94 protein-coding genes, 1 tRNA gene, 1 other RNA gene and 2 other annotated features (2 of these 98 only partly in view) are annotated in these 115343 nt (G+C 36.1%); of the genes, 16 read left to right on the top strand and 80 right to left on the bottom strand.

Annotated features, from left to right (window positions below; genetic code table 11):
- The 3 genes in view from IGK27_RS08455 to IGK27_RS08465 are tightly spaced (at most 19 nt apart) and all read right to left on the bottom strand, a layout consistent with a single transcriptional unit that may run on beyond the window.
- Positions 1–344: the beginning of a MetQ/NlpA family ABC transporter substrate-binding protein gene (locus IGK27_RS08455; RefSeq protein ID WP_002366917.1), read on the bottom strand. 490 nt of this gene lie to the left of the window's left edge; the window shows 344 of its 834 coding nt (coding positions 1–344); its start codon is at positions 342–344; the stop codon falls past the left edge of the window.
- 19 nt (positions 345–363) lie between these two features.
- Positions 364–1044 (bottom strand): methionine ABC transporter permease, encoded by a 681-nt coding sequence (locus IGK27_RS08460; protein ID WP_002366918.1) that lies wholly within the window; start codon positions 1042–1044, stop codon positions 364–366.
- Positions 1045–1062: 18 nt separating this feature from the next.
- Positions 1063–2133: a methionine ABC transporter ATP-binding protein gene (locus tag IGK27_RS08465; RefSeq protein WP_002356948.1), complete on the bottom strand. Its 1071-nt coding sequence runs from the start codon at positions 2131–2133 to the stop codon at positions 1063–1065.
- 85 nt (positions 2134–2218) lie between these two features.
- Positions 2219–2469, bottom strand: a binding site (T-box leader).
- A gap of 338 nt (positions 2470–2807) precedes the next feature.
- Positions 2808–3053 (bottom strand) — a binding site (T-box leader).
- A gap of 263 nt (positions 3054–3316) precedes the next feature.
- Between IGK27_RS08465 and IGK27_RS08470 the strand changes: the two genes are divergently transcribed.
- From IGK27_RS08470 to IGK27_RS08480, 3 genes are all read left to right on the top strand, one after another.
- Positions 3317–3389: transfer RNA gene (locus IGK27_RS08470), tRNA-Thr, on the top strand.
- A gap of 157 nt (positions 3390–3546) precedes the next feature.
- A complete protein-coding gene (locus IGK27_RS08475) occupies positions 3547–5037 on the top strand; it encodes a glucosyltransferase domain-containing protein (RefSeq protein WP_033626656.1) in 1491 nt (496 codons plus the stop codon).
- Between the two features lie 213 nt (positions 5038–5250).
- A complete protein-coding gene (locus IGK27_RS08480) occupies positions 5251–5430 on the top strand; it encodes a hypothetical protein (protein WP_002384325.1) in 180 nt (59 codons plus the stop codon).
- An 87-nt stretch (positions 5431–5517) separates the two neighbouring features.
- Here the strand turns inward: IGK27_RS08480 and IGK27_RS08485 are convergent, their stop codons facing one another.
- The 34 genes from IGK27_RS08485 to IGK27_RS08650 all read right to left on the bottom strand — a co-directional run bounded on the left by IGK27_RS08485 (position 5518) and on the right by IGK27_RS08650 (position 53815).
- Complete coding sequence (locus IGK27_RS08485) at positions 5518–6483, bottom strand: hypothetical protein (protein ID WP_033626655.1); 966 nt, start codon at positions 6481–6483, stop codon at positions 5518–5520.
- 175 nt (positions 6484–6658) lie between these two features.
- A complete protein-coding gene (locus IGK27_RS08490; RefSeq protein ID WP_002356942.1) occupies positions 6659–6949 on the bottom strand; it encodes a hypothetical protein in 291 nt (96 codons plus the stop codon).
- Between the two features lie 47 nt (positions 6950–6996).
- Positions 6997–8235, bottom strand: a complete 1239-nt coding sequence (locus tag IGK27_RS08495) for an aminoacyltransferase (RefSeq protein WP_002362084.1) — start codon at positions 8233–8235, stop codon at positions 6997–6999.
- A gap of 311 nt (positions 8236–8546) precedes the next feature.
- Positions 8547–10355 carry a glutamine--fructose-6-phosphate transaminase (isomerizing) gene (glmS, locus tag IGK27_RS08500; RefSeq protein ID WP_002379595.1) on the bottom strand — a complete coding sequence of 603 codons (1809 nt, stop codon included), beginning with the start codon at positions 10353–10355 and terminating at the stop codon, positions 8547–8549.
- Positions 10356–10797: 442 nt separating this feature from the next.
- A complete protein-coding gene (locus tag IGK27_RS08505; protein ID WP_002356939.1) occupies positions 10798–11631 on the bottom strand; it encodes an energy-coupling factor transporter transmembrane component T family protein in 834 nt (277 codons plus the stop codon).
- A complete protein-coding gene (locus tag IGK27_RS08510) occupies positions 11628–13334 on the bottom strand; it encodes an ABC transporter ATP-binding protein (protein ID WP_002380507.1) in 1707 nt (568 codons plus the stop codon). Before IGK27_RS08510 ends, IGK27_RS08505 begins: the two co-directional genes overlap by 4 nt.
- A 100-nt stretch (positions 13335–13434) precedes the next feature.
- Positions 13435–13986, bottom strand: coding sequence for an ECF-type riboflavin transporter substrate-binding protein (locus tag IGK27_RS08515; protein ID WP_002356937.1), 552 nt, complete (start codon positions 13984–13986; stop codon positions 13435–13437).
- Positions 13987–14215: 229 nt separating this feature from the next.
- Positions 14216–15571 carry a phosphoglucosamine mutase gene (glmM, locus tag IGK27_RS08520; RefSeq protein WP_002356936.1) on the bottom strand — a complete coding sequence of 452 codons (1356 nt, stop codon included), beginning with the start codon at positions 15569–15571 and terminating at the stop codon, positions 14216–14218.
- Positions 15564–16727 (bottom strand): CdaR family protein, encoded by a 1164-nt coding sequence (locus IGK27_RS08525; RefSeq protein ID WP_002356934.1) that lies wholly within the window; start codon positions 16725–16727, stop codon positions 15564–15566. Before IGK27_RS08525 ends, glmM begins: the two co-directional genes overlap by 8 nt.
- A complete protein-coding gene (cdaA, locus tag IGK27_RS08530) occupies positions 16724–17608 on the bottom strand; it encodes a diadenylate cyclase CdaA (RefSeq protein WP_002389035.1) in 885 nt (294 codons plus the stop codon). The genes IGK27_RS08525 and cdaA overlap by 4 nt, the downstream gene beginning before the upstream one ends.
- Positions 17609–17813: 205 nt before the next feature.
- On the bottom strand, positions 17814–21545 hold the full coding sequence (nifJ, locus tag IGK27_RS08535) for a pyruvate:ferredoxin (flavodoxin) oxidoreductase (RefSeq protein ID WP_033626654.1): 3732 nt from the start codon (positions 21543–21545) through the stop codon (positions 17814–17816).
- Between the two features lie 258 nt (positions 21546–21803).
- Positions 21804–23144, bottom strand: coding sequence for a type I glutamate--ammonia ligase (gene glnA, locus IGK27_RS08540; RefSeq protein WP_002356929.1), 1341 nt, complete (start codon positions 23142–23144; stop codon positions 21804–21806).
- Between the two features lie 42 nt (positions 23145–23186).
- Positions 23187–23570 (bottom strand): MerR family transcriptional regulator, encoded by a 384-nt coding sequence (locus tag IGK27_RS08545; protein ID WP_002388239.1) that lies wholly within the window; start codon positions 23568–23570, stop codon positions 23187–23189.
- Positions 23571–23772: 202 nt separating this feature from the next.
- Entirely contained in the window at positions 23773–25014 is a 1242-nt protein-coding gene (hflX, locus tag IGK27_RS08550) for a GTPase HflX (RefSeq protein WP_002356926.1), read from the bottom strand.
- A gap of 3 nt (positions 25015–25017) precedes the next feature.
- Positions 25018–25947 (bottom strand): tRNA (adenosine(37)-N6)-dimethylallyltransferase MiaA, encoded by a 930-nt coding sequence (gene miaA, locus IGK27_RS08555; RefSeq protein WP_002372075.1) that lies wholly within the window; start codon positions 25945–25947, stop codon positions 25018–25020.
- The gene (locus tag IGK27_RS08560; protein WP_002372076.1) at positions 25948–26694 is read right to left on the bottom strand and encodes a glycerophosphodiester phosphodiesterase; all 747 of its coding nucleotides are present in this window, start codon (positions 26692–26694) and stop codon (positions 25948–25950) included.
- A gap of 108 nt (positions 26695–26802) precedes the next feature.
- Positions 26803–28614, bottom strand: a complete 1812-nt coding sequence (locus tag IGK27_RS08565) for a DUF3329 domain-containing protein (RefSeq protein ID WP_010708826.1) — start codon at positions 28612–28614, stop codon at positions 26803–26805.
- Positions 28611–29576: a GDP-mannose 4,6-dehydratase gene (locus IGK27_RS08570; protein ID WP_002378501.1), complete on the bottom strand. Its 966-nt coding sequence runs from the start codon at positions 29574–29576 to the stop codon at positions 28611–28613. Before IGK27_RS08570 ends, IGK27_RS08565 begins: the two co-directional genes overlap by 4 nt.
- Before the next feature lie 40 nt (positions 29577–29616).
- Positions 29617–31032, bottom strand: coding sequence for a lipopolysaccharide biosynthesis protein (locus IGK27_RS08575; protein WP_002378502.1), 1416 nt, complete (start codon positions 31030–31032; stop codon positions 29617–29619).
- 75 nt (positions 31033–31107) lie between these two features.
- Entirely contained in the window at positions 31108–32325 is a 1218-nt protein-coding gene (locus IGK27_RS08580) for a CDP-glycerol glycerophosphotransferase family protein (RefSeq protein ID WP_430596412.1), read from the bottom strand.
- A gap of 1 nt (position 32326) precedes the next feature.
- Positions 32327–33733, bottom strand: a complete 1407-nt coding sequence (locus IGK27_RS08585) for an O-antigen ligase family protein (RefSeq protein WP_223302463.1) — start codon at positions 33731–33733, stop codon at positions 32327–32329.
- 32 nt (positions 33734–33765) lie between these two features.
- Positions 33766–34746, bottom strand: coding sequence for a glycosyltransferase family 2 protein (locus IGK27_RS08590; RefSeq protein ID WP_002378506.1), 981 nt, complete (start codon positions 34744–34746; stop codon positions 33766–33768).
- 1 nt (position 34747) lies between these two features.
- Positions 34748–35806 carry an NAD-dependent epimerase/dehydratase family protein gene (locus tag IGK27_RS08595; RefSeq protein ID WP_002378507.1) on the bottom strand — a complete coding sequence of 353 codons (1059 nt, stop codon included), beginning with the start codon at positions 35804–35806 and terminating at the stop codon, positions 34748–34750.
- A 12-nt stretch (positions 35807–35818) separates the two neighbouring features.
- A complete protein-coding gene (locus IGK27_RS08600) occupies positions 35819–36523 on the bottom strand; it encodes an IspD/TarI family cytidylyltransferase (protein WP_002378508.1) in 705 nt (234 codons plus the stop codon).
- Between the two features lie 463 nt (positions 36524–36986).
- Positions 36987–39668, bottom strand: coding sequence for a DUF5776 domain-containing protein (locus IGK27_RS08605; protein WP_002378509.1), 2682 nt, complete (start codon positions 39666–39668; stop codon positions 36987–36989).
- Between the two features lie 242 nt (positions 39669–39910).
- A complete protein-coding gene (locus IGK27_RS08610) occupies positions 39911–40759 on the bottom strand; it encodes a LicD family protein (protein WP_002362106.1) in 849 nt (282 codons plus the stop codon).
- A 15-nt stretch (positions 40760–40774) separates the two neighbouring features.
- Positions 40775–41533, bottom strand: coding sequence for a glycosyltransferase family 2 protein (locus tag IGK27_RS08615; RefSeq protein ID WP_010710592.1), 759 nt, complete (start codon positions 41531–41533; stop codon positions 40775–40777).
- 134 nt (positions 41534–41667) lie between these two features.
- A complete protein-coding gene (locus tag IGK27_RS08620; RefSeq protein ID WP_002356909.1) occupies positions 41668–43065 on the bottom strand; it encodes a sugar transferase in 1398 nt (465 codons plus the stop codon).
- A 105-nt stretch (positions 43066–43170) separates the two neighbouring features.
- A complete protein-coding gene (locus tag IGK27_RS08625) occupies positions 43171–44472 on the bottom strand; it encodes an EpaQ family protein (protein ID WP_002378510.1) in 1302 nt (433 codons plus the stop codon).
- A gap of 28 nt (positions 44473–44500) precedes the next feature.
- Entirely contained in the window at positions 44501–46504 is a 2004-nt protein-coding gene (locus tag IGK27_RS08630) for a DUF7657 domain-containing protein (RefSeq protein WP_161634195.1), read from the bottom strand.
- The gene (locus tag IGK27_RS08635) at positions 46505–48646 is read right to left on the bottom strand and encodes a glycosyltransferase family 2 protein (RefSeq protein WP_033626652.1); all 2142 of its coding nucleotides are present in this window, start codon (positions 48644–48646) and stop codon (positions 46505–46507) included.
- Between the two features lie 11 nt (positions 48647–48657).
- Entirely contained in the window at positions 48658–51801 is a 3144-nt protein-coding gene (locus IGK27_RS08640; RefSeq protein WP_033626651.1) for a glycosyltransferase, read from the bottom strand.
- Positions 51791–53008 (bottom strand): ABC transporter ATP-binding protein, encoded by a 1218-nt coding sequence (locus tag IGK27_RS08645; RefSeq protein ID WP_002356901.1) that lies wholly within the window; start codon positions 53006–53008, stop codon positions 51791–51793. Before IGK27_RS08645 ends, IGK27_RS08640 begins: the two co-directional genes overlap by 11 nt.
- 12 nt (positions 53009–53020) lie before the next feature.
- Positions 53021–53815 carry an ABC transporter permease gene (locus IGK27_RS08650; protein WP_002356900.1) on the bottom strand — a complete coding sequence of 265 codons (795 nt, stop codon included), beginning with the start codon at positions 53813–53815 and terminating at the stop codon, positions 53021–53023.
- Positions 53816–54062: 247 nt separating this feature from the next.
- Here IGK27_RS08650 and IGK27_RS08655 point away from each other — a divergent pair, with 247 nt between their 5' ends.
- Entirely contained in the window at positions 54063–54404 is a 342-nt protein-coding gene (locus IGK27_RS08655) for an EamA family transporter (RefSeq protein ID WP_002356899.1), read from the top strand.
- A 46-nt stretch (positions 54405–54450) separates the two neighbouring features.
- Here IGK27_RS08655 and IGK27_RS08660 read toward each other — a convergent pair whose 3' ends face one another.
- From IGK27_RS08660 to map, 13 genes are all read right to left on the bottom strand, one after another.
- Positions 54451–55488 carry an acyltransferase family protein gene (locus IGK27_RS08660; protein ID WP_002378514.1) on the bottom strand — a complete coding sequence of 346 codons (1038 nt, stop codon included), beginning with the start codon at positions 55486–55488 and terminating at the stop codon, positions 54451–54453.
- The gene (locus IGK27_RS08665) at positions 55481–55846 is read right to left on the bottom strand and encodes a DUF2304 domain-containing protein (protein WP_002359899.1); all 366 of its coding nucleotides are present in this window, start codon (positions 55844–55846) and stop codon (positions 55481–55483) included. The genes IGK27_RS08660 and IGK27_RS08665 overlap by 8 nt, the downstream gene beginning before the upstream one ends.
- Positions 55846–56571, bottom strand: a complete 726-nt coding sequence (locus tag IGK27_RS08670; RefSeq protein ID WP_002359897.1) for a glycosyltransferase family 2 protein — start codon at positions 56569–56571, stop codon at positions 55846–55848. Before IGK27_RS08670 ends, IGK27_RS08665 begins: the two co-directional genes overlap by 1 nt.
- A 58-nt stretch (positions 56572–56629) precedes the next feature.
- Entirely contained in the window at positions 56630–57472 is an 843-nt protein-coding gene (gene rfbD / locus IGK27_RS08675) for a dTDP-4-dehydrorhamnose reductase (protein WP_002362114.1), read from the bottom strand.
- A 92-nt stretch (positions 57473–57564) separates the two neighbouring features.
- Complete coding sequence (gene rfbB, locus IGK27_RS08680; protein WP_002359895.1) at positions 57565–58593, bottom strand: dTDP-glucose 4,6-dehydratase; 1029 nt, start codon at positions 58591–58593, stop codon at positions 57565–57567.
- Between the two features lie 24 nt (positions 58594–58617).
- Entirely contained in the window at positions 58618–59190 is a 573-nt protein-coding gene (gene rfbC / locus IGK27_RS08685) for a dTDP-4-dehydrorhamnose 3,5-epimerase (protein WP_002356893.1), read from the bottom strand.
- Positions 59191–59202: 12 nt separating this feature from the next.
- The gene (gene rfbA / locus IGK27_RS08690) at positions 59203–60069 is read right to left on the bottom strand and encodes a glucose-1-phosphate thymidylyltransferase RfbA (protein WP_002364387.1); all 867 of its coding nucleotides are present in this window, start codon (positions 60067–60069) and stop codon (positions 59203–59205) included.
- A 121-nt stretch (positions 60070–60190) separates the two neighbouring features.
- A complete protein-coding gene (locus tag IGK27_RS08695) occupies positions 60191–60904 on the bottom strand; it encodes a glycosyltransferase family 2 protein (protein WP_002356891.1) in 714 nt (237 codons plus the stop codon).
- A gap of 3 nt (positions 60905–60907) precedes the next feature.
- Positions 60908–61735 carry a glycosyltransferase gene (locus IGK27_RS08700; protein WP_002369091.1) on the bottom strand — a complete coding sequence of 276 codons (828 nt, stop codon included), beginning with the start codon at positions 61733–61735 and terminating at the stop codon, positions 60908–60910.
- Complete coding sequence (locus IGK27_RS08705; protein WP_002359892.1) at positions 61735–62523, bottom strand: glycosyltransferase family 2 protein; 789 nt, start codon at positions 62521–62523, stop codon at positions 61735–61737. Before IGK27_RS08705 ends, IGK27_RS08700 begins: the two co-directional genes overlap by 1 nt.
- Positions 62524–62644: 121 nt before the next feature.
- On the bottom strand, positions 62645–63781 hold the full coding sequence (locus IGK27_RS08710) for an MraY family glycosyltransferase (RefSeq protein ID WP_002366956.1): 1137 nt from the start codon (positions 63779–63781) through the stop codon (positions 62645–62647).
- A 110-nt stretch (positions 63782–63891) separates the two neighbouring features.
- Positions 63892–64800, bottom strand: a complete 909-nt coding sequence (locus tag IGK27_RS08715) for a YihY/virulence factor BrkB family protein (RefSeq protein ID WP_002383768.1) — start codon at positions 64798–64800, stop codon at positions 63892–63894.
- Positions 64801–64815: 15 nt separating this feature from the next.
- A complete protein-coding gene (gene map, locus IGK27_RS08720; RefSeq protein ID WP_002356886.1) occupies positions 64816–65580 on the bottom strand; it encodes a type I methionyl aminopeptidase in 765 nt (254 codons plus the stop codon).
- Between the two features lie 174 nt (positions 65581–65754).
- On the opposite strand from map, the gene IGK27_RS08725 reads away from it, so the two are divergent.
- Positions 65755–66198 carry a flavodoxin gene (locus IGK27_RS08725; RefSeq protein ID WP_002356885.1) on the top strand — a complete coding sequence of 148 codons (444 nt, stop codon included), beginning with the start codon at positions 65755–65757 and terminating at the stop codon, positions 66196–66198.
- 74 nt (positions 66199–66272) lie between these two features.
- On the opposite strand, the gene IGK27_RS08730 is transcribed toward IGK27_RS08725, so the two are convergent.
- Entirely contained in the window at positions 66273–66746 is a 474-nt protein-coding gene (locus IGK27_RS08730) for a TspO/MBR family protein (protein WP_010818434.1), read from the bottom strand.
- Between the two features lie 157 nt (positions 66747–66903).
- On the bottom strand, positions 66904–67476 hold the full coding sequence (locus tag IGK27_RS08735) for a TetR/AcrR family transcriptional regulator (protein WP_002356883.1): 573 nt from the start codon (positions 67474–67476) through the stop codon (positions 66904–66906).
- A 250-nt stretch (positions 67477–67726) separates the two neighbouring features.
- Here IGK27_RS08735 and IGK27_RS08740 point away from each other — a divergent pair, with 250 nt between their 5' ends.
- Complete coding sequence (locus IGK27_RS08740; RefSeq protein ID WP_002356882.1) at positions 67727–68965, top strand: aminopeptidase; 1239 nt, start codon at positions 67727–67729, stop codon at positions 68963–68965.
- A gap of 259 nt (positions 68966–69224) precedes the next feature.
- Positions 69225–69605, top strand: a complete 381-nt coding sequence (locus IGK27_RS08745; protein WP_002356881.1) for a PH domain-containing protein — start codon at positions 69225–69227, stop codon at positions 69603–69605.
- A 91-nt stretch (positions 69606–69696) separates the two neighbouring features.
- Here the strand turns inward: IGK27_RS08745 and ffs are convergent.
- Positions 69697–69783: signal recognition particle sRNA small type (ffs, locus tag IGK27_RS08750), an RNA gene on the bottom strand.
- A gap of 39 nt (positions 69784–69822) precedes the next feature.
- Positions 69823–70344, bottom strand: coding sequence for a tRNA adenosine(34) deaminase TadA (gene tadA / locus IGK27_RS08755; protein ID WP_002384292.1), 522 nt, complete (start codon positions 70342–70344; stop codon positions 69823–69825).
- Between the two features lie 77 nt (positions 70345–70421).
- Between tadA and IGK27_RS08760 the strand changes: the two genes are divergently transcribed.
- Positions 70422–71273, top strand: coding sequence for a PucR family transcriptional regulator (locus IGK27_RS08760; protein ID WP_002383772.1), 852 nt, complete (start codon positions 70422–70424; stop codon positions 71271–71273).
- 56 nt (positions 71274–71329) lie between these two features.
- Positions 71330–72175 carry a PhzF family phenazine biosynthesis protein gene (locus IGK27_RS08765; RefSeq protein WP_033626649.1) on the top strand — a complete coding sequence of 282 codons (846 nt, stop codon included), beginning with the start codon at positions 71330–71332 and terminating at the stop codon, positions 72173–72175.
- A gap of 26 nt (positions 72176–72201) precedes the next feature.
- Here IGK27_RS08765 and IGK27_RS08770 read toward each other — a convergent pair whose 3' ends face one another.
- Positions 72202–72540 (bottom strand): hypothetical protein, encoded by a 339-nt coding sequence (locus IGK27_RS08770; protein ID WP_002356871.1) that lies wholly within the window; start codon positions 72538–72540, stop codon positions 72202–72204.
- An 83-nt stretch (positions 72541–72623) separates the two neighbouring features.
- Positions 72624–73328, bottom strand: a complete 705-nt coding sequence (locus IGK27_RS08775) for a zinc metallopeptidase (RefSeq protein WP_002384290.1) — start codon at positions 73326–73328, stop codon at positions 72624–72626.
- A 198-nt stretch (positions 73329–73526) separates the two neighbouring features.
- Between IGK27_RS08775 and IGK27_RS08780 the strand changes: the two genes are divergently transcribed.
- Entirely contained in the window at positions 73527–73880 is a 354-nt protein-coding gene (locus IGK27_RS08780) for a YxeA family protein (RefSeq protein WP_002387247.1), read from the top strand.
- Between the two features lie 37 nt (positions 73881–73917).
- On the opposite strand, the gene IGK27_RS08785 is transcribed toward IGK27_RS08780, so the two are convergent.
- Positions 73918–74922, bottom strand: coding sequence for a nucleoid-associated protein (locus IGK27_RS08785; RefSeq protein WP_002356866.1), 1005 nt, complete (start codon positions 74920–74922; stop codon positions 73918–73920).
- Positions 74923–75049: 127 nt separating this feature from the next.
- Positions 75050–76516, bottom strand: coding sequence for a PTS system trehalose-specific EIIBC component (gene treP / locus IGK27_RS08790; RefSeq protein ID WP_002383776.1), 1467 nt, complete (start codon positions 76514–76516; stop codon positions 75050–75052).
- 211 nt (positions 76517–76727) lie between these two features.
- On the opposite strand from treP, the gene gloA2 reads away from it, so the two are divergent.
- Together gloA2 and IGK27_RS08800 are read left to right on the top strand one after the other, a co-directional pair.
- Positions 76728–77108, top strand: a complete 381-nt coding sequence (gene gloA2, locus IGK27_RS08795; RefSeq protein WP_002356864.1) for an SMU1112c/YaeR family gloxylase I-like metalloprotein — start codon at positions 76728–76730, stop codon at positions 77106–77108.
- Between the two features lie 21 nt (positions 77109–77129).
- Positions 77130–77612, top strand: coding sequence for an SRPBCC family protein (locus IGK27_RS08800; RefSeq protein WP_002356863.1), 483 nt, complete (start codon positions 77130–77132; stop codon positions 77610–77612).
- 43 nt (positions 77613–77655) lie between these two features.
- Here the strand turns inward: IGK27_RS08800 and IGK27_RS08805 are convergent, their stop codons facing one another.
- Entirely contained in the window at positions 77656–78768 is a 1113-nt protein-coding gene (locus IGK27_RS08805) for an FUSC family protein (protein ID WP_010825381.1), read from the bottom strand.
- A gap of 172 nt (positions 78769–78940) precedes the next feature.
- On the opposite strand from IGK27_RS08805, the gene IGK27_RS08810 reads away from it, so the two are divergent.
- Entirely contained in the window at positions 78941–81082 is a 2142-nt protein-coding gene (locus IGK27_RS08810; protein ID WP_033626647.1) for a GH92 family glycosyl hydrolase, read from the top strand.
- A gap of 40 nt (positions 81083–81122) precedes the next feature.
- Here IGK27_RS08810 and IGK27_RS08815 read toward each other — a convergent pair whose 3' ends face one another.
- From IGK27_RS08815 to IGK27_RS08850, 8 genes are all read right to left on the bottom strand, one after another.
- Positions 81123–82604: a response regulator transcription factor gene (locus IGK27_RS08815; protein WP_002378518.1), complete on the bottom strand. Its 1482-nt coding sequence runs from the start codon at positions 82602–82604 to the stop codon at positions 81123–81125.
- Between the two features lie 11 nt (positions 82605–82615).
- A complete protein-coding gene (locus IGK27_RS08820) occupies positions 82616–84346 on the bottom strand; it encodes a sensor histidine kinase (RefSeq protein ID WP_050450724.1) in 1731 nt (576 codons plus the stop codon).
- Positions 84300–84935, bottom strand: a complete 636-nt coding sequence (locus IGK27_RS08825) for a YesL family protein (protein WP_002362905.1) — start codon at positions 84933–84935, stop codon at positions 84300–84302. The genes IGK27_RS08820 and IGK27_RS08825 overlap by 47 nt, the downstream gene beginning before the upstream one ends.
- 70 nt (positions 84936–85005) lie before the next feature.
- Positions 85006–86472 carry an ABC transporter substrate-binding protein gene (locus IGK27_RS08830; RefSeq protein ID WP_002359878.1) on the bottom strand — a complete coding sequence of 489 codons (1467 nt, stop codon included), beginning with the start codon at positions 86470–86472 and terminating at the stop codon, positions 85006–85008.
- A 23-nt stretch (positions 86473–86495) separates the two neighbouring features.
- Positions 86496–87419 (bottom strand): carbohydrate ABC transporter permease, encoded by a 924-nt coding sequence (locus IGK27_RS08835; RefSeq protein WP_002359877.1) that lies wholly within the window; start codon positions 87417–87419, stop codon positions 86496–86498.
- Between the two features lie 11 nt (positions 87420–87430).
- A complete protein-coding gene (locus tag IGK27_RS08840; RefSeq protein ID WP_002356852.1) occupies positions 87431–88387 on the bottom strand; it encodes an ABC transporter permease in 957 nt (318 codons plus the stop codon).
- Between the two features lie 538 nt (positions 88388–88925).
- Positions 88926–93854, bottom strand: coding sequence for an isopeptide-forming domain-containing fimbrial protein (locus tag IGK27_RS08845; RefSeq protein ID WP_104857274.1), 4929 nt, complete (start codon positions 93852–93854; stop codon positions 88926–88928).
- Positions 93855–94326: 472 nt separating this feature from the next.
- Positions 94327–95142, bottom strand: a complete 816-nt coding sequence (locus IGK27_RS08850; protein WP_002383586.1) for a MerR family transcriptional regulator — start codon at positions 95140–95142, stop codon at positions 94327–94329.
- Between the two features lie 66 nt (positions 95143–95208).
- Between IGK27_RS08850 and IGK27_RS08855 the strand changes: the two genes are divergently transcribed.
- Complete coding sequence (locus IGK27_RS08855; RefSeq protein ID WP_033626417.1) at positions 95209–96936, top strand: ABC transporter ATP-binding protein; 1728 nt, start codon at positions 95209–95211, stop codon at positions 96934–96936.
- Between the two features lie 52 nt (positions 96937–96988).
- Entirely contained in the window at positions 96989–98767 is a 1779-nt protein-coding gene (locus IGK27_RS08860) for an ABC transporter ATP-binding protein (protein ID WP_002374418.1), read from the top strand.
- 53 nt (positions 98768–98820) lie between these two features.
- Here the strand turns inward: IGK27_RS08860 and trpS are convergent, their stop codons facing one another.
- The 10 genes from trpS to IGK27_RS08910 form a co-directional block, all read right to left on the bottom strand.
- Positions 98821–99825, bottom strand: a complete 1005-nt coding sequence (gene trpS, locus IGK27_RS08865) for a tryptophan--tRNA ligase (RefSeq protein ID WP_002356846.1) — start codon at positions 99823–99825, stop codon at positions 98821–98823.
- Between the two features lie 161 nt (positions 99826–99986).
- Positions 99987–103766, bottom strand: coding sequence for an Ig-like domain-containing protein (locus IGK27_RS08870; protein WP_002392721.1), 3780 nt, complete (start codon positions 103764–103766; stop codon positions 99987–99989).
- A 10-nt stretch (positions 103767–103776) separates the two neighbouring features.
- Positions 103777–104745, bottom strand: coding sequence for a hypothetical protein (locus IGK27_RS08875; RefSeq protein ID WP_002364400.1), 969 nt, complete (start codon positions 104743–104745; stop codon positions 103777–103779).
- A gap of 100 nt (positions 104746–104845) precedes the next feature.
- Positions 104846–105517 (bottom strand): hypothetical protein, encoded by a 672-nt coding sequence (locus IGK27_RS08880; protein ID WP_002389246.1) that lies wholly within the window; start codon positions 105515–105517, stop codon positions 104846–104848.
- A 12-nt stretch (positions 105518–105529) separates the two neighbouring features.
- Positions 105530–106447 (bottom strand): carbohydrate ABC transporter permease, encoded by a 918-nt coding sequence (locus IGK27_RS08885; RefSeq protein ID WP_002383582.1) that lies wholly within the window; start codon positions 106445–106447, stop codon positions 105530–105532.
- Positions 106420–107322, bottom strand: coding sequence for a carbohydrate ABC transporter permease (locus IGK27_RS08890; RefSeq protein WP_002356840.1), 903 nt, complete (start codon positions 107320–107322; stop codon positions 106420–106422). Before IGK27_RS08890 ends, IGK27_RS08885 begins: the two co-directional genes overlap by 28 nt.
- A gap of 150 nt (positions 107323–107472) precedes the next feature.
- On the bottom strand, positions 107473–108750 hold the full coding sequence (locus IGK27_RS08895) for an ABC transporter substrate-binding protein (RefSeq protein ID WP_002356838.1): 1278 nt from the start codon (positions 108748–108750) through the stop codon (positions 107473–107475).
- A 49-nt stretch (positions 108751–108799) separates the two neighbouring features.
- Positions 108800–109942, bottom strand: coding sequence for a glycoside hydrolase family 88 protein (locus IGK27_RS08900; protein WP_002356837.1), 1143 nt, complete (start codon positions 109940–109942; stop codon positions 108800–108802).
- A 15-nt stretch (positions 109943–109957) separates the two neighbouring features.
- Positions 109958–111757, bottom strand: coding sequence for a DUF2264 domain-containing protein (locus IGK27_RS08905; protein ID WP_002359866.1), 1800 nt, complete (start codon positions 111755–111757; stop codon positions 109958–109960).
- Positions 111738–112124, bottom strand: coding sequence for a membrane lipoprotein lipid attachment site-containing protein (locus tag IGK27_RS08910; RefSeq protein WP_002359865.1), 387 nt, complete (start codon positions 112122–112124; stop codon positions 111738–111740). Before IGK27_RS08910 ends, IGK27_RS08905 begins: the two co-directional genes overlap by 20 nt.
- 175 nt (positions 112125–112299) lie before the next feature.
- On the opposite strand from IGK27_RS08910, the gene IGK27_RS08915 reads away from it, so the two are divergent.
- Entirely contained in the window at positions 112300–113361 is a 1062-nt protein-coding gene (locus IGK27_RS08915) for a LacI family DNA-binding transcriptional regulator (RefSeq protein ID WP_002356832.1), read from the top strand.
- Between the two features lie 40 nt (positions 113362–113401).
- Here the strand turns inward: IGK27_RS08915 and IGK27_RS08920 are convergent, their stop codons facing one another.
- The 3 genes from IGK27_RS08920 to IGK27_RS08930 all read right to left on the bottom strand — a co-directional run.
- Positions 113402–114235, bottom strand: a complete 834-nt coding sequence (locus IGK27_RS08920) for a hypothetical protein (RefSeq protein ID WP_010730004.1) — start codon at positions 114233–114235, stop codon at positions 113402–113404.
- A gap of 202 nt (positions 114236–114437) precedes the next feature.
- Positions 114438–114761: a PTS sugar transporter subunit IIB gene (locus IGK27_RS08925; protein ID WP_002356829.1), complete on the bottom strand. Its 324-nt coding sequence runs from the start codon at positions 114759–114761 to the stop codon at positions 114438–114440.
- Between the two features lie 9 nt (positions 114762–114770).
- Positions 114771–115343: the end of a solute:sodium symporter family transporter gene (locus IGK27_RS08930; RefSeq protein ID WP_002364405.1), read on the bottom strand. It continues 1023 nt past the right edge of the window; the window shows 573 of its 1596 coding nt (coding positions 1024–1596); its start codon lies beyond the right edge, outside the window — the gene reads right to left on this strand; its stop codon occupies positions 114771–114773.

Consider the following 115343-nt stretch of genomic DNA (forward strand, 5'->3'; position numbering starts at 1 on the left):
ATTCCCAATGGTGCATTGACTGTATTGCCAATTGATACTAATTTCGTCCCATGTTCTTTATTGTAATTGTCTAAAAAGATTTGATGCTGAAAGGCATTTAAATCAATTTCTTTTTCTGCTAATGCTGCATTTGGTTGCGTATAGTCTGTAAATTCTACCAATTGTAAATCAATATTTTTCTTTTTCAAACGGTCTTTGACCGATTCCCATTCATCATTTTTTGTTCCTACAACCCCTAGTTTAACGGTTTCTGTCTTAGTATCCTTCGCAGACCCCGATGCACAACCTGCAATCGTAAAAGCTAATACCCCAATAAGTCCAATTAATTTACTAAATTTTTTCATTTGTCATTTCTCCTTTTTTCTAATGTGATGTTTTTTTGATTAATTGATTACTAATGGCTTGACTGATAAATACCATAATTAAAATAATTAACGTGGCCATAAATGTCACATCGGTTTGAAACCGATTGTATCCTCGAGTAATCGCTAAGTTGCCCAGACCACCGGCTCCAATCGCTCCTGCCATGGCTGTTAATCCAATCAAATTAATAATTGTCACCGCTGAAACACGAATAATACTTGGTAACCCTTCAATTAGATAAACCCGAAAAATAATCCCTAAGGGACTCGTCCCCATGGCTTCTGCCGCTTCAATAACGCCAGGATCCACTTCTAATAACGCATTTTCAATTTGGCGCGCGAAGAACGGGATTACGCCAATAACTAATGGGACTAACGCTGCGGTTGTACCAATTGTCGTTCCTGCCAAAATTCGTGTTAATGGTTGAATCAGTGCGAGCATAATAATGAAAGGAATAGAGCGGCAAACATTAATAATTTTTTCTAAGACACTATACAGGGGTGGATTTTTCAAAACACCACTGGGGCCAGTACTGACAAGCACGACACCCAACAAGACTCCTAACACACCAGCAATCAATGCTGTCCAAAAAACCATGTATACTGTTTCCCATGTACTTTGAAGAAACTCTTGTTTTAATTGGACAACATTCGGAAAATATTTCTCAAATAATTGATACATTCTCAGTTCACTCCTTTTTTAAATCACCTGTAAATTCTGCTTTTGCTTCGTTTGCTGATAGGTTTTCAAAACATTGGTTCGCACGCCTTGTTTCGCTAAATAAGTAAGGGCTTGTTGACGCTGGGCCTCATCACCAGAAAGCACCACAATTAAATGGCCAATAGGAACGTTTTGAACAATTTCGACATTGCCATAAAGGATATTTGTATATACCTGATATTGGCTATACAATTGTGCAATTAATGGCTCATTCGTTTGATCTCCCACATAAGAAAATTCAATTAATTCTTGATTTTTATCTAAATCAGCTAATTTAGGATGTTCAAGAATCGTGGTTAATGCTTGGTCAATATGAGTTGCTGTCCGAATAAAATCTTTGGTTAAAGGTTGTTGGGGTTGACTAAAAATCGAAACAATATCGTTTGATTCGACAACGCAGCCATTTTCCATCACCGCGACTTTATTACAAATTTCTTTAACCACTTGCATTTCATGGGTGATTAAGACAATCGTCAAGTTCAGTTCTTGATTTAACTTTTTTAACAAGGCTAAAATCTGTCCCGTTGTTTTTGGATCTAACGCACTCGTCGCTTCATCACAAAGTAAAATTTCAGGATCATTTGCTAAAGCGCGGGCAATCGCAACCCGCTGTTTTTGCCCTCCTGATAGTTGACTGGGGTAAGCGTCCCGTTTTTCACTTAGTCCAACTAGCTCTAATAAATGGCTGATTTTTTGACGCCGTTCACTTTTACTTAGCCCGGAATATTTTAATGAAAAATCGATATTACTAAATATGGTCCGCTCTTTCATCAAATTAAAATGTTGAAAAATCATTCCAATCTTTTTTCGTTGTTGTCGTAATTCCTTTTTAGAAAAAGTTAAAATATTTTCTTTGTTAATAATAACGGTGCCCGCTGTTGGTCGTTGCAATAAATTAATTACCCGTACTAGCGTACTTTTTCCAGCACCGGAATAACCAACAATTCCGTAGATATCCCCTTTATCAATTGTCAAAGAAACATCTTGGACAGCCTGAATTTCTTGTTTTTTTTGTTGAAATGTCACACTGATATTTTTTAGTTCAATCATTCTTTATCCCCCTTCATTCTTACCAACCTGCATTTTTTCATAAAAAAGAAAAAAGCATCCTCAACGACACAACTCAAGTTGTATCGTTGAGGACGCTTTTTTGCGTGTTACCACCTCATGTTCAGAATTTGCTCACACAAATTCCCTTTTCAAGTACGGAACAACATGTTCGATACCCTAGCTCGATAACGGGAGCCCCCGTCGCCGCCTTGTGTTTAACACTCGGAGCGCTTGCTCAATAGCCATTTTCCAAAACGTCTTTGTCACCTATTCTCAGCTACCTAGGCTCTCTGTTAGACAAATCAAGTCTTGTACTTACTATATCACTGCTTTTTTATTTCTATTCATTTTAAACTGATTTTCGTTTATTTTCAAAATCAAACAGACTAGAGTTAATGTTCTCTTCGAACAGCTTGTACTGTTCATCACTTACAAAGGCCATCCTGCGTCGAGTAACCGCAGACAGCATCTACTCTGTCGCTTCGCGCCAGTCGTAGTGCTCAACAGGATTTAATTGTGACGAGAATCACAGCCTTGGCGAGAATCGTAGGAACACTTTCGTGCAAATGATACAACCTGCCCTTCGGTCATCTTGTACTGTTCATCATCTACTCTGTCGCTTCGCGCCAGTCGTAGTGATTCACAGCAAAAAGCCCTTCACTAGCGTTTTGCTAGTAAAGGGCGAATGATTCGCGGTACCACCTTTTTTCGAAATATAACTGATTCTTTATATCTCATCTCTTATCCAAGTCTTTATTAACTTGGTGCACATGGTAACGGGTGCTTATCCGAAATTGCTTACTTATCAGCAATTTATTCTCAGAGGCCATCTTCAACTTTTCTGAACCTTGTCCCTTTTCACCAATCAGGACTCTCTTTTGAAGGTCATCAAAATTTACTCTTCTCTTCAACGAATGAATAGTTATCTGTGATGTTGATTTACACTTTACTAGAGAAAAAGGAGATTGTCAACAGTTTTTCTTAGAAAAAAATCATTTTTCTTTTTTTACGAAAGAGCAATTGACAAACTTTCGTCTATACGTTATTCTATTTCTTGTGCACGAGATTTGTACGATTTTTCAAAAGAAACTTTGACGATTACTCGTCGCAGTGTAGCCTTTGAAAGTGAACTCTATGGGTTTCACTTCGTTGCAATCCTCGAGTTAGTTTAGCCTTTGAAAGTGCCGCCTTAGCTCAGTTGGTAGAGCACCACCATGGTAAGGTGGGGGTCGCCGGTTCAAGCCCGGCAGGTGGCTTTTTGGTAAAATCCCAACTCTTTAATAAAGAGTTGGGATTTTTTTGTTTTGCCTACCCTTAGTGTTCTGTCAAGATGAGAAAATAACAAAAGCAATTTCTTCATTCCACTCGTTATGGTATATTTTAATTGTTAAATAATTATTGGAGTGGAGTACAATGATGAAACAATTACCTACAGAATCAAAAAAATTTGATTTAAAGAATTGGTGTATTGAAAATAAAGCCTATCTTCTATTGATCATTTTAATTTATCAAGTGGCAGTTTTATCCATCGGCATTATCAATTTCCCTTACTTAGATGATAATGCTCGCCAAGTCGCTGGAATGACAGATTTTGGTACGACTTACGCACGTTGGGGCAGTGAATTTCTCTCATGGTTTGTTCAAGGAAGTCGTCATTTGACAGATCTGGGCTTGACCACACCGATTCTAACAGGTCTTATCTTATCTCTCACAAGCATACTGGCTATTTATATCATCAATGACCAAAAAATTAGCTGGGGTTCCTCTTTAGTAGCTACTTTAATTGGCCTCAATCCTTGGTTCCTTCAATGTCTTAGTTTCAGGTTTGATAGTCCCTATATGGCATTGAGTATTTTTTGTTCGTTTCTTCCTTTTTATTGGTGGCAGCGTAATTCTTTTACGTTTTTCTTGGTTTCTGTTTTTTCACTGTTTGTTATGTTTAATACTTACCAAGCCTCGTCAGGAATTTATATAGTTATCGTCTTATTCCTTACTTTCAAGCAGTTACTTGCTGGAGAAAATTTCATTGCTCTTTGTAAAAAAGTCGCACTTGCTGCTATCGCTTATCTACTTTCTATAGTCAGCTACCTTATCGAGTTAAAATTTGTACCTTCCGCAACAAACAACATTGGGGGCAGTCAGGCCTTACCAAGTTTGCACGATATTCCCAGTGTGGCTTATCAAAATAGTTACCATTATTTTTCAGAGCTATTGAACCAGAGTAATCGTTTATGGTTTTTATTACTGCTCCTACTGCTTGTTTTATTTTTTATTAGTCATCTATCAAATAGCAAAATCAACTTAGGCTTAAGTTTCCTTTATTGTATCTTGTATTTAGGACTTGCTTCTCTCTTAAGTTTTGGTATTTTTATTGTCTATTCAAGAAATATCGCTGGTGATGCGCCTCGCTATATTTACGGATTTGCTGTTTTCGTTACAATCAGCATGTTAAGTTTATTTAACAATCGACAAGTGAAAGCAATTTATCTAACTTCGTTACTTGTGGCCAGCTTGTTATCTTATTATATTTTATCGTTTGTTTTGGTGTATTCTTCCACATTAAACTATCAAAAAGAAGCATTCAATCGCCAAGCAGCTGTTTTAACAGATGATTTAAAAAATGTTGTAACAAACGAACGAAAAAAAGTTTATTTAAATACGTTTTTCAAAAATTCAACTGTTTATGCTAATACAAGTCGAAACTACCCAATTCTTTCAAAAATCGTGCCACCAAATGACGGTCTATATTTCCCTAATTACGTTTGGTTCAATACTTCATCGAATTTAGGAGTAGAGATGGCACCACTGACCGATACTGATATGTCTAAAAATCAAAAAGTAGTAAGTAATCACTTTTATGACATTTATACAAACAACAAAGAAATATTTGTGTTTATGAAATAATTTGTTCCATCCAAAAACACTTCTTTTGCAATAAACGTGACTGTATGGTTTGATTAAGATGGATTAAGTATTCTTTCCGGGTACATTTAGTACTTCCTGAAACTTGCTTATTTCCCATTTTTCTTATGAAGTAACAAAATTTTTGAGAAAAAACAGCTCGTTTTCTATGTTATGATAGAGAAGTGAAAATCACCAGAAAGGTTGTTGCGGACTATGAGAACTCATCAGAAAAAATTATTTTTATTTTCAATGATTTTATGGTTAGTTGAATTTTTAATTACACGGATTTCTGATTCTTTTCCAGGAGCAACGCCATTGTTCGTTGTGATTTGCTTGATTCAAGGAATCCTTTTTACTTATTTCTGTCTTGCTTTTTTCTATTATCCGCAATAATCAGTCAAGAAAAGCAATTAGAGCAGATTCAGCAAATTTCTGAAACCGAAAAAATGGCACGTCCTCGCTTTTAGGACGTGCCATTTTTTAAAGCATTATTTGTGTAAAAGCCGTTCGTATCGCCTGTTGAACTTTTTGAACAGCAGCGATTTGATGGCCTTTTGCTTCAGTCAATTCTTTTTCAATATATTCAGGATAGTAGGTTGCCAAATAACCCAAGACCCAGATAGTTGGATCTGAAATAACCGTCTCTGCTAATGGATACAAATAGGCAAGATGCAACCGAATTTCTTCTTCCAAATGCTGCAGCATAATTGGATCATCATTTTCTAAACGATTCCTAAGTTCAGTACAAATTTCGGAATAGATTGGCGTATTTAACGGTCCAGTTTTTCCTTCTAGTAAGACTGTCTGAGGCTGATTGTCATACCAAAGAAAAGTCAGTGGTTCTGAAAATTGCAACAGTGCTAATTCTTCAATGAACCATTCCCGAGCAAAATAACTAAGTGCTTGGTTCATAACTAAATCTTTTGCGACTTCCAGAAATACTGGTTTAGGCAAATATAAACTGGTTTTAATGTTCGCTAATTGTTGATAAACGGGCAATTGATCGCTTACTAACAAGTTCCTTTTAATTGCTTGAATTTGCTGCGTTTCTAATTGTTGATACGCCTCTTCCACTTGCATTAATTGCTGTTCTAACGTTTTTTGTTGTGCTAGCGTTATTTTTTTAGTTTGAAGTATTTGCTTCAATAAAATATACCCTTCAATAAAGCGACGACTTTGACTATAAATTTGCATATAAATTGCCGCTGTTTCAAGGTTCTCAAAATAAGTCTCTTGGAACGCTTCTGCCAATGCTAGTGCTTCGTCAGCTTCACCCATTTCCAACAATAATTGGACAATTTTTTGGTTTACTGGCGGCGTTTGTTGTAGCTGATAGGCTTGTTGAAAATTTTCTAAAGCGGCGATCTGATTATGTTCTACAAGTGCTTCTTCTCCTTGTGCAATAAAACGTTCATAGTTTTTGGGAAATTCATGAATGGTACTCATATCTAACCTCCTTTATTTCTTATTTAAAGCAGATGAGCCTGGGACAAAAATCACTTTGGATTTTTGCTCCAGGCTCAAAACCTGATAACCGGCGGGAACAGAACCAACACTACGCGTTGCTCGGAGCTATACACTTCTGTCCCGACCTCGATTTTAACTATTCAAACGGACTTTTTTAGTAAAGATTACGAATAATAATTGCCGTTTCTAGGTCGCCTTCAGCGTTCATCTTCTCCGCCTTTTCTTCTAAACTATACCCAGCAAAACTTTCGTTTGTTAAAACATCTGCTACTGTAAATTTAGCAACTTTTTCAATACTGACTGCATCTGGTGCTACTTCTTGCACGCTATCCCAGCCTGTATCAATAAAGACTTTTGTATCTTCTGTAATCGCTTCGTTTGCTTCTAACACCTGCATAATTTCTTTTAACTGTGCATACGTCATAACCTCGACTTGATTTTCCATTTAAACGCCTCACTTTGCCATTCCTTTTTTAGGATTGGGTTTTAATTTTAGACTTTTTCTTTAATTGTTTTTAATGCGTGATATAAGGCATATTTCATTGGTTTGGCTTTCCATTGGAAATTGCCCATTAATTCTTCGACATGACCGCCAAAGGATTGTTTGAATTTAAGAACCCCATCACTTCCATCAAAGACACCGTCAACGCCATAAAAATTATATTTGGGAATGTTATTTTCTACTGTGTAAGTTAACATTTTATGTTGAATTAAATACGGTGCATAGTATTGTTTATATTTTTCATACGTACCACTAAACAAGTAAACAACTTCTTGTGGATGAACAATGAATAAGGCACCTGCTAAAATTTCAGGTTCATCTGATGTTTTCATTTCTTTAGCCTCGTCAATCCGTTTGCGCACGGTACGAACTTCATCTTCAAATTCACGTTTCTGGTTATTTTTTTTACGGCTTTTAGGATTGGCAATTAACGCTTCATTGACTTCGTTGAGCGTCTCTTGTAATTTGCGTAATTTCTCATGAAGATTTTCTAAATAAGTAGCAAAGTTTAGTTCCGCCACCATAAATTTTGCTCGTTCGCCAAACTCTTCATAAACAGCTTGGTAATAAGCTAAATCCTTATCTTCAAAATTACGTCGTGCACTTGTTTCTTCCGTTAATTTCTTAAAGAGAGGTAACTCTTCGTAACGAAGTTCTCGGGTTGTTACTCCATATTCCCATGTTTTCTTGATGTCATATTTAGCATCTTTTCCATAAGATTTCCAGAGCTCTTCTTCTGTTAATCCAGCCATATCTTTGACAAACAGCCAACGTGGCGCGCCATCAAAATTGTGCACATCAAACCCTTGGTGTTCAAAACCAATTGATGTGAAATAGTCAAATGTTTCTTGATTGACCTTTTCAACTTCACCGCCATTAAAATCACGTAAACAAATTTGTTTATTTGGAGTAAAGGTTAAATAAAGGCCATCATTTTTTTTCACATATTTTTTTAAGCCTGTGAAAAAGGCTTCTACACATTTTTTATCTGTATAATCCATCAAAATTCCGCCGTCAATGTCGAAAGCATAACCAATTTTGACTTTTTTCTTGCTTAGGATACACGCAGCAATTAGTTGGCCTTCTCGTTTGACGCCAACGTATTCACAATGCCAGCCACGTCGTTCCAATAAATGTTTCATTTCGGGTGTTTCTAAAAAGTTACCTGCAGGATGTGTCATTGCAAAGGTAGTAAATTCTTGTTCAGTTAATGTACTAAACTGATCCATATCAAACAACTCACAATCTTTTTTTGTTAAATAAATTAGCACTTTTCAGCTTAACCTACTTTTTGCTTTCTTTTCAAACAAAGTTACCTCACTGGCTAATTCTTATTTTTCGGTTCTTATTAATTATATCTAATTTTGCTAAAATGCAAACAGTTTTCAACGGAAAAAAAGAATTTCTTTGGAATCTTTCATTTTTGACTGAATATCTTTCTTTTATAAAAAATATCTGAGACAAAAATCTAAAGTGATTTTTGTCTCAGATATTAAAACTCATGAAAACCCGTTGAACATCTTTCTCTCAGGTTCTTGATTTACTCAACAGTTACACTTTTGGCTAAGTTCCTTGGTTTATCAACATCGTAGCCTCTTTGTAAGGTTGCATAGTACGCTAATAATTGGCCTGGAACAATGCTAACTAAGGCAGAAAGTAACGGATGAACATCTGGAATAATCAGTTGGTCCTGTGGTTTTGCCAAGGATTCCAAAGCAATCACAATATTTCTTGCTCCACGACTTTCGACTTCCTTTAAATTGCCTCTTGTATGGGCTGCGACTTTGGCATCTGTCACAATCCCAATCACAGGTGTTCCTTCTTCAATTAAGGCAATCGTTCCATGCTTCAATTCACCTGCCGCAAAGCCTTCTGCTTGAATGTAGGAAATTTCTTTCAACTTCAAGGCCGCTTCCATCGACACATAATAGTCGACTCCTCGCCCGATATAGAAGGCATTTCGAGTATACGTCAGATAATCTTCCACCAAGGCTTTCATTTGTTGTTTTTCATCAATCAAGGTTTCCATGACAGCTGCTACCACGCTCAATTCGTGAGCCACATCAAATGAGACGGCTGCTAATGTTTGGCGTTCTTCACCAATTGCTTTTGCTAAAATAGCTAAGACAGCGATTTGAGCAGTATAAGCTTTGGTGGAAGCGACAGCAATTTCTGGTCCTGCGTGTAATAACAAGGTATCGTCCGCTTCACGTGATAATGTTGAGCCAGCAACATTTGTTAATGTAAGTGATGGATGCCCTAATTCATTAACCTGTACCAGTACTTGGCGACTATCTGCCGTTTCACCACTTTGACTTAAGAAAATGAAGAACGGTTTTTCAGATAAAATAGGCATGTTGTAGCCAAATTCGCTTGATAAATGAACTTCCACAGGAATACTGGCAATCGTTTCAATTAAAGATTTTCCGACCCAACCTGCATTATAACTTGTCCCACAAGCAATAATGTAAATTCGGTTACATTGATTAATTTTTTCCAGTAACGCCTCATCTAAAGTCACTTTTTCACCTTGAGTATACGCTTGAACAATTTTGCGCATCACTGCAGGTTGTTCATCAATTTCTTTGAGCATATAAAACGGATATGTTCCTTTTTCAATGTCATTTAAATCTAATTGCGCTTCAAAAGGTTCTCGGTTGATTACTTGTCCTTCTGGCGTTTCGATTACTACTTTGTCCGCTGTAACAGTTACAATCTCACCATCAACAATCTCAACAAATTGATTGGTTTCTTTAATCATCGCCATCGCATCACTACAAATAACATTAAAGCCTTCACCTAGACCGATAAGTAACGGGCTTTTATTTTTCGCTACATAGATAATATTGGGGTCCATTTTATCCATTAATGCAAAAGCGTATGAACCTTTAATTTCGGCTAAAGCCGCTTTAAAAGCATCTTTTGTTGAAAAACCATTTTCAGCAAAATGAGCAATTAATTGAACGACGATTTCAGTATCTGTATCACCAATTAAGTGAGCACCACTTAAAAATTGTTCTTTTAATTCTTCAAAGTTTTCAATGACACCATTATGCACTAATGCAAAGCGTTGATCGCTTGAAACATGGGGATGTGCATTGGCGACAGTTGGTTCGCCATGAGTGGCCCAACGAGTATGACCAATACCAACTGTTCCATCGATTTCTGGCGTTAATTTTGCTGCTAAATCGGCAATGCCCCCAACTGCCTTAACTACATGGGGCTGTTGGCTTTGATCATTCACACAAATCCCAGCAGAATCATAACCTCTATATTCCAATTTTGTTAATCCTTGAATCAAACTTTCCGTGACATTTTCTTTTCCAATCATTCCGACAATTCCACACATAATGCTAATTCCTACTTTCCAATTGAAATTCTGTATTTACTAGGTCCTGTTTAACTAGCAAATCCCATTATATGTTTCTACCTGCGTGATAACCGCTTTGTTCTAACTTCACAATTAGTTTTTCTTTGTTATCTGTAGAGTGCAGTCCCTAGAGCCACCCGCCGAATCTTCGATAAGCTCTCTCCTCGTCACCTGAACGTTCAGGTCTGGCGCTATCCGATATTGGTCTATATACCTCCTTTGTAAATATATTCCGTAGAAACATAAACAATCATACAATTAAAAGTAGGTACTTGTCAACAAAAATCTAAAAACCGAAAATTGGTCTAGTTCTTTAAAGTTGCAAAAAAAGAATCTAGTACACTCATAGTAAGAGAAAGTACTAGATTCTTAATAATAAAAAAATATCCGTTCTATTTATAGAACCTTATCAATTTGTTATTTATTGGAATGGATTATAAAACCGACCACCATTCACATGGAACAACCAGAAACTGATTCCTAATAAGCATAAGGCAAGTATCATTACCGAAAAATCACGCAGATGAAAAGGTTGTTGCGCATACCACGTTCGATTTTTCTTTTGACCAAAACGCCTTAATTCCATAGCGGTACTCACAGTTTCAATTCGATCTAAACTAGATAGGATTAAGGGTAAAACGATTTGTGCTACGCCTTTGATTCGTTGGCCTAACCGTCCCTTTTTTGACATCTCATACCCTCGCGCTTGTTGTGCTAAAGAAATATTAAAAAAATCTTCTTGGATATCGGGAATATAACGAATAGCCAGCGCTACTGCATAACTAATCCGATAACTCACACCAATTCGATTCAGGCTGGAGGCAAATTCACTAGGATTTGTTGTTAATAAAAAGATTAATGCCAACGGAATCGTACAGAAATATTTTAAAACTAAATTAAATTCATAAAATAATTCTTCTTGTGTCAAAGTAAACCGTCCGATTCCTTCCCAAATCACGGTACGTGATTGATATAAATCAACCCCATATTCAGGTGCAAAAAGGTAAACCGTTAAGATATTTAACAAAGAAAAAATAGCAATAAATTTAATAACAAAAGATATTTGATGCCATTTAATATTTGATAATTTTAACAAAACAAGCGAAACCACAGACATTCCTAACAGATAACGAGTATCATACGTGGTCATACAAGCCACAGAGACAACGATTAAAAAGACTAATTTGCTTGTGCCGTTTAAGCGATGAATCCAGGTTGAATCAGGATGATAGCCTAACATTTGTCGTTCACTCATCCAAAACGCACCTCACGATCGTAAGCAACAAATTTTTCCGTAAATAGCAAGGGATTTTCCAAGCCTAACGCTTTAGCAAAGGTAAACAAGCTTGTTTCTTTTAAAGAAGCTGCTTGAATTAATTTTTCATCTGTTAAAACAGCAACTGGAGTCGCATCTGCTAGTAAACGTCCATCACAAACTACTAACGCACGTGTTGTATATTCCAACATTAAGTGCATATCGTGAGTGATCATTAAAATAGTCACACCTAAGCGGTTCAATTCTTCTAAAAATGTCATCATTTCTGTATAATGTTTAAAATCTTGCCCAGCTGTTGGTTCATCTAAAATTAATAATTCAGGTTCTAAAACTAAGATTGATGCAATAGTTACCCGTTTTTTCTGCCCAAAACTCAACGCAGAAATCGGCCAGTTCCGGAAGGGATACAGCCCACAAATATGTAAAATATTCGTCACACGTTCCTCAATTTCTGCTTGTGGCACATCTCGTAAAACTAATCCTAAAGCTACTTCTTCAAAAATCATTTTTTTAGAAATCATTTGATTGGGATTTTGCATCACATAACCAATTTTATCTGCACGTTCTTTGATTGAATAATTGGAAAAATCCTGTCCTTCCCATAAAATCTTGCCAGATTGAGGCGTGATGAACCCGCAAATTATTTTAGAAAGTGTAGACTTCCCGGCACCATTTTTTCCTACAATGCTGATCATTTCTCCATGATGAATAGTTACTGAGAAGTCATCTAACACTTTTTCACCGTGACGATCATATTGATAGGACACTTGTTCCAAACGTAATAGTTCAGCTCCTTTGACTGCACTAACTGAACTAGGTTGGACAGACCACTGTGTCATTTTAGGCAAAACCGTTTCGCCTGATACTTCGGCTAATTTGTCTAAATGACTAACTTGTGTTAAATCAATCCCAGCATATTTCATGGCTGTAACGTACAAAGGTTCACGAATCCCTTGTTGGGTCAACGTATCTTGACGTAACAATTCATCTGGCGTTGTATCAGAAATAATTGTGCCCTCATTCATGACAATAATTCGATCAACTGATTCGCAAAGAACGTCCTCTAAGCGATGTTCTATTATTAAAACAGTCGCTTTTGTTTCTTGTTGAATGGTGTCAATCAAAGTCATTGTTTCTTGTCCCGCTCGTGGGTCAAGATTAGCCAAAGGTTCATCAAAAAGTAAAATTTTTGATTGGTTAATTAGAACGCCCGCCATAGATACACGTTGTTTTTGACCACCTGACAAATCTTGTGGACGGTGTTGCAATAACTGATTCAGCTCAACAATCTCGGACCATTTCTGAACCGCTTTTTTCATTTCTGCTTGTTCAACTGCATCGTTTTCTAAAGCAAAAGCAATATCCTCAGCAACCGTTAAACCGATAAACTGCCCATCGGTATCTTGTAAAACAGTTCCTACATCAAAAGACAAATCAAATAGACTTGTTTCTTGGATATTTTTACCAGCAACCGTAGCTGTTCCTTGAATCTCACCTTCATAAATATTGGGAATTAACCCGTTGATACATTGCGCCAATGTTGATTTACCACTACCACTAGGCCCAACGATTAAAACCTTTTCTCCTTCATAGATGGTTAATTGAATCCCCTTTAATGTTGGTTCAGATTGGCTATGATATTGAAAGGAAAAATTATTAAAAGTAATGATTGGTTTTTTCATTCGGCCTCACCTCAGTTTCTCCATAAAAGAAAGGGTCTGAGCATTAGCAAAGTAATTACTAGGGCAGACCCTTAACCATTTAAATTATTTCGACAGTTTCTTAATCTTTTGATAAACTGCCTTTCTTTGTTCTTGTTGATGCATAAGCTTTCATCAACAATGTTCCAATAATCCCCACAGCGACAATATTTGAAACAGTCGCGAATACGCCTTGTGTAAACACTTTACTTGCGGGTTCACTATAAATCAAAATATCCAAGCTAGGCGCGATTAAGCCCCAAACGACGATATTGCCAAAGGCTTGGAAAATATTGAAACGCACCATGTCATTTGTTGTGAATTCACCATGTTGAAGATCCATTTTACGACCAGCGAAGCCAAAAATAATACCAATAATTCCTGAACAAATAATCCAGCTCCACCAAGCGCTACCATACGTGGTAAAATCTTTCAATGTGTGACCAATCAAACCAATTAGCCCTCCAGCTACTGGTCCAAAAACAACTGACATTAAAGCAAGAAATGGATACGACGTTTCTAAGTTCGTATTAGGAATTCCAGTTGGAATTACAACGAATCGACCTAAAATAACAAAAACTGCAGAGCCAATTCCAATTGCTACAATTGTCTTGACGGACATTTTTTCTTTCATTTCGCTCCTCCATTCTATAACTCCATTGATTTACAGCCGCTCCCTTCTTGATTTTATCAAATAAAAAAAGAAGATACGCGGTGCATCTTACTTCTAAAATAGTACCCTTTTAACCGCTCTATGTCAATGATAGACGGAGCTTATTAGCTATTTTCTTTTTTTGATTTCCAACAAAGAAACCAGACACTTAACGCAAGCTAGCATTAAGTGTCTGGTTTCTAATTTGTTCTTATTCAACGCCGATTTCTGCACGTACTACTTCAGCAATTTTATCAACGTAATAATCAACTTTTTCTTGTGTTGGCGCTTCGGCCATCACACGTAACAATGGTTCTGTTCCAGAAGGACGAACTAAAATACGACCTTCGCCATTCATTTCTGCTTCTGCTTGTTCGACAACTGCTTTGATTGCCGGAACTTCCATTGCACCATTTTTATCTGTGACACGAATATTGACTAATTTTTGTGGATAAATCGTCACTTCATCCGCTAATTCAGATAATTTTTTGCCCGTTTGCTTCATAACATTCAACAATTGAATCCCTGAAAGCATGCCATCACCTGTTGTGTTGTAATCTAAAAAGATCATGTGACCAGATTGTTCGCCACCAAAATTGTAATCATTTTTACGCATTTCTTCTACAACATAACGATCACCCACTTGCGTTACCACATCTTTTAAGCCAATTTCTTCTACAGCTTTATGGAAACCTAGATTACTCATCACCGTTGTAACGATTGTATCTTTTTTCAAACGTTTTTTCTCAGCTAAATACTTGGCACAAATATACATGATTTTATCACCATCGATAATTCGTCCTAATTCATCGACCGCAATAATTCTATCGCCGTCGCCATCGAAAGCCAAACCAGCATCTGCGCCTTTTTCAACAACCATTTCTGCCAAAGCTTCAGGATGAGTGGAACCCACACCATCATTGATATTCAATCCATTAGGACTTGTTCCCATTGTATAGAAATCTGTCTCTAAATCCGCGAAGACACGATTGACTGCTGTTGCAGTTGCTCCGTTGGCCGCATCTAAACAAACAGTCATATCTGCTAAATCGCCAGGAATACTTTGAACTAAAAATTGTGAATATTTTAGTAAGCCTTCTGGAAATTCATCTAATGAGCCTAAGCCTTCAGCAGAAGGTCTTGGTAAGGTGTCTTCTTCTGCGTCTAACAATGCTTCAATTTCTGCTTCTTGATCGTCTACTAATTTGAAGCCGTCTGCCCCAAAAAACTTAATCCCATTGTCTTCCGCAGGATTATGTGAAGCTGAAATCATTACGCCAGCGGATGCTTTTTGTAAACGAGTAAGATATGCTACACCAGGTGTTGAAATCACCCCTAATTGGAAAACTTCAATCCCGACTGATAATAACCCAGCAATCAATGCTTGTTCCAACATCTCACCTGAAATACGTGTATCGCGGCCTACGAGAACACGAGGTTTTCTTGAACTATCTTCATGTTGACTCAACACATAACCACCGTAACGCCCTAATTTAAAAGCTAATTCAGGTGTTAACTCCTTATTTGCAATTCCTCTTACACCATCTGTTCCAAAATATTTACCCATTTTGATTCTCCTTAGTCACTTGATTCTCTGTATTTTCAGTTGAACCAGCAGTTGTACTTTCTACTGTTGATCCCTCACTTGTTGTTTCAGAAGTATTTGATTCTACTTGACTGGATGTACTTGGTTGTACTGCTTGGCTACCTGAGCCAACCGTTGTTGAACTTGCAGGTTCCTCTGAAGTTTCATTTGTATTTGATGACTGTTGTTGATTGTACACGGGGCTCAAAGAAACGTCAACCTCATCTGGTGTAACTACGTATTCTCCATTAACGGGAATAGTCACTGATTGTTTTGTTTCTTTGCGAATATCAGAAATATCTACCGGTACCTCAATTGATTCTAGCGTATCTAAAATTGATTGCGGACCACTGACCCTAACTTGGTACGTTGATAAACTATAATTGTAATGAGCGATCCCAGCAGGTGGCGTACCTGTCATACTAACATTCAGTGGTACATCTTTTGTTGGCGCAGTTAAGCCTACCGTTACTTTGACTTGTGGTGCTGGATTTTCGATACTTAGGACTTGACCTTTGGCATCTAGCGCTTGGACATTTACCGTTTGTTTAATCGTATCAATTGTTTGTTTGGCACTTGAGACTGGCGCAATCACTTTGTCAATTGCTTTCGCTGTTTCTTCTCCAGTTGTTACTTCTACAGTTTTTGGATCTACAGAAATATTTTTTACTTTGTAGCCTTCTTTTTCAATGTTATCAGAAAGTTGTGCTTCTACATCGAATTTTTTTGTTACTCTCTTTTCAATCGTTACAGTCACTGTTTTCGGTTCAATTTCAGCTGTAACAGCTGAACTTAGTCCCCGAACTGTCAAAGGCACTTCCGAAGTCCCTAATGGCAATTTGGTTAAGTCTGCGACCACTTGGAAATTTCGTGTGTCAGCATTTGATTCCATGTTTAATTGAATGCGGTTCGCACTACGTAAATGAACATTTACACTCTCTTCAAATCCAGAGACATAATATTTGTCTTTATCGTATTGGACTTGGACAGGAATATTATTCAGTGTCTCACTATACGTTTGGCTTGAACCTGAATTGGAGGGATTATTGCCTGTTGCATTGGCATTAAAAAATAACAACAATGCAAACAGCAATGAAAGCAAACCATTAAACCAGCTTTTTTGGGAGGCTTTTCTCATTTGCGTTTAACCCCCTTTGTTACATCATCGATAAAATGCTGCAAAGCACTTTTTTTATCTTCCGATGATTCCGAAATTAACTCCTTACGCAAAATTGTTAAATACTCTTCTTGCGTTAGTCCAGGAATTAATTCATTGTTCAATGTCAAACTAACGTCACCAGTTTCTTCAGAAACAACAATCGTAATGGCGTCACTGACTTCACTGATACCGACTGCGGCTCTATGGCGCGTTCCAAATTCTTTTGGAATTAAATTGCTCTCTGATAGCGGTAAATACGCACTAGCAACAGCAATTTTTTCATTTTTGATAATCACCGCACCATCATGTAGTGGTGTATTTGGAATGAAAATATTAATCAGTAATTCACCAGTAATATCGGCATCCAAATCAATACCTGTCTCAATGTATTCATCTAAACCGGTATTGCGTTCAATGGTTATCAAAGCACCAATTTTCCGTTTTGACATGTACTGAATGGCTTTGTCAAAGGCCTGAATAATACGCTCATCTTCTTGTTGCGCACCTTTATTCGGGCGGAAAAACGAACTTCTCCCTAGATGTTCCAGCCCTCTTCGCACTTCTGGTTGAAAAATAACAACCGCGGCGATTACACCATACATGATGACTTGATTCATTAACCAAGATAATGTATGTAGACCAATTATCTCACTTAGAATGCGGATAATGATAAAAACAGCGACACCTTTTAATAGTTGGACTGCTTTTGTTCCACGAACAAGCATGATTAATTTGTAAACGAGGTACCATACGACTAGGATATCTATGATATTGATAACAAAATCCTTAGATAAGAAATCCGTTGAGATGACTTGCTGCCAATAATTCAAATCTAATAATTGATTCAATTGAAACGACATCATACCCCTCACTTCTCTCTCAAGATTTCCTAACAAGTATACCACATTATTTTCTTTCATCACAGAACGCAAGCGGAAACATCAAAAAAATTTAGGAACTTTTTCAAATAACTTGAAATTTTTCATCAAAAAATCGCATTTCTAACTAAAAAACGTGTCTAAGCAAAAAGCTCAGACACGTTTTTTTGATTTCTATTTAATCTTGTTAATCTTGCCCACGTTGTTTTCTCTTGGCTGCTCGTTCTGCGCGGCGGGCAGCCCTTCTTGCTTCCGCTTCCGGATCAACTACGCGTTCTTTTTTCACTCGTGGCTTCTCGTTCTCTGGCGTATTTATTTCTGGTTCACTTTGTTTTTCAAGTTTTGCTCGAATTTTTTCTTCTTGACCAGCTAAACGAGCATAATTATAGAACCGTCTCTTAGCATCATTAATTGTTTTATTAAATAACAATTCCGCTGTATCTGGTTGACTAGATTCTAAGGATGCAAAGCGAACTTGTTGGCGCATAAACTCTTTCATTAATGAAAAATCTGGTTTTTTAAAATCCAATGTCATTGGTTCTTTGCCCTTTTCTCGCAATAATGGATTATAGCGATATAAAGACCAGTAACCTGAATGAACTGCGTCTTTCGCTTCTTTCAACGTTTGACTCATCCCACCTGCTAAACCATGTGTAATACATGGTGTATAAGCAATAATAATCGATGGTCCAGGGAATTTTTCTGCTTCTTCAAAAGCTTTAATCGTCTGCATTTGGTTTGCACCTGAGGCAATTTGAGCGACATAGACATTTTCATAAGTCATTGCCATCATCCCTAAATCTTTTTTAGAGGCATATTTCCCACTGGCAGCAAATTTCGCAATCGCTGATGCCGGAGTTGCTTTGGAAGTTTGGCCACCTGTATTGGAATAGACTTCATTATCTAGAACTAACATATTTACATCCGCGCCACTAGCTAACACGTGGTCAATACCGCCGTAGCCAATATCGTAAGCCCAGCCGTCCCCACCAATCATCCACTGACTTGGTTTGACAAAAAGATCTTGATCGTCATAAATTGCTTCCAATAAAGGTTGATTCGTTTTTTCTTCAAGCAAAGCTGCACGTAATTTAGCTGCACGTTGTTGCGTACCTTCACTTTCTGACAGATGTGCTATCCAATCTTCCATCAATAGACGCAACGAGTCACTGGCTACAGAAAAAGCTTTGGTCATTTTACTAGCTAAACGTTCGCGACGCGCTTGCGTTGCTAACAACATGCCGTAACCAAACTCGGCATTATCCTCTAAAAGAGAATTTGACCAAGCTGGACCTTGTCCTTGTTCATTCGTAGTGTAAGGTGTCACACCCGCTGCAGCACCCCAAATCGATGAGCAACCTGTTGCATTAGCAATCAGCATTCGGTCACCAAACATTTGCGTCAATAATTTAACATAAGGCGTTTCGCCGCAACCAGAACAAGCACCAGAAAACTCTAATAAAGGTTTATTAAATTGCGAACCTAAAACAGTATTCGGTTTTGCCGGGTTTTCCTTTTGACGTAATGTCATAGCAAACGCCCAGTTCATAGCCTGCTCTTTTTCTTCTTCATAAGGTCTCATTACTAAAGCTTTGCCTTTAGCTGGACAGGCTTCAACACAAAGACCACAGCCAGTACAATCTTTGACTGAGACTTGGATACGATACTTCAAGCCGTCGGCACCACGTAGATCACGCACAATGAATCCTTCTGGCGCTTCAGTCATTTCTTCTTCATCTGCTAAGAATGGTCGTATCGCCGCATGAGGACATACAAAGACACACTCATTACACATAGTACATCGATCGCTAATCCACTCAGGTACTTCTAATGCAACTCCACGTTTTTCAACTGCCGCAGTTCCCAAAGGCATCCGCCCATCTGTCATCCCATTTTTCGCTAGTGTCGCAACAGATAACGCATTGCCTTCTTGACGATTAATCGGTTCAACAATTTCATGAACAAAATCACTAACATTTTCTGAATGTTTTCGAGGTTGAACTTCAAGCGTTCTCCACTCTGCTGGAACAGGTACCTGATGCAACAATTCAACGGTCTTATCGATTGCTTGAATATTTTTTTCGACAACTTTCATGGACTTATGACCATAACTTTTCAGTGCTTCTTCTTTTAAAATTGGCAACACTTGCTCAAAAGGCATAATTTGCGCTAATTTGAAGAAAGCTGTTTCCATCGCGGTATTAATTCGCCCGCCTAGTCCGACTTCACTAGCTAATTTCACTGCATTGATTGTATAAAACTGAATCTCATTTTCAGCTAGATACCGTTTTAATTGATTGGGTAAAAATCGTGCTAGTTGTTCATCATTCCAAATGGTATTTAAGAGGAAAGTACCACCTTTTTTTAACCCTTTTACTAAATCATAGGTATGCAAATAAGCGGCTGTATGACAAGCCACAAAATCAGAATGTTCAATGAGGTACGTTGAACGAATAGGCGTCTCGCCAAAACGTAAATGAGAAACGGTCAACCCGCCTGATTTTTTTGAATCATAATAGAAAAAGCCTTGAGCATACTTGTCTGTATGATCACCGATAATCTTAATTGCTGACTTGTTCGCCCCTACTGTCCCATCAGAACCAAAGCCCCAAAATTTAGCTTGATAGGTTTTCGGATTCGTCAAATCAAGTGGTTTGCCAACTTCTAATGAAGTATAAGTTAAATCATCATCAATCCCAATTGTAAAACGCTTCTTCATGGCAGAACGTTCTTTCATTAATTCATCAAAAACCGCAACAATTTGATTTGGCAATACATCTTTAGAACCTAAACCATAGCGCCCACCAATAATCGTTGGGCGAATATCCGTTTCATACATCGCACTTTGGACATCCAATAATAACGGTTCACCACCAGCACCGGGCTCTTTCGTCCGATCCAAGACAGCAATTGCTTTAACTGATTGTGGTATTTTTTCAAGAAATGTTTCAACTGGAAATGGTCGATAAAGATGGACATTAAGGAAGCCAACTTTTCTTCCTTGTTCTTGTAAATAATCAACCGTCTGTTCAATTGTTTGTGCAACTGAACCCATCGTGACGATCACTTCTTCTGCATCTTCTGCGCCATAATACGTCACCAAATCATAATTGGTTCCCCGTAACCGGTTAATTTCTGTCATATATTTTTGAACAATACCAGGTAATTTTTCATAATAAGGATTTATTGTTTCTCGTTGTTGAAAGTGAATATCTGGATTTTGGTTCATTCCACTAACGGAAGGGTGATTCGGATTCATGCTCCGACGACGAAATTCGGCTAATTTCTCTTGGTTTACTAAGGGTGCTAATTCTTCATAGTCAAGAACTGCCACTTTTTGAATTTCATGACTTGTTCTAAAGCCATCAAAAAAGTTCATAAATGGAACACTCGCTTCAATCGAAGCTAAGTGAGCCACTGGTGCCAAATCCATCACTTCTTGTACACTGCTTTCTGACAACATAGCAAAGCCTGTTTGGCGTGCGGCCATTACGTCTCCTTGATCACCAAAAATATTTAAAGCATTCGTAGTTAAAGCTCGGCTCGCCACATGAAAAACAGATGGTAATAGTTCTCCAGCTATTTTGTACATATTAGGAATCATCAAAAGTAACCCTTGTGAAGCCGTATAGGTCGTGGTAAGCGCGCCTGTTTTTAAAGAGCCATGGACCACGCCGGCAGCACCAGCTTCCGATTGCATTTCGACTACTTTCACAGGTTGACCAAAGATATTTTTCTTACCTTCGGCCGACCACTGATCAACAAGCTCAGCCATTGTTGAACTTGGTGTTATTGGATAAATGGCTGCTAATTCTGTAAAGGCGTAGGAAATATAAGCAGCTGCTGCATTCCCATCCATTGTTTTCATTTTCCGCATGTTTTTCTCATCCTTTATATCTAAAAAATAGAATAGTTGCACGCATATTCTTGTTTATTATAGCGGAATTTCACAAATTATGAAAGATTTTGTCAATTTTTTTGCTTAAAAATAAAAGAGAAATTGAGAGAAAAACCACTTTATCCCCTATAAACAAACTATTTCACTGAATTAAAATTACTTTATTTTGTGAAACAGAAATTATCTATTCATTCACAAACTAAAGAACGAAAGAGGAAGATAAGCGTTTCGGCTTATCTTCCTCTTTCTAAACATTAAGATTATTAAAAGTAACGGCTTTTAGTACAACTCCAAATATTGTTCTCTTTCCCATTCAGAAACGGTTTGACGGAAGGCTGCCCATTCCATTCGTTTTGCTTCTACAAAATTGGCAAAAATGTGACGACCTAATGCATCAATCATTACTTGATCTTTACGTAATTCTTTGATGGCATTGTGTAAGGTTGATGGCAAATCTTCAATTTGTGCATGTTGACGTTCTTCCTCATTCATCACATAAATGTTACGATCAACTGCTGGCGGTGGTGTAAGTTCATTACGAATACCATCCAAACCTGCTTGTAATAAGACAGCCATTGTTAAATACGGATTCGCTGAAGGATCGACAGAACGTAATTCTAAACGAGTCGATAAACCACGAGATTCAGGAACTCGAATGAGTGGTGAACGATTTCTGCCGCTCCAAGCTACATAAACAGGTGCTTCATAACCTGGTACCAAGCGTTTATAAGAGTTCACTGTTGGGTTACATACCGCAGTATAGGCACGGGCATGTTTTAATAAACCACCTAAGAAATGATACGCAGTTTGGCTTAAGCCCATCTCTCCTGACTCGTCATAAAAAACATTACCTTCTTCATTAAATAATGACATATTGCAGTGCATACCAGAACCATTAATTCCAAACAAAGGTTTTGGCATAAATGTTGCATGCAAGCCATGTTTGCGCGCAATAGTTTTCACAACTAATTTGAACGTTTGAATATTGTCACAAGCATCAACTACATCCGCATATTTAAAGTCAATTTCATGTTGACCAGGTGCTACTTCATGATGCGAAGCTTCCACTTCAAAGCCTAAACTTTCTAACTCTAAAACAATATCACGGCGACAATTTTCACCTAAATCGGTTGGCGCAAAATCAAAATAGCCACCTTTATCATTCAAGTCAGTGGTAATTTCACCATTCTCATCTAATTTAAATAGGAAAAATTCTGGTTCTGGTCCTAAGTTAAACGAAGTAAAGCCTAATTCTTTCATATCTGCTAAGGCGCGTTTTAAATTACCGCGGGGATCTCCGGCAAAAGGGGTACCATCAGGATTGTAAATATCGCAAATTAAGCGCGCAACTTTTCCATGGTCGCTTTCCCACGGAAAAATCATCCATGTAGATAGATCAGGGTATAAATACATATCACTTTCTTCGATACGAACGAATCCTTCGATGGATGACCCATCAAACATCATTTTATTATCTAATACTTTATCTAGCTGACTCACAGGAACTTCAACATTTTTAATTGTTCCCATAATGTCGGTAAACATTAGTCGTAAAAAACGTACGTTTTCTTCTTCTGCAATATGTTTAATCTCTTCTGCCGTTTTGGCTTTTCTTGTCATCGGTCTGATCCCCATCCTTCATTTTTATTGGCTGCTGAAACGTTAAAGCCTTGGTACATTCGATTGGAACGGATTTTGCTGAGTAAGTCCTCCTTGCGAAAGGATTTCGTCGTATAAAATCTGACGAACATCTGCATCGGTTAACGGACGAGTTGCCTCGGCGGTGTTTTTTTGTTCTTCTAATTTCATTTCATACACACGCTTAATCCCTGCCATGTTCAATCCATCAGATAAATAATCTTTAATTTCTAACAAAACATCAATATCATTTAAAGAATACATGCGTCGGTTGCCCTCACTACGTTCTGGATGAATCAATCCCTGTTCTTCATAGTAGCGAATTTGTCGAGCGGTCAAATCCGTTAGTTTCATAACTGTACCAATTGGAAAAACTGACATGGAACGGCGTAACTCTTTTTCTCTCATCTCCATCCTCCTCTCTTAGTTATTTCTTAGAATAACAATAGAATGACAAATTGTCAAGAACTTATGTTAGATTTTCTGACATAAAACAAAAAACCTGATAAATATGGACTTTCCCATCTTTTCATGGCTGATTTTCTCCTGCTAACCAAAAAAATAGAAATGATTTGTTTTTACAAATCATTTCTAATCAACTTACCATTTTTTATTCTTTTTCGGATTCAGCCAACCATTTAGACTCTTTTTTCGCAAAACCTTTCACGATATACCGATTTTCATTTTCAGCATATTCTTCTGAAATCATTAGTGTCATCCGGCGAAGTTCACTTAATAGTTGTCCGTCAGTTGGGCTAATTTCTAATTGATAAGGCTCGAGTAATTCCATCATTTGGGCACGGATAGCTTGAACCAGTCGTTCTTTATCTTCAGAAATTTTAGTTGAGATCAATACATTGGGAAATAAGGTTGGGACAAATTCTTTGCTGTCCACTTGATCTCTTTTATTATAAACCGTCAAGCACGGAATATTTTCCAACGCTAATTCTTTAATCAATGTTTGAACTGTGCGTTCATGTTGTAACCGATCTGGCGCACTTGCATCCACCACATGGAGCAGTAAATCCATCGTCCGGCTTTCTTCCAATGTCGACTGAAAGGCTTCAATCAGTTGTGTTGGTAAATCTTGAATGAAGCCAACCGTATCGGTCAGCGTAACTTCCATGCCTTGAGGCAATTGCCATTTTTTAGTTAAAGGATCTAACGTTGCAAACAATTGATCCTCTGAATAAGTTCCTGCTGTCGTCAACATGTTGAGAATGGTTGATTTGCCAGCATTGGTATAACCAATCAAGCCAATTTGAAATAGTTCTGAATTTTGTCTTTTCTGGCGGCTTCGTTCACGATGAGCAGTGACTTCTTTTAACTCACGACGGATGCCTAAGATTTTATTCCGAATGTGGCGGCGGTCCGACTCTAATTTCGTTTCACCAGGCCCACGTGTCCCAATACCTCCTCCAAGTCGGGACAACTGTTTTCCTTGGCCAGCCAAGCGAGGCAATAAATAATCCAATTGTGCTAATTCAACTTGTAACTTTCCTTCTTTGGAGCGCGCACGCAAAGCAAAGATATCCAAAATTAATTGTACACGATCAATTACTCGCACAGCTAATGCTTCAGATAACAGTTGATTTTGACGCGGTGTGAGCTCATGATTAAAAATCACAAGATCCGCTTCATAGGCATCTGTTAATTGAATTAATTCTTCCAATTTCCCCTTACCGATTACGGTTTGTCGATCAACTTGTGGTCGTTTTTGCGTTAAAACAAACACCACTTCTCCATTAGCGGTTTCCGTTAAATTCGCCAGTTCTTCCATTGATGCAGAAAATGTCTGATAATTTTTTTCCGTCTCAACTCCTACTAGAATCACTTTTTCATGAGTGGTCATCGCCTACTCACTCTCCTTCTGTTGTAGCCATTGCGCTACTTCTTTTTCCAACTTGGGCAAATCTGTTGGCTGTTGAACCAAATCCCACCAATGCGCAGCCATGCGATTTCTAAACCAAGTCAATTGACGTTTGGCATATCGCCGCGATTGCTGTTTGACTGTTTCAACCGCCATCTCTAATGATTGTTCACCGGAAAAATACGGGAAAAATTCTTTATAGCCAATACCTTGAGCTGCTTGTGCATGTGGTTGCTGAAACATCTGTTTTGCTTCTTCCACCAGCCCTTCTGTCATCATTTGATCCACCCGCTGATTAATACGTTCATATAATAAAGCGCGATCTGTTTCCAAACCTAACAAATAATAATCATAGAGACGAGCTGGTTTTTCCTTCGGGGTCAAAATACTATAACCTGTTTTATCAAAGACCTCTAACGCACGAATGACTTTTTTGCGATTATTAAAATGAATGCTGTTAGCCGCTAGAGGATCCTTTTGTTGTAATAACTGCCATAAAGCTTGGTTCCCTTTTTCTTCCGCAAATAAATTGTACGTTTCTCTAATTTCAGGCGAGTCATCTATCTCACGACTTCCTAGTTGAAAATCATAAAGGAGTGATTGAATATACAAACCTGTTCCTCCAACGATAATTGGTAGTTTCCCTTTTTCAGTAATTTCTTTGATTTTTTGACGACCCTCTCTCTGAAAATCAGCAGCAGAATATGTTTCGCTGACTTCACGGCAATCAATTAAATAGTGAGGAATCCCTTCTTTTTCTGTTTCTGTGACTTTAGCAGTGCCAATGTCTAACGAGCGATAAACTTGCATGGAGTCACCGCTAATAATTTCACCATTAAATTTTTTTGCTAAAGCAATACTTAATGCTGTTTTCCCCACCGCGGTGGGTCCTACAATAACTAATACTTTCTCCAATTATGTTTCTCCTTCTTCTTGCCAATTTTGACGAGCAAATTTTGCTTCTTCAGGAAAATCCGTATGAACACCCGCCAATTTTAGCTGAAAACAATTTTCCATTTCTTCCATCCGATTAACAGTCCACGGCCGCAGCGGTTTGCCAATTGCGATAAGTTCTTTTTCATGAGCCAACACCCAAGACATTTTTGGATGTAAACTATCGACAAGCGCGAATGCCGGTCCCGCTTGACTTAAATCCTCTGCAGATTCATAAATAAAGGCAATTTCTGTCTTAGGATCAGCTTTTTTTAATTTAACTAAACTTGGAAAATAAAAACTGGAATATAAATAACGAAACGGCCATTTTTTTTGCTTCATTTGTTGGACGACTTTTTTCTCAATTCCTTCATAATGGATAATATCCGTTTTAAGTTCAATATTCAAAAAACCATTGAATTGTTCTTCTACAAGACAATTTAAAACATCTTTCAATGTTGGAACACATTGAACAGAAGGATTTTTCTGAAACCAGCTTCCAGCATCTAGTTGTTTTAATTCGTTTAATGTTAACTGTTGGATTTCACCATGACCATCTGTTGTACGATCCACCGTTTCATCGTGCATAACGATTAAATAACCATCTTTAGAAAGATGAACATCTAATTCAATTCCTTCAGCACCAACACGAACAGCCTCTCTGAAAGCAATACACGTATTTTCAGGATGGGTGCCTTTACTTCCTCGATGTGCAATAATATCTGTCATGCTCTCACTCCAATCTTGTTTATTGTACCATTGGAGTGAGGTGGGTTCAAATAATGTAGAAAAAAGAAGCCTCTCACAAATGAGTGGCTTCTTTTTAAGATATAACAACTAACGCATTCCTGGAGCATTTTTTTCTGTAATATCAAAATTTACCGAATCAATAACTTTGTTAGTATTATTATCAATAATCACAAAGTTCAAACCTTTTTTATTTCTAGACATTTCTGTATCATTTATTTTTACAGAAGCAAATGTTTGATTTTCATAATTAGTATAACTTGAGAATACATCATAATTTAAAGCTTCAATTTTACCAGTTAGTCTCGATAATTCTGCATTTGTTTCAACTGTTTTATTATCTTTTGAAATCACTGCACTTAAAGTCCACGCATTGTTACCTTCGAATTTTACGTCTACCCCTAAGTCTTTTAAAAGCGACTCTTCCGCTTGTGAAAGATAGACTTGATTACCATAACCACTTAATAAAATAGTATATTGCGTATCAATTAATTTTTGTAAATAATCATTAAGATTAAAAATATTCATCAACTCTGGGTTACCATTTCTATATATATTGTCCCAATCTTTTTCTGAAACACTTCGCACAGACTCCAAGCCGTAATATTTTGCAACAGAACGATTAACTTGTGCATCTGAATTAGTTTTTACATGCGATAAATGATTAGAATAAGCTGAATATTTTGTTGTATTACTATATGATATATCTGGAAACACAGGATTGATATTTCCTTTTTTCTCTTGCTCAACTAAATAACTATATTGTTTTGTCAAATCTAATTTTGACAAGAATACATCACTTACACCAACCATTACGTTCATGAAGAATGTACATACCAAAATCACATACAAAACACTGTAAATTGGAGAAAACCTGATATTTACTTTATAATTTGGCAGTGACATAGAAAAAGCGATAATCAAGAATAATACGGCTCCATAATATGAACGTCCGTAATCTAATGCTGCTGGAGAGATGGCTAAAACTAGCATAGTAGCCATTCCAGAAATAAAATATACAACACTTAGGTATACTCTTTTTTTATCTTGACTAATATAAGCATATAAAACAAGCAACAAAATCAGTATAACTAAAAATAATGATAAATTTTCTTTCATTTGTTCAAATATTGTAATGATTCCTGTCATGGCCTTTCTTGGTAAAGACCAAGTACTTCTAGCAAAATAAGTAGCGCGAATCTTATTTCCTGGTGCTAAAGCCATTAACGCCAAACCTATAGCATTACCAGCAACACCCGTGAACATCCATAAAGAAAGCTTTCGTTTTGTATAAAACTGCCAGCCAAGATACCCTAAAACGATAAGCAAAGCTCCTCCAGAGGTATTTTCATTACACCAACCAGCCAAAATTCCTAAAGCAAACATCAAAAAAATCATTAATTTTGTTTTCGTAAAGACGTGTTCTTCAATGATTTCTCTATGATACACATAAAGGAACGAAAGAATAATTAAACTTCCCCAAAGATAATTAGCTGAGCCTGTCTCCCACAAAAACACTTCTCCAAAGGCTGGGGTAAACAACCAAAATAGCACTTGAATAATAATAAATCTAAATGAATTATACTTTTCATCTTGCTTTTGTAAAGTAAGTCTATAAACTAAATATGTTACTATTGTGTATGCCAAAGCGTTAAAAACATTAAAAATTCCTTTTGGTAACAATAAAAATATTCTTGCAATTATATGGACCACTGAACGTCCGGTCCATGTCATGTATTGATTGTATTCATCTATCAGTATTGTCATCCAACTTTTCGTTTTATAAAGGTATTCGTAGTCATCTGCAAGTAATGGTGTTAAATTATTTAAAGTAAGCATCACCAAAAATGTAATAATAATTGAGCATATAAATATCTTCTTTTTATTTAATTTAACTTTCATCTCTGCTTACCTTCCGCTTTTAATTCATAATTAACATATTTGTCCAAACCGGACTGAATACTATATTTCGGTTCATAACCAATGGTACGTAATTTAGATATATCCGCTAAGGAATCTTTGATGTCCCCAGCTCGTGCTTCTTTGTATTCAACTGGCAAAGTGACTTTCATAATATCATTTAAAGAAGAAATTAACTCATTTAAATCGGTTGCTTTCCCAGTCCCGACATTATACACTTCCCCAAGTGATTGGTCAGAATGAGCGACAAGATTCAATGCTTGAACCACGTCCTCAACAAAGACAAAATCACGGGATTGTTTTCCATCACCAAAGATATTGAATGTCACTTCTTGATTGGCTAATAAGCGTTTGTAAGAGTCCATCACAATCGAAATAACGCCAGAATAAGGCGAATTAGGATTTTGGTTTGGCCCATAAACGTTAAAGAAGCGAACAGCGCTTGTTGGAACATCATATAAATGACAATAGTTTAAAACATATTTTTCAGAAGCAAATTTATCCACAGCATAAGGCGTTAACGGACGAATTACTGATTCTTCCTGTTTTGGTAAAGTTGGCTCATCGCCGTAAACCGCTGCAGAAGAAGCAAACACCAAACGTTTTAAATCTTTCTGGTATTTCCGAATTAATTCCAGTAATTGTAACACACTCTCAAAATTCACTTGGTGTGTTTCCACTGGACGTGCTACTGAATCTGCTACACTAGCAATCGCTGCTAAGTGAAAAATGTAATCGAACTGATACTCTTGTAGTACTTTTTCCATTAATTGTTGATCAATCACGCTACCTTCAATGAACGTGATATTTTCAGATATGTTTAAATTTTCAGTATGGCCCATTGATAAATCATCAATGACCACAACTTGATTGTCTTTACTATAATAATTTGCTAAGGTTGAGCCGATAAAGCCGGCACCGCCTGTGATTAGAAATGATTCCACTTTACTCCCCACTTTCAATCAAACATTTATAAATTAACTATTAATCTTTTTTCTTTTTAGAGTACATAAATTTTTTAATTGTTTCAAACAAACCTTTGACTATTTCTAAATTCACAACTAATAAAATAACCAAACAAACGGCCTGTAAAACCATTAATACTGGTCCATTAAATAAGAAAATTAATAAAATTTGAACACTTAAAACAACATGATTAGCAATTAAATTCATAAAGTTTATTTTTACAGTAATAAACTTACTTGTATCATAAATTCGAATCATCCACCCCACAAACAAGCTAATCATCGAAGCCAAACCAACACCTATCAACCCAAAAAGAGAGATAAAAATATAATTTAAAATGATACTTAAAACACCTGAAACAATTGAAGTATTCATTAATCCTTTTGTCTTTTTCTCGGCAATATAAAACTGACCATAGAAACCAATGAATCCGGAATAGATAGCGGAAACTAGTAGAAACGGGGTAACTTGCCAACTAATAAAATATGAACTCTGCACTAAATTAGCTAATAACCATTTTAAAATAACCATAATTGAAGATGCCGTAAGAAACAGAAGAAAACTATAATACTTGAATATATTTGCATGAAATTCTCCTCGTGTTTCAGAATCTCGTTCATCAACTAAAGAGATTTGCCAAGCTTGAGAAAATACAGACTGCATCATCGAAATAATTGAAGGTATTTTATTTGCAACGGCATAAATACCATTAGCACTAACCCCTAAGAAATAAAGGATAAAGTAACGGCTAGCACTATTAACAAACCACCATAATACATCATTAGGAATTGTCGGAATAGAAAACCATAGCATTTCTTTCATGAACGATTTACTGATTAACTTAACAGAAAAATCCTTGAAATATGGAGTCGTTATAGTCAAGTAAATTAATGAAACTATTTCAGCTAAAATAAGCGAAATCAAGTACCCATTTAGTCCCATTTTTAAAACAACTAGAAAATAAATATTTAGCAAGCCAATCGCTAAAGTTTTAATCATTCCATTAAAAGCAAATACGCGTACTTGACCATTACCTCGAGCAAATTGTGCAATAATTTGAGTAAATACTTGAAATGCCAATAAAAACAAAAATGCCAATAAAATTTTGTCAAAAGCCTTTGTCGCTGCCAACAACGGATAGCATACGGCAGTCAGCAAAATTCCTATTAATGCAATAACTGTAGCATTAGTAACAACAGATTTTTTATCTACTTCCTTGTCTAAAGCGAATCGCAAAACTGCAACAGAAATGCCACCAGAAACAATTGGAATCATTAAACTAACTGTTGTTGTTACTAAATCTACTTGACCATATTCTTTTGTCGTTAAATAGTAAGTGTACAATGGTACTAAAACAAAAGAGATTAATTTACTTCCTAGGTTCCCCACTGCAAATATAAATGAATTTCCTACTAATTTTTTATATTTACTCATAACGGTACTCTACGACCTTTCGGAATGAATTTAAACTTTTTAAATATATCATTTTTTACTATACCTCATATATTATTACTTGGACATCTCTTCCAATAATCGATCACCCAATGATTGACTTGCATGACCAGATTCTGAAATACCTAATCTATCTTTAAACGCTGTCACTTTCGTTAGATAATCATCCATGTTGAAAGTTTTGACACTTTCAATAAATCCACCTTGATTAAACGTTACTGGGAACGGCAAATCTATTAAGTCCATTACTAACCCACGATTTTTTTTATATTTTTCATAATCATAAGCATAAATAAAACACTTCTTATTAGAAACTAAAGCCTCACCAATAGTAGATGAATAATCTGTTACGAGCGTATCCGTTGCACATAATAACTCTTGCATATCATTATAGCTTGATGCATCAATAATATTAGGATTCTTCAGGTTTCCTAATATCAATTCCTTATTTTCCGTATCATTTGGATGCAGGCGAACAAATAGCACATATTCTTCTTTAAACTTCTCTGAAAATGTTTTTCTTATTTCTTCTAAAAATAAAGCATTAACTTCCACTAATTGTCCCGCTCTGAACGTTGGCGCGTATAATATAATACGTTTTTTCATTGATAAATCGTAGTAGTTGTATATTTTTTTTATAATTGCTGGATCATTGTTTACGATAATGTCATTTCTAGGAACTCCCTCTCTGAATATTTCTCCATCATACCAGAACATCTTTCCAATATCTTTAAATAAACTAGAACTTTCAAATACCAGTAAATCACACATTTTAGAATCTTTTTTTGCTAATTTTACATATCTTGGTTTTAATTTTTCAGCAGCATTATTTTCAATTCTCTTTAATCCAAAACCAGCATGCCACGTTTGCAAATAAAATTGATTTTTTCTTTTTGGCGGATAAAAACTTTTTCTAGAGTTATCTATCCAAATTTTTGCAGTAAAGAGTTCTATCAATGCTTTTACAGATTTGTTTTTCACCAATCTAATTTCTTTTGGAAATAGATTAGATTGTGTTTTCAGCACTTCAGGTTTACATAACCAGACTATTTCTAAATCACTACGCTTTGATAAAAGATATTCACAAATATATTTAGGGTTATCTCCATATCCTTTTCCAAAGTAACTTGAGACAACTATTTTATTTTTATTAATTGGTCTCATTAGCAAAAAAGGATAGCAGCAATAAAATACTGCATACCTTCCTACTCTAAGAAAAAGACTTTTGAAAACAAACAATAGTCTAGATAGCTTTGACTCAACTTGATTAATCATACTATTCCCTCTTGTCTTCAATCTTATTTACTTCATCAAAATCACCTAAAATTTTACCTAGTAAAAACCAGAATAAAAAGGCACCTGAGATATTTACCAAAATCATTTCATTATGGAAAAAGCCTGAAAAAGCTAGAGCGAACACACCACAAATACAATAAAAAATTCTGCTAGACAAGAAATTAGTAATCGGTTTAAATAAATACTTTATTACTCTAACAACTTTACCTAAAAGAAATACTACAAAAGTAATTCCTCCTAAAATTCCTGTAGATGCTAAAGTATTTAAATAAGCATTATGGACTGAAAAATTTCGTTGAGCAATATACGTATTAGGTAAAATATCTTGTGCGTAAGCAATCATGTTTTTCGGTGAAGTTCCGAATAACCAACTTGATTGAAATATCTCTATAGCACTTTTCCATATTGTAAAACGCAAGTTTGAAACATCAGTGCTCTTAGCAACATCTGGTCTGGTCAAGTCAACTCTTCCTTCAAGCTTTCCAGATACTTCTTTCTTGTCAAAAAACTGTGGAAAATAAGACCAACCTGCTTTAATTAATTTTGTTATTAAATATACAGCTCCAATGACTACCAAGCCGCTAAAAATAGAAATCAATACAGAAATAAATAGATTAACTTCTTTTTTCATTTGGTATTGATACATCCCAAAGAAAACAAAAACAAATGTCGTCATTAATAAAGTGATCAGTCCATTTCTAGAACCAGATAAAATAATATAACTCACATTTAAAAAGATTGACAAAATAATTCCCGATAGTAACCACTTGTTAGTATATTTTTTACTAAATAGATAATATAAACTTAAAAAAATTGTAACGACACACATGACAGAAGCATAATTAGGATCTGAAAAGACACCGAACAGTCTTCCTTCTAACATTCCTATCCTTAATGGATTCACTCGACTTAACTGAATAGAATAATGATACTGTGTTAGAAACATCCCAAGTGATACAATTACCAACATTGTCCATACTGTAATTAATAAACTACTTATTATTGATAATAAGGTATCAGTATTTTTCTTACTTGCACTAATTCCGTTGTCATAAATAATAAAGAAATACAAAGCTTCCCAAATGATAAATTTTAAATTCCCAAAAATACCATATTTTATATTGACAATACTGGATATAAGCATAATAACCATGAAGAAAAGAAGCAATGGATCATACGTCCAACGATTTTTTTTCAATATCCTTGTGAAAAAATCAGCAGCTAAGACAATGGCTCCGAAAAGAGCTAGCATTGAAAATAATACATTATCAATTTTAGAAGGCAATAAACTATAGGCTCCTACAGCTCTAGCCATTAATAGCAAAAATAAACCAATAATAAAAATATCTTTCCCTTTTTGAAGAAAATAGCTTTCTTTTGTATCCATAAAATTCATTCTTCTCCTGACGTATCTATTGTTTAATCATTTTTTTTAGTTAAATGATTATATTTAAATTTTGCTAATGCATTGTAACAAGAATCATTGACTCTTAATGCTAGCATTGATAATTTGCGACCTTTAGTGAACACGTGATTTTTCATCACGAAAGTGAAATTTGAGTATAAGAATCTCTTTATTGATTCTCTCTGCTCATTAAAATTCTTTTCATTACTAATTGCCATCTTATCTAGGACATCAAAATATGCCCAGCAAATCCTTCTATGAACAGACTCAGCTAGTTCAGGATAACTGTTGTCTACTAAAACTCCATTGTGTTCCCATGCTTCAATAACATCAAAATTTTTCTCCGAAAAAGACAAACCAGTAATACTATCAGCTCTACGATAGTAATAGTATTTTTGTTCTGTATTCGTAACAATTTTTTGGCATTGTAAAAGTAATTCTATAATGATAAATGCATCTTCCACAATTTTTCCTTTTGGATATCTAACTTTATTGAAAAGTTCTTTTTTATATAGCTTATTAACAGCATAAGCATATACATCTGTACTATCAAGAACTGCTTGAATTGCCTCATTTTGAGACAAAATTTTTATCTCTTTTTTATCCGTTAGTCGAGATTCTCTGTTTTCATAAACATCAATCATCCCAACAGTAGCTAATTCTGCTTCATAAGTTACTATCTGATTATACAACGTTTCATACATATCATCCGCAATGTAATCATCACTATCTACGAAACCTAAATACTCACCTGTCGCTAGCTCAATTCCAGCATTACGAGCATCGCTTAGCCCACCATTTTCTTTATGGATAACTTTTACCCGTTGATCTTGTTCAGCAAACTGATCACACATTGCTCCAGAACTGTCTGGAGAGCCATCGTCCACCAGAATTAATTCAAAGTCAGTAAACGTTTGAGCTAAAATAGAGCGTACACATTTTTCTAAATATTTTTCTACATTGTATACAGGAACAATAATACTAATTTTGGGCATATCAATTTCCGCTACCTTCTAAAATTTTAATTGTATGTTTTAATGGTTCTTCCATACTGTCGTACAGTGGCCGCCAACCTAATGCATAGATTTTTTGATTGTCTAGTAGTGCTTTTGTTGCTTTAGAAAACCCTTGTTTTTCTTGGGCGGTGGCTTCTCCATGAATCACTTTTGTTCCAGCCACATTGGCTAATGTTTCCGCAAAAGTACGTAACGTAATATCGCAATGTTCGTTTGAAACATTGTAAGCTTCCCCTTTTTGCCCTTTAACTAATAAAAACAGAAGAGCAGATACAATATCTGCAACATATGCATAAGAATATAGTTGGGTCCCTGCACTTTTTAACACAATGTTTTCTTTATGGACTGCATTCATAATAAATTGAGAAGAAGCTTTACTATCCGAAAGTAACATCGTAGGCCCGAAAGTACGACTAATTCTTGGAATAACAACATCAATACCATATTTCTGAATATAGGCTTGACATAATGATTCACTTGCTCTTTTTCCTTCGGGATAACCGGCCCGTAGCGTGTTACAGTCAATATAGCCGCAATAGTCTTCCGTAAATTTATCAAGATCTCCACGATTTTCTCCATAGATTTCAACAGTTGATAAAAATAACACTTTTTCACTATTCGCTTTGACCGCATAATCTAAAATATGCTGCGTACCAGCAATATTGGTCATAATCGTTCCAATTGGATCACTGGCATATGATTTAGGATGTGTATTACTAGCACAATGCAACACATAGTCACAAGCTTCTGCTATCTGAATTTCTTCTGTGACATCTCCGATAACTATATGGAATAACGGATCCTCTAGATAACTAGTAAATCGCTCTTCTAAACGCGACAATGTTCGTCCCATCGCCCAGATTGAAATATTCGCATTTCTCGTTTTATTTTGGTACATAAGCACATCAATTAAAAAGGTCCCAATCATGCCTGAAGCACCAGTTATAAAAACAGATTTATTAGTTACTTTAGTCCAATCTGGTGTCTTCTCTAAAACTCGTTCAACGTCTGATAAATAATTATCGTCTGTAAATAACATGGTATCCCTCCACTACTCTTCTTTCATTTTCAAGAAGCCTTTAAATAACTGTAAGTCATCTTGTGTGGTTAACTTAATGTTTTTATCTGAGCCTAAAGCAAAATACAGTGTTTCGCCTAAATCCACCATCATAGTATTCGTGTATGACGATTCAGAAATACCAATATTCTCACGGAATGCTTTTTCGTAAGCCCAAGTTAATTTTTCAAATTTATAGGCTTGTGGTGTTGACACGCGACGTAATGTTTCACGATTAATATATTGTCGAGTTGTTTCCTCAGTTTCTTTTACAAAAATTTGTTCATTATATGGCAACGAAGTCACTGCATTTCCGTATTCTTGACACTTAACAATTACATCAGATAAAACTAATTCATCAACTAATGGGCGAATTCCGTCATGGATAACAATAGTATCTTCTGGGTTTGAATGTTCTTTTAAGAAATTAACCCCATTGTTAATTGATTCTTGACCAGAATTTCCCCCTGGGATAATCCATTGTAATTTGTCAATATGGTACTCTTTTGCATAGGCATCTAGTGTTTGTTCCCAACCTTTTTTACACACAACTAAGATTCGATCAATGAGTGGATGCTTTTGAAAAGATTCCAATGTGTAGATAATTATCGGTTTTTCCTCTACCATAATAAATTGTTTAGGAATCTCCTGCCCCATTCGTTTACCGACCCCACCGGCAATAATTAAAGCTGTAATCATTTGATACAAAATCCTTTCTCTAACTAGTCAACCACTAGTTTTATTTCAATTTTGTTTAACTTATATATTCATCAACACAGCCAAAACTGCATTCAATCTTTTACATTTTCTCATAACTATCAGTAAGTTTCAATAATTTATCGTAGACCTTAATCGAACTGTAAATATTGGCGGTGTTTTATTTTATATATTTTAATAGTCTTAGGCTTTATCGTATTTCTTTTTTTATTTAGATATTGATTGAATAAAAAGATGATTGTTATACTTTTCATCAATTTTAACAACACTTTTAGCCCCTTTATAAATAGCGAAAATTTTTGACCAATAAAATCTTTTTCTCTATAAAAAAACACCTTTGTCGAACTCGTATAAAAATAAGTCCAACAAAGATGTCAATATATATATTTAACCTTTCAAATATTCTCTTTACTTTAATTAATTAGGCTGTTTATTGACGGAGAGCTTAACCTACTTTTGCTACATACCACTTATTAGCAGTTAAATACCCTTGGTTCGTCTTTAACCTTGGTATACCATTATTCGTATATTCGATTGCTTCAACTTCAACAATCGTATTCTTCTTAACGGCCTGTCCTTTTTTAGTAAACTCAACATTATTGTAGAAGCTATCATCAATTAAGAGCTTAACTTTTTTTGGATTAGTAACAAAGTAATTGTTATTGGTATTTCCAGCAGCTGTCACATAGTTTTTATTTGCAGTAAGATAGCCTTCTTCTGTCTTCAAGCGAGGAACACCATTAGAGGAATACTCAATGCCCTTAACTGGAACGACAGTCCCAGAGGATAAGGTTCTGCTAGCATTACTAAACTCTACATCAGTATATAGTTTATCTGACACTCGCATAATAATTTGGTGCGGGTTTTCAGTAAAGTAATTATCTGAATTTGATACCAATTTTGTAACATATGTTTTGTTAGCAGTTATATAGCCTTTTGCAGTCTTTAATCTAGGCAATCCGTTTTCAGTATAATCAACACTTAAAACTTTGATTAATGTATCTTTGGAAACAGACTCACCTTTTTTACTGAAATTTACATCTTGATAATAATAATCATTTGTTTTCATAACTACATACTCTGGATAATCATATAGATAATCTTTGATATTTGGTACAACTTTTTGGGCATAACTTTTATTCGCTGTTAAATAACCATTTTGGGTAATCAAACGAGGAACTTGATTTTCACGGTATTCGATTCCCACAACAGGAACTAAACTTCCCTTGGAAACAGCCGATCCTTTATATAAGAAGTCTGGATCCCCATAAAAATTATCACTATTTTTCATAATAATTTGCCCTGGATTAACCGTATGATAGTTGGCAATCCAAGATCCAGTAGCTACTACATAGTTCTTGTTAGCCGTGAAATAATACCCATTTGCCGTCTTCAATCTAGGAATTCCTGATTTTGTTTTCTCAATAGCAGTTACTTTTAAAACACTGCCTGCAGTTACTTTATTTGCTTTTGTCTTGAATTCTACATCTTTGTAATAGGTATCTTCGTTTCTGGTAATTACTTGCCCAGGATTAGATGTGTAGTAAATATCTTCTAACCCTTTATATTGTTCAACTATATTTTTATTTGCAGTCAAATATCCTTTCGCTGTTTTCAATCGAAATATACCGCTTTGAGTATAAGCTAAATCTTCAACTTCTACTATTGTTCCCTTCGAAACCTTAGACAACCTTTGCTTAAATTCTGGATCAGCATAGAAATAATCATCGCTTTTCAAACGAACTTTTTTAGGATTTGTCGTAAAATACAAATCAATATTGCTTTGTGCTGCTAATACATAACCTTTATTTGCTGTTAAATAACCTTGATCTGTAACCAATCTAGGAATTCCTGCTGAACTATATTCAATCCCCTTAATGGTAACTAGTGTATTTTTTTTAACTCGCCAACTAGGAGTTCTAAACGCCACATCTTGGTAAAAAGTATCGTCATTTTTCATGATCACTCGACCTGGATTAGTTGTGTAATACTTACTTAAGTCGGGCCCACTACTATTACCCATATTTAAAAAATTACTATAGGTCATGGAAATATCAAACGGACGCCCTTCATAATTAGCTAAACCAGGGAAATACATTTGCGAAGACCATTGCCAAGCACCATGGTCATTATTCCACTGCATGGAACTATCTGGAGTATATGGATATTGCGCTACCCATACTCTGTCTCTTCCGAAGGCGGAGGTGTCGATATAGCCATTTGTTAACCACCATTTGCCAACATACAACGCATCATTTTTATACCCTAGTGCCTTTAATTGCTGGTTAAACGCAACAGAATTAGCATGGGCGTTTCGCCCATTGTTTGTAAGCGTTGGATCTTCCGCATCATTAAACATTATGGTATTTTTATCTAAGCCAGAGTTAGCCGCCGCCTGAGCAAAATATCTTGCTTCATCTTGTGCTGTCGCAGCAGAGACATACATACTATAGTGATATGCTGAAACTTTTAAGCCCGCAGCTTTGGCATTTCTAATTTGGCCCGCAGCATATGGATTAACATACCAAGTTCCTTCTGTCAATTTAACCGAGACACCTGTTACACCATAGCTTTTAATTTTTTGATATTCAGCTACTGAAATGTCTCCATTCCAACTAGAAACGTCAATAAAATTCTTGCCAGGCAAATTAGGATCATTCGCATAGACGTTCGCAACTGTTGCTCGCGCTACCCTAGAAGAAATGCCATTTTTCATAGCATATGTTCCTTTTTTATGGTTCGTTCCTTCACGTGCTGCTTCTTGATAATCCGCTTCATCTTGGTCAATGGTCTTTTTTTCTACTTCAGAGCTTTGTGAGGCTTCTGTTTTACTATCTGTTGTGTTTGTTTCTGAAACAGAAGAATGTTCTTCCGTTGTACTATTTGTTGAAGAATCAAGAGACTCTTCTTTTGTGCTTGAAGTAGAACTATCTCTTTCAGAGGTATTTTCTTCTGTAACAGAAGATGTATCCTCCGTTGAATTAGTCGTTGTTTCTGACGTAGCTTGAGTGACCAAGCCAGTCTCCCCCGTTGTTTCTGTTTTTACAAGCTCTTCTCCAGATGCAATCACACTAAAACTATTTAATAATACGGTACAAATTAACATACCTGAAATGATTTTTTTCATGAAACTCTCCTTATATATTTAATAATATGTATCTTTCTTAAACACTTGCCATTCGCTCTCGAAAATGTGTATCCTATAACCTTCAACTAATTGTTTTCACATTTTAAAACTAACACCAATTATTATCTCATACCTTTATTTCAAATTCAATTACGCTTTTTTAACATTCCTATATCAATTTTTTACTTTTAAATGGTAAAAAGATGAAAACAGATCTTTAATCGATTGTTTTCATCTTTTATTTATTTTTTAAGATATTCTGTGTACGATTTTTTAGTATCAACAATTAGCGCTTCATGATGGGGTTGGCGATCTTCCTCTGGTGGCAATTGCATATAATCCCCAAAAACCTGTGTTAAGTAGCGCTTGTAGCCCACTGGTATTGGCATTTTTGTATCTTCAAACGGAACAAAAATAGCAGATTTAAAATCTTCCAAATGATAAATATTACCCATGTAGCGTGGTCCGACACATAATTCTGTAACATAAGGAGTGGAGCCGAAGGAATACTTAGTCATCCTTTTTTCAGCAAAGCGCCAAATATGATAGCGAACTTTTTTCGATGGAAAGATATTCAATAATACCCGACTACCCGTTGCTAAAATGCCACCATGTTTTTCTGGTACCACTTGTGAACAGAATAAAGCATAAATTAATGCCCAAATTTTTTGTTTCTTCCTTTGAAAATTTCCTTTTGGCGCACCATCTAAAGGAAAAATATCGATAGGAATACCATGAGGAATCGCTAATCCATCTTGATAGGTTTTAATAAACGTTGTCTGTGCATCCCTAATTGTCATAAATGAATTATGATCATTATAAGTTTTTGAAGCAACTAACAATGGATAACGTTCTGTATCTGCATATTTAGGCCAAAGCACTTTTAATTTTTCATAATCTGGTCTTGGCATAAAGAAATCTAAGTCATCATCCCATGGAATAAAACCTTGACTGCGGATTGCTCCAATACAACCGCCTCCACAAAAATAACAGGTTAGATTATGTTCTTCACAAAAAGCCACAAAATATTTTGACATGCGTAAAACGACTTGTTGAATTTCTACTAATTGCGTCTGTGTTGTTTGTTCCACTTTTCCTTTTCCTCCCTATTCATTCTTTGCATATTTAAATGTTGTATAGAATAAAAAACGCATTAAGTAGAATGAACTTTTAATAACTGAAAACTGTTCATTTTGACGCAAAATTTTCCAAACCCAACTGATTGTATTCCATTTGTTAGAAGATGTAGAGGTGGTTAGCTTACGATAAATGGCTAATTTTTCGTTAATAAAATAGACCGTATTTATTTCTTTCAAAATGTTTAACCAAGTAGCATAGTCTTCATGTTTTAAATCCGGCATTAAATGGCGTTTAAGCAGATTAGATTCGACTACGACTGTTAAGCAGCCGATAGTATTTGTTTTTAAAAGATCTTGATAGGTTTGTGGTCCCTCACTAAAATTACGCTCATGAGTAATGTTGCCATTTTCATTACATACAAAATAAGAACTACATGTAAATAAAAGTTTTTTTTCTTCCATCCACTTGATTTGAACTTCTAATTTATTAGGAAGCCATAAATCATCACTATCTAAAAAGGCAATATATTGTCCCTTTGAAGCTTCAATTCCTTTATTTCTGGTCTTTGCAATGCCCATGTTCTGTTCATTTTTCAGTAAAAAGATTCTTGAATCTTTTTCCGTAAAGGCAAGTGCAATATCAATAGAATCATCTTTACTTCCATCATCAATGAGTAATAATTCCCAATTCTGATAGGTTTGTTCCAGAACGCTTTCAATAGATTTTGATAAAAATTTGCCAGCATTGTACATGGGCATAATAATTGAAACAAGTGCTGTTTCCATTTGTTCACTCCTCGTTGCATTTTATGTAAGAATGTAACAGTTTATATTATCGCATAGCTCTTTTATTATTTCAACGTTCCTTGTTTCCAAAAAAAGTTTGAGACATAAGCTTAAATAACTTATGTCTCAAACTTTTAACGGTAAATTCTAATAGCATTCTCTTTACAATAATCCATCGTCAATTCTTCACGTTCTTCAGACTCATCCAATCCTCTTGATGATACTTTATCAAAGAGAATTTTGATGGTTTGAAGCAGAATTTTCATATCCAATAGCAATGAATAATTCTTGATGTACAGTAAATCAAAGTTCAATTTACTATTGTAGTCAGAAGCATACTTCCCATAAACTTGGGCATAGCCAGTAATCCCCGCACGTACATTGTGACGTAAATAGTAATTCGGGTTTTCCTGATTAAATTGATCAACAAAGAATGGTCGTTCAGGACGTGGTCCGACAATGGACATATCCCCGCGAATAACATTGATTAGTTGTGGCAACTCATCAATACGTAAAGCGCGCAAGTATTTACCAACTGTAGTGACGCGACTGTCGTTACTTGTAGATAAGACTGGACCTGATTTTGCTTCCGCTGTTGCCGACATCGTTCTAAATTTTAAAATCGAGAACTCACGTTGATCTAATGTAATCCGAGTTTGTTTGTAAATCACTGGTCCCGGTGAGGTTGCTTTGACTAAAATCGCTGCAATAAGCATTAAGGGGGAGGTAATCACAAATAGGCAAACAGAGACTAAAATATCGAATAAACGTTTAATAAAATTCTCTTCTGGTTGGATTTCAAAATTTGAGACTTCGATAATACTTTCATCTTCAAAGTTCATCATGTTTGGTTTTAACATAATTAGATTTTCAAAACTTGTATCTAAAAAGATTTTTTTCTTGTGTTTGACAATTAATTGATACAATTTTACTTTTTCGTTCTCATCAACATTACTTGAAATATAAACAATATCGATTTCATCGATAATTTTTTTTAAGTTTTCATAGTAATTGCTGACAACAACGCTCGTTACTTTATGCTTGTTATTTTTATCAGACATAAAGTTTTGAATTGACCGCATAACTTGATTTTCTTTACCTAGTAAAACAACTTTTCGCTCATTGCTGACCTTTAAGTAAAGATAATAAACAAGAATTCGCCAAAGACTTAGAACAATAATTCCGATTATAAAGGAATATCCTAAAACAGAACGCGGGAACGTAAACCAACGTCCGGCAAATGTCACAATCATAATCGTTAAAGTCATTAAAATTTGACCAATCACCGTGACAAAAATGATGTCACTAATTTTGCGATTATAAAAAATATACGCACCTAACAACAAATTCAAAAAGATAAAAAAGATTGAAATGTAAATTGCAGATTTTTCATAAGCCACAAAGTTAAATGAAGGAATTTCTCGGCCAAATTTCACCATAAACCCTAAGATGATTGATAAATTATAGAGCAAAACGTCTGCTAAAATAATTACAATCCGTCTTGCATTACTCCATTCACTTTTTGATGTCATTAAAAACTTCCTCTCTTCACTTCCAGTAATTACATTATTTGTAATAACATGCAACCCCTATATTACCATAATGTCAGCGGACAAGAAAGTTCTATAGGATGAAAATTATCTGCGATGTCTTTGGACACGACTTAATTCTTCAGGTTGGTCCCAGCCCTCTTCGTCAACAGGTGCTATCGGGCGCTCTTCATTGCTAACAGGACTTGTTTGTTTCACTCGTTTTCTTCTTTTAGGTGTCGTTGGTCTTTCATGTCTTCCTCGTTTTTTCTCTGGCCGGAAGTAGAAGGCTAGCCCAAGGAAACTATAAACTATCGGCATCCAATGAGGCGCTAATAAAATATCTTCCATAAATGAATGAATCCAGATTAAAAGGAAGCCTAAAAGTAAACTAACTTGCAAACGATCCAATGTTTTTTTGCGGAAACCAATCAATAAAATCATACTGACTAAAAAACCAAATAAAATCAGATAGCCAATGACACCAAAATTACTTAACGTAAATAGAAAAGCATTATGTGTCCCCAGCGGTTTCCATGAGGCCACAAAAGGTTCCATACCGACTTTAATATGTTGAGGATCAGATAACCATTTAGCAAAAAACTCATGCCAAATTCGTTCTCTTCCTGTAAATAAATCAACAGTATCCGATTCCGCACATAAGTAAAATAACAATGGTCCCAATGCAGCTACTCCGACAAAACCAAATAGCCAAACTTTCGAACGTTGCAAGAAACGTTTTGGTAAAAGATTATCCACCAGAATAAAACCAACTAAAATGGCAAAAGAGGTTTTGGATTGACTGACCCATGTACCTAAAACACCACCAATGTATACAGGTAAAAGCAGCAGGTTAAAAACCTTATTTCTATATGCTTTGATCAAACTACTGGCCATCATTGTTGAAAACATCAACGTTGCACCAATCGTATTGGTATTAATCCAAATACTTTCTAGTTTATTTGATTCTTTAAAAATTTCGTCTGCTGGAATCAACTGAGGCAACTCCACGGACATCCGATACAAAGTCGCACTCAAAGCAACTAAAGAGACAATTAATAAAAGCGTTTGATCCACACGGTCAAAGACACAAACTTTAAAACAAAGGACCAACAAAATAATTAAAGGAATCATTGTATCTGTTTGCATTGTGCTATGACGGATTGATTCCGTAAAGTGAAACAAGAGCCAGGTGGCTAACGCCAACGCAACGGTTAGCCAGTCAATAAATTTTAATTTCGTACAATTTAATAGCAGTACAAGTATTACTGCTATTAATAATAAAATTGAACTATTGGCATACATATATTTTGTGACTGGCGCATCAATTCCTACGACCCACATCGTATACGAGCCGATCATTGTTACTAATAAAATAAGTCGACCGATTCTATTCAATACTTTTCCCATATTCAAACCTCATTCCATGAATGAATCACTAGTCGTTTATTCGATAAATATATGCCCCGTTCTGATCAGGTCCATATAATTTTTCAAAATGAATCGTTGGTGTGTCTAACGGTTCTAATGGTTTATAAACGACCGCATATTTAATCCCATATTCTTTTAATTTTTCTGGAGATAAACGAGCAATAATCGCATCTTTTTGCATCAACTCTAAAACAGGGGTCTGATTTCCTACTTCAACATTGATGTGCGCATAGCGATTATAAATAAATGTGTCTTTTTCTTTTGGATCTAATGGTTTCCAAGCCTCTAAGTCAGGTGTAAAAGCAACACCGTTAAATGTATGCACACCTAACATTGGCAAATAGCCATACATCAAGCGTTCGCCCACCCACAATTGGTTGGGGTCTTTTTTGTTAATTTCTTCCACTTCTACCGCTAATTTTTTACCATAGACAGCAGAAACGCCACGAGAAATTGGATTAACAAAGGCACCAGAAACCATAATGATTCCTAATAAGACAAGGACAAATAACGTGCGCCAACGTTTAAATAAAGCAACAATTAAAACGGTAGCGACAACTAAGACACCAATGATGTCCATTCGTGTAACGTATAACCGTAAATTGCCCGTATATAAAACAAAGAAATACAGAACAACATTTAATCCTAGCGCCCCTAACCAGGCCATCATTGGAATTTTTGCTTGGCGATTCCATAAATAATCGATGAACCATAAACTTAACAACACAGCGGCAAACCCGAAGGATAACATCGCCCGTTGTTCTGGCACATAAGACCACAATGTCAACTTAGCAAAAATTGTTGGAAATTGAACGCTCATCCAAACTAAGTTAAATAAACAATACACGAATAAGACAAAACCGTAAATGTTTTCTTTGATTTTTTTATAAAAAATAAATGGTGAGAGCGGCAAAATAACAAAAAATAATTGATAAAAACTACTGATTTCCGAATTATTTGAATATGGAACATCTTGAAACGGCATTTTCCAATTTGTTAAAAATAACAAAATATCGCGTTTAGGCATATCGCCACCTAAACTTACCCGTTTTCCTGGATAAGCGGTATCCATTACTGCTTTTAAGGAATCCAATGAGCCATATAACGATCCGCCAACAATAATCGCCGTCATCAAGAGTGCCCCACCTATCAGGACCCCATCCCACTTATCCAACTTAATTTTTTTACGAAATTCTAAAAAGAATAAAATTAAAAATAATAAAATCAAATAACCAAGTGGTACTTGTAACGCAGGATAAATAACTAAAACAAATCCTGAGGCCATAATAACAGCCGTTATCGCACAAATGACACGACGTCGAACACTACTATGATAATAGAAATAATTATAAATTCCCACTAAAAAACCTAAGCCAAAAAATACTAAATCTCCAACTGGCGAGACAAACCACCATTGAAGGGCCGAAGAAAACGGAATCCAAACACTTGCTAACAAAGCTAAATATTTATTCCGCCGTGTGACGATCAAACCAATTTCAAAAGAAAATAAAATTAAGCCAATTAATTTAAGATTCCAATACCATGATAAGCCATATTCTTTGCCTAATAGTACATAGCCCCACGTAAAAGGTTTCGCTAACGTGGCCAAATTCCATGCTGGCGAATTATAACCTACCACCATGTCTTGCCCATTTAACGTAATCACATCATTATGTGTTTTCAAACCTGTTTGTGTTTGTGAGAGGCTAAAGGGGGTTTGAACGAGCCATTCATCCGAGCGAACACCTCTTGGTTCACCAGCAATTAATGAACTTTTTTGGCCATCCGCATATTCAGAAACATACGCATCCCACATGTTTAATGAACTACCATGGACTTTAAAGGCGACCAGTAAAATAAAAATGACTGCCGCTAGCAGATAGCGCCAGCGTAACAAATGATCAACCAAGCGAGCGCTCTGCTCAGCTTGGTTGCGTAATGGTTGTTTTTCTTTTCTTGTAGTTAGTTGTTGTTCCATCTTTTCGCTCCATTTCGTCATCCGCAATTGCATCTAGTCAATTCGTAATGAAAAGTTGGGAATATCCCTTGTCAGATTAGGATTATAAAATGGATCATTTTCAATTAAAGGTCCCCATTTTTCTTCCATCATCACTTTTTCTTGTTCAAAACGTTTTTTCTTTTTGCCTTTATCATCATATCCACGAGTTTGAGATTCAAAATGATAAAGCTCTGCTTCATGAAGCCAGACATTGTCACGTCCTAAAGCTTGGACTTTCAAGCATAAATCAACATCATTGAAAGCTACGGTAAACGCTTCTTCAAAACCACCAACTGCATCAAAATCTGCTTTTTTCATAAGTAAGCATGCGGCAGTTACTGCTGAATAATTAACATTAATAGCTAACCGACCAAAATAGCCTAAGTCACCATGGGGATAACCATAATGACCATGTCCAGCGACACCACCTAATCCTAAAATAACGCCTGCGTGTTGGACCGTATTATTTGGATACAATAATTTCGCACCTACACAGCCAATCCGTTCTTGCTGAGCAAATGAAACCATCAAGGTTAACCAATTCTCTGTAATCACTTCGGTATCATTATTTAAAAATAATAAATACTCTCCGTGCGCTTTTTTCGCTGCACGATTGTTAATAGTTGAGAAATTGAATGGAATATCGATTGATTCAACGAAAAAGCGACCAGGTAATTGTTGTTCAAATTCTGCATATAATTCGTGCATTTTTGGATCTGTACTTCCATTGTCAGCCATAATAATCTCGTAATTTTGGTAGGTTGTTTTTTCAATAATCGATGAAACACAACGTTGTACGTCTTTATAGCCATTTTTAGTTGGAATAATAATTGAGACTAACTTTTCAGATTCAATGTCATAATAAACATCGTATAAGCCATTCGCCGCCCCATGCGTTGCATGACCATTAATTCCTCGACGAACGAGCGCATCTTGCACGGCTCTTAGCCCCGCTTCAAAAGCATAACCTTTGGAGCCTTGATCCACTGCTGTTGAGGTTGGCAGCATCCGCCAATAGTAAAGAACTTTTGGAATATGTTTGATGCGTTCTTTTGTCGTTTTTTCAGTAAATCTTAAGACTAAATCGTAGTCTTGAGAACCTTCGTAACCTTTTCGAAAGCCGCCAATTTCTTCTAGAATACTCCGACGATACACGCCTAAATGCGAAATGTAATTCGTTCCTAAAAGTAAATCAGGTGACCAATCTGGTTTAAAGGCTGGATCAGAACGATTTCCATCCATGTCAATCTTATCTTCATCACTATAAATTAAATCCAGTTTTGGGTTTTCATTCAGCACTTTAACCACTTCATAAAAAGCATTGATCGCTAATTCATCATCGTTGTCTAGTAAGGCGACAAATTCTCCGGTAGCAATCGCTAAAGCAGAGTTGGTTGCTTCGGAAATATGACCATTTTGTTCACGAAAGACGACCCGAATTCGCTCATCCAATTGCTGGTACTCTGTTAAAATCTTTTTGACATTGGGATCTGTTGAGGCGTCATCGGCCATACATAATTCCCAGTTAGTATAGACTTGATTCAAAATAGAATCAATGCACAACCGAAGCCATTTTTCTTCAACATTATACACTGGCATCGCAATGGAAATTTTAGGCTGATAATGAAATGTTGCGATTTCTTGCGTCATAGCTTCTATGTCTAGTACTTCATTTCTAGCTAACCAGTTAGGATACGAAGCTTGATTTCTCAGTTTCTCAATTTTCGCTCGTTGAATGGTATGAGAAATACCATTTTTAGCCATATACTTAAATCCTTTTTTGGCTTTTATCCAAAGACGAGTTACTTTATCTTCTGTCCCTGGAATCACTGGATATTTTTTATTCAAGGGAAAATCCACCGTTACAACATGTGCTGATGATTGAAAATGAAAAGGGAGTACTTTTTTTTGTTTAATTCCTTCAAGTGTAACAACAAAGCCAGCTTCAATCGCAGGCTCTGTTTGATAAATTTGATTAACATCTTCACGTAAAACGCGCTGAATGTTATAAGCGGACACTTGGTTTTCATTATTAATTGTGAAAGTTGGGCTTTCTTTAGTGATTGTATCCAACGCCCAACCTGTAATGGTTAAATTATTTGTTGTTTTGTCGCGATAGATACTATCAAAGATCACCTTAATGTCTTCATTCATGTGCATTCTCCTTATAGATGTTTCGGATTTCGGTAGGGATCAACTAAAGTTTCCGCGGTCCATTTTTCCGCAAGTTCTTTATAAGATCCTTTTTTATCATGGTTTTGCATTTTTTCGTCTGCTTTCAAAATTGCATAGGACACATATACATTTCGTTTACCAGCGCTAGCAAATTGTAACGATAAATCGACACCCATCCACTCTTTACCTAAGTTTTCGTTAATTCCTTCTAAATTTAGGTAAAGTTGTTTGTTGAATAGTAAGCAGTCTTCAGTTGCTGCTTGAATATTTCTTGGTAAAGCAATTCTGTAATAGTAACCTAAGCTTTTACCAGGGGTGCCTTTTTCGGGATAAAGTAATCGACCTTTGTCTGTATCAACTGATACTCCCACCGTTTCCACGCGATAGCGTGCGTCAACTACGCGGCCAGTCACTAAACCAGAGGTCTCTTGTTGACCAATGTTCATTAACTCTTTTAACCAATCATTTTTCGTTGGTACCAATCCAGCATTTAATAAAGCCACATATTCTCCCTTAGCAGCTTGAATCATGCCATGACGAGTTTCTGTTGAAACATAACGAAGACGGTCATTTTGGATATTTATTTGATTCTCGAAGCGTGCAGGCAATAGAATTTCATAATTTGTATAGGCAGTTTTTTCTAATAATTGACGTAAGTAACTACTCATATTCTCTGTATCATTCGTAATAATCAATGATACCATCGGCACATGATCATAAAGATAGTTAATTTTATAGGAACCATAAAATTCGGCAATCTCTACTTGTGCTTTTAAGCCACGGCGTTCCGTTGCCGCTTGGACCGCTTTTTGACCAGCTACATAGGCGTAACCTTTGCTTTCAGGGTTTAGAGCAGTCGATGATTCAATGGCACGCCAATGATACATCATACCAGGAATATGCTTGATTTTCGTTGCTTGTTCCGTTGCTCGTAATACGAAATCATAGTCTTGAGCGCCGTTATATGCTGAGTTCAGTCCGCCTACTTTTTCTAATAAATCACGTTTCACAACAACAAAGTGTGTAATGTAATTATGGTTTAAAATCAGTTCTGGATTCCAGTCCGATTTGTAAAACGCGTTGAAGCGACGACCATTTTCTGTAATTTTATCTTCATCAGTATAAAGAAAATCAATCGTTGGGTCTGTGTTTAAAGCTTTGACCACTTCATATAATGCTTGTGGCGCTAATTCATCATCGTTATCCATGAAACCAATAAAATCGCCAGTAGCAATCGACAAAGCTGAGTTAGTTGCTTCTGAAATATGTCCGTTTTCTTCGCGATAAATAACTTTGATTCGTTGATCTAGTTCTTTATATTTTTCTAGCATGGGCTTAATATGTTCGCTTGGCGATGCATCATCTGCTAAACATAACTCCCAATTTTCATAGTACTGATTTTGTAAAGAAGAAACGCACGCTGCAAGCCATTTTTCTTCGACATTATAAACAGGCACAGCGACAGAAATTTTAGGCTGAAATTGGAACGTTTTAATTTCCGCTAAAACTGCCTCCACGTCAACAGGGGCTTCTGCTTTTTCTTGTCGTTTAAAGTACCACTTCACTGAGCCCATCAAACCACGTGTCTGAATCGAACGCCATGCTCGATCAAATTTCGTGCCTGGTTGAACCATGTTTGGACGTTCCACCACGTATTGAACCTTCTGGCCTGATTTGGTGTCAATGTTTAGCGTGTAGGCTGGTAAATCTTCTGGGTCTTTAATCGTAATGACAAAACCATAATCTTGATCGCCTTCTAATTCAAACATATCAATAACATCCCGACGATATTCTGTTTCCACCGTATAAGTGACTGATTCACTAGCTTCTGCAATGCTGAATCTTAGCGGATAATTTGTTTGTTTGTCATACGCCCACCCTCTGATAACAGAAACGTTATTTTCTACATCGCGAGCAATATCGTCGATGGTTAAATTAATCATTTTATCAAATTTAGTTAACGTGATTCGTTTATATTTTCCAGTAGGCATAGGGGCAGTCTCCGTCTGTTTATTCATTTCTTCTAAAAATTGATTTCTTTCATCTAACAGTGCATGAATAAAGGTATTTTCACGTTCTGAATAGTTGCCTTCAAAGAAATAATCAATGGCTACTGTCAGGTCTTTGCCTGCCATTTGTGCATCGGTTACTTCGATTACAGGGACTTGCGTATCTAAGAAATAATAGACATTCTCTTGTACCAGAAAAGCATTCGTGGCTGCGACTGGGACTGTCTCCCCGTCTATCGTCATGGATAATTTGACAATTGCCCCCGTTAAACTTGGGAATAATTTTATCAGTTGGACGTCTTCTGGTATCTTCAGTTGGAACTGTTTTGTTTCAGGTTTTTGTAAATCAACTGGTTGATCCAACTCAGTCTCTTTTTCTTCGCCGCAATTAATTAAAATATGAACGTTTTTTTCATTGTATGAATTTACTGGTGTCACTCGCTCTGGCTGTTCTACTGGTTCAGCAGTCAAGGCAAAAAAGTACTGATACACTTCGCCAAAGGGACGCGCTTTAAAAGCTGCTTGCACTTCTACAGGTAACGCTTCATACGTCGTAGGAATTTCGTTGTAGCCAACTTGATTAAATGTAAAATCTTCTTTGGCAATGTATAAACCAACTTCTGCAAAAACTTTTTCAAATCCTTCTTGTAAATAGAATGATTTATGCGTAGCATCCAATAGCCCAGTTTCATTCCACGTTAAACGATTATTAAATAAATCAATTAACACCGAATTATGCGCCAAATTAGGGAAAGTGATTAAGATTTGACCACCTGGTTTTAAAAACGGTTTGACTTTTGCTAAGGCGCTTTGAGGATTCATTAAATGTTCCAACACATCTGCAAAAACGATATAATCAAACGTCTTACCAGCAAAGTATTCGACCCAATCATTTTCATCAATATTGCCATAAAAGGCATCTGTTGAAAATTGACTGACATGATCATAAAGTTCTTTGTCTAATTCAACAATTGAGACCTGGCACTTTTTTTCTTCCATCAAATAGCTAGTCATTCGCCCATTACCTGGACCAAATTCCAAGACATCACTATTTTCTTTGATTTGTGCTACGATTTTCCCAACACTGGTACTCTCGTCTGTTTCCATTTCAAAATCATACTTCATCTTTTGTCGTATCCTTCCATTTATGATCTAAGATGACAATTCCTTCTCCGGCATAACGACCGGTAATAAACATCGTCACGTATTTTGTTTTGTAGACTAATGGGACTGTTGCATGTTCCTCAAAGAAAGCAATATCAAAATAATATTCACCTGTTAATAATGACATTTTTTCATATTCTAAATAAAAAACATTCCGTCCTTTTTTCCAAGGAATTTGCACGCCATCTAACAACGTATTTAAGCCACAGACATAATGATTGTCCACTGTTCGAATAGCGACCCCACAAACAGGCTTCTTAATTTGGTCATTTTTGACAGTATATTCAATTTTTACAATCACTTTTTCATCTTGCGTTACCATTTCTAATGGTTCATAATCCGCATTTAAAAGTTCCGCATGATCCACTTCAATAATATCTGGTGTTGGGGTTTCATCTTTCATGGTCGCTTCGCGGTCAACCGTTTTAATTGATTTCTTTTTCAAAAAGTTTTCGTAGTTGGTCGTCACGTCCATCGTATCTCCATATTCAACGACTTTCCCGTGTTGCAACCAAAAAGTTCTGTCACAAAAACGACGAATGGAGTTTACATCGTGAGAAACAAATAAAATTGTTTTACCAGAATTTTTAATTTCCGTAAATTTTTCCATACATTTTAATTGAAACTCTAAATCCCCGACAGCCAACGCTTCATCGACAATTAAAATATCGGGATCCACGTTAATGGCTACCGCAAAAGCCAGGCGGACAAACATACCACTAGAGTACGTTTTAACTGGTTGATACAAATGATCGCCGATGTCAGCAAAATCAATGACATCTTGGACACGCTCTTCCATCTCTTCTCGGGAAAAACCCAAGACCATTCCATTTAAGAAAATATTTTCATATCCTGAATATTCAGGGTTAAAACCTGAACCTAATTCAAGCAACGCTGAAATTTTCCCATTAATCACCATGGACCCGGAGGTTGGCGTTAATACTCCTGTAATAATTTTTAACATGGTTGATTTTCCAGAACCATTTTCGCCGACAAAGCCAATCATCTCGCCTTTTTTAATTTGCATCGTGACATCGTCTAACGCATAAAACAAATCGTGGTAGGATTTTTTGGTTGGACTAAGCGCTTCTTTAAACCGATCGGACGGCTTTTTATACATGTTGTATGTTTTGGTAATATGTTGGATATCGATTGCATATTCTGACATGTCGTTCTCTCCTTATAGTACATCTGAAAAATGTGGTTTTAAGCGTCTAAACACGGTTGAGCCAATTAATAGTAAAACAATAGTAACTCCCCAGAAATATAAGCTATATTGCCAATGTTCCCAGAACCATGCACCGCCTAAATAAGATTCGCGGTATCCTTGAACAATATAATATAATGGATTGATTTTTAAGATTGTCGCAATCATTCCAGTTGGTTGCCATAAAATTGGCAATGTCCACATAACTGTTTGCATAATGATATTGATAAATTGCATAATATCAGGTAAAAATGGTTGTGTTGAAGCAGTAATCCACGTAATTGCTGTTAAAAAGACTAATAAACAAGCTAAGTAGTAAATTAATTGCAAACTGTACAGACTTGGGTAATAACCGTTAGCTGTAGTAATTACAAAACCAATTAGAATGAAAAACAAGTGGGTGTACAAGTTCGATAAAATTTTAGATGTTGGTAAAATTTGTACATTAAACACGACTTTTTTAACTAAATAACTATATTCACGAAACACATTCGTGGCTGATAATAACGAATCTGAAAAGAAGAACCAAGGCACCATCCCTGTTACTAAATAGACAATGAACGGCATATTGTCGCCAGCTCTAGAACGAAGGCCTACAGAAAAGACAAACCAATACGTCAAAACAGTTACTAATGGCGTTAAAAACGCCCAGACAATTCCTAGTGCTGAACCAGCATACTTGGCCTTAAAATCATTAAATGAAAATTGTAATAACAATTTTTTGTTCTGAAAAATATTCTTGAAAATTGAAAATGTTTCTTTAAACATATACTTATTCCTTCCGTAATAAACTATTTTTATCTAAAATTTTTGGATACAAAAATGCCATTTTAAACAACATTTCTATTTTATCGATAAACGCCTAGCTTTTCAATAGTAGACCCCTTTTTATAAAGAAAAATTTAACTGATTTCGCTATATTAAAAAATCTTGTCCAATTTTTAGGAGATTATGCTACAATAATGGAGGTCTTGCATTTTTTTGCACGGAAACTATTTTTGAGAGAAGGGAAATTATGGTTCTTTTTATTATTTACGTATTTCTGTCTTCTGCTGGTCTGGTCTTATTTAAACTAGGTTCTAGCAGTTTGAACATCCAACTCCAACAAACAATCTTTTCAATGAATATCTCACTTATATCTTTATTAGGTTTATTTTGTTATTTAATTAGTTTTATTTTATGGATGTTAATTATTAGTCGTTCCGATGTTTCTTACATTGTTCCTTTAGGCGTTGCCTGTACAAACATCGCTATTTTAATTGCTTCAAATCTTATTCTAAAAGAGACAATCACAACGAATGCCCTTATTGGTGCTGTGGTTATTATTGTCGGCATTGTGATTATGAATCTTAAATAAAACAACAAAGACCTTAAACTCCAACTTAAGGTCTTTGTTGTTTTATTTAAGATAGATTTTTAAGCCAATAAAACTGTCTCAGTTCACTTAATTTAATGATAATATAACTAAAAACAATTAACAAAAAAACTTGTACAACATATGTTTTAAAGTTATCGTACGTTAACTTTTGAATCCCTAATTGACTAGCTGCATAAAATAGTAAATATTTTATCGGATTTTGCGCTAAATAAATAATAATACTAGATTTTCTTAAAAAGTCACTTCCAGGAATACGTATATTTTCTAAATTAAAACTTAAAATAACCACTAACACAGCAACTATTGGTAACGTAAAATAATTTTGTGCATCATAAAAAACACCTAATTGTTGCGCAAATTTCACTTCCTTTAGTCCTACATAAGAAAAAATAACAATACCTAAAACTAAGAATAAATTATTTAAAGGTTTTTCAAATACATAGTTTGCTAAAAAATAGCCTATAATCACATAACAAATCGTAGAAATCATCGAAAAAGATATAGAACCATAAAAAGGCACTTGTTTAATCCATTCAATGTCAAAGTACCACTTACCATAAGTAGAAGTAAATACTCCTATCAGAAAGCTAACAATTCCAATTGTTAATAATACTTTCTCACCAAAATAACTTCGGATGTAATAAATAATAAATACACTCATTACTAATGCGATTAAATACCAAGAAACACCTATTCTGGGGACATAGCCTAATAATATGCTCAGTATAAATGATATTTTTCCTCTTAAATCCATTTCCCCTTTAACAAAATTCATAATAGATACGATAAAGAAGGGAATGTAAAAGATCAACCACGAAAGATATACTTTTAAGATTCTTTTTATATAATTGAATAGTATTTTTTTATCTTTTTCTTTTTCTCTAAAAGAAATTTTTTTAAACAAAAAATATCCAGATACTATGAAAAAAAACGGAACAGAAAAGCGGGCTAATATTTTCAAATCACTACCCAAAATAGATTTAGAGGGAAAGGTATGAATTCCAACTACACTTAATGCAGCAATAAATTTGAAGGCATCCAATACATCATTGTTTTTAGTCATTTTTCCCCTCTCTATTCTCCCATTTTTCTTCAGATTTCATGATAGATAATTCTTGCAATAATGTTTTAATGCGATTTTCGTGTTTTGAAATCAACACAGAATTTTTAATTTCCATGATTAAAAGGACAATCACCGCAGCTGATAATAAGAAGTTTGATGTTGTTTCAAACCCAAAGGCCATTGCTAACCATTCTGCCACATGCGGGAAAATAGCAAAAATAATTAAGACAATTGAGATTAATAACCAAATCAAAGCATTTTTTAGGAGAAAAATATTTTTATTAATTCCTCGAATAATGTATAAGAAAAAGCCAATTGCAAATAAAAATAAAGCTAGCCATAACACGGTTGGTAGCATTAATCTCCCTCCTTCATAAAGGCAGCAATCAGAATTGCTGAGCCGACTTCCAGCATATACTTCACAGAAGCCAAGGCACGAATCGAAGAAACACCACCAAGCCGTTCCATCATATTGACAGGTCTTTCAACAATCACAAAACGTTTTTTAATTAAGTGAACAATCGATTCTGGCTCAGGATAATTTGTCGGATAACGCTTTGCAAAAAAAGCAATCACTTTCCGATTTCCTGCTCGATACCCTGAAGTCACATCATAAATTGTTTTACCAGAAGCCATTCGAATGCAAAAAGATAACAAACGAATACCAAAACGGCGCATTTTCGTACTTTGAAAAGCCGCTTCGTTTCCAGGAATGAAACGAGAGCCAATCGAAAAATCACATTTACCCTCTGCTAATGGTTCCAGTAAAATAGGTAAACTATTGATATCATGTTGACCATCACCATCAAACTGAACCGCAACATCATACTCATTTTCTAAGGCATATTTATAGCCGGTCTGTACCGCCCCGCCAATACCTAAATTCAACACTAAATGAATGGCATTAATTTGGTTGACTTCTAAAATTTGTTTGGTTCCATCTGTCGAGCCATCATTAATTACCACATAATCCAATTCATGTTGAAAATGCGTAACTTCCTGTTTAAATGTTTCAATGGAAGCAATCGTCCGCAAAATGTTTTCTTCCTCATTGTAAGCAGGAATGATTAAAAGTACCTTCATAAAGAGAAACACCTTTCCACTTTTTCTCTAACAAAACCCCTCACTTACACAAAACAATTTATTGTTGAACATTTTCTAACATTTGTGCTAAGGCTTCTTGCCAAGTAGGAATTTTAAAGCCTAACGCTTCTGTTTTACTTAAATCCATGACAGAATATTGTGGTCTTTGCGCCTTTTGTGGAAATTGAGTTGAATCCACTGGCAGTACTTCCACTTCAGTATCTTTTAAAATTTCTTTAGCAAACTGATACCAGCTACAGCTGTTTTCATTAGACAAATGATAAACACCAAATGGCGCTTTTTCTGCAATAACAAATGCCATAAATTCGGCTAACGTTCTTGTCCAAGTTGGGCGGCCAAACTGATCGTCCACTACCGTTAGTTGGTCTCTTGTTTCCGCTAATTTTTGCATGGTAAAGACAAAGTTATGACCGTATTGACCAAATACCCATGATGTTCGAATAATATAATAATCGTCCAGGATTTCTTGGACCGCTTGTTCACCTAATAACTTCGTCCGACCATACTCATTTAAAGGATTCGGTTGATCATCAATCGCATAGACGCCTTCTTTTTTAGTTCCATCAAAAATATAATCTGTACTTACGTAAACAAGTGTCGCCCCCACTGCTTTAGCAGCTTCTGCAACATGACGTGTGCCATCTACATTCACTTTTTCATCTAATTCCTTGCCTTCGTCTTCTGCTTTATCAACAGCTGTATAAGCAGCACAATGATAAATGACGTTTGGTTGAATTTCTTTCACTTTTGCCAACGTACTATCCGCATCAGTAATATCTAATTCTGTGGAATCCGTTGAAACATACTCAATTCCTTGTTCGTCTAATAGGTGACGTAATTCTGTGCCCAATTGGCCATTTCCACCAGTAATTAAAATCATTATTTTCGCTCCTTCTTGAAAAAAAGGCAGGGCAAAGTAGCTTTTGTACTTTGCCATCGCCTTTCGACTGTTATCTCACATGTCAGAAAAAATTACTGACCATTTTGTGCATATTTTGCTTCAACAGCTTCTTTATCTGCACGCCACCAGTCTTCATTTTCTGTATACCACTTGATTGTTTCTGCCAAGCCTTCACGGAAATTCGTGAATTCTGGTTCCCAACCTAATTCTTCGCGTAATCTGGTTGAATCAATCGCATAACGTAAGTCATGTCCTGCACGATCGTTGACATGCTCATAGGCATCAACAGGTTGTCCCATTAATTCTAAAATTAATTCCATCACTGTTTTATTGTCTTCTTCACCATCGGCTCCGATTAAATATGTTTCGCCAATTTGCCCTTTTGTTAAAATTGCCCAAACAGCCGAAGAATGGTCGTTTGTATGAATCCAGTCACGAACATTTTTACCAGCACCATAAAGTTTTGGTGTAATGCCACTTAAGACATTGGTAATTTGACGAGGAATAAATTTTTCAATATGTTGATATGGACCATAGTTATTTGAACAGTTTGAAATTGTTGCTTGTAAGTTGAAAGAACGAACCCACGCTTTGACTAACAAGTCAGATCCTGCTTTTGTTGAAGAATAAGGGCTTGAAGGATTGTAAGGCGTTTCGGCAGTGAATTTTTCCCCTTCGCCTTCTCCATGTCCTGGTAAATCTTCTCTTAAAGGTAAATCGCCATAAACTTCATCAGTCGATACATGGTGGTAACGAACATTGTTTTTACGGCAAGCTTCGATCAATGTGTACGTCCCAATCAGATTGGTTTGTACAAATGGGAATGGGTCGTTTAATGAGTTGTCGTTATGCGATTCAGCAGCATAGTGAACAACCGCATCTGTTTCAGCGACTAAACGATTAACTAATTCAGCATCAGCGATATCTCCTACGACTAATTCCACGCGATCACTTGGTAGACCTTCAAGATTTTTTTCATTTCCTGCATACGTTAATTTATCTAATACAGTTACATGAACTTCTGGATGATTCTTTACAACATAATGAACAAAATTTGAGCCGATAAAACCAGCTCCACCTGTTACGATGATTTTTTTCATAATTGAAACTCTCCTACTTTTTTCTTAAATTTCGCCATAGATAAACGGATTTTCCGCTTCAAATTCTTTTAAGGTTGGATGTTTTTGATCCTTTTCTGACGTAATCGCTTTTTCTGGCGCAATTGGCCAATCAATAGCTAACGCTGGATCGTTAAAAGCAATACCGCCGTCTGCTGCCGCATTGTAGTAATTGTCACATTTGTACATAAAGTTCACGTTCGGTGTCAAAGTGACAAAACCATGAGCAAAACCTTTTGGTACTAAAAGCTGACGGTGATTATGTTCTGATAAAATGTAGCCTTCCCATTGGCCATAGGTTGGACTCCCTTTACGAATATCAACAATCACATCTAATACCGCACCTGTTACAACGCGAATTAGTTTTGTTTGCGCAGCTTCGCCTTTTTGAAAATGCAATCCACGCAAGACACCTGCTTCTGTTGATAATGAATGATTATCTTGGACAAAATCAAAGTCTAATCCATGTTCTGCAAATTTAGCTTTGGAATAACTTTCTGTAAAAAAGCCACGATGATCACCGAAAACATCCATTTCGATAATTTTGACATCTTGTAATTTTGTATCAATAACTTTCACGTTTCTTCGCTCCTATTCTGCTGCTAAACGTAGCAAGTATTGGCCGTAGCCATTTTTCTTCAATGGTTGTGCCAATTCTACCAATTGTTCTTTTGTAATATAGCCCATTCGATAAGCAATTTCTTCCAAACAAGCGACTTTTAAATTTTGACGTTTTTCAATTGTTTCAATAAATGTTGACGCTTCTAATAAGGATTCGTGTGTGCCTGTATCTAACCAAGCAAAGCCACGGCCCATTACCTCAACAGAAAGTTTATTTTTTTCAAGGTAGACTTTATTAACGTCTGTTATTTCTAATTCCCCACGTTCTGACGGTTTGATCCCTTTCGCAATTTCAACCACTTCATTGTCGTAAAAATACAAACCTGTCACTGCGTAATTTGACTTCGGTTGTGCTGGTTTTTCTTCAATAGAAAGCGCCCGCATCTCTTCATCAAATTCTACCACGCCGAAACGTTCTGGATCATTTACATGGTAGCCAAAGACTGTTGCCCCTGACTCTTTAGAAGCTGCTCGTTGCAACATTTTTGATAAGCCGCCACCATAATAAATATTGTCCCCTAAAACTAAGCAGACACTATCATCACCAATAAATTCTTCACCAATAATAAATGCTTGCGCCAAACCATCTGGGCTTTCTTGTACCGCGTATTCGATATGAATGCCTAAATCATGGCCATCGCCGAATAAGCTTTCAAAACGTGGTGTATCTTCTGGTGTAGAGATAATCAAAATTTCATTAATTCCCGCCAACATTAACGTTGACATTGGGTAATAAATCATTGGTTTGTCGTAAATTGGCATTAATTGTTTTGATGTTGCTTTTGTTAGCGGATATAAGCGTGTCCCGCTTCCGCCTGCTAAAATAATTCCTTTCATGAACAATCTCCTTAAATACTTCTATTTTTAGTTTCTATAAAACCAAATATCCTTCCCTATTATCGCATTAAGCATAGGGTTTGTCATGTTTTTTACGTAAATTTTACAAATCTGTAAAAGTTTAGCGTTGTTCCTTTAAACGCTGATGTAAAGCTTTTAATAAATTCACACGCCAATTTAATTTTTGTTGGAAACTTGTTTTGGTAATAATAGGGCTGACATTCGCTCCATGTCTTCGGTAAAGCACTAATGGTTCTTTAATGAAACCCGTTTGCTTTTTCCGTGCAGCTAATAAGCCAATCCACATATCATGCATAGGAACTTCTGGCGGAATGGGTAAAATGACGTTTTTCATCTCTTGACGAAAGGCCATACCTGCCCCAATATAGCCACTTTTTATCGCATTTCGCCAAAACCCTGGTTTGATTTTTCGAAACTTAAAATAAGAGGGATTGGTAACTTGTAAATCCGCATCAACAATTTTCAAGTCACTAATAACCACTTGGATGTCAGGGTGCGTTTCAAAATATTCTGTCACTGTCGTTACTTTATTTGGCAACCAAACGTCATCTTGATCTGCTAAAAATATCACTTCGCCTTTCGTATGCGTAAGCGCAAATGCAAAATTAGCAATCACTCCTTGCCCTGGACCTTGTAACAATTGAATTTGGGGATAATTCGCTGCATACGTCCTCAAAATTTCCAACGTATGATCAGTAGAACCATCATCTGAAATAATTAGTTCATCTTCTTCACTGACTTGTAAAAGAATACTATCTAATTGTTCCGCGAGATATTTTTCTCCATTATATGTCGCAATACAAACTGAGATCATAGATTATCCTTTCATTAACTTGAGAAATTCTGCCAATGTTTGCCGCCAAATTTGGCGATTTTTGACAGTTAAAAATTGCTTACTACTGCGTAAAAATAAATGGCGTCGATGATGGGAAAACTTTTCTTGATCATATCGACGATAAAATAACGTTTCTGCTTCAATAATAGAGCGATAACGTTGAGGACTCATTGTACGATAATCTAAAACAGACAATTCTTGTTTTAGGTGGATTGGTAAGACTTCAATCTTTTTATTGGCTTGATTCAATTGATAAAAGAACCAATGATCTAAATAGTCCAAAGGAAATTCTTCCGAAAATCCTTCCAACCAGCGCAGTGTTTCTGCCGTAATGACTGTACCAGAATTGATAGCCATCAACGGTTGGTTGGCTATCCCTGCTGTTGGCTTTGCTCCTTTAAGTCCAACATATTGATCACTATATACTGGCGAAATTTGTTGTCCATTTGCTTCTACAATTGGAACATAGACTGCCACAGTCGGATCTAACGGCATGATGATCAACGTATCAAAATAAGAGGCTGGCACTTCTGTGTCTTGGTCAAGGAGCAACAATAATTCACATTGATTCGCTTGACTAAAAGCAATCGCTTCATTATAAGCGGTCGCTAGTCCTGGATTATCAGGATTATGTCGATAAGTAACATTTTGTTGTAAAAATAATGCATCTTCTTGAGGAAGTGGGCTGTTGTCATAAATAAATAAGTGCAATTCGGGGTGATCTACCACTTCTTTTAATAACAAATAATTCGGCGTATCAGCCATTTTCATTTGATATAAGACGATGACTACCGCTAATCTTTGACTCATTAAAAGAACCTCCAGCCCCATTTGTTAAAAAATTTCCCCATTGATTGCATAAAGATTTTAAACAATTTTCGACTTTTATGGGCGCCCTTTTCATACATGTGAACAACCGTTTCAAAAGGCGTATAGAGAATCCGATAGCCTGCTTTGCCAAAACGTAAACATAAATCGTTGTCTTCAAAGTACATGAAGAAACGTTCATCGAACCCACCAATTTCAACGAATTTTTCACGATCAATCAACATAAAACAGCCTGAGCCCATTTTAATATCCGTTGTTTCTGTATCCGACAAATCGCGACATTCATAAATACTCAAACGTTTATCAAAAATTTTCTTTACAAATTGAAAGGGAATAAAACGTAACATATAATCGAAAACATCTAATTTTTGACGAACTAAATATTGCGTCGTGCCATCTTCATTTAACACTTTAGGGCTAACGACTGCAATGTTCTTATCTATTTTGATACGGTCTAATAGACGATCAAGCACGTCTTTAGTAACCAAAACATCGGGATTAAAAATAATTGCATACTTTGTCGAAGCATTGAATAACACTTGATTATGACCATGACCAAACCCTTGATTTTCTTCAGCGCGATGGATAGTAATAAATGGTTCATATGTTGTTAATTTTTCAAGATACGCTGTTTCAGAATGATTGTCATAGATATGAATATCATAAATACTATCAGTACCTAGTTCGGCTTTTAATTGGTCTAGTACATTAAAAATGTAACGACTATTATAAGTGACAATCGAGATTGTTACCATTTCTTGCATGCTCATTTCTCCTTACTACTGAAACATCGTCTTAAAAAAAAAGCATATGTTTCACACATATACTTTTTTAAGTTTAATGGAATTATATCATAGGTTTACGCTCTCGCAAAGCAACCTAAAGATTTCTTTACTTTCTCTTAGAATGCTTGCCAAGTCGCTTTTTCATTTGCTCCTGACGATATTCACGATTCCCTAAAATCCGTAACAAATACATCAACGGTTGATGTCCTTCGCCAACTAGACCGATTAGTTCAATGAATAGTTCTAAGCCAATTAAACAAAAGACAATTAATAAAATTGATGCTACTGTACTTGAATAGCTGAACAATAAAGAGACAAAGGAAAAAACTAACGCTAATGCATAAATAGTCATGACCGCCCCTTTATGGGTAAAACCTAAAGATAACAAGCGGTGATGCAAATGCATTTTATCTGCTGAGGAAATGGGCTTCTTGTTCAATAGCCGTCGAATAATTGCATAAACCGTATCCGTAATTGGCACACCTAAAATCACCATTGGCGTAATTACCGTGATAAACGTAGCATTTTTTAAGCCCTGTAACGACATTACTGCAATCATAAACCCGAGGAATAACGCCCCGGTATCTCCTAGAAATATTTTAGCTGGATAAAAATTGTATGGGAAAAATCCCGCAATGCTCGCAACTAAAATAAAAATAACAATTGGGATATAGACCGTTTTAGCATGTAGGAAAAAATACCCTGTAATACCAATCGTGGTTAATCCAATAATGGATACGCCTGATGCTAAACCATCCAAACCATCAATTAAATTTACTGCATTCGTAATCGCTAAAATCCACAATAAAGTTAGTGGTAAACTAAACCAGCGCAAATCAATCATTCCAACAACTGGCAACGTCACAAAATCTATCCGAATTCCAGCAACAAAATAAATAACTAATGCTGCTAACAAAATACCGATTGTTTTTTTCATTGGAGTAATTTCTTTAATATCATCAATGAGGCCTGTCAAAACAACCATTCCACCAGCCAAAATAATCGGCCAAATATAATCTTGTGGGATAATCGAACGAAAAATCAATAAACATGAACTAGCAAAAGCAATGTAGATTGCAAGTCCTCCTGCTGTAGGCATATTTTTGGTATTGATTCGTCGCTCTCCTGGTGCATCATAGGCGCCAATCCGAAACGCTAGAAGCTTAACAAGTGGTGTTAATAGCAAAGATAAGATAAATGTCATAAATAAACGTATCAAAACTTCATAAATAAATAGTGACATAGTCGAACCCACTTTCTTCTCGTTCAGGGTATATTATACCGTAAACTGAAGCATTTACAAGCTGAAACATGTGTTCTGGCAACGGTTTAGACTTTTTTAAAGAAATCCATTTATTTTTTCTTTTTAAACCATCTAAACAAGCGTTGTTCAAAACTTGGTTGTTTCTTTTCTTTATCTCCAGATAAGTATTCATCGACGACAGCGTTGACAATTGCTCCTAAAATAATAATCGTGGCAGCAAAATTCAACCATAACATCAAGATGATAAAACTCCCGATGATTTGATAACTTGCGATTCTAGAACTAAAATATTTTACGTACAAACCAAAAATTTGTGATAATAGCATCCAACCGACTGTCGAAAAAATAGCCCCTGGCAAAATAGAACGTAACGATAATTTCCGATTAGGAACGACCGCATAAATCAAACACATAATCACTAATAAAACAACGGTCGTTAACGGCCATTTTAACGCTTGGAAAGTATCGATCACAGACGTTGAGTAATGGAAAATTGGTTGCAGTAATTCAATAATGTACTGACCCAGACCTAAAATTACTACTACACCAACAATCGCTACCATAAATAACAAAATAACTAAAAATGAGACCACTCTTACGAGAATAAAATTTTTCCTTTGTTCGACACCAAAAGCTTTATTCATCGCGTTTTGTAGTGCATTAATACTTTGACTGGCACTCCAAAATGCTGCTAAAGCGGAAACAGAAAGCAACCCGCCTGAACGTTGAGTCAGTAGTGAACGAATCGCTGGTTCTAAGTTCTTATAAACATCTTTCGGAATCGCCTCTGCAATATAAGGCAACACAGAATTAGGGTCGATTCTTAAATAAGGTAAGACATTACCTACCGCAATCAGTAATGGAAACAGCGAGAGTAATAAATAATAGGCAACAACCACTGAGCTGTTGCCTATTTCGGCTGTGACCATGTGACTTTGCGTTGTCTCAATAAAACGCATCAAAGATTGATTCTTTTTGATGTTGTCGAGAAACTTCATCACACACTCTCCTTATTAATAAGTCAATTCTTCGCCTTGTGACGTTAAGATTCTTGGACCTTCTTTCGTAATCGCTAATGAATGTTCATATTGACAACTTAGACCGCCATCTTCAGTATAAGCAGTCCAACCATTTGGGTCCATTTTCATGCGCCAAGTTCCTGTGTTAACCATTGGCTCAATGGTAATAACCATTCCCTCTTTTAAACGTAGTCCTTTACCTGCTTCACCATAGTGAGGAATCATTGGACTTTCATGGATAGTTGGGCCAATGCCATGACCTACAAAGTCGCGAACTACCCCGTAGCCTTCTCCTTCTACATACGTTTGAATCGCATGACCAATATCGCCAATTCTATTTCCTACTTGTGCTTGTTCAATCCCAAGATATAGCGCTTTTTTGGTTACTTCCATCAAGCGATCAATTTCAGGTGTTGATTCACCCACGACATAAGACCAGCATGAATCAGAGATTGCGCCCTTTAAGTCGACACACATATCTACTTTGATTAGGTCGCCATCTTTTAATACTTTTTTACGAGGAAATCCGTGGCAAATTTCGTCGTTGATACTACAACAGGTAGCATATTTGTAACCTTCATAGCCAATTTGAGCCGCCACGCCACCATGACTTTCAATAAAGTCTCTCACAAATACTTCAATATCCCAGCTTGTAATGCCAGGTTTAATAAACGTCCGTAAATGACGGTGAACATCCGCTAATAATTCCCCTGATTCATCCATCATTTCAATTTCTCGTGGTGATTTTAATGTAATCATACTATCTCTCCTAAACTTGTTTCATTCAAATTATTTTATCACATTTTTTGCAAAAAAGATTGTTCAAACACCAATTTTCAAAAAGTCCCTTAATAAAAGCACTCGCTAGTCTTTTATAAGAAATGCGCATCTGCTATAATAAGTGACAGAATTGTATGAGGGGGAAGAAAGTTTATGACGTTAGCTAAAATTGTGTATGCAAGCATGACTGGGAATACAGAAGAAATTGCCGACATTGTTGCAGAAGCATTTGAAGATTTAGAATTAGAGGTCGAAATTGATGAGTGTACGCAAGTCGATGCCGCTGATTTTGAAGAGGCCGATATCTGTGTAGTAGCTACATATACGTATGGCGATGGCGATTTACCTGATGAAATTGTCGACTTTTATGAAGACTTACAAGAGATTGATTTATCAGGAAAAATCTTCGGCGTTTGTGGTTCAGGAGACACGTTTTATGATGATTTTTGTAAATCGGTGGACGACTTCGAAGCAGTCTTTACTCAAATTGGAGCAAAAAAAGGCGCCGACAGCGTTAAAGTTGATTTAGCCGCTGAAGAAGACGACATCCAACGTTTAGAAGAATTTGCGAAAAAATTAGCAACTGCCGCAGAATAACTACGTTGAAATAAATAAAATAAACACCAGAAAAAAATGGCTAGTTCCCATTTTTCTCTGGTGTTTTGATATTCCTAATTTAAAAATAAAATACTGTAATTTAAAGCTGCCGCAAAAGTAACCCAAAGAATATAAGGAATCATCAACCAGCCACGCGTTATTAATTTATAACGCAAGTAGTCCCACTGTTGAACTATTAATAATAGCCATAACAATGAGATATCAATCACAGATAATAAATTATTTTGTAAAGAAAAAAAGAAAAATGTCCAGAAAAAGTTTGCAATAAATTGTAAAATAAATAGCGTAATCATCCGTTTTTTCTGTTGTTTATTTGGATGAACTAAGATGAAATAAAAAGTAATGCCCATAAAAATATACAACACCAACCACATCGGTCCAAATAACCAGCCTGGCGGAGCAAAACTTGGTAATCTCAACGCTTGATAATATTCTCTCGCATTTACTGAAAATAAGCCCGACAAGAGCCCTAGTCCGGTAATTCCTACAATACTTAGCCATAAACGCTTATCTTTCACTCGGTTCATGTTTTTTGCCCCTTTCTATTTCTCTTCTTTACTGTAGCATGGTTGCGAATAATCTACCATTAATACACTTAACAAAAAAAGACCGTTCTTTTAAGAAACAGTCTTTTGCTGTAACCTCACAGAAGTTATCAGCATGAGGTTACACTTTTTTTAATTTTTATAGGTCAATATCAATTGGTTCATCTCGTTCAAGAATTGCTTCAATACTATCTTTCATTAAATGGATGATTTGTTCTTCTGAAGGATGGATAATTCCAGAAGTCATCAATGCAGCCACACCAGTAGCGACCACCCATGTTCCCATGTGTAAAGAGTCAATTTGAACATCGTTTAAATTAGCATACTCAGGATCAGCTTTTACCGCTTCAGTAAAATAGTGATAAGAGAATTCTTGCATTTTTTTGCCGCCACCATATTCTTCTAAATAAAGCGCACGGTATAACTTACTTTCACTTGTCGCAAAATGAATATAGTTTAAAGCCAAATCAACAATTGTATTCCCGGTATGTTTTACTGGAAATACTTCTTTCGCTAAGTATTTATGAATTTTTTGGAATAAAGCATCGCGTAAATCATCCATGTTTTTAAATTCCAAATAAATCGGTTGGGTGGAACATTTCATTTTATTAGCAATATTACGTGCAGTGAACTTCGAAAATCCTTCAGTGGCGACTACTTCATAGGCAGCTGTTAAAATCTGCTCTTTCGTAATGGTTTTTTTTCTTGCCATAATTCCCTATCCCCTTTATTCATTCATATACAACGCTTCCAAATAAATGCTTATGGTTATTGTAACACGATTTTTCTATTATGCAAAATTAGAACAACTCTTTGTACAAAAGTTCACTGAGCGGGAGCACGACAACTTTTACCCCAACTTAAAATAACAGTTGATAAAGGCTTTATTTCGTTGAGTTCCCTGCTCTTCCGTGTTATGATATGAGCAGTCATTACCCATCAAAATGAAGGAGGAATCACGAATGACCTTAGAGAATTTTAATGAAAATCTAAAGAAATATGCACGTTTAATTGCTGAAACGGGTGTCAATGTTCAGGACAATCATACGGTTGTTTTACAAATCAGTGTCGATCAAGCGCCCCTTGCCCGCTTAATTACGGAAGAAGCTTATCGCTTAGGCGCGGCCGAAGTAATTGTTCAATGGAGCGACGAAACCATTCAACGTGAATTTTTAGCTCATGCTGCAACTGATCGTATTGAAAATGTTCCTCAATATAAAATTGATCAAACCGATGATTGGATTGCCAAAGGCGCAAGCCGAATTAGCGTGGTTTCTTCTAATCCTGATGCATTAGCTGGCGTGGATGCACAACGTGTAGCAGCTTTCCAAGCGGCTAATGGGAAAGCATTGGTCAACCTACGAAAAGCAACGCAAGCCAACAAAGTAAGTTGGACTGTTGTAGCTGCTGCTAGTGAAGGCTGGGCAGCTAAAGTCTTTCCAGAATTAGCAACAAGTGAAGAACAAGTTGATGCACTTTGGAATGAAATTTTCAAAACAACACGAATTTATGAAGAAAACCCAGTCATTGCTTGGAATATCCATGATAAAAAATTACAAGAAAAAGCGGCTGAATTAAACGAACAACAATTTACTGCTTTACACTACACAGCTCCTGGGACAGATTTAACGATTGGTTTGCCTAAAAACCATTTATGGGAAGGCGCTGGTAGTTATAACGCTCGTGGGGAAGAATTCATGGCTAATATGCCAACAGAAGAAGTTTTCACCGCCCCAGATAGTCGCCGCGTTGATGGTTATGTTTCTAGTACAAAACCACTAAGTTATGCTGGCACAATCATTTCGGGAATGAAATTTACATTTAAAGACGGAAAAGTTGTTGACTTCTCAGCTGAACAAGGCGAAGAAGCATTGAAAAATCTCTTAGCTATTGATGAAGGTGCCAAACACTTAGGAGAAGTTGCTTTAGTACCAGACCCTTCACCAATTTCACAATCCGGTTTGATTTTTTATAATACATTGTTTGATGAAAATGCCTCTAATCATTTAGCCTTTGGTTCGGCCTATGCCTTCAACTTACAAGGCGGCACGGAGATGAGCGAAGAAGAATTAGCTGAAGCTGGTTTAAATCGTAGCCAAACACATGTGGACTTTATGGTAGGATCTGACAAAATGAATATTGACGGCATTAAGGAAGACGGGACGATTGTTCCAGTTTTTAGAAATGGCGATTGGGCATAGTCCTACCAAATGTTGAAACCAAAGTTTTTAGCTCCAAAAAATAAGAAGAAACTGCTTTTATTCAGTAGGTTCTTTTAAAATTTAGAAAGTGAGGCCTAAGTTGCAGCGATTTAGGCCTCACTTTCTTATGCTAAAAAATCAATTGCATTCGAAGGACCTTTAACGTTATAATCAAATTGAAAGCGGATTCTTTTACACGATATAAGTTTACTTTTAAATAAAAGAATTTTTTTCAAAAAAGTAGAATTGGAGAATTAACATGGGATTATTTGATGGATTATTAGGGAATGCAACACAAAATAACAATGAAACAGCTGAAAAAGAATTACGGGATGTTTTAATCCCTAACGAAAAAGTAGATATGGCCTTCACTTTAGTAAGAGATTTAATTGTCTTTACAGATAAACGCTTAATTTTAGTCGATAAACAAGGAATTACAGGTAAAAAAGTTGATTATAAATCGATTCCCTACAAATCTATTTCACGCTTTTCTGTTGAAACTAGTGGACATTTCGACCTAGATGCAGAACTAAAGATATGGATTTCAAGTGCTGAGTTACCTTCAGTAAGTCTTCAATTTAGAAAAGATAAAGATATTGTTGCTATTCAACAAGCTTTAGCAGCTGCTGTATTATCTTGAATCCACAAAAAAAGACAGGAAAGCGACCAACTTTCCTGTCTTTTTAATTTTAGATAAAATAAAAAAGGCTTCTCAGCCTTGATACGTTCCTTATTCAATCAGACACATGGCGGCACTTGCTTAGTGCTGCTTCCTTCCGGATCTGACACAATTCACTAGCCCGCCATTGTCCTAGCCTTTCGGCAAAACCTAGTATAACGTATTTTTATTCTTTTGACTAGTCTTTCTTTTGATTTTTTAAAAGTTTCTCTTCTTTTTTCTTTGCCCGTAACCTTTTAAAGAACTGAACTAGCAATAAGCGACACTCTTCTTCTAAAACGCCTGCTTCGACATAGGCCACATGATTGAAGCGTTCATCTTCTAATAAATTCATCAAAGTCCCAGCAGTGCCTGCTTTAGGATCGGTTGCGCCATAATAAACTTCTGGAATTCGTGCCAAAAGCATCGCCCCACTACACATTGGACAAGGTTCTAAAGTTACAAATAATTGGGTTTCTTCTAGACGCCAATTTTCTATCCCGCGACACGCTTCTTGGATTGCATACATTTCTGCATGCGCCGTTGCTTCTTGCCGTGCTTCTCTCAGATTATGCCCGCGGCCAATAATTTCCCCTTGCCGAACAATTACAGCTCCAATAGGCACCTCAGCCAAACCTTCTGCTTTTTTCGCTTCTGCAATGGCTTCTCGCATAAAAAATTCTTTTTCTTCTTGTGTTAACGTTGTTTCTTTTTTTCCCAATTAATTTCCACCTTTCGGCTTTTTCCCACTAAACTTCTGTCTTGCTTCATGGTACAATAAATCAGTGAGGTGTGTCTATGATTATTGAAAATTTATCTCAGCTTTATCCCAAAGGCTATTTATCAAAAACAATTGGTTCCGAAGCCACCTATTCAATTCCTGTTGACGACCAATTTTTCATTGTGAATAAAGCTTTCTTAAGTATTAAAGAACAGCATTTGTTGGAAGCGCTTTTCCCGATTTCTGAAAACCCAACAATTACTGGTAACCATCCTTGGTTCAGTTACTTATTTCAACAGGCAAAATTACCTGCCGAAGGGACCTTTCGTATGTTGCAAATTCAAACGAATGTCACAAAAGAATTACAAGCTGAATGGCAATTTAATTTAACAAAGATGTTTCCAGATACAGTTGATTGTTTCAGTCCAAGTAATAATATGTATATTTTAGTTGAAGAACAGTCAAAAAATACCTTTCAACAAGAAGAAATTCAAGGGATCTTTTTAACATTAGATACAGACTTTGATTGCACTAGTGCTGTATTTGTTGGCAATTTTTATTCCTCTGAAGACATTCTCCGGCGTTGTTTCCATGAAGAACAACGTATTTTTTCAGAAGAACTTAATTCCTCTAGTCGGACGACTGTTTTTAGTTTAACTGATGTTGCCCTCCACTATTTTACCAAAGAAGCCATGAGCCAAAATGTACTTGTTGAGTATTATCGTCGTTTATTAAATAAAGACACCGATATTCAGCCAATCATCAGCGCTTTGTGGAAAAATCAAGGCAATATCAGCTCCACTGCAAAAGATTTATTTATGCATCGAAATACTTTACACTATCGGTTGGAAAAGTTTTTTGAACAAACTGGCTTATCTTTAAAAAAAATGGATGATTTAATCTTTTGTTATTTGTTATTAAGAAAGTAGCACGTCCATTTTTTACTCGTATGTTTTTTATTCCCAATTAGAAAGTAGGCGTTCCAATGAAAATTACCGCATATGTCGCTAGTGCATTTAGTAAAAACCACGAAGGTGGCAACAAAGCAGGCGTTGTTTTTATGACACAGCCCTTAACGAGAACCCAAAAAATGGCCATCGCCAAAGAACTAGGATTTGCAGAAACTGCTTTTATTTCAGACTCAAAGATTGCTGATTTCCGCCTTGAATATTTTACACCAAAAGAAGAAGTCGACTTATGTGGCCACGCGACAATTGGCGCTTTCACCATCATGAAGCACTTAAATAAATTATTGCAAACAGAATATACAATCGAAACGAACAGCGGTTTGCTCGCAATCACGGCGAACGGTGAACAACTATTTATGGAACAAACTGTCCCAACTTTTTATGATACGCTCACTTTAGAAGAATTGAGCGGCTGCTTTGATTTAAACGCAGTGGCAACTGCTTTTCCTATCCAGATTGTGTCAACGGGCCTAAAAGATATTTTGGTTCCCATTAAAAATGCGCAATTATTACAGGATTTACAACCAAACTTTGAAAAAATTAAGTTACTTAGTCAAAAGTATGGAGTTATTGGGATGCATCTTTTTGCTTTGTCTGAAAAAAATATCATTTGTAGGAATTTTGCACCCCTTTATGACATCGATGAAGAAGCCGCTACTGGTACATCAAATGGTGCGTTAGCTTGTTATCTGTACCATCACCAAATTTTACAAAAAACCAATTACACCTTTGCCCAAGGTTATACCTTAAACGCTCCTTCAGAAGTCTTAGTGCGTTTGAACACTACATCCCAAAAGACAATTGATCAAGTTCTAGTTGGTGGCAGAGGCTATTATGTTGAAACAAAAGAATTATTTTTATAAAAAAAAGATGGCCTAGGCCATCTTTTTTACTTCATTGCATCTTCAATAAATGTGAAAAAGCGTTCTTTTAAAGAATCTGTATTGTCTTTAACTTTTTCGCCATATTCAGCTAATTTTGAACCGCCATCTTTCACACGATCCACAACATTTAAAACAGAATCTAATTCATCATCAGATAAATCATCGACAATCGATAATAATTTTTGGTTTCCATCAAATTTATCGTCTACAAACTTTTTAACTTTATAACGATTGGAAACATGAGATACCTTCTTAATAATTTTTTCAGAAGCGATGACTGCAACAGAGACACTTGCAACTGCAGCAATGCTTAAACCGATACCAATTTTTGTTGATGCTTTCATTTCCTTCAGCTCCTCTGTTATTTTCTACTTTAATCATAACATATTATTACTTTTATGCGTAATAGAAAGACCTTTACTAGCACTTAGTCTCGTCGGTTATTGCCACCAAATAAAATAACCAAACGTAAAAGTTGTAAAAAGGTCGAAAGCGCCGCTGCTACGTAGGTAAGTGCAGCTGCAAAAAGAACTTTTCTGGCCATTGGGACTTCTTCTTCTGTTAATAACCCACCTTCAGAAAGAATACTTAACGCACGTCTAGACGCATTAAACTCCACCGGTAAAGTCACCAATTGAAAAATCAAGGCTAATGAAAAAGCCAAAATTCCAATGTTGATTAATGTTTGATTCCAACTAAATAAAACACCAATCAAAATTAGTGGAAAGGAAATGGTTGAACCGATGTTGGCAACTGGAACAATAGCTGCACGAAGACGTAAAGGCACATAGTTCGTATGATCTTGTACCGCATGTCCGCATTCATGAGCCGCCACGCCAATAGCCGCGACCGATGTCGATTGAGCAGTGGCTTCGGATAAGCTCAACATTTTGTTTCCAGAATTATAATTGTCAGTTAAATCACCAGCAATTTGCTGAACTCCGACATCATTAATTTGTTCTTTTTGTAAAATATATTGTGCTGCCTGCGTGCCTGTAACATGTTTACTGCTTCGTACTTGATCATATTTACGAAAGGTACTGTTAACATATGCGGAGGCCGCACCAGAAATCGCAATTCCGATAATTACCAATATATAGGTTGGATCGATTCCAAAATAAAAGGGCATCATTGTCCTCTACCTCCATCTTTTTTTCTTTATTGTAGCATGATAGTGAAAAAAAGGGAGCGACAAACGTTGTCTTTTGTTTAAAAAAATGATGAATTTTTCAAGAAAGTGCCGAAACTAACAAAATTGTCACTCAATTAACGGAAAAAAATATGGCAAATTTCCTAAAAAAAAGGCATACTATTCCTTGAGGTGAGGAAAATGAAAACATTACTAAAAATATTAATTCCCATAGTCATTTTAGCCGGTGGTAGCTGGGGCGTTTATAATTACTATTACGGTGGAGAAGCCTATTATACACAAATCACAACATCTGGTGAAAAGAAAGATGAAAAAACAAATTCTGGTGAAGCAATGACCATTTATTACTATCAACAACCTGCGTTTAATAAAAACGGTGAAGAAAAAACCGTGGAATTAAACGAATCCCGTGATCAACCTTTGCGTATGAAAGCCTATCTAAAATTGAAAGTTAATCCCCGTAAAGGCGTGATCAGCTGGAATGAAGTGACAGAAAAAGAAGTCCCTGAAAAAGCTTTAGAAAAATTAAAATAAAGAAAAAACCGTTGGCAAGCGACCAACGGTTTTTTCTTTATAATTGATTACTAATTTTTTCGATATTTTTTAGCATGATGGACACTGTGCCATCTGGATTATTAACAAATTCAATTAAATCGCCATTGCGGTAAACATCTAACGGAACAATTAATTCAATACCGTTATCCATTTTTAACTTTTGTTTGCCAAATTTCTTTTCAGAAATTTCGCGAGATTCTCTGACTGGCGGTGTTTTGTCGACAAACTTCGACTCATTCACTTCTTCTTGGTAAGCTAATTTAGCTGATACATTTTCTTTAAACACTTGCTCAGCAATTTGCTCATTGTCAATCGTTCCCGTTTCCTCAATGCTATCATATACCGCTTCTTTTACCGAAGCCATTAGTTCAAACTCATCTTCGTTAAATTTCTTTCCAATGCGTTTGACTGCCTTTTTAATTTCTTTGATATTTTCTTCCATGGAAGGTGCCGCTTGCGTCTCAATCACTTTTTCAGAGAAATACCAGATTTTTTCTCCTGAAAATTCATATCTTTTCTCTAGTAATTCAAACGCTAATGTATCTAAGTCAACCGTAATCCCTTCATCTGGTTTTTGTGATTTTGAAGACAAAATTGCTCGATTGATAATCAGTTTGTTATAAACGGATTCTTCCTCATAGTCGACGTAATGCGTGTAACTTTCTTTATAGTTTAATTTAATCATTGCGACATGTAACACCGTATCTAATTCATATAAAATGAACAAAATATCAGCACTAGGCGCATCTTCGCTTCCTGAATAAACATCATACCAATGTTGGGTAACTTCTTGGCTTTTCTTCACAAAATCACTAGGAATCCCACGTAACGTGTCAACAAAGGAACTATTTTCCGCCAATGTTCCAGTCTTTGTTTGTGCAGTCGAAAGTTTTGAAATTTTTGCAGTTAAATACGTTCGAATATACTCAGTGGTTAAATCTAGTTCCTTTTCAGAAAAAACCGGCGTCCCAGTTTCTCGATCAATAATGTGTAAAATTGCTTTTTTTAAATAAATATCCATTTTTACGCTCTCCTTTTCTCAACCTTTTTAGTCTAACTGAAAGAGAGAAAAAAGCCAATAGTTTCTATAAAAAGAAGAAGAATTCGTAGAAAAATGTCTACGAATTCTTCTTTGCTTCAAAAAGCGATTACCCTTCTTCGCTGTATAACATCCCTGTTGCTTCATCAACTGGATCGACTTTATTAAAGATGCCTTTCTTTCTGAAAATATAAGTTAAGCCCATTGGTACGATAATAGCAATCACCATTGCGCCTAAAAACGGCAAGTAATATTGTGGCACAATAGATAAAATTCCTGGCAAGCCACCGACGCCGATACTGGTCGCACGAACGCCCATTAAAGTGGCAAACATTCCTGCCATTGCCGAACCAATCATGCCCGCAACAAATGGATAAACATATTTTAAGTTGATCCCAAACATCGCTGGTTCAGTCACACCTAGGTAACAAGAAATCATTGCTGGAATCGAAACTTGTTCTTCTTTTTTGTTTCCACGATGCATAAAGATAACTGCTAAAACCGCTGAACCTTGTGCAATATTTGATAGAGCAATCATTGGCCATAAGTTGGTTGACTGAAAGTCAGCAATCAACTGTAAATCAATCGCATTACTCATATGATGCAACCCAGTGATGACTAATGGTGCGTACATAAAGCCAAAGACGGCGCCAAATAACCAATTAAATGTTGACGTTAATCCTGCATTTACGATATCAGAAACCCAACTACCAATCGTCCAACCGATTGGTCCTAAAATGACATGTGCAGCCAATACTGTTGGTACTAAAGCAAACAATGGGACAAAAATCATTGAAATTGCTTGAGGAATCACTTTTCTAAAGAAAATTTCAAGATAGGCAAGCAAGAAGCCGGCTAACATAGCTGGGATAACTTGCGCTTGATAACCAATCATGTTAACTTGTGCAAACCCAAAATCCCAGAAAGGAATTTCTGCTGCTTTAGTCGTCGCAACTGAATAAGCATTCAGAAGTTGTGGTGAGACTAATGTAATCCCTAGGACAATCCCCAAAATTTGTGTGGTTCCCATTTTCTTCGTAATACTCCACGTAATCCCAACTGGCAAGAAGTGGAAAATTGCTTCGCCGATTAACCATAAGAATGAATTGACTCCATTCCAAAATTGAGAAACTTCCACGATTGTTTGACCATCAAGAAAGCCAAATGGAACCCCTTCCAAAATATTGCGGAACCCTAAAATCAATCCCCCGATAACAAGTGCAGGAATCAATGGTGTAAAAATCTCAGCTAAAACAGAAACAACTCGTTGAACAGGACTCAAATTACTTTTGGCAGCTGCTTTCCCTTCTTCTTTTGAAACCCCTTCTAAACCGGAAATTGCAGAAAAATCATTATAAAATTGTGGGACTTCATTCCCAATAATTACTTGAAACTGTCCAGCATTTGTAAAGGTTCCTTTTACAGAAGGAATATCTTCAATCACAGGTACATCCGCTTTTTTTGGATCTTTTAATACAAAACGCATTCGAGTTGCACAATGAGAAACAGCTGAAATATTTTCTTTGCCTCCTACTGCTTTCAACAACTGTTGTGCATCGCTTTGAAACTTACCCATTTTACATTCTCCTCTCAAACTTGTATATACAATTAAGTTGTATATACATCATACTCGATTATTCTTTTTTTGGCAAGCGCTTTCTTTCGAAAAAATAATTTTATTTTTTTACAAATCCCTTGTCTTTTCTTAAAGAGTCAAACAGAACGCTTTTTTAGCTGCTTCTTTATTGCTATACTACAGAGGGAAAAAACGAAAAGGAGTATGAAAAATGTTTTTTAAAGAAATTCATCATGTGGCAATCAATGCCTCAAATTATCAAGCAACTAAAAATTTTTATGTCGAAAAGTTGGGCTTTGAAGTTCTTCGCGAAAATCATCGTCCCGAAAAAAACGATATTAAATTAGATTTAAAATTAGGCAGCCAAGAATTGGAAATTTTTATTTCTGATCAATTTCCCGCTCGCCCCTCTTATCCTGAAGCTTTAGGATTACGTCATTTAGCTTTTAAAGTTGAACATATTGAAGAAGTGATTGCTTTTTTAAATGAGCAAGGAATTGAAACAGAACCGCTACGAGTAGATGATTTTACGGGTGAAAAAATGACCTTCTTTTTTGATCCAGATGGACTACCTTTAGAACTTCATGAATAATAAATAAAGGAGAGAAACAAAATGAAAGATACCTTTCGCTTAGAAAACCAGACGATTTATTTTGGTACAGAACGGGCAATTTCAGCCAGCCCTCAAACGATTTGGCGCTACTTAACTGAGACAGACAAGCTAAAACAATGGTTTCCAGAATTAGAAATTGGTGAATTAGGTGTTAACGGGTTTTGGCGGTTTATTCTGCCCGATTTTGAAGAAACAATGCCTTTCACTGATTATGCAGAGGAAAAATATCTGGGCGTGACTTGGGATACTGGTATCATCTATTTTGACTTAAAAGAACAAGCACCTCATCAGACCCTGTTAGTCTTTTCAGAATCTCTCCCAGAAAATTTTACAACACCTCGCCATAAAGATATCGCTGGTTGGTCAATTGTTCTCAACCGCTTGAAGCAAGTAGTTGAAACCCCTGATGCAGCACCAGAAAAAATAGATTTTCCGCAAATAGAAAATCATTACTTGGAAAAATTAACGAATTTAGAAAATTAAAAAGTGTGGCACAACGGGTAAATAACCCTCTGTGCCACACTTTTTAAAAACGCAAGATACGCTGATAAACAAATAAACCTAAATCAATTAAGCAAACAACAAAAATTGCCAATAATACAAAAGAGACCCGCAACTCTGCGGCATACATCCCTCGTAAACTAATTGTTGCCAAACATAACCCAAAAATCGTTGCCATTGTCACTTGTAACACGGTTCCTGGTTTTAGGGCATAAACAAAAATGCCAATCAAACTAGAAACAACGAGGTGTGTCAGTGGCAATTGAAGCCAATTGACAACAAACAGACTAAGGAAACATCCTAAAAGAGTCCCCCAAAAACGTGTCTTAATACGCGTGTTCATTTCTGCTTTCACTGGATGCAAGAGTAGAAAAACATTCATCGGAATCCAAATTATTTTAATGCCTCCTACACTCCACATTAAAATAAAACTCAGCGTAATGGTGAAACTCATACGAATAGCTAAACGAAATCGTTGCACCCTTTCGTCAGGACTTTCTAAAAATTGTTTGAAACTTGTGATCCCAAAAAAAGTCTGTTGTAAGTCGTGCCAGAAATTAATAACCGCCAATTTTTGTTGCTTCATATTTAATTGAATGCTTTTAAAAAAGCGAACATGGCCTCTACTCTTTAAGCTGGTTAGCTGACTTAATCCTGTTTGCCACCAAGCGTTTAGTGTTAAAGCCAATAAAAAAAGACCAATTAAAAAGGCCACAACTTGAGATTGCATCAAAAATGTATTTCCTTTAACCTGGATTAACTGACAAAATGTAAACATCATCAAATAACTATGATACCGCATCGGTGTCGCAGATGAATAAAATAAATAAACAATTAAAAATGTCACACTACTATTTAAAATAATAGACCAGCTAAAGGAACTACTAGCTATAAATGCTAAAAAACTGATCACAAATTGCCTGATACTCATTTTGAGCAGCGCTACAAACGAATAATCTTTTTTATAGTTAATTTTAAACATAATAGTAAATACAGGCACCATAATTAAATAGCTTGGGGAAAATAAAAAATCCAATGTATAAAAACTAACCAAAAAAAAGGCGATGACTGGGAAAATGGCCCAAACATACGCAAAAAATTGCTGACTTTTTGTACTAAAAAAATAAATAACAATCACTCCAATATCGATTCCTTATCCATTGTAACATGCTTGTCAATTCCCTCTTCAAATTGAATATACCAATTCGTTAAAAATAAATAAAAAAGCGAATAAATACGCTTTCATTTCTTGTTTTTTGTGCTATAATCAGCCTATATGATATATCATTTAAAACAAAGGAGCTACTTTCATGAATATTCAAGCGATTGATACGCGACACGGAACTGCCAACCAACATAGTTTTTCAAATGGAAATTGTCTACCCTATACTGGCGTGCCATTTGGGATGAATTTTTACGCCCCGCAAACAACTGACCAAAAAGGCAGCTGGTGGTTTCATCCAGAAGATCGAACATTTCAAGGCTATCGAGTAACGCATCAACCAAGTCCTTGGATGGGTGATTTTAGCCATTTATTAATGACCCCTGTCAGTGGTTCATTGTCGGAACTTTCTTTATTCCATGCCCAAAGTTCTTATCGTCCAGAAGAAAGCCTTTTTTCTCCTGTCGAAATTAACTTAACTCAATTACGCTATCAAATAACTTCTCAATTAATACCAAGCATGTATGGTGGTATCTTAACCATTGATTATCAACAAAAAGACAATCACTTACTACTAACTCTGCCTGGACGTTATCAAGTAAAACAATTAGATGACCATCAAGTGGCTGTAAAAGTCATCAACTATTCTGGTTGTGAAGATCCAGATTTTAGTTTTTATTTCGTGCTTCATTTTGAACAGCCTTTAACCAAATGGTTTGCCCCTTCTTCAGGTGAAGACGGCAAAATCCTTCTTTCTTTTGGAAATATTGCTCAACAAGTTGTTCATTTTAGTAGTTCATTTATTTCTGAAAAACAAGCGCAGTTAAATTTAGCGCGAGAAATCTCTTTGCGTTCTACTGAGATGCTACAACAAGGAATCGCAGATTGGCATAATTATTTCGATCGTCTTAAAGTAACGCATGAAAACCCTAAACATACTAAAACGTTTTATCATACACTGTATCGAACATTCCTATTTCCGCAAACCTTTTATGAATTGGACGAAAATCAGCAGCCGATTCATTATGATACGTTCTCGCAAACGGTTCGTCCTGGTGTACTATATACCAATAATGGCTTTTGGGATACTTATAAAACGGTCTACCCATTGTTCTCACTAATTGCTCAAGAAAAATACGAAGAGATGCTGGAAGGCTTTTTAAATAGTTACAACGAAACAGGTTTCTTGCCAAAATGGTTATCTCCAGATGAGCGTGGTTTAATGCCCGGCACCTTGATTGACGCTGTCATTGCTGATGCCGCCGTGAAAAAGATTCGTCCTGACTTGATGCCTCAGTTCCTAGAAGCGATGAAAAAAGGCGCCACACAACAAAGCGAACGAGAAAATTATGGACGTCAAGGAACTCTGGATTATCTAAAATATGGCTATGTTCCTTCAACCTATCATGAATCTGTCAATCATACCTTAGATTATGCGTACAGCGATTTCTGCATTTCACAAGTTGCAAAAACACTGAATGATTCAGAGACCGCAACGTTTTATCGTCAACAAGCCTTGAATTATCAACAACTTTTTAATCCTGAAACTGGCTTTATGCAAGCCAAGGATACTGAAGGCAATTTCCGTCCTGACTTTTTAGATATTCGTTGGGGCAAAGATTACGCCGAAGGAAGTGCTTGGCAATCAAGTTTTGCGGTTTATCAAGATTTTGCAGGTTTGATTAAGCTATATGGTAGCGAGTTAGCTTTCGAAAAAAAATTAATTCAGCTATGCAATCAAGCGCCTAACTTTAACGTTGAAGGCTATGGTTTTGAAATTCATGAAATGAGTGAAATGGCGGCAATTGATTTTGGTCAATTAGCCATCTCAAATCAACCAAGTTTCCATTATCCGTTTCTATTCAGCTACATCGGCAAACCAGAGATGGCTCAACCACTTTTAAAACAACTAATGCAAACATTTAATGCTTCACCAACTGGCTATCCAGGTGATGAAGACAATGGTAGCATGTCTGCTTGGTATATTTTTAATAGCTTAGGCTTTTATCCCGTCACACCAGGAACTGGTGAATATGTAATCGGGATGCCTTTAGTCCAGACGGCGGAAGTAAAACTGTCAAATGGTAAACAATTAACCATTCAGACATCACCAAACAAAGTCCAACAACAATTTATTCATGAAATTCAGTTAAACCAAGAAAAACATACTGCGCCTTATTTTACTCATCAAGAACTATTAAATGGCGGGACTTTAGATTATCAATTAGGGATCGTCCCGAATCCACAAAACACAGCAGAACGACCGTTTTCATTAAGTACGGAAAAATAATAAAAAGAAAGATGTTCATAAAAATTGAACATCTTTCTTTTTATTCTTCGACACCTGCGTAATTTGATTGGTATTGCTCTCGAAATTCTTTTGGCGTAATTCCATTTAATTTTTTAAACATTTTTGAAAAATAGTTGGTATTGTTAAATCCTACTTTTTCTGAAATTTCGTTGATTGTATCATCCGTGTACAATAATAATTTCTGGGCATGCTTGGTACGCACTTGATTCAAATATTGAGAAAAACTCCGCTTGGTTTCTTTTTTGAAAATTTGACCTAAATAACTAGGGTTCAAATGAAGCTCATCCGCCACCGTTTTTAAGTTTAATTCTTCTAAATAGCCTTGTTCAATTCTTTCTACAGCTTGGCTAACACTTTCTGAATATTTTTTTATTTTAGGTTTATTTTTCACTTCTGCTAAGACTTGCTGCATTAACGCATACAGTGTATTAAGATTGTTGCTGGCTCGAATTTCTTCCACGATTTTTTCATAGTTTTCTTCTAACACAGTTGGATACTGACGGGAAATATCTGAAAAAAGTAAAAAGACTACATAGCGTACATATTCTGGCGTAGCGTGTTGTTGACTTAACTGATTGAAAATAGCATCTAATTCCCGTTGAATGGTCTGCATATCCCCAATCATCAAGGCTTGGTTAAACGCTAGAAAAGTAAAATCTTCTGCCGAACGATTCATTTGTTCTTTTTGATTATTTGGCAGAAATTCTTGATAAAACGTTTCAATTGCTTGCAACTGTTTTACTTTCTCATAACTTTCATAAACCGTTTCCCATTCATTGACAGATTCCCCTACAAAAATCTGACCTTGACCAGCTAGAATCGCTTCAATTTCACGAATAAATAAGAACGCTTCTTGTCTGGCCCCTTTATAGATAAGTAACAATTGGTGGTACGTACTCATCCAACTTTCAATGAATAACAGTTGGCCTTTTTTCATAAATAGTTCCTTGATTGTTTCTAAAAATGGCATCTCAGCTTCAACCAATAAAACGGTAAAATCACCTGGTTTTATAGTCGTAAATTGCTGCATTAACTCTTCGTATTCCCCTTCGCTGATTTCATCATTAAGCCAACGCATCAAGCCATTTTCTAGATATAGACGCACGCGGGCATGGGATTTTTTTTGTTGGTCCAATTCTATTTTAATTCTCTGGATATTGGCTAATAGTTCTTGTTTATTGACTGGTTTCAAAAGATAATCTTGGACCTGCAAAGCCATGCCTTTTTTGACGTAATCAAACTCTTGATAACCTGATAAAATTAAACTAATAAATTGATGTCCTTTTTTCTTTGCTTGCTCAATTAATTCGATCCCGCTCATTTCTGGCATCGTAATATCTGTTAATAAAACATCAATGGATTCTGTTTCTAAAAAAGCCAATGCTTCTTGCGCACTACGCGCTGTTTTAACAATTTCAAAGCCTAACTCTTGCCAAGGAATAATCCATTTTAAGCCTTCTAAAATCATATATTCATCATCAACAAACATCACTCGATACATCTTTTCACCCCTTATGCTACAAACGAAAGACGAATTGTCGTCCCTTCTCCTTCTTTCCCTTCAATGGTTAAACCATAACTCTCCCCAAAAAAGCGTTGTAAACGTTCATGAACATTTCTTAATCCAATGGATTGTTCCGTTTCTATTTCTGTTTGATTTAAACGTTCGCGAATTTCCTCTAACCGATTGGCGGTAATTCCTTTTCCATTATCTACAACAGCCACAATAATTTTTTCGCCTTCTCGGTAGGCGTGGACCTTAATAGCATTGTCTTGTCGTTGATAGTCAATTCCATGCACAAAATAATTTTCGACAAGCGGCTGAATGATAAACTTAGGAATTTCGACATCAGCAATTGTTTCTTCTATTTCGAACTTATAGGCAAATTGGTCGGGATAACGCATTTGATACAAATACACATACTTTTCACAAAATGAGATTTCCTCTGCCAAGGTCGTGGTTTTTTCTTGGTTAATATTATTCCTAAGTAGCGTTGAAAAAGCATAGACAACATCAGCTAGTTCTTCTTGTTGCCGACTCAAAGCATACATGCGAATATATTCCAACGTATTATAAAGAAAATGAGGATTAATTTGCGACTGTAACGCTCTCATGTGGGCATCACGTTGCTTAATTTCTAAAGTATAAATATCGTGAATGTATTGATCTAAACTGTCTACCATAAAATTAATCGCGGAAGCAATATCATTCAACTCTTCCTGAACTTGATTCGTGTCAATTCGTTCTTTTAAATTGCCATCGCCAATGGCTCGTGTCGCTTCTAAAATTAATTGGACTTGTTGAGAATAGCGTTTAAATAGGCGGTTTAAGCCCACTAATAAAATAACAATCAAAAGTAACCCAATCCCTAAAATGGCTGCATAATTCATAAACAATTGTTGAAATAAGACTCGGCGGCTTGTTAATAAGAGAATGGTACTCCGGCCACTGCTTTCTATTTCCGTAATATCGTAGCGATTATGAAAAACCTGTTGAATGTCACTATCGGTGTGCATTCTTTTATCTAGTTGCCGCTCTTCTTCTTTGGTAAATTGTGCTTTTTCAGAAAAAATTTGATTCCCAGCACTATCATAGATAAACGCATTAATACCTGATTTTTTCAATAAGTCTGCTTGGTTGCCTAGCAACTCTTGACTTGAAAACACAGTGTACAATTCTCCCAACGGTTGTCCTGTATAAGGATCGGAGATAATTCGCATTAGTTGAAAGCCATGTTTTTTAATTGATGACATATCCATTTTTTTCCCATTTGTAGCTGTGCGATTGGCGAACAAAACCTGATCAAATTCATCTAAGCGAATAATCACTTCTTCTAAGTCAGGAAAGGTGCTAAATAATGTACTTAAATTATTTCCAAAGTGGGTACTGACCCGATCTTCCGACCATTGGCTGTAAGTATAGTCAAAGTACTCAGGAGGAGAAAGTTCCATATATTTTCGCATGTTTTCAATTTTACTTGCAGAGCCAGCTAATTCATTAATCATATTCGTCGCCGCATTATTTTTATTCGTTACATAGCTGTCAATTTGGGAAACGGTGTTATTTTTTTGTGAATCAATTGATAAGTTAATTGTATAAGTAACATAAACGCACAAAGCAGCCACCGTTAACAAAATAATACTTGTTAACAGTAGACTGTATTTTTGTACTAATCGATTTAATAAATATTTTTTTTTAAACAGTTTTTTGAAGATTCGCTTCATTTTGTTCCAACTTTCCATCAATAAACTGGCGATTTTTGCGCGTGACATAGGCACACCACATCATAATTAAGGCAAACGAAGCAAATAGTAGCAGTCCTTTCATTTTCCAAGTTAAAGCAACGATACTAATTACACCGAATAAGACTTTAAAAAATACACCGAGGTTTAAAAAGATACTGATAAATGAAAGCTTCATTAAATCAATAGTTGAGATAAAATAGCTTCCTTCATATAGTAGCATATAAATGTAAAAAATAACGAGTATTAGGGAAACAAAAAATAAAATAAATGTAATAATTAACCACATTATTCCGGTAAATTGAACGGCTAAATAAATATTATAAAAAACAAATCCTAAAGTGAAGAGAAAAAGTAAAAAATAACAGTTACTTCTTTTAAAATGTGCTTTCCATGATTCAAATGCTCGTTTAACGGTGATTGCTTGATAATTCATGCCCTCTTCCAAAATGAAATCAGTCATCATTTGGAGTGCTGGGCCAACACCAAAAATAATCCCTCCAGCTAAACTAAATAAAACAAACAGTAAATTTAGTTTGATTACTGTCCAGGAAAGGTAAAACAACCGCTGAATCCCTGTACTTTCCATCTTCCTCTTCCTTTCTATTATGTAAAAGGCTGAGCCAAAAGCGCTCAGCTAATGCCTCAGCCTCCTGTGATTATTTTTGAGATTGGATATATTCGTCTAATTGTGTTTGCATTTCTTTTTGAACTTTATCCCAGCCAGCTGTTTTTAGGTCATCCATTAATTTTGGAAGTGTTTCTTCTGGATCAACAGTTCCTGTATTTAAGCTTGCTGCGTAACGATTCATAACTGTAGCAACGTTAGTGATTTCAGTTTTCACTTTATCATTTACAAAAGTAAAACCAAGAATTGGTGAATCTTTTGCTTCTTCGATGCTCTTATCACGTTCTTTAACCATTTCTTCAGTGACAGATTCTTCTGGCCAAATGATTAAGTTGTTTCCTGTGTTCCAAGCACTCAAATGAGTTGTTGGTGTGTAATCTTTCAATAATTTCACGCGATCATCGCCAACTTTTTCATATTGTTTGCCTTCTTCACCATAAACAAGTCCGTTTAACAATTCTGGATTGCTGTTTAATAAGCCTAGCAATTCAACAGCTTTTTCTTTGTTTTTAGACGTATTTGCAACAACATAGTTAGCCATTTGCGCTTGTGATGTTGTTTTTAATGGTTCTGTTAGTGGACGAGAAACAAGTGGTTTGCCAGCAGCTTGTGTTAAGATTGTATCACCATAATCCATAGGTCCTTGTGTTTCTTGACGCATGAACCAAGTATTGGTATTTAAGTCATATGGTGTTGTACTTGTAGCAGCATCTGTTGGAATCAAGCCATCTTTATACCATTGATGTAAGACTTTTAAGTTATTAATCATGTCTTTGTCGGCATATTGGTTAATAATTTTTGGTGAGCCAGTATCAGTTGTTTTCACTGCAAATGGATATTGGTTACCAATAGGGAAGTCATAATTACCTGTTGCAAAGAATGTTTGGCCGATAGCAAAAGCAGCAATATTTGGTTCTTTTTTATGGAATTCTTTTAGAACTTCGGTTGCACTTTCATAACTACCATCAACTTTACTAATATCTAAATTGTATTTATCGACATATTCTTTATTAAAAGTTAAAACTTGTTGACCGTAAGAGTTACCTAAAATTGGGAACGCATACAGTTTTCCATTGATCGTATTTCCTTTAATATAGTTATCTGGCAATTGATCATAGGCTTCTTTTGCATATTTAGGTGCTAAATCAGTTAAATCAGCATAGGCGCCTTTTTGTGCATTCGTTGCATAATTTTGTGCTAATGAAATATCATAGCTTTCACCAGAAGCAACGATTGTTGACATTTTTTGGTCCCAATCGCCCCAACCAACAAATTCCATTTTTAATTTTGCCCCAATTTTTTTCTCGATAATTTTATTCGCATTATCGATTAATTGGTCATAATTATCTGGTTTGTCCCCAACACGATACATTAATAACGTTGGTGTACTATCATCACCTTTTGACGCTGCATCTTTTGAAGATTTACCGCACGCGCTTAATCCTACAGCTAAAGCTGCTGCGCCAGCTACGGCTAATCCTTTTTGCCATTTTTTCATTCCTTATTTCCTCCTGTACAATTTTATTCTTTCACGCCGCCGATTGTTAAACCACCCACGAAATATTTTTGGAAGAATGGGTAAGTTAACGCAATTGGTAACGTAGATAAGACAACAATCGCCATTCGAGCCGATTCACTTGGTAGAACGCCTAAGCCTTCTTGTGCTGCTGCACCCATATCCGTACTTCTTGATAAGAACTCTAAGTTGTTTTGAATTTTCATCAATAAATACTGTAATGGTACCAAGGTATCTTTTTGAATGTAAAGTAACGCATTGAACCAATCGTTCCAATAACCCAAAGCCGCAAACAAACTAATTGTGGCAATCCCTGGAACGGCTAGTGGTAACACAATGCTGACAAAAATGCGCATTTCACTTGCGCCATCAATACGTGCTGATTCAATAATACTGTCAGGCACGGTTTTCTTGAAAAACGTTCGCATCACTAAAATATTAAATGGTCCTAAAGCTAAAGGCAAAATTAACGCCCAAATTGTATCTTTCAATTGCAATAAGTTTGTCATTACTAAATAGTTCGCAACCATCCCTGGTGAAAATAACATTGTAATTAACGCAAACAATGTAAAGAATTTTTTAAATGGAAAGTTGGAACGAGAAATGACATAGGCATATAATGACGTCATTGTTGCATTGACAATCGTCCCTGTCACAGTAATGAAGACCGTTACCCCTAAGGCATGAATAATGCGTTGACTCATTGCCCCTTGGAAAATGTAACGATAGGCCTCCAATGAAAATTCTTTTGGCCAAAACCGGTAGCCGTTTGCTGCTAATGATCCTTCACTTGTCAATGAAATCATAATAACAAAGAAAAACGGAACCACACAGGAAATAGCAAAAATAGCAATGACAATATTGAAAATCAAATTCGCTGTCGGGTTGAAGGATCGAACGTTAACGCTAGTGACTTTTTTCTTTTTCATAATCCTTCCTCCTAAAATAGTGCTGAATCTGGTTCAATTCGACGAACAACTAAATTCGCAATTAATAACAAACATGCCCCAACGACAGATTGATATAACGCTGCAGCTGCCGTCATGCCTACATCACCAGTAGCCGTTAAGCCATTGTAAATATAGGTATCTAACACACTTGTCACGTTGTAAAGCGCACCTGAGTTTCTTGGTACGATGTAGAACAAACCAAAGTCTGCTCTGAAGATACCGCCGATGTTTAAAATTAATAAAACAGACATCATTGGCAAAATTTGTGGAATCGTAACATTTTTTATTTGTTGCCATTTGTTGGCACCATCCACCATCGCTGCTTCATAGTATGTCGGATCAATCCCCATCACAGAAGCATAGTAGATAATACTGTTGTAGCCTAGACTCTTCCAAACATTTAGGAAGACAAAAATTACTGGCCACCAACGTGGATCTGCATACCAGTTAATCATTGTGCCGCCATTACCAGTAATCCATTGATTCAAAATCCCTTTATCTGGACTTAAAAAGGCATAAACAAAATAGTTAATAACCATCCAAGATAAGAAATATGGTAGCAATGACATCGTGTGATAAACTTTAACCAAGCGACGATTTCTTAATTCACTCATAATAATAGCAAAAGCAATCGCGAAGAATAAGTTAAAGGCTAAAAAGACGACATTGTACAAAATGGTGTTTCTAGTAATTAACCAAGCATCTTTTGACGCAAATAAAAATTTAAAGTTTTCAAAACCAACCCAAGGACTTTCTCTTAGACTAGCTAAGAAACCATCTGGTGAAATATGAAAATCTTTAAATGCGACCACATTGGCTAAGACTGGTATATAGAAGAAAAATATAAACCAGATAAATCCTGGTAACGCCATAAGGATTAAGGCCTTATAACGCCATACATTTTGAAAAAACCCGTTTTTCTTCTTCATTCGTTTCGCTCCTTTCATAAATATAATAGCGTTTTCATAATATCTTTTTAAGGAACAAATTATAGGATTTGAGAAACAAATTATAGATTTTGTGTCATTTTAAGGTAAAAATTTACCGAAATGACTGTTCTTTGTGAAAACGTTTATCTGATATTTTTTTTACAACTGTTTAAGAACCTTAAAAACAATTGGCTAAACCTCACTCATAAAGCGATTTTGCTAGCGTGTATTTGTTTTATAAAATCTGAGAACTTGATAGTTTCACAAAGGATATCCTCTAATTATTTTTGAGGAGGACTATTTTTGAATTTTATCCGTAAAAAACACTAGAGCAATTCGTTTAATTGTAGTTTATTTTTTTGCAGTTTTAATGCAAGCTGGTTCTTTATTATTACTAGCTATTTCACTACTATTTTTCTATTTGCCTTTATGCACACACAATATGTTGGATTTCTTGTTATAAATCAAAAAGAGTTGACGACATAGGTCATTTTGACTTATGTCGTCAACTCTTAAATTTTCAGCTAATTAGTCGTTCTAAAACAATCGATTTTGTTTACTCCTCTTTTTCTTTGTTTCTCTTTATAACATAGAGAATTAATACAATTAAGATCAGTCCTACACCCAGATACGCAAATATTTTTTGGACTTTTTCTCCTGTTTTTGGTAAATAGGATGATTTAGACGTTTCTTTCTTGTTTATGGCAATTTCATTTTTACTATTTTTTGTAGGTTTGTTCTGGTCTGTAACAACTTTTTTTGTTTCCTTTTTATTTTTCGCTGGTTCTTCAGGCGTAATGGGCACTTCTGGTTCTTCTGGTGGATTGATGCCATCACCTACTTTGGCTTTGTTGAGAATGATTTCGCCTGCCTTGGCTTCTTCATTAACGATCACTTTAAAACGAATACTCCGTTCTTTCATATCGGTGATACTTGGGTATTCCGCTGTGATTGTGCCGTTAGTTTCTTTCAAGCTGGTTGGCTGGGGTTCATCACCGACACTTGTTAGGCTATCTTTGACATACGTCAGTCCTTTTGGTAGTTGGTCTGTGATAACTACTTTGTTTAGGACGCCGTTTTCGATGGTGTTGCGGAAGCTAATGGTGTACTCGATAGTTTCGCCTAGTTTTGGTTTGGCGTTATTAACGGTTTTTGTTGCGGCTAGTTTGCCTGCGTTCGTTTCTGGTACCACAGGCACCTCTGGTTCTTCTGGTGGATTAACTGTGTCATCTACTTTGGCTTTGTTGAGAATTGTTTCGCCTGCCTTGACTTCTTCGTTAACGATTACTTTGAAGCGAATACTCCGCTCTTTTGTATCAGTGAGACTTGGGTATTCCGCTGTGATTGTGCCGTTGGCTTCTTTCAAGTTGGTTGGCTTTGGTTCATCACCGACACTTGTTAGGCTATCTTTGACATACGTCAGTCCTTTTGGTAGTTGGTCTGTGATAACCACTTTGTTTAGGACGCCGTTTTCGATGGTGTTGCGGAAGCTAATTGTGTATTCGATAGTTTCGCCTAGTTTTGGTTTAGCGTTATTAACAGTTTTTGTTGCGGTTAATTTGCCTTCTTTTACTCGAGGTGTGATTGGTTCTTCGGGCGTAATGGGCACCTCTGGTTCTTCGGGCGGATTAACTGTGTCATCTACTTTGGCTTTGTTGAGAATTGTTTCGCCCGCTTTCGCTTCTTCATTAACGATCACTTTGAAGCGAATACTCCGCTCTTTCGTATCGGTGATACTTGGGTATTCCGCTGTGATTGTGCCGTTGGCTTCTTTCAAGCTGGTTGGTTTTGGTTCATCACCGACACTTGTTAGGCTATCTTTGACATACGTCAGTCCTTTTGGTAGTTGGTCTGTGATAACTACTTTGTTTAGGACACCATTTTCGATGGTGTTGCGGAAGCTAATTGTGTACTCGATAGTTTCGCCTAGTTTTGGTTTGGCGTTATTAACGGTTTTTGTTGCTGTTAATTTGCCTTCTTTCGCTTCTGGTACCACCGGCACCTCTGGTTCTTCGGGCGGATTAACTGTGTCATCTACTTTGGCTTTGTTGAGAATTGTTTCGCCCGCTTTCGCTTCTTCATTAACGATCACTTTGAAGCGAATACTCCGCTCTTTTGTATCAGTGAGACTTGGGTATTCCGCTGTGATTGTGCCGTTGATTTCTTTCAAGCTGGTTGGTTTTGGTTCATCACCGACACTTGTTAGGCTATCTTTGACATACGTCAGTCCTTTTGGTAGTTGGTCTGTGATAACTACTTTGTTTAGGACGCCGTTTTCGATGGTGTTGCGGAAACTGATTGTGTACTCGATTGCTTCCCCTAGTTTTGGTTTAGCGTTATTAACGGTTTTGGTAGCGGCTAGTTTGCCTTCTTTTACTCGAGGTGTGATTGGTTCTTCGGGTGTAATGGGCACCTCTGGTTCTTCGGGCGGATTAACTGTGTCACCTACTTTGGCTTTGTTGAGAATTGTTTCGCCCGCTTTGGCTTCTTCGTTAACAATCACTTTGAAACGAATACTCCGCTCTTTTGTATCGGTGAGACTTGGGTATTCCGCTGTGATTGTACCGTTAGCTTCTTTCAAGCTGGTTGGTTTTGGTTCATCACCGACACTTGTTAGGCTATCTTTGACATACGTCAGCCCTTTTGGTAGTTGGTCCGTGATAACTACTTTGTTTAGGACGCCGTTTTCGATGGTGTTGCGGAAACTGATTGTGTACTCGATAGTTTCGCCTAGTTTTGGTTTGGCGTTATTAACGGTTTTTGTTGCGGCTAGTTTGCCTGCGTTCGTTTCTGGTACCACCGGCACCTCTGGTTCTTCTGGTGGATTAACTGTGTCATCTACTTTGGCTTTGTTGAGAATTGTTTCGCCCGCTTTCGCTTCTTCGTTAACGATCACTTTGAAGCGAATACTCCGCTCTTTTGTATCGGTGAGACTTGGGTATTCCGCTGTGATTGTGCCTTTGGCTTCTTTCAAGCTGGTAGGTTTTGGTGCATCACCGACACTTGTTAGGCTATCTTTGACATACGTTAGTCCTTTTGGTAGTTGGTCTGTGATAACTACTTTGTTTAGGACACCATTTTCGATGGTGTTGCGGAAGCTAATTGTGTACTCGATAGTTTCGCCTAGTTTTGGTTTGGCGTTATTAACGGTTTTTGTTGCTGTTAATTTGCCAGTTACTTGTTCGTCCGCAATTTTCGCTTCTACTATATTAGAAGTTTCGTTGACTTTTGCAGATGTTAAAATATCTACTGCCTCAACGGTTGCGCTATTAGGCACTAATTCATTTGCTTTTGCTCGTTCATTTATCTGCGCTTTAAATTCGTAAATTGTTTCAGCTGTATCAGCTTTGTAGCTACCTCCTTGTGTAGCAGTTGCACCATTGCCGACACGGACTATAATTTGTTTATTGGTTTCATCATATTCAGCTTGATCATCGCCTGAAGCATCCGTTTTTTCACCAGAATTTGGTCCACTAATAACTTTTAAAGAGCCTGGCAAATAATTTAAGCGACCATCTAGTGCATCCTTCGAGACTGAATTTATCGCTTCTGAATCAGCTTTTGTATTTTTTAGTGAGACACGATACGTGATTGTTTCACCAACTTTGTAAGTTTCTTTTGGTTCCACAATTTCTTTCTTAATTTCAAATTCAGGCGTTTCTGCGTTTACAGCAAAACCAATCGCATTCGTAGAATAATCGTCACCACTACTTGTTGTTCTAAAATTAATTTGGTTTTGTCCAGCATTTAAAACACCTTCGGGAATTGCCATACGATCGATATCAATATCTAAAAAATTAGGATGATCCGGCGCAAATTTTCCTGGATACTTATCTACCATATGTTCATCGTTATCTGTCACAGTTGCGTTCATAGCATTATTAACTGGATTGAGCGTGTTCGAAATATTTACCCAAGTTCCTGCGCTATTTTTAATTTGTGCGTTGTCTCCAGTCCAGTATTTATCTCCTTGAACAGTAAACCAGGTCACAATTGGATCAAGATTTCCTTGTTTTGCTGTTAAAAAGTTGCTCATAGTAAATTCATTATTGGTTCCAGCAGCATTACCACGTGCTCCATAGTAAATACTAAAAGCTCTTGACTTACTTGCCTGATCCTTTGTAACAACAAACAAACTCCAACCACTAAAGTTATAATATTGATATTGACCATTTAAACTACTTGTCATAGGAATATCTGCCAACGTATAACTCCCTGTCGCACTTTTATCCCCTTGTAAAATTGAAGTTACATCTGCATAATTAGAAAATCCAGTGTTATTGTACCCGAAACGTTGTCCTGGGTTTGTTGCATCTTGATCGATACGATGGTACCTTTGGGGCGAAACACGCTGTACGGTTCCATTTGGTGTTGTAAATTGAACTGGTGCACTAATTTCTTCATCAGAAAGATTTGTTCCGTAAGCAGGGCCTTTATATCTAGATGCACTCCAAAATAAGCCCGCCCAAGCAATCTCTTTTGCACCATTTAAATCAATATAAGCCCGACTAGAGTTATACGTATTTGGATCATTGTCAACATCTGCAAATTCTAAAGGAAAATTGTTAATTGCATAACCACTACTTGCTCCTCGTGTGTTTAAAAATGTTTGCGCAGCCGCCGTATTTTCATTCGCAATTTTTAAGTTGGTATTTCCCGTTGAAAAAAGTTCTCCTTTATGAACGCTTTGATAAATCGGTGTATTAAACCCCCGACCAGGTGTTGGTGGCACTAACGGACCAGTAGGTTGCGCCTTTAATGGAGGTTGCTCAGGACTTTCGGTAGCCTGCGTTAGTGCAGTCTCTTGAATACTTTCTGTCGCCTTTCCTGCTTCAGGCTTTGTTTCGTTACTAGTAGTTGAGGTCATTTCATTTGTAGAAGAGACTGTTTCGTTTGCCTGATTTTCTACTTTTGTTTCTGAAGTTTCCTGTTTTTCCTTCGAAACCGACTCTTTATCTGCTAGTATATCTTTACTAGGTAAATCAATTACTAGTGTTCCTTTTTCATTATCTTCTATTAGTACGCTGACCAATAACTTGCTCGACGCTTTTGTAGTTATTTGCCCATTTATGGTAATCTTTCTTGTCGAATTTGGTTGAAAGTTAAGCAGTTTAATATCGGTTGTTTGATCTTTCTCATTTGTTTCAACCTTTGCTTGTTCTTCTAAAGACGTAGGTCCTCGCTCTTCACTTAAAGTATCTAAAACAAATTTGATTGGACTATCATTGGTATTTTTTTGTTTTAAAATGAGATCTTTGATTGGTACATCTCGCGTATTTGTTACTTCGTAAGTGACCGTTTTAATATCTTCTTGAGACGATGTATCTTCTATTTTCCCTATTACTTTGAGCCCGTCTTTTTCAACAGTCTTCTCAGCATCACTTGTTACTTCTTGAGCAAATGCGTTCATCATTGGTAACAAATTTAAAATAAACAGCATGGTAATCATAAGGTAACTCACAAAATTTTTAACTGCTTTATTCATTTACATTCTCCTTCGTTCTTTTCATTTACTTAAACAAATCATCTTCAAACAACTTTTACAATTACTAATTGTTTCTCAACATCCACCTCCATAAAATACTTTTCAACCTTCAATTCTTTCTTTATTTAGCTACAACAACTTTTTTTAACGTACGATTTTCCGTTTCTCCTTATAATCAAAAAGTAACACATTATATTAGCTAAAAAAAGAAAAAAACCCGATATTTCAACAAAAAATCGTGAATTAAATAACACGTTTTATATGAAGCAAATATATTGACTTTCCCTAAAAAAATACAAACATAGGTAAGTTCTAGCTTTAAGAGTAATTTTTTTATTGTTTTCCCTTTAATAACATTCGTTCTAAATTGTTTTAAAAACTAAAAATTTTTTCATGTAATTTTCATTACATTTACCAAAAAAAGAAACTAGCTTAGCTACATTTGCTATTGCTAGTTCCTTTTTTAATTGTTTTACTTTTCCCCTAAAATTTCAATCCAACCATAATAATATTCAATATATTGATTTTCCTCTTCTAGTTGTGTCAAGATATGCTCTCCGACAACGATGCCTGTTTCAAATCCTTGTTTTGCTAAACGCTTTTTTACTTCTTCGATATTATTCAAACGGGTATCTTGTGTATTGACTTTTAAAATAAAGCCTTTGTATTGGCTACTTGATTCTTTGAGCCAAATCACTTTATCTAAACTTTTTTTATTCACATGATTTGCCAAACAAATCCCATACGTCAGTTCATTGGATTCACTTAAATCCCCGTAAATACCTAAAGTTGAAATGTGTTCCATGTAAACTTTCATCTCTTCTGGATCCTCAATATCAACAACAACAATTTTATCAAAAGGAATTGGTTCATCTGAAAAAACCAATGTTTCTAAATCAATTAACGCATGTAAATGTAATTTTCTTTTCTTGATTTCTTTGTATTTATGTTGAAGCCTTTTTATTTCTTGCCCCAGTTGTTCTTCTGTTGCTTCCATGGTGGCATAGAGATCGGTAGGTGTCTTTTTATATAAATTCAACATATCTTTGATAGGAATCCCCATTTTTCGATAAAAATCAATATCATATATTTTGAACAAATCTTCTAAATCAAAGGTTCGATATCCGTTTTCTTCATTGCGTGTTGTACTAATCAACCCTTGCTCGTCCCAATAACGAATCGTGGACTTAGGGATATTTAACAACTCAGAAACATCTTTTATTGTGTAATTTTTTTCCATACTGTTCCCTCCATCAAAAAGTTTAGCATTTCTACTGTTGACATTCAAGTTACTTGAACGTGTACAATGACTCTTTGTAACAGCTAAAACGGTATTGTTTAAGGAGGAAATTTCATGAAATTAATGAAAGAGTTTATTAAAGAAAATAAATGGATTGTTCTTGCGACAACTTTAACCATCTGTTTGCAAATCGCAGGAACCCTTGGCGTCCCTAAATTAGTTGGCAAGTTGATTGATGTGGGCATCGTTAGCGGTGACCAACAAGTAATTAAAACGATTGGCATACAAATGTTTCTTGTGGCATTCATTGGAACAATTGCCGCAATTATTTCTAGCTATTTGTCTGCTTTAGTAGCTGCTAAATTTGGTTTTCAAGTTAGAGGATTGTTCTTTAAAAAATTTCAACAATTCTCGATGAAAAATGTTGATAAATTTGGTTCAAATTCTTTGCTAACTAGAATGACCAACGATGTAGATAATGTTCAAACAATGATTGTGCTGTTTTGCCAATTAATCTTTCCAGCGCCTATTATTAGTTTATTTGCCTTAGTGATGACATTTTCTTATTCAGTTTCACTCGCTTGGGTAACATTGGCTTCCATCGTATTTTACTTAGTCGTTGTTTATTTTTTAATGAAAAAAGGTACCCCTTTATCTTTAAAAATTCAACCAAAAATGGATCGAATTACTACGACTTTACGAGAGTTCTTTACTGGAATTAATATGATTCGTGCGTTCAATAATCAAGATTTTGAAGAGCAGCGAACCAATCAAACATTTAAAAATTATGCTGAACGCATGAGTAAAGTGAATCAAATCTTTGCTTGGATTACTCCCGTTGCCTTTTTATTAATGGGCGTTGTGTACGCCTCTATTTTGTGGTTTGGCGGTAATTTAGTTGCAGTAGGCACCCTACAAATTGGCACCGTTACAGCTGTGATTGAATATACGCTTCTAACTTTGGCCTACTTAATGATCGCGGCTATGGTATTAGTTGTCATTCCACGGTCCGTTGCTTCCTTGAATCGCTTGCAAGAAGTTTTGTCAGAAGAAATTGAAATTAGCGATCCTCACACTGAAGCAACCATTGCTTATCATCCTGAGAAAGCCTTGATTTGCTTCGATCACGTCACGTTTCAATACACAGAAACAGCTGATCCTGTTTTAGAAAGTGTTAGTTTTGTCATTCCTAAAGGAAAAACAACGGCGATTGTTGGTGCAACTGGCGCTGGTAAAAGTACTTTAGTTAAGTTACTTTTACGAATAAATGATGTCACAGCCGGCACGATTAGCTATTCTGGCACAGATATCCGCTCATTATCTCAGCAAACGATTCGCCAAGTCATCAGTTATGTGCCACAAAAAGCCTTTCTTTTCAGTGGGACAATCTTATCAAACTTATTAATGGGAAATGCCGAAGCAACTACAGAAGAAATAAGAACGGCACTAGAAATTTCACAATCTTCTGAATTTATCGATTCCTTACCACAAGGGATTGAAAGTTTCGTAGCACAAGGCGGGTCCAACTATTCTGGTGGTCAAAAACAAAGAATGTGTATTGCACGAGCCTTAATCAAACCGGCAGACGTTTATATTTTCGATGATAGCTTTTCCGCATTAGATTACAAAACTGATGCCGCTCTACGTGCCGCTTTACATGCACAAATGTCGGACAAAACTTTACTCATTGTTGCTCAACGGTTAAGTACAATCATGAACGCTGACAATATTATCGTCCTAGATGAAGGAAGGATTGTTGGTCAAGGCACCCACGCTGATTTACTTACCACTAATAGCTATTACCAAGACTTTGCTAAATCGCAAGGTATCTTACCCAAGTAATTAAAGAAAGGATGTGACTGCTTGAAAGAAAGTTTTCTTTTCAAGCCATACAATGAAAAAAACAATGAATCTTCAAAGCTTTAAACGTTTCTGGAAAATGATTAAACCTGAGCATCCAATCTTTTATGGTCTAATGATCTGCAGTTTAATTGGAAACTTATTAATTGTTGCCATGACCTATATTATGGCAATCGGGATTGATAACCTCTTAGAAGCTATCAAGCGTGTCGGGCTCAAAGGTATGACACTTCCTTTAGTTGAAGAAGCGCTCTTAGGTCCCGTCTTACTTTTAATTCTCTTTTCAATCATTAGTAGTATCACTTCTTTTATTCAGGAACGAGCAATGGCTTCTTTAAGCGAACGGGTTACTTTAAGAATTAGAAAAGAAGTGACAAAAAAGTTTAAAACTTTACCAATGGCCTTCTTTGACAATCACCAAGTGGGCGATATCATTAGTCGTTCAACAACTGGCTTAAACCAATTGTCACAAGTTCTTTTAACAGGCATCAACCAATTTTTCACTTCCGTCGTGACTATCCTTTTTGCAGGAATCATGTTGTTCTATATTGATGCAAAATTAACCATTTTAGTGTTGCTGCTAATTGGCGGCAGTACTTTCATGACGACAAAAATTGCGAATAAAAACAAGGTGTTTGCTGATCAAAGTCAAGCTGAATTAGGTCAATTAAATAATAAGATGGAAGAATATTTAGCAGGAAATTTGGTCACAAAAACCTTTAATCAACAGCAAAATGCTGAAAAAACAATTGATGCTGTTAATCAACAACATTATCGTGCCTTTAAAAAAGCACAGTTTCTAAATTTTGCGATTTATCCAGCTATTCGTTTTATTAATCAGTTGGCTTTTATTATTAGTGCTATCTTAGGCGCAATGCTCGTTTTATCTGGTGGTATTACGATTGGTTTCTTGCAAGCGTATTTGCAATATATCAACCAAATTTCTGAGCCGATTTCTACCGCTTCTTATGTCATTAACTCAATTCAAGCAGCGATGGCTTCCATTGATCGGATTTTTGTTATCTTAGATGAAGCTGATGAACAGCCAGAAGCAACTCATTTAGAAACTATTTCTTCTCCTAAAGGAGCCATTGAATTTAAAAATGTTCAATTTGGCTACACACCAGAAAAAATTTTAATGAAGAATGTTGATTTTTCTGTTCAACCGAAAAAAACAGTGGCCATTGTAGGACCCACCGGCGCTGGTAAAACAACATTAGTCAACTTATTAATGCGTTTCTATGAAATAAATCAAGGTGCCATTACTTTTGATGGGATTGATATTACGAAACTTTCTCGACAAAATCTAAGAAATTTATTTGGCATGGTTTTACAAAACACTTGGCTATTTGAAGGAACCGTAGCAGATAATATTGCCTATGGAAAAAAAGATGCTTCTCGTGAAGAAATAATTGAAGCAGCTAAAATTGCTCAATGTGATCATTTTATTCGGACCCTTCCTCAAGGATATGACACAATTATTTCTAGCGAAAATGGTGCATTATCACAAGGGCAACAACAGTTATTAACCATCGCCCGAATCATTTTAGCAAATCCGCCCGTTGTTATTCTCGATGAAGCAACTTCGAGTGTGGACACACGAACAGAAGCCCATATTCAAAAAGCGATGGAAACTGTCACAGAAAATCGAACAAGCTTCGTTATCGCTCATCGATTATCCACGATTGAAAATGCTGATTTAATTTTAGTGATGAAAAATGGCGATATTATTGAAAAAGGAACGCATCAGGAACTATTACAAGCTCCGACTCTTTACGCCAGCTTATATAATAGTCAATTTCAAACCACTTAAAAAGAACTGGAACAAGTCATTCTTCTTTTGACTCGTTCCAGTTCTTTTATTGCTTAGAAATATTGAATTCCCATTGCTTTTTTGACTTCTGTTAAGGTTTGTGCTGCCACTTTTTCAGCAGCAAGACTTCCTTTATGCAACATTTCCATAATCGCTTCTGGATTTTTAGCCAGCTCTTCACGACGTCGACGAATCGGTGCGAGTTCTTCTTCTAAGACATCAATTAAGTAACGTTTAATTTTCACATCTCCTAAACCGCCATGACGATAGTGCTCTTTTAATTCTTCAATATATTCTTTCTCTTTCCCAAAGACATCCAAGTAAGTAAAGACCATATTTCCTTCAACTTGTCCTGGGTCCTCTATACGAATATGATTTGGATCGGTATACATACTCATTACTTTTTTCTGTACCACTTCAGCTGGATCTGAAAGATAGATACCATTGCCTAAAGACTTACTCATTTTTCCGTTGCCATCAATTCCTGGCAAGCGTCCCATGCCTTTTGGTGGTAACACAGCTTCCGGTCTAACTAAAACTTCACCGTACGTCTGATTAAAACTATGCACAATTTCTTGCGCTTGTTCCAACATTGGTTTTTGGTCTTCCCCAACTGGGACTAAGTTCGCTTGAAAGGCAGTAATATCAGCAGCTTGTGAAACGGGATAAATAAAGAATCCTGTCGGAACACCTTCCCCAAATTTTTTTTGCTCAATTTCTGCTTTGACCGTTGGATTCCGACGAACACGTGACGTGGTCACTAAATTTAGATAGTACATTGTTAATTCAGCTAACTGTGGAATTTGCGATTGGATAAAAATTGTTGTTTTCGTAGGGTCTAAACCAACTGCTAAATAGTCCAAAGCAACTTCTAAAACATTGGCTGAAACTTTTTCGGGATTTTTTGCATTATCTGTCAATGCTTGTAAATCTGCAATCATGACAAATAATTGATTTGTAGGGTCTGCTTGCATTTCTACTCGTTTTTTTAAGGAACCTACGTAATGTCCTAGGTGCAATTTACCAGTTGGACGATCACCTGTTAAGATAGTATTCATTGTCTACACACCTTTATCGTTTACTTTCATTTATTATTTTACCTTGTTTTAAAAAGAATGAATAGTAGGCAATAGAATATTTATTGATTCTAGATAATCGAAGAGACTAGAAAGATTGCAAGGTACAGCAATTCTTGTTCCAGTCTCTTCAAACAGTTTATTTATTTTGTGACTTTAATTGAAAATTGTGCAGTCACTATCGGTAAAACTTTGCTTGTTACTTTGATTTGATAATTTCCTGCAGCAGTCGTTGCTTCTGTCCTAATCAGACCGTTTTCATCTACACTTACTGTATTGCCAGCATCTGGTGTAACCAACTCATACGTTACTTGCGAGCTCCAAGCATCCGTTTCTGTGTGCGGCGCTTGACCAATCACTTTAGATTGAATTTGATAATTTTCGCCTGATTTTATAGTGGCTGTTTCTGTAGCAAATTGAATTCTTTCAGGAATCGCATGAGTTTGCACGACTTGGAAGATTTTTCGTTCATCGGGATTCGCAATTCCTATTTTTTCTTCTACTGCAGCAGGGAACTGGTAAGTACCTGGCGGGCTACTTGGCGAATAATTACTAACATCGTCATCCCAAGAAATAACCTTCAATTTCGTTTCGCTACCATCATCTAATTTTGCAATTACTTCAGTTGGCAAATTCAGTTCGCCTCGCGAGGTGCCTGTTAGTCGATCCAGCGTAGGCAATTCCTTGAATCCAACAATATGTTTAGCGGTGACTTTTACATTGGCAATAATTGGCATTGAGACACCTGCTGCTCGTCCTACAACAGTGAATGTTCCTTCTTTTTGATAAGAAGATGCTGGAACTTCTGACCAATTGACAGTCACTTCTCGTTGTGAACCATCCGAATAAAAAATAGTTGTTTTTTCTGGTAGTTTAGGGGCTTGACCCGCTTCTGTCGTGACCTCAATCGACTCATGTTTGACTTCGAAAACATTCGATAAAACAATTTTAGGAGCTAAACTATCCTCTGTTAGCTGTTGACCAGTTGGCAAGGTCAATTTGCCTGCTAAAAAGTCTTGATAGGCCTTTTGTGCGCCTTCTTTTGAAAAAGCATCAAACCCAGCATTATCAGAATCATAACCAGGCAAACGACTGTCTGTAATCGCTAATAAGAAACTTAACTTGGCTGGAATTTTCTCACCACTTTGAATTAGCTTCCGTAGATAGTTACTAATATCAATAGAGATTGTATTTTGATTATTCATAATTGAGCTATTTGTAAAAGATTGTCGAGCAATAAATTCTTCATTTGGTACATTTAAATTATTTGGACCATTGTTCCAAGTAATGGTGTTACTCATCCAATTAGTATCTGTTCCATAAACATCTACTTGGAACTGCGTATTTTTCAAACGTTCATCATTTGTATTTCCAGCACCATTCCACGCATCATAACGCATCACATTTAGTTCTAAATTGGCACTTTTTAGTGATTGATAGTTCTTCAATTCTTGTGTATCAATTTCAACGTAAATCCGGCGATTATACCCCGCAGAACTAGCATTTTTTAATTTTAATGCGTAATTGCCCGTATAGTTTACTCCATAAGGATATTTATAGGCGTCTCCTGAACTAATGGCAGCAGTACCGCCTGCTATAGCAGAGTATGCTCGGTTACCATCACTCTTTTGAACATAGGCAGTTTGGGCTGTTTTTAGTTTAACGGTGTCTTTTCCTTCACCAAGTTCGCCCTCAAAAGAGACCTTGGCTGTTACTTTGACAGCATCTATCGGTAAGCCGATAACTGTTGCTGCAACTTCAATTGTACCTGCTGTATTAATTTTTTCTTGAGGGATTGCTTCCCATTGTAACTTAAATTCTTTTTTGCCTGTCGCAACCACTTCTTCATTAACGACTTCTTCGTACGTTAGTTCAACTTGCTCTGGCAAATTAGGATACACACCTGTTGCCGAACTAATTTCTAACACTTGATTTTGATAACGAATACTTTTTTCAATTGTGGATGCTTGTTGCGCACCAATATCTAAAACTTTATTTTTCAAGCTATTTCCAAAGAAGTCTTCTGCCGCACTGTTCACTTCCGACAAACCTTTACCAATCGCTGGAGAGGTTTCTTTTAATTGGAACATTTGTGCTCGCTGACGTAAGCGTTCTTTGGAAGTAAATTCAACCACATTATCTTTTGTTGGTTTCAATGTCGTAAATTCTTGCTCTGCCAACTCTTTCACTTTTTCAGGGTTATCTGTGATTTCTAATTGTGGTTTTTCAAAAATGTTTCCACTTGATACTAATTTTTCAACAGTTGCACCACTTTTTTCTGTAGCAATTTCTTTTGGCCAAATAACATTATTTTTGAAATATTTTTCTGGATTATCGACCATTTTACGTTCAATTGGTTGTGTCCCATTTGTTGGATAATTAGATAAGAATTTTAATTGTCCGGTACCTTCTTTGTATAAAATATTATTGTAAAAATTGGCTACTGTACCACTGTTGTCAGAACTATTTCCTTCACCAAATAATGATGTTGAAATACCGTCGCCAACATAAATCGTATTATTGTGGATAGTTGGCATTGCCGCTCCATCATTTTTCACCCAATAATGGAAAATGCTTTGTTCTTTATAATTGTAGCCACCAGCTCCGCCTGGATTGTCTTTACCTGTTCCTCGGTTACCACCGCCGTCATTAGCTGAGATATTGTACCGAATAACCGAATTTTTTTGATCAGACATAAGCAATAAAAAGCCGCCAGTATTATGATGTGAATAGTTATATTGATAAATAACATTGTTTGACTGCATGTCCACATCATAAGCTTCAGCATCGTTAAATCCATATTTGATTCCGTATACTTCGTTATATTGGAACAGTCCGTCATCTACAGACATTGCCCAAACGCCCGCGTAATTTTGTGTACCATAATCGGCATTGCACATTCGGACAGCAACATTTCCTTCGACGACACCGCCACTTTTGGCTTCTGACAAGACAATCCCGTCGCCAGCAATATCTTCTAAATAGTTATTACGAATCGTAATATTAGAAAACGTTTTGTAGAAAGTGTTGCCTCTTGAGGTATCTGAATCAGCTTTTGTTCGAATTCCTTCAAGTCCCACTCGTTGAATCACATTATTTTCAATCAAAATATCATTAAATCCAGTCGTTGTTCGATGATCATTGGCTGCCGTTACTACATTGCCATTCTCATCAAACCAACTTCCTAAAACAATAATTCCACCTACCGCTTTTAATCGTTTGGTTGCAGTATTCCCACTTAGATTCAAATAATATTCTGTTTGAACATCATGAACATAGTTATTCCTTATCGTGACACTATTGAACGTTCGATTTTGTTCATATCCTAGTACTAATATCCCCGCTCTTTGAGCATCTCCTGGTTTCTTATAGCCTTCGAGATTATCTAGCTCTGGTGTATTTGTCACTTCTAAATTTGAAATATCCCAATATTCTTGGTTCACTAACTGCACGGCCCCTGAGATTGCACGTTTGAAAGTCCCTGTGCTGTAGGTGCCACCACCGTTAATAATCGGACGCCGTGTTGTTTCAAAAATGGTTTCTCCTTTGTCATTCGTATCATAAAAATCAATGACAATCTTTTGTGCCGCTGTCCCATTCCCTTTTGGATGCAACAATTGGTTATTCCAGGTACTTTGCGCATTCAGCAGAAGATGGTCGCCTGGCTGAAACTCCGTCTGATTCACTTTTTCAAAATCACGCCAAGCACTGGCTGGAGACTGCCCATCATTGGCATTATTTCCTCCTTCCCCATCCACATAGTAGGTCGTCCCACTTTGAGCGACACCTACTGAACGAAAAAGTAACGGTTGATCACTCACTGTTTCCCCATAAGCAGGAAGACTAAATAATTGAAGCTGGGAAAAAACAAGCAAAATAGAAAGGAAGATGGTTACACTTTTAAAATACGCTTTTTTTCTCATTTTCTGCTCCTTAACTGTTTTTATTTTGATAATTTTGAAAAAACTTTTCTCTGTCTTTCTCCAACAAGTCTACTTTGGTTGCTTGTTGATACGTAGCTAATTTCTCTTTGTAGCGTGTGTTGATATAGGCATTTTTGCCAAATTGTGGTGCTTCTTCAAACTGTAAAAGTTGCCCTCCTTCCTTATTAAAAATATAAAAGTATTGGTTTTCGTGGTATCCTTTTACCACGGTACCAACAGCTTTTTCACTAAGAATCTCCCCAACAGACAACGAATAAATATCCTCTTTTTGGATTTCTGCACTCTTCAATTGATACGATTCAATAACAAGATTAGGTAATTTATTTTGCCACTCCAATAACGTCTCCTCATAAGATAGATTCGGAGAGATTGCTTCGGCTATTTTTTCTAATTCTGCTTGCTTACCTGAAAAAGTTGGAATTTCAATTGCTTCAACAAAGTAATCGGTCTTTTTATATTTATCATCCAATTGCTCAAAGGCCTGCCGCAATTCTTTTTGCGTTGGCTTTTCTTTCTCCATTAATTTCTCTTTTATTTGGTCCTGTAATTGTTGATCTTTTGCATCTAAAAATTGCCAGAGCGTTAAACTGCTCTTTTGGTCTTGCCATTCTTTTTTTTCTTGCCCAAATGTTTGTGAGTGGGCTATTTCTAACTCCGTCGCCAGTTGTCTAATCATTTTATGTTGTACTAAATCCTCCATTGCAACCTTCAGTAGTTCCTGAGTGGGTGATTTTCCGTTATACGTTTTGCGCCAGAAATTTTTCCCAAACGAAGTTAAATTATTCTGATCAGAGAATTGCTTCGCTACACGATTCATATTTTTATCGCCATAAACAATTAATTCTTCGACTTGGATTGCTTCGTTATTAATCATACTTTGCTGGCTGGTAGTAAAAATAACGAGCACAAAAATAGCACCTATCAAAAAGCTACTTAAAATAATTATTTTTTTCTTCATTCGTTCGCTCCCTCCACTTTAATAAACAAGGCAAGAACAAAATAAGCAATCCCACCTTCATTCATTTTCCTGAAAATCGAGATTACTTATTATGTAAAAATTATTTATTCTTTTTTTGCTTTTCATGCAATTTCCCAGTATTTAAATAAATAATCCCTAGGAAAAGGACAGGGGTTACAACAAACCCAAACTGTGGCTTCAAAAACATCATTGCAAACATTGAGAATAGTAAAAAAACATTTAGACAGCTGACATACCATTTCCGCAGTCCATAGTAAACAGAAATCCGAAACACATCTTTAAAAGAAGCTTGCGGGTTTCGTACTTGAAAATACCAAGCATTCAGCATAATAGCTAACCCAAAAATTAGCAGAAGGACCATCAACGGAATAAACCATTTACCAATCGTTGTTTTGGCAAAAAAGAATATATCTGTCACACTGATGATGCTACTTCCTAAGCCTAGCAAGCTGATAAGAAAGCCTCTTAACCCAAACTGACGAAACTTTTGAAAAAAAGTTTTAAATGGATCCAGCTCCTTTTCTTCTTTAAAAGTATCGATTAAACCTAAAAGTGCAATCATCCCTGCCCCCATCGGCAGCAACGTTACTACAAAAAGTGGGAGGTTTCGTGGATCAATGTCTAAGCTAATCACCGCTATGAAAAAAGGAATGTTCACTAAGAGAAGCCCTAGATTACCGATAAATAAAATGTAAAGCCAGCGAAAAATTTTCATATAGATATTATTATCAAAGGTTTGCTTAGTAAACATTCAAACTTCCTCCTAATTCTTCATTCCAGATGTAGCAATACCTTCAACAAAGTATTTTTGCATTGCTAAAAAGACAATCCCTACTGGTAAAATAGAAACCACTGATGCGGCCATGATTAAGGCATATTCAGCATCAAATAAACCGACGAACATTTTCAAACCTAACTGAATCGTTTTATTCTCAGTAGAAGATAAATAAATGAAAGGTCCCATATAGTCATTCCATGTATTCACAAAAGTAATAATCGTGAGACTGGCTAAAGCTGGTTTGGTTAATGGTAAAATAATTTTCCAATAAATTCCCCACTCACTTAACCCATCAATCCGCGCACTTTCACATAGTGAATCTGGAATACTACTGTAATATTGTTTCAGTAAAAAGACCCCAAATGCATTAAATGCTTGTAATAAAACAAGTGACCATAACGTGTCAGTCAAACCTAATTGACGCATCATAATAAATTGTGGAATCATATACGATTGCCAAGGAATAGCAATTGTTGCGATGTACGTAATAAAAAGTGTATCTCTTCCTCTAAAATTCATTTTTGAAAAGCCATATGCTGCAAAGCTTGAAGTAAATAGTTGAATAATCGTAATCACAATACTTAAAAATAACGTATTTTTAAAGAAAGTTAACAACGGAATGCGTTCCCAAATAACGGAATAGTTTTCTGGATGCCAACTTTTAGGAATCCATTGAATTGGAATGGTGAAAACTTCATTGTTTGTTTTAAATGATGCTGAAACCATCCAAATGAAAGGCACCAAAGTAATTAACGCAAGTAAAGTTAAGAGAATGATTACAAGGATCCCACCAGGTGTGACTTTTTCTGCTTTTTTCGTTTTTGCTTTTCGAGTATTTTCTTTTTTTGAAAAAGTTGCTTCCATCTTTTCTCCTCCTAAACTTTCTCTTGATGTTGATTCCATTTAAATTGGGCCACAGTAATCGCTAGAACGATGATGAATAAGACCATCGCAATGGCTGATGCATAACCAAAATTAAATTTGACAAAGGCTTCATTGTAAATTTCGTAAACTAACACATTCGTTGCACGTCCTGGTCCACCACCAGTCATAACTTGAACTAAGTCAAACACTTTGAAACAGTTAATTACAAGCATGATAGTCACGAAAAAGGTCGTTGGTCGTAGTGAAGGTAAGGTAACATTTAAAAATTGATTCCATTTACCCGCGCCATCCATTGACGCTGCTTCATATAATTCTCTTGGCACACTTTGTAAACCAGCTAAATACAAAATCATATAATACCCCATAAAGCGCCACACACTAACGATGATAATTGCTGGTAAAGCCCAAGTAGAACTAGATGTCCAGCCAGGAGGATTTTCAATAAATAATTTCAAAAATTGATTAATTGGTCCCATTGTTGGATGAAATAGCATATTCCAAACGACCGCAATCGCAACTAATGACGTTACATAAGGAAAGAAAAAAGCCGTTCTAAAAAATTTCATCCCTCTAATTTTACGATTCAACAAAATCGCTAGTCCTAATGAGCAAATCAATGTTAACGGAACAACACCAATCGTATAGATAAACGTTTGTTTTAACGAAATCCAAAACGTATCATCATGAATCATTTTGGTGAAATTTTTCATTCCGACAAATTCAGGAGTTGAAAAAGAATCCCAACTCATAAAAGCTAAAATCAGTGAACAGATAACCGGGATTAAAGTGAAGAGGAAAAAGCCAATAAAGTTTGGTGCGATAAAAGATAACGCAGTCCACGTATTTTTTCGTCTCAATTTATTTGCTGTTTTTGTTTTTGAAGTAATTTCCATAATTGTATTCTGTTAAGTGAACTTAACAGGCCCTCCTTCCAAACTCAAGCTACATTCTTTATTTAAAAAAATAAGCTGAAATTCATTGTAGGTTACTCATTTCAGCTTATTTTTTTCATCAATCTTTTGTGTTTTTGCAGGAAATAATAGTTAGTCTATCTCTGCTTTGACACGTTTTTCCATGTTAGCAATACCATCTTTTGGTTTTTCGTCGCCGACCATAATTAAATCATGTTCTTCTTGTAATACTTTATCAATTGCGGCACCGTTTTTATCAGATGGGAATTCTAAATTAATTGTATCTGGGTTAAAGGCTTTTTGTGAGACTTCATCTGAAGGCATTCCTTTTCTTGCAAAGTAGATTTTATCAATTTCATCTGTTTTATAAGAAGGAACCACCCCTACTTCTGCTAAAAGTTTTGCACCTTCTTTACCTGAAGCAAAGTCTAAGAATTTTTGAGCAGCTTTTTGTTTTTTACTGTTTTTATTAATTGCAAAACTTGTCGGTGAGCCAAAGGTAGTTGCTTTGCCTTTTTCTTGTTGTGGTATTTCGGCAATCCCCCATTCGACATTTGTTTTGCCATCATCAATGTTTGTTAATAAAGTCCCCATGTACCAGCTACCCATGTACATCATCGCCGCTTTTGAATTTTCAAATTGTGATTGATACGTTACTTTTGTTGATTTTGCTGTTCCAAAATCCATTTGTGATTGATCTTTTTGCATTCTCAATGCGCGATCATAATAAGTTTCCATATAATTGTATTTTGGTTCAATCAAATTGGCATTGTTTTGAGCAGCAGCAATCGCTTGAACGGTTGAGCGCCAAGTATGTTGATAGGCACCATATACTTGTTCTTCTGGTTTAGATAATTTTTTCGCTAACGCTTCATATTCATCCCAAGTTAAGTTATCGGGATAGGCAATTCCGGCTTCATCAAACATTTTTTTATTGTAATACAATACCCAGAAATCTGTACGGTAAGGCTGAGCATAGGTTTTACCATCGATTTCATACATCTCGTAACTTGCTTTGGCAGGTGCGATATCTAAATCTTTAACGTGATCGGTTAAATCCACCAATTGATTGCGTAGCGCGTAATTAGAATATGAAAGTAAGTTTTTCATGGTTAAAATATCCGTCGTATCTCCTGATGAAAGCATCGTTGTTACTTTTGTGTCATAATCATCTGAAGCAATGTCCACCGGTTCAATAGTGATATCAGGATTTTCCGCTTCAAAAGCTCTGAATAATTTCTCAAATTCTGGGGTCGTGTCATAATTCCAAGTAGTTACTGTTAATTTTGTTTTGCCATCTTCACTCTTTTCAGTTGCTTTCTTTTCACTTGAACCACCACATGCTGTTAAAGTTACTGCCGCCACCGCTAACAACGCTGCCGCTGTTAAGCCTTTTTTCCAAAATTTCATTTGTACTACCTCCGCTATTTATTATTTTTTAGGAGTTTTCCTCCATGAATTACCAAAAAGAATACCAGCTTTTCGCTAAACGAGTTAACGCTTCCAAATAAAAGTAGTCGCCCCAAATCATGCATTCATCGACTCCTGTATTTGTTTTTTTATCATAGACACCATGAAGCAATAGGCCGTTCGACTCTGGTCGTAAAACCGTTGTATACTTTTCCGCTAATGCTTGTAATAGTTCTAGCGCAACCTTTTCATAATAGCCATGTTTTTCATCATTTAATGGAAGCTGACGAGATAATTCTAGTAAGCCACATGCAGCAATTGCAGCAGATGAGCTATCACGTTCTTCTTCACTCCCTTCATTGAAAATTAAATCCCAGTAACAGATTTTGTCCTCTGGTAATTCTTGAATAAAGTAATCAGCAACATTTTTTGCTGTTTCCAGAAAACTACTATCTCCTGTATATAAATAACTTAACGTAAAGCCGTAAATTCCCCAGGCTTGGCCGCGAGCCCAACAAGAATCGTCTGAATATCCTTGTTGCGTCTTACCGTATAAAGCTTCGCCTGTTTCCGTATCAAAATAATACGTATGGAACGTGGTGTGATTTTCTCGCACAATATATTTTTGTGTTTGTTTCGCATGATTGTAGGCAGCTTCATAATACTCTTGCTTGCCAGTCATTTTTGCTGCAAAGTATAATAATGGTAAGTTCATTAAACAATCAATAATCATTCTACCTCGTTGCTCTGGATCGTCTAAATTCCCCCAAGCTTGAATAATCTTGGCTTTTGGTGAATAACGTTTCATTAATAAGTCCGCAGCTTGCAAGGCCATTTCTTTTGAGGCCTCATGACCATTGACTTGATAATCGGCAATTGCTGTTAAAATATACAAAAAGCCTATATCATGTGTTTCCAGCTCAATTTGTTCATCCAAGCGATGTTGAAAAGAAGCCATCTGTGTGGTAATCACTTCATCGAACTCTGTTGAATTTGTTAATTCCTTTGCTAAAAATAACATTCCTGGCCAAAAGCTGGCCGTCCAGTCAATATTTTCTTCAGGATAATAAATTTGATTTAAACTTGCCGCGGGTGGAACTAATTCTTTAAATGTCTCTAAATTTCCTCGAACTTTGTTTAAAGCAAAACTGATTTGCTTCGGCAACCACTCAATCTGTCCATTTTCTGTCATTGTGTATTTCTCCCCCTAATTCCCCAAAATTACAACTTTTTCTTCAACTAAAAGCTGATTTTCTTTTAACCTAACTTTAACTGGCTCAATTTGCTCATTCGGTAGTACGCCTGTCACCAATGAAATTAAAAGATGTTTCCCTTTCGACAAGTTTGCTTTCAAATATGGCAACTCCGTTAATGGATAAAGTAAATTTGTATTCGGTTCTGTTCGAATAATCGCAGCTTCAGAAAAGCCGTTGATATTTTCTACTTTTGACACACCTTTTGCATTTTTTACCTCAGCCATTTGATCAGAAACACAAGTGACCTTTTCATCGAAGAGCGGGATTGAGAAGCCACCTTCATAAGCCACTAATGCACGTTGTGTCTCAATTTCGTGGATCCGTAAATGTTGGCCTTCTAATGGTACAATTGTCGTTTTGATTGCTACATCGGACCAAGGATGCCATTGATGAATGATACGATCATCAAGAATTTCGTACTGATCATCTAATCCTTTCGTGCGGAAATAGTGGTCGTCTTCAGCTAAAGCCAAGCAATTATCATAAGCACCTTCGTAATACCAATAATCACTCTTTATAGTACTGAAACCAAAATGGGAAGAATAAACAAATTTACTATATTTATCATGCGCATGAGCTTGATAATTAATAAATTGTCCCGCTGGAAACATTAAACCATGTGTCCCTGCATCATTTACTTGATAGTAGTTCCGACTTTCTGGTGAAGGTAAGTGTTTTTCTGGAAAGCTAATAGGCTGTGTTTCTGCTTGCCAATAAGGATGATCTTTTGGAACCGCTAACAAAATGAATGTTTTAAAGGCCCAATAAGGTGAACCAGGACCATTATAGCCTTCGGCAAAGACCATATTTTGATAATCATAACCTACCGACAATAATCCATCTGTTGTAAAAATATCTTTGTTCATCCATTGATGAAGATGTCGGCTGATTAGACCTTTAATCTCACCCCACGGCAATGCTTCAACATCTGCAAAAACTAAAGCACTAAAAAATGACACTTGAGCAAAACGATACGTTAAGCTACGTCCAAAGGGAATCGCTTCTCCTGGCTGAGTAAACCAATATTTAAACTCTTGCGCGAACAAAGTTGCTCGTTCCTTCATAATAGCCACTCTTGCGGTATCTTCCGGGGCAAAACGACAATACAATAAACTATAATAATGAATAGCGAAAGAAACATAATAATCAACTTGTGTCTCGACTCCGTCATAATACCAACCATTACCGACATAAAAACGATCAATTACAGCCAAATCAACAGCGATCTGTTCTTTTGAATACGGCATTTCACAATGTTTCATCGCTAAATTCAGCAACACTCTAAAGAAATGCCAATTATTTGGCGGAATAATGTTTTCATTGGCTTGTATCAGCCAACTGTGTAAATTGTTTTGCTGTTCTTTTGTTAATTGGTCCCACGTTTTTTCTTTGTTTAACAAAAGAAATGTACTTAATGCTGCCATCTCAACAATCAATTGATCATAATCTTTTGTTTTTCCCCAATAAGATGAACTCTCAGGATCGGTTCCTTCGATAATTCCCGTTAGAAAGTCATTCAAATACTCACTTTCATTTTGCGTTACATAAGGACCTAGTCCCCATAATGGTCGTAAAAATGCCTCCGCATCACGTGTCCCTTTAGAATAAACCGTTCCGTGTGTCCCTAAATCCAGATGACCTTGATACTCTCGATCAAAAAACAATTCCAGTGGCGCTAATAAATCTTCAAATCCTTCTGCAACTTCTTCGTATGTTTCAAAAGGATTCTGTCTAATTCGTGGCTGAATCATGATTCTCCTCACTTTCAATTAATGTCCCTTTCAAAAAGCCGTAATATTCTCCGTAAACTGTCACTTCGTCACCAATCTTCAATTTTTTCTTTTGCTCATTAAAAACTTGATATTTACTAGAACCACTTTTCAAAATAAAACGATCACCTTTTTTTATTAAACTGGAACGACTGTCACTCTCAACAATCTCCCCTTTCAAAGAAATATATTCATTTAAACGAACGTCACCATTTTGTAATTCTGTTTCTGAATAAGACTGTGCCGTTTCCTTTAGATTTTGAAGAGATTCTTCATCAAATTCTTTTTCACCGGATTTACAACCTGTTAAAGCAAGTAAAATTAGTAAAAAAAATGAAAATCTTTTCACTAAACCACCTTCTCCATCGAATTAAAGCGCTTTCTTTGACTTTATAGTATATTTTTTTAGTCAAAAAATCAATAGTTTTTGCTAAAAAAAAGTAAAAAAAGCTTTTTCTTGCTTTTTTTTACTAAAAAGAAATATACTATATGCTATAATAGTACTTGAGAAGGAGGCATTTAGAATGGCAACTATCACAGATATCGCAAAAGTCGCGAATGTTTCAATTTCAACTGTATCGCGAGTTCTGAACTATGATCCAAACTTATCCGTTACAGAGGAAACCAAGCGAAAAATTTTTGAAGCAGCAGAAACCCTGAATTATACGAAATATAAAACTAAAAATAAAAACAAACAGCAGGAGCAACTGACACCTAACCTTTCCGTACAAACAGCTCCGCAAGAGCCTTCGATTGCCGTCGTTCAGTGGCGTTCAGATGACGAAGAACTAACGGATATTTACTATATGTCGATTCGTTTAGGCGCTGAAAAACGGGCCGAAGAGTTAGGTTACAATATTCTCAAAGTTTCTCAATTGGAACAACATAACCTTCAAGGGATTGATGGCATTTTGGCAATTGGCAAATTCACTCAAAAGACGTTACAAGAGTTGCAGCAACTGCATCCCAATCTTTGTGTAATTGGCAGTAATTTCCCATTGGAAGAATTTGATTCTGTAAATACTGATTTTTATCAAGCAACCGAGATTGCCTTAACTCATCTTTTAGAATTGGGCCACGAAAAAATTGCCTTTATTGGTGCCGAAGAAAGCGAAAATATGTATGGTTTCCGTCGCTATAAAACACCGACAACCAACGCTTATCTTGACATTATGCAGCATTATCACTTGTTTAACGAAGATTATTTTATCTTAAAAGAAAATGGCATGTTGGATGTCAAAACAGGGGAACAATTGACAGAAGAAGCGTTAGAGAAATGGGGAAATGATTTACCTACTGCGATTCTTGCTTATAATGACGCCTTTGCAATCGGTGTGATACATACGTTAGCCGCACACGGTATAAAGGTTCCTGAAGAAATTAGTGTCATGGGGATCAATGATATCTCTATTTCTCAATATGTCTCACCGCCGCTATCCTCTGTCCATGCCTTTACTGAAGAGATGGGCGAGACAGGCATTAATTTATTGCACAAACGAATTCAAATGCCTAGCATTCCTCGTAGAGTCCTGTTAAACACAGAATTGGTTGTCCGCCAATCGACAACTAGCCCACGCCAGAAATAAAAAATAAGGACCGCTCCTATAAAGGAACCGTCCTTATTTTTTATTTGTTTTGACCAAATAATTCAATTTGTGTTAATGCTGGAAATGGTGATGGTTCATCTGCTTGAATTAACTCTGTTAGTATCACCCACTCCGCTGCCCGTTTCGCAAAGGTAAAGCTCTGGCGTTGCTCAGTCTTAACAGTTTTAAAGACCTCATGTGTACCGTCGGAAAATTTTAAAGTCACTTGTTGCCAATAATTATCATGAGGAAAGTCCGCTCGTAATGTTAAGATCACTTTATCCAACAAGACTTCACGCCCAAATTCAATTTTTAATGCGGCATCTAATTGCTGATTAATCCCCCATGATTGATAAGGATACGGCCCATGATAAAGATTAGCAAAGGTACCGTCAATCGCATTGCAAGCAAAAAAAGTGGCATCATTTCGCGTTTCCACATTGGCAGATGCATGAGGATACGCACCAGTAAAATGTTGTAAATCATGTGGATTTAACGCCCAATTACGATAACTCTTAATTTCTTCTTTAGTGGCAATACGCACACTTATATAAGGTTTCTTGGTTTCAAAACGATACGCTGCTCGCGCTTCGATAACGTTTTCATTTTTTATGATTGGAAACGTCCATTTTTGTTCTGGAACATAAATTAAACTGCTATCAAGCGTAGCATCTAACTTCACCATTAAATAAGTATTGGGCGTATCTAAACAAACTTGAATCACATCGCCGTCTTGTAATTGACAATCCCGAGCAGCTAAACAAACAAAATCTTTTCCTGTAATAGTTAACTCTTTCAAAGAATCTGAATCATCTATCTTAGCTTTTCTAACTTCTTGTTCTTGATTTAAAATCGATAATGAAATACACGTCATATGCTTCCCTCCTAGTTTTACCTTTATTATATATTATTTTAGTAAATTAATCTATTTTTTACTAAAATAATAACTCTAGCTTTATTTCTATAAAAGCATTTGGTACTCACTATGAAACATAAGATTTTGACTCTGCTCTTTTTGAACACAATAAAAAAGCAAGACATCAACCAAAGTTGACTGATGTCCCACTCTCTAAATCTTACTTTTCGATACTTGCGAGTATCTTCTCTGTGTTCATATAACGAAAATCTTCTTGATCGATAAAAACAACCTGCCCCTGACAACCTTCTAAATATTTTTCCACTTTTTCTTTGACACGAGCGACTTGTGGGGTCAACATTAACACATCATACTCTTTATAACCAAGTTTTTCCTCAATCCGACAAACAGGCGCATAATCTAAATCATAAGATAACTCTTTTTCCCTAATTGCTTCAAGTAATTTTGAAACTAACAGCGATGCACTAATTCCTGTCTCACAAATAATCAATATGTTTTTGCTCATAAACTTCTCCTCATTCATGAAATATTTTTATCTAGCAAATCCGATTGGTGAAAATGCTGCATAGGTTAGGATAACCACGACAACTAATATACTTGCGACAAGTTTTGTATGTTTCCAAGGTTCAATATTTACTTTCGTATCAAAAGAATTTAAAACAAATTCGCCATCTGGTTTTATTTTAGAAACTACTATTAAAATAAGAATGTCTAAGAAGAAGAGCAGGCTTAAGACATATAAAAAATGGATATCTTTCAAAAATACTTTTGATAGCGCATACAAAATAATGTGGATAGCAATTGTCATTTTTGCTCCAAAAGCAGTTGCTTTTTTGGAATAAAACGCAAAAAGTATAATCACTAACAATGGCATATTGTATAATCCATTAAACTCTTGAACAAATTGATACAATCCAGCTGGTGCAAAAGAAATAAACGGTGCAACGATAATTGAAATAATCCCTACAATAACTGTAACTGTTTTTCCCGCACGAGCAATTTGTTTGTCATCTGCTTTCTTATTGATAATTGGTTTGTAAAAATCTAGCGAAAACAGAGTCGAGGTTGCATTTAAAGCCCCCGCAAAGGAAGATAAAATTGCCCC

Source organism: Enterococcus sp. DIV0236, assembly GCF_050558525.1.
In the GTDB taxonomy this organism is placed as follows: Bacteria; Bacillota; Bacilli; order Lactobacillales; family Enterococcaceae; genus Enterococcus; species Enterococcus faecalis.

What these genes read in the sequence shown, in the direction of transcription:
- IGK27_RS08515 (WP_002356937.1), bottom strand. Translation starts at nt 13,986, where the DNA reads ATGAAAGAAAAAATGTCCGTCAAGACAATTGTAGCAATTGGAATTGGC.
- IGK27_RS08700 (WP_002369091.1), bottom strand. Translation starts at nt 61,735, where the DNA reads ATGAGTCAAAGATTAGCGGTAGTCATCGTCTTATATCAAATGAAAATG.
- glmS (WP_002379595.1), bottom strand. Translation starts at nt 10,355, where the DNA reads ATGTGTGGAATTGTCGGAATGATTGGAAAAGAAAATGTCACGGAAAGT.
- IGK27_RS08875 (WP_002364400.1), bottom strand. Translation starts at nt 104,745, where the DNA reads ATGAAGAAAAAAATAATTATTTTAAGTAGCTTTTTGATAGGTGCTATT.
- IGK27_RS08605 (WP_002378509.1), bottom strand. Translation starts at nt 39,668, where the DNA reads ATGAAAAAAATCATTTCAGGTATGTTAATTTGTACCGTATTATTAAAT.
- rfbA (WP_002364387.1), bottom strand. Translation starts at nt 60,069, where the DNA reads ATGAAAGGAATTATTTTAGCAGGCGGAAGCGGGACACGCTTATATCCG.
- IGK27_RS08870 (WP_002392721.1), bottom strand. Translation starts at nt 103,766, where the DNA reads ATGAGAAAAAAAGCGTATTTTAAAAGTGTAACCATCTTCCTTTCTATT.
- hflX (WP_002356926.1), bottom strand. Translation starts at nt 25,014, where the DNA reads ATGACCACTCATGAAAAAGTGATTCTAGTAGGAGTTGAGACGGAAAAA.
- IGK27_RS08475 (WP_033626656.1), top strand. Translation starts at nt 3,547, where the DNA reads ATGATGAAACAATTACCTACAGAATCAAAAAAATTTGATTTAAAGAAT.
- IGK27_RS08480 (WP_002384325.1), top strand. Translation starts at nt 5,251, where the DNA reads ATGAGAACTCATCAGAAAAAATTATTTTTATTTTCAATGATTTTATGG.
- IGK27_RS08645 (WP_002356901.1), bottom strand. Translation starts at nt 53,008, where the DNA reads ATGTCAGAATATGCAATCGATATCCAACATATTACCAAAACATACAAC.
- IGK27_RS08635 (WP_033626652.1), bottom strand. Translation starts at nt 48,646, where the DNA reads ATGAATGAAGACATTAAGGTGATCTTTGATAGTATCTATCGCGACAAA.
- IGK27_RS08915 (WP_002356832.1), top strand. Translation starts at nt 112,300, where the DNA reads ATGGCAACTATCACAGATATCGCAAAAGTCGCGAATGTTTCAATTTCA.
- IGK27_RS08770 (WP_002356871.1), bottom strand. Translation starts at nt 72,540, where the DNA reads ATGAAAGCATCAACAAAAATTGGTATCGGTTTAAGCATTGCTGCAGTT.
- rfbD (WP_002362114.1), bottom strand. Translation starts at nt 57,472, where the DNA reads ATGATTTTAATTACTGGTGGAAATGGCCAATTGGGCACAGAATTACGT.
- IGK27_RS08775 (WP_002384290.1), bottom strand. Translation starts at nt 73,328, where the DNA reads ATGATGCCCTTTTATTTTGGAATCGATCCAACCTATATATTGGTAATT.
- IGK27_RS08655 (WP_002356899.1), top strand. Translation starts at nt 54,063, where the DNA reads ATGGTTCTTTTTATTATTTACGTATTTCTGTCTTCTGCTGGTCTGGTC.
- IGK27_RS08730 (WP_010818434.1), bottom strand. Translation starts at nt 66,746, where the DNA reads ATGAACCGAGTGAAAGATAAGCGTTTATGGCTAAGTATTGTAGGAATT.
- IGK27_RS08565 (WP_010708826.1), bottom strand. Translation starts at nt 28,614, where the DNA reads ATGAAAGTTAAATTAAATAAAAAGAAGATATTTATATGCTCAATTATT.
- IGK27_RS08490 (WP_002356942.1), bottom strand. Translation starts at nt 6,949, where the DNA reads ATGGAAAATCAAGTCGAGGTTATGACGTATGCACAGTTAAAAGAAATT.
- treP (WP_002383776.1), bottom strand. Translation starts at nt 76,516, where the DNA reads ATGGGTAAGTTTCAAAGCGATGCACAACAGTTGTTGAAAGCAGTAGGA.
- gloA2 (WP_002356864.1), top strand. Translation starts at nt 76,728, where the DNA reads ATGTTTTTTAAAGAAATTCATCATGTGGCAATCAATGCCTCAAATTAT.
- IGK27_RS08465 (WP_002356948.1), bottom strand. Translation starts at nt 2,133, where the DNA reads ATGATTGAACTAAAAAATATCAGTGTGACATTTCAACAAAAAAAACAA.
- IGK27_RS08660 (WP_002378514.1), bottom strand. Translation starts at nt 55,488, where the DNA reads ATGACTAAAAACAATGATGTATTGGATGCCTTCAAATTTATTGCTGCA.
- IGK27_RS08880 (WP_002389246.1), bottom strand. Translation starts at nt 105,517, where the DNA reads ATGTTTACTAAGCAAACCTTTGATAATAATATCTATATGAAAATTTTT.
- IGK27_RS08650 (WP_002356900.1), bottom strand. Translation starts at nt 53,815, where the DNA reads ATGTTTAAAGAAACATTTTCAATTTTCAAGAATATTTTTCAGAACAAA.
- IGK27_RS08890 (WP_002356840.1), bottom strand. Translation starts at nt 107,322, where the DNA reads ATGGAAATTACTTCAAAAACAAAAACAGCAAATAAATTGAGACGAAAA.
- IGK27_RS08505 (WP_002356939.1), bottom strand. Translation starts at nt 11,631, where the DNA reads ATGAGTGAACGACAAATGTTAGGCTATCATCCTGATTCAACCTGGATT.
- IGK27_RS08525 (WP_002356934.1), bottom strand. Translation starts at nt 16,727, where the DNA reads ATGAGAAAAGCCTCCCAAAAAAGCTGGTTTAATGGTTTGCTTTCATTG.
- IGK27_RS08665 (WP_002359899.1), bottom strand. Translation starts at nt 55,846, where the DNA reads ATGCTACCAACCGTGTTATGGCTAGCTTTATTTTTATTTGCAATTGGC.
- IGK27_RS08545 (WP_002388239.1), bottom strand. Translation starts at nt 23,570, where the DNA reads ATGAGAGAAAAAGAGTTACGCCGTTCCATGTCAGTTTTTCCAATTGGT.
- IGK27_RS08820 (WP_050450724.1), bottom strand. Translation starts at nt 84,346, where the DNA reads ATGGAAAGTTGGAACAAAATGAAGCGAATCTTCAAAAAACTGTTTAAA.
- rfbB (WP_002359895.1), bottom strand. Translation starts at nt 58,593, where the DNA reads ATGAAAAAAATCATCGTAACAGGTGGAGCTGGTTTTATCGGCTCAAAT.
- IGK27_RS08590 (WP_002378506.1), bottom strand. Translation starts at nt 34,746, where the DNA reads ATGCCCAAAATTAGTATTATTGTTCCTGTATACAATGTAGAAAAATAT.
- IGK27_RS08695 (WP_002356891.1), bottom strand. Translation starts at nt 60,904, where the DNA reads ATGATCTCAGTTTGTATTGCGACATATAATGGAGAAAAATATCTCGCG.
- IGK27_RS08640 (WP_033626651.1), bottom strand. Translation starts at nt 51,801, where the DNA reads ATGAAGTATGATTTTGAAATGGAAACAGACGAGAGTACCAGTGTTGGG.
- IGK27_RS08485 (WP_033626655.1), bottom strand. Translation starts at nt 6,483, where the DNA reads ATGAGTACCATTCATGAATTTCCCAAAAACTATGAACGTTTTATTGCA.
- IGK27_RS08815 (WP_002378518.1), bottom strand. Translation starts at nt 82,604, where the DNA reads ATGTATCGAGTGATGTTTGTTGATGATGAATATATGATTTTAGAAGGC.
- IGK27_RS08670 (WP_002359897.1), bottom strand. Translation starts at nt 56,571, where the DNA reads ATGAAGGTACTTTTAATCATTCCTGCTTACAATGAGGAAGAAAACATT.
- IGK27_RS08845 (WP_104857274.1), bottom strand. Translation starts at nt 93,854, where the DNA reads ATGAATAAAGCAGTTAAAAATTTTGTGAGTTACCTTATGATTACCATG.
- IGK27_RS08585 (WP_223302463.1), bottom strand. Translation starts at nt 33,733, where the DNA reads ATGGATACAAAAGAAAGCTATTTTCTTCAAAAAGGGAAAGATATTTTT.
- IGK27_RS08705 (WP_002359892.1), bottom strand. Translation starts at nt 62,523, where the DNA reads ATGAGCATGCAAGAAATGGTAACAATCTCGATTGTCACTTATAATAGT.
- IGK27_RS08830 (WP_002359878.1), bottom strand. Translation starts at nt 86,472, where the DNA reads ATGAAAAAATGGCAAAAAGGATTAGCCGTAGCTGGCGCAGCAGCTTTA.
- IGK27_RS08860 (WP_002374418.1), top strand. Translation starts at nt 96,989, where the DNA reads ATGAAAAAAACAATGAATCTTCAAAGCTTTAAACGTTTCTGGAAAATG.
- IGK27_RS08560 (WP_002372076.1), bottom strand. Translation starts at nt 26,694, where the DNA reads ATGACAGATATTATTGCACATCGAGGAAGTAAAGGCACCCATCCTGAA.
- IGK27_RS08765 (WP_033626649.1), top strand. Translation starts at nt 71,330, where the DNA reads ATGAAAATTACCGCATATGTCGCTAGTGCATTTAGTAAAAACCACGAA.
- IGK27_RS08920 (WP_010730004.1), bottom strand. Translation starts at nt 114,235, where the DNA reads ATGACGTGTATTTCATTATCGATTTTAAATCAAGAACAAGAAGTTAGA.
- IGK27_RS08625 (WP_002378510.1), bottom strand. Translation starts at nt 44,472, where the DNA reads ATGGGAAAAGTATTGAATAGAATCGGTCGACTTATTTTATTAGTAACA.
- IGK27_RS08895 (WP_002356838.1), bottom strand. Translation starts at nt 108,750, where the DNA reads ATGAAATTTTGGAAAAAAGGCTTAACAGCGGCAGCGTTGTTAGCGGTG.
- IGK27_RS08840 (WP_002356852.1), bottom strand. Translation starts at nt 88,387, where the DNA reads ATGAAAGGAGCGAAACGAATGAAGAAGAAAAACGGGTTTTTTCAAAAT.
- IGK27_RS08745 (WP_002356881.1), top strand. Translation starts at nt 69,225, where the DNA reads ATGGGATTATTTGATGGATTATTAGGGAATGCAACACAAAATAACAAT.
- IGK27_RS08835 (WP_002359877.1), bottom strand. Translation starts at nt 87,419, where the DNA reads ATGAAAAAGAAAAAAGTCACTAGCGTTAACGTTCGATCCTTCAACCCG.
- IGK27_RS08735 (WP_002356883.1), bottom strand. Translation starts at nt 67,476, where the DNA reads ATGGCAAGAAAAAAAACCATTACGAAAGAGCAGATTTTAACAGCTGCC.
- IGK27_RS08575 (WP_002378502.1), bottom strand. Translation starts at nt 31,032, where the DNA reads ATGAGTAAATATAAAAAATTAGTAGGAAATTCATTTATATTTGCAGTG.
- IGK27_RS08510 (WP_002380507.1), bottom strand. Translation starts at nt 13,334, where the DNA reads ATGAAAAAACCAATCATTACTTTTAATAATTTTTCCTTTCAATATCAT.
- IGK27_RS08785 (WP_002356866.1), bottom strand. Translation starts at nt 74,922, where the DNA reads ATGGATATTTATTTAAAAAAAGCAATTTTACACATTATTGATCGAGAA.
- IGK27_RS08715 (WP_002383768.1), bottom strand. Translation starts at nt 64,800, where the DNA reads ATGAAGTTTCTCGACAACATCAAAAAGAATCAATCTTTGATGCGTTTT.
- IGK27_RS08885 (WP_002383582.1), bottom strand. Translation starts at nt 106,447, where the DNA reads ATGGAATCAACATCAAGAGAAAGTTTAGGAGGAGAAAAGATGGAAGCA.
- IGK27_RS08620 (WP_002356909.1), bottom strand. Translation starts at nt 43,065, where the DNA reads ATGACATCAAAAAGTGAATGGAGTAATGCAAGACGGATTGTAATTATT.
- IGK27_RS08905 (WP_002359866.1), bottom strand. Translation starts at nt 111,757, where the DNA reads ATGATTCAGCCACGAATTAGACAGAATCCTTTTGAAACATACGAAGAA.
- IGK27_RS08825 (WP_002362905.1), bottom strand. Translation starts at nt 84,935, where the DNA reads ATGGAAAGTACAGGGATTCAGCGGTTGTTTTACCTTTCCTGGACAGTA.
- glnA (WP_002356929.1), bottom strand. Translation starts at nt 23,144, where the DNA reads ATGACAAGAAAAGCCAAAACGGCAGAAGAGATTAAACATATTGCAGAA.
- IGK27_RS08780 (WP_002387247.1), top strand. Translation starts at nt 73,527, where the DNA reads ATGAAAACATTACTAAAAATATTAATTCCCATAGTCATTTTAGCCGGT.
- IGK27_RS08800 (WP_002356863.1), top strand. Translation starts at nt 77,130, where the DNA reads ATGAAAGATACCTTTCGCTTAGAAAACCAGACGATTTATTTTGGTACA.
- IGK27_RS08900 (WP_002356837.1), bottom strand. Translation starts at nt 109,942, where the DNA reads ATGACAGAAAATGGACAGATTGAGTGGTTGCCGAAGCAAATCAGTTTT.
- IGK27_RS08495 (WP_002362084.1), bottom strand. Translation starts at nt 8,235, where the DNA reads ATGGATCAGTTTAGTACATTAACTGAACAAGAATTTACTACCTTTGCA.
- cdaA (WP_002389035.1), bottom strand. Translation starts at nt 17,608, where the DNA reads ATGTCGTTTCAATTGAATCAATTATTAGATTTGAATTATTGGCAGCAA.
- IGK27_RS08725 (WP_002356885.1), top strand. Translation starts at nt 65,755, where the DNA reads ATGACGTTAGCTAAAATTGTGTATGCAAGCATGACTGGGAATACAGAA.
- IGK27_RS08925 (WP_002356829.1), bottom strand. Translation starts at nt 114,761, where the DNA reads ATGAATGAGGAGAAGTTTATGAGCAAAAACATATTGATTATTTGTGAG.
- IGK27_RS08710 (WP_002366956.1), bottom strand. Translation starts at nt 63,781, where the DNA reads ATGTCACTATTTATTTATGAAGTTTTGATACGTTTATTTATGACATTT.
- IGK27_RS08740 (WP_002356882.1), top strand. Translation starts at nt 67,727, where the DNA reads ATGACCTTAGAGAATTTTAATGAAAATCTAAAGAAATATGCACGTTTA.
- IGK27_RS08615 (WP_010710592.1), bottom strand. Translation starts at nt 41,533, where the DNA reads ATGGAAACAGCACTTGTTTCAATTATTATGCCCATGTACAATGCTGGC.
- glmM (WP_002356936.1), bottom strand. Translation starts at nt 15,571, where the DNA reads ATGGGTAAATATTTTGGAACAGATGGTGTAAGAGGAATTGCAAATAAG.
- IGK27_RS08855 (WP_033626417.1), top strand. Translation starts at nt 95,209, where the DNA reads ATGAAATTAATGAAAGAGTTTATTAAAGAAAATAAATGGATTGTTCTT.
- IGK27_RS08460 (WP_002366918.1), bottom strand. Translation starts at nt 1,044, where the DNA reads ATGTATCAATTATTTGAGAAATATTTTCCGAATGTTGTCCAATTAAAA.
- IGK27_RS08810 (WP_033626647.1), top strand. Translation starts at nt 78,941, where the DNA reads ATGAATATTCAAGCGATTGATACGCGACACGGAACTGCCAACCAACAT.
- trpS (WP_002356846.1), bottom strand. Translation starts at nt 99,825, where the DNA reads ATGAATACTATCTTAACAGGTGATCGTCCAACTGGTAAATTGCACCTA.
- IGK27_RS08760 (WP_002383772.1), top strand. Translation starts at nt 70,422, where the DNA reads ATGATTATTGAAAATTTATCTCAGCTTTATCCCAAAGGCTATTTATCA.
- map (WP_002356886.1), bottom strand. Translation starts at nt 65,580, where the DNA reads ATGATTACATTAAAATCACCACGAGAAATTGAAATGATGGATGAATCA.
- IGK27_RS08580 (WP_430596412.1), bottom strand. Translation starts at nt 32,325, where the DNA reads ATGATTAATCAAGTTGAGTCAAAGCTATCTAGACTATTGTTTGTTTTC.
- IGK27_RS08630 (WP_161634195.1), bottom strand. Translation starts at nt 46,504, where the DNA reads ATGCAATTGCGGATGACGAAATGGAGCGAAAAGATGGAACAACAACTA.
- IGK27_RS08595 (WP_002378507.1), bottom strand. Translation starts at nt 35,806, where the DNA reads ATGTTATTTACAGACGATAATTATTTATCAGACGTTGAACGAGTTTTA.
- IGK27_RS08600 (WP_002378508.1), bottom strand. Translation starts at nt 36,523, where the DNA reads ATGATTACAGCTTTAATTATTGCCGGTGGGGTCGGTAAACGAATGGGG.